Below are 115343 nucleotides of genomic sequence, written 5' to 3' on the forward strand. Positions count from 1 at the left end.
ATATTTTATATAACCAGCCCCGTGCTCATACAGTCGGTAATGTAGAATATATAAACAATGAATGGGTATTCTTTGATGATGAAAATGATGAAGCGTTTCTATTAGAAGATATTGCCGAAGATGGGTTTGAAATTTTGTATAATAACAATTGGTTACCAGCCCGTTTCTATGAACAAGATGTATTACAAATCGCCAACGAGCAACACCATTTGCAAAATGGTGAAATGGTACGTATTCGAAAAAAGTTACTTCTTAGCTATAATGAATGGCTCGAGGAATTACCTGACTCTGTCTTCACATTATTAACCGAATCATTGCAATCACTTCACTACTCTTTATATGATTGCATGTATTGTCATAATTATTTATCTTTCTTACCGAAAGAGGAGTCACGCGAAGGAGTAAATATTCTTTTGTTTGATAACGACGAAATGATCTGTACACTGCAGCACCATTTCGTCCGTCACACTACGTCAAATAAAAATATGTTCCGTTTTACGAAAGTAAATGGAGAAGAGTTGCATATCGATGCGACATAAAATAAAAAACCACCTTATCTCCCAAGTCTTTGAGATTATAAGGTGGTTTTATTTTTATTTGAATACGTACCAGCCAAGTGGCAATTTCAGTCCTAAGTATAATACTGCTACTAGCGCAACAATAAATAAGCCCCAAACCGCCCCTGTTGGTTTGTTTTTGCTCATTTTTACAAGAACCATTTCCATTCCGCCGATAACTAAAATACCAGCTAACATTTTCAAGCCATACCACATGTGCATGCTACCTGTTGCTGTCTTCACAATACTCATGTACAACATGAAGCCTGTCACAATAATGATGATATACATTAGGCGAAGCCCCATATGTACACCCTTACCTTTTCTTCCTGCTGAATAAAGTGAATACGCAACGAAGAATAAAATTAAACCTAACGCCCATGCTGTAATATGCATATGTACCATCGTATCCCTTACCTCCTCTTTTCACACTTTTTCACTCTATATGATAACATGTTCATTTATTTTCAGGAAATGTTTCGCTTTTTTACATTTAAATGCTATAATATTTAGAGTATTTACAAACTTCTTGTAATAACAAAAGGGGGAACAATCATGATTCAAACTAAGGATATTATCGAACTTACAGACACATACGGAGCAAATAACTATCACCCACTTCCAATCGTTATTTCTAAAGCAGAAGGTGTTTGGGTAGAAGATCCTGAAGGAAACCGCTATATGGACTTATTAAGTGCATATTCTGCAGTAAACCAAGGTCATCGTCACCCGAAAATTATTAACGCTTTAATTGACCAAGCTAATCGTGTTACGTTAACTTCTCGTGCTTTCCATAGCGATCAATTAGGTCCTTGGTACGAAAAAGTTGCGAAACTAACTAATAAAGAAATGGTACTTCCAATGAATACAGGTGCTGAAGCTGTTGAAACTGCAATTAAAACAGTTCGTCGCTGGGCTTACGATGTGAAGAAAGTAGAAGCAAACCGCGCTGAAATCATCGTTTGTGAAGATAACTTCCACGGACGTACAATGGGTTCTGTTTCTATGTCTTCAAACGAAGAGTACAAGCGTGGATTCGGTCCAATGCTTCCTGGCATCGTTGTAATTCCTTACGGTGATTTAGAAGCATTAAAAGCCGCAATTACACCAAACACAGCAGCATTCATTTTAGAGCCAATTCAAGGTGAAGCAGGAATTAACATCCCACCAGCTGGTTACTTAAAAGAAGCTTTTGAAGTATGTAAAAAAGAAAACGTTTTATTTGTAGCAGATGAAATCCAAACTGGCTTAGGCCGTACTGGTAAAGTATTTGCTTGTGACTGGGACAATGTAACTCCTGACATGTACATACTTGGTAAAGCACTTGGCGGCGGCGTATTCCCAATCTCTTGCGTAGCAGCAAACCGCGACATTTTAGGCGTATTCGAGCCAGGTTCTCACGGTTCTACATTCGGTGGTAACCCACTTGCATGTGCTGTTTCTATCGCAGCTCTTGAAGTGTTAGAAGAAGAAAAATTAACAGAGCGTTCTCTTCAATTAGGTGAAAAATTAGTTGGGCAATTAAAAGAGATTGATAACCCAATGATCACTGAAGTTCGCGGTAAAGGTTTATTCATCGGTATCGAATTAAACGAACCAGCTCGTCCTTACTGTGAACAACTAAAAGCAGCTGGTCTACTATGTAAAGAAACACATGAAAACGTAATTCGTATCGCACCACCTCTAGTAATCTCTGAAGAAGATTTAGAGTGGGCATTCCAAAAAATTAAAGCTGTATTATCGTAATGATAGAGAGGTTGTCCGACATGTTGGGACAACCTCTTTCTTTTTATATTCATTTACATTAAGATAATTTTGTAATTTTCTGTATTTTAAAATCGTAAAGGAGGTGCGATATGCTATTAAGATATGGTAAACATATTAACTATTTAGCTACATCTTTTATTTTAGTTACATTCTTTGGCTTCCTACTTTCCACAACATGGCTTACTCACTACTCAACTCCTACTACATTCACACTACTGAAAGCATCATTTTGGACTGCTGTTATTCTTACTATCATTGGTTTTGGACGAGAAAAAAGCGCACTTACGGTTATACTATTTGGCATTTGTACACTTGCATTCATTGGTCTTTACACTTTTTCCGTTATTGATTACCTCTATAACCCAAGGCCATAAAAAAGAGCTATCTTTTAACAAGATAGCTCTTTTCTTCACTTCACTACATTTCGCAAAGTACCAATTCCTTCTACTGTAATAACCACTTCATCACCAGCATGTAAAAACTTCGGTGGTGTGAAACCTTTTCCGACACCAGCCGGGGTTCCTGTTGCGATAATATCGCCTGGTTCTAAAGTCATTCCTTTACTTATCGTTGAAATAATTTCTTCTATTGAAAAAATCATTTTATTTGTGTTGGAAGTTTGCCTTACTTCTCCATTTACTACCGTTTCAATGTGTAATGCATTCGGCGCATTAACCACCGATTTATGAATTAAATACGGTCCCATCGGACAAAATGTATCGAAGCTTTTCCCAAGGAAAAACTGTTTATGTTTTCTTTGAATGTCTCGAGCTGTTACATCATTTATAATCGTATAACCAAAAACATGCTCAAGCGCTTTTTCTTTTTTTATTTGCTTCCCTCGCTTACCAATAATGATAGCTAATTCTCCTTCGTAATCTAGTTCGTCCGTTGCATGAGGGTGACCATTAATTTGCTCATTTATGCCAATAACTGTTGTTGGTGCTTTCGTAAAAATCATTATATTTTCTGGAATAGACTCTATTCCGCCCATTTCTATGGCATGCTCACGATAGTTTTTTCCAACGCACAAAATATTCTTTCTTGGCCTTGGAATCGGTGCTAATATTTTCACCTCTGTTAACGGATAATACGCCGCTTCCCCGTTCTCTTTTGCCCAATTTACAATTTCACATACTTTCTCAAAGCATTCAGTTCCTCTTTCAATACACTCTAACATTGTAATAGGGATTGTAACCTTTTCCCCTTTTTGTCTTTGCGCTTCTCTTAAGTGTAATACCTTTTTTTCTTCTTCATCCACAATACCTACAAATACCTTTTCTTCTTTCTTCGCCGTTACAAAACGCAATATTTCCACTCTCCATCCTAAAACTCATGCCCTTTAATTGTATTCGCATCCGTAAGAAAAAAACCTTCTCATACACGCTAATTTTTACAATATTCTTCTCATACCCTATTCGTTACGCCTTTATATTTGGCATAAAATGTAGAAATTTTACTTTTTTTAGCGAAGGTATTTCTTTTTTATGGAGTTTTTGTATAATATGTACTACATATATACTAAAAATTTCATTTAGAGATGGAGCCGATTTCAATGTTTGAGCAAGCGATTGAAAAAAAACGTGAAAAAATGATTTATTTTGCTGAACGCTATGGAATGACTTCTCAAAAAACAGTGGATTGTAGCCAAGAACTGGACAGGCTCTTAAATGTAATTTGGCATGTACATACGGATTTTCACCCAAATCAAACACTCGACACACACACGCAATAGCGTGTGTGTGTCTTTTATTTCAAAAAAACACACATTTTATTGAAAACGCCCATACAATAGTAGAAAAGAAAATTTTAAAAACGAAGGGTGTTTTATATGCCAGCTATGGTCGGACATATTCGTATCGTCAATATTGGATCAAGTGGTATTTTTCATATTGGAGATGTATTTGCGATTAGGCCTATTAGTTACTCACGTGCTTTCGCCGGGGCCGGCTCTTTCAACGTTGGAGACAATGTTTCTGTCTACAATTATCAAAGTGCAACGACTGTCAACGATTCAGATGTAATCGATCAAGCGATAATTGGCTCAACTTAAAGGAGGCAATTGCATTGAATTTTTATGTAAACCAAAGTATCATCATCAACAGTATTAAAATTGATAGCATTACAACCTCTTCTGTGTTCCAAATTGGTACTGCCGGAAGTATTAAAGCCCTATCTAAATTTTCAAATACGGGCGGATTTACGGAGCCGCTTCGCCCATTACAGGCGAAAGGACAAATTATTTCTATCAAACCATCAACTAGTTCTTCTTAAGACATCCTTGTCATAAATATATAGCAGGAATATTTTTACCCTCCCTATTGAAAAGGAGGTTTCACAAATGAATCAAGATATATATACTTACTTACACCAACTTCAACAAGCTCTTCAAACACAACAAGCAGCCATCCTGAATTTAGAAGATCAAGTGCGCCAACTCCAAGAAGAGCTTAACGAATTAAAAAATCGCCCCTCCTCTTCTGTAGGAAAAGTGGAATACAAATTCGATCAATTAAAAGTCGAAAATTTAAATGGTACTTTAAATATTGGTTTAAACCCATTTTCAGCAAAAGGACAACAAATTGAAGATTTTCAAGTGGATACAGAAACATTGAAGGTAAACCCTGAAACTGAAACAAACCCAGACTTTTATCAAGGTATCCTCCAAGAAATGCATCGATACTTAGATGAAGAAGCATATAATCGTATTCTCCATTTTGAACAAGAAGAGCGAACACCGCTTGATGAAATGTATCGACAAATGATGGTGGATGACATAAAAAAACAGATGGAGCATCGACTCCCTTATTATTTATCACAAGCGCAATCATATGAAGGTATTTCAACAGATCCAGATTATTTACGAGATATCATTATTCAGGCAATGAAACAAGATATTGACAAAGCCTTTCTCTCCTTTATTCAGCACATACCGGGAAATTTCCGAAAGGAGTAAGTATGTATGAACCTTAACGTTGTAAACCGTGAGTTAAAAGTCGGACAGATTAAAATGAACGGTGTATCGTCGTCCGCACTCTTTTTAATTGGAGATGCAAATCTCCTCATTCTATCTTCTATTCTCGATACACCATTTGAAACAGTTACAGAGGGTCCATTTGTACCATTAGTAACAGATGTCCCTCCTACTCCAGGTTAAGGAGACTGAGAAATTATGTTGCATCATGTGTCTATTGTCCAAAATGTTTCTATTATTTCTTTAGGGATTGCTGCTGTATTTCAAGTTGGAGATGCAAACCAAATGGAATTAAAAAGTAGAGCTATTGCCGTCCACCGTGAAATTCCTTTTTATATACGGGGAGAAGGTCGCTTTGATGCTTTTGAAATCTTTACAGATGAACACATCACAATTCCAAAACGAACGACAGATGTAAAATTAAACATTGTAAATGAATGCCCTTTTATTGAAGTTAATAACGTTGAATTACGCACACTTTTAAATTCTGGTTGCTTTCAAATTGGAAATGTTGATTATGGTTTTAATAACTCTCGTATTATACAAATCCGCCAATATATTACGGATGAACCTTCCGCACAATAATTCATATAGTAATTAAAAAGCTTAGTAAAGTAGGTGGATGGTATGCCTTCGGTTGTAGGAAATCTCGTCGTGCAAAACAGTAACGGCTCTTTCAACTTAGGAGATTTTTATAACGTATCTCCGAAAGAAAACACGAAAGCCTATAACGGATCTGGAGCTTCCAATGTTGGGTTTGTCGTGAATACGTTTAACGGTGTTAGTGCAACGAATACATTTGATTCTGATGTGGCAGATCAAGATCAGATTGGAACAGCGTAAAAAAAGTAGGAGATATTCTCCTACTTTTTTCTTTTATCTAATTCAAAATTATTAAAATAAAATTTTAATAAGCAAGAACTTTACTGTCCACAAATAGTGGTATAAACAAGTAAGTAGTGAAGAGGCACTATTTCATTTTATTTAAATGATAACCCGCTCTCCTCCAAAGCCCTCCTAAGCTTCGGCAAAGACGCATGTCCCATACCATGCAGTTTTAATATTTCTTTTTCACTATATTTTGAGAGTTTTTCTACAGTTTGAATTCCATGGTGTTCTAATGCCCTTCTTGCTGGCGCTGAAAGAAGAGAGAGAAAACCTTCTTTTGGTTTTCTCTCTTTCTCACAGACTGGGCAAGTTGGACAATCGCTACTTTTATAGTACTCGTGTCCCTGTTCACAAGTTCTTAACGTTTTTTCCGTTACCATTTTCAAGCCCCTCTATTCTTCAATATTTACAACGTGATTCCCATCAAAGAAGTATAAACATTTCTCTTTTACAGGATGTTGTAAGCTTTTCTCCAGTGCTTTTGCATATAACGAAAGCTGCACTTTATATCGATCTTCTAAAATTGGTTTCGCTTGTTCGAATCCGCCTGGAAATTTCCCTTCAATCGTATCTGTTTTGAAGTCGATTAACGTAATGCCATCTTCCTCTTCAATCATGCAGTCGATAACCCCTTGGACAAGAATCGATTCCCCGCTATTCCCTTGCCAATCTTGATATGCTCCTTCTGCTGCAAGCATCATCGTAAATGGAACTTCACGCTCAACACTTTTCGCCGCTAATACCCTTTTACCTAAGTCACTGTCAAAGAATGAAATTACTTTTTCAATCGCTATTTCTTCCGCCTGCTCGAATGTTAATAATTCCTTATTTACCATTCCAGCAATTTGCTCTTGAAGAACTTCAACCGTAATCGGCTTCTTCAAATCAACATGCTGCATAACGGCATGGACTGCTGTTCCGCGCTCTGCGTACGTTAACCCTTTTTTCTCCATAAAGCGCGGACGTGTTTTAATTGGTGCACGTAGTTTTTTAATAAAGGCGTTATCACTACCATCTTCTGATTGATAATTTCTCTTTATTTCTGTAACAGATTGCTTCGCACGGTGAGATGTTGCTTCCTCATATCCGTACTTCCACATTAATCTGTCGTACACTTCATCTTTTCGTTCACTTTCTAACGGCACAGCCTTTTTCTCACGAAGCGCTTCTAACAATTCTTGTTTCTCTTCTTGAACTGGCTCTGGTGCAAGTAGCGTATTACCGTCCACAACTTCTACTTTCCAGCTAGTGTCATACCCGTAAATTTCATCTGGAATACTTCCTTGTCCTAATTCAAGAAGCATTTCACTATCACGGTGTCTATATAATGAAGGTGCAATCCAGTCTAAATAACAAGACGCCCCGGCACGTATGTGATCTGGTAATAACCATTCACTATGTTCCCTCGCATCAAGCCATTTTTCCATTTCCTTATTTGCATCCTTAACTGTTCCGATTAAAATTAACTTCTCTTTCGCGCGCGTCAACGCTACGTATAGTACGCGCATTTCTTCCGCAATTAATTCCATTTTCATTTTACGCTTAATCGCAAGCTGTGATAATGTTGTATATTTAATTCGTTTACGCGGATCGATAAATTGCGAACCGAAACCGAAATCTTTATGCAATAAGAAACGTTTCATTAAGTCTTGTGTATTAAAACGACGACCGAGTCCAGCTACAAATACAACCGGGAACTCTAACCCTTTACTTTTATGAATCGTCATAATGCGAACAACGTCTTCTTGTTCACCGAGGGCCCTCGCCGTACCCATGTCATCACCGCGTTCTAAAATACGTTCAATAAAACGTAAGAAGCGGAATAATCCTCTAAATGATGTTGCTTCGTATTGTCTTGCGCGGTCATATAGTACGCGTAAGTTTGCCTGCCTTTGCTTTCCAGCTGGTAAACCGCCAACGAAGTCGTAATAACCTGTCTCACCGTACACTTTCCAAATTAAATCAGAAAGTGATTGTTGACGTGCAAATTCACGCCATCCTTGCAGTAAGTTATAAAACCACTCTAATTTATCATGAAGTTCTTGCTCCTCTTCAAGTGGTGCCCCTTTTAAGAATGAGCTCATTACTTCATAAAACGAGCCTTTCTTTCCATGAGCACGAAGCGTCGCAAGTTCTTCATCGCTCAATCCAACGATTGGAGAACGAAGTACAGCTGCAAGCGGAATATCTTGCATCGGATTATCAATAACGCGGAATACGTTCATCATAATATTTACTTCTGTCGCTTCAAAGTAACCAGTCGCAAGGTCAGCGTACACTGGAATTCCTTGTAATTTTAACTCTTCCATAATTTGCGGGGCCCACGGCATGGAGCGAAGTAAAATAACGAAGTCGCGGTATTGTACTGGGCGCATACTATCATTTTTACGGTCATACACTTCATAACCTGAATCAACCATCGCTTTAATGCGCTGCGCCATAAGACGAGCTTCAAGCTGTGCTTTTTCGACTTCTGCACCTTCTTCTCCGTCTATTACTTCTTCTTCCGTTTGCTGAATGCACAGTAGTTCTGCCGCTACATCTTCACCTTCTGGATAGGTAGCACCTAACTTTAATTCAGCGTCTGCATCGTAGTCGATTTCTCCGACTTCTTCACCCATAATTTGTTTGAAGATAAAGTTCGTACCTGCTAACACTTCATGACGACTACGGAAGTTTTTCGCTAAGTCGATCTTCATTCCACCGCCCAATCCTTCTTGTGTGAAGCGTTTATATTTTCCTAGGAATAGTCCTGGTTCGGCTAGTCGGAAACGATAAATCGACTGCTTTACGTCACCAACCATGAACAAGTTTCCTTCACTCTCAGAATCTTTCGTTACGAATTTAATAATAGATTCCTGTACAAAGTTCGTATCTTGATATTCATCGACTAATACTTCAGCAAATTTATTACGATATTGGAGCGCCACTGCTGACGGATTCATTTCACCATTTTCACTTTGTTCACTTAAAATTTGTAAACAGAAATGCTCTAAATCTGTGAAATCGACCATTCCTTTATCTCGCTTCATCGCTTGGAAACGCTCTGTAAATACTTTTACAAGTTGAACAAGCTTTTCTAATACTGGGTGCATATCTTGAAAATCTCGTAAGAAACTTTCAGGTTTTCGGCTAAATAACTCTTCTTGTAATTTCTTCACTTCATCTTTCGCTTTATTACGAAGAGAGTCTACTTGTTTTACAACATCTTCATTGTAATCACTTTTCTTAATACGCTTTAACGTTTGCCACGATACATTTTGCATCGCTTCATACAAACTTGTCCACGACTCATGAGCAGCTGATGATAGCGTTCCAAGTAAAGCTAGATCTGCTTGCAGGGTTTCAATGCGAGGCGCTGGACCGTCAGGAAGCATTGCGAGTTCAGTTGCCTTACGAATATGCTGTTCCGCTGTTTCAAGCTGGAATTTCACATCTTCTAATAAATAAGAAGCATATACTAAATCTTCAATTGTCTTTCCTTCTACGTCATATGCTTCTACTAATTTATCAAGCCATTTTTCCGGATTTGGATGCGCTCTTGACTCTGTATGAAGTGCTAAAATCATACGTTGTAAGTCATCATCACTACGGTCACTCGTATAACGATCAACAAGTTCAAAGAAGATTGTATTATCTTCGATTCCGTACTCTTCTTCTAATATGTCATCTAGCACTTCTTCTTTTAACAATTCATTTTCTGTTTGATTCGCAATACGGAAACGAGGATCAACATCAAGCATGTAGTAATATCCTCTAATTACTTGTAAACAGAATGAGTGAATTGTTGAAATGGAAGCTTTATTTAATAGGCTCAGCTGCTTTCTTACGTGTTGAGAGCCTGGTTCATCAATTAATACCTTTTCTAACGCTTCCCCGATTCGGTTTTTCATCTCTTGCGCCGCTGCATTCGTAAATGTTACAACGAGCAGGCGGTCGACATCGACTGGATTCTCTTCATTAATAATCTTTTTAATAATACGTTCAACTAATACTGCTGTTTTCCCTGACCCAGCTGCAGCCGCAACTAAAATATCACGTCCATTCGCTACAACAGCTTTCCACTGGTCATCTGTCCATTGACTACCTTCTGGTTTTTCAGGCCAATTTTCTATCATTCTCCGCCAACCTCCTCTCTTATTTTCTCCATCGCTTCGCTATCTTTCATATCTTTTAACGATCGGAACTGATTATCTTCAAGTGACTCATCAAATTGACAAACAGATTTGAAGTTACAGAACGTACATGCTGCTTTATTTCCCATTTTATAAGGAGCAATATCGATAACACCTTCTGTAATATCTTTTCCGATATTTTCAAACGTATGGTGTACATATTTTTGCAGTACGTTAAACTCTTGCTCACTTGCAATACTTGAACGCGCACTAAAGCTACCGTCTTTTTTCAGGCCAGCAGAAATAATATCTGAACTTCCTGTTGAAAGTTTGTTATCCATTAAACGAACAACGTCAGCATCTCCTAATACGAGTCCTTTCATTTTAAATTTCTTTAAAATTTCTTTTTCAATTTCAGCTTCAGATGCGTCACCTTTCATCTCAACGATTGGGTTATGAATATGGAAATACAATACACCAGCTGGTGATGCTGCGTGACCTTTTTTCATCCACGTCTGCGCATTCGAAGTAACAACATCTAAATACGTTAACATTTGAAGTGCTAATCCGTAATACACTTCCGTTAAATCTAACGCTTTTGAACTTGATTTATAATCAATAATACGTAAGAACGTCCCGTTTTCATCTTCTGCCTTATCAACACGGTCAATACGGCCGACAACTTCCATCTTCACACCATTTGGTAATGAGAATTCCATCGGCGGAAGTGATCCTGTACCACCCATACCGAACGGCACTTCTAAATCAACTGGTACGAATCCGCTTGACTTCGCATGTTCACGAAGAATGATTGACGTACGGAAAATGATTTGTTGTAGTTTTTGTTTTAAATAGAAATGACGGTTTGAACTTAATAAAATTTGTCGTTGTAATAACGGTGCGATTTCTTCTATTACTAAAACAGAAAGATGCTCACACTCTTTTATGGATAAATCCGCCCAAGTACGGTTTTCACGCAATAGCTTGTCCGCAATTTTCTTTAATGCCGCATGGAATAATTCGCCGATGTCCGGCGCATCAAGCTTGAAAATATCACGCTCTCTAAGCGATAAACCGTGCTGCGCAAAATGAGCGTATGCACAACGGTTAAATAGTTCCATACGAGAGACGCTTCCTTTAATTATATCTCCGTATAAATCTCTACTTACTGCTGTACTTAGTTTCTTCGCACGATTTCGATAGAATAAACTTGATAAGACGCGGCTACTTTTTTGTTTCCATTCATCTGAAGTTACGTAGAAATTATATACGTCCCACCAAAAGTCTAAATTCCCTTCAAATCCGTATCGCTTCCACGTTTGTAGTTGCTGCATAACGTAAGATAACGTTACTTCTGGCGTTGCTACGTATGAAATTTGTTCTGAACGTGATAAATCGTTTACGTCATTGGTAATAAATGAATCTTTCACATTAGGGAACATTCTTTTTATTTTCTTAATAAAGCTAGACGCAAGTAACGTCTTTCCTTCTTCATCTGCAAGCGGGCATGAAATATATAACTTCTCAGATGCTCTCGTTACCATTTGATACATAACGAACTGTTCTTCTAACAAAGTTTGTCTCGTCGTTGGCGCTAATTCAATCCCTGCTGCACCAAGAACTTCTCTTTCTTCATCAGAAAGCATACCTTCGTCCATAGGTGCTGCTGGAATAACACCCTCATTTACACCTATAATAAACGTTGCTTTCACGTCAGATAACCTGGAGTGATCAATATTAGCAATTAACACTTGGTCTAATGACGGCGGAATGTTAGCAAATTGAAGTGCCTCAAGACCTGTCGACATAACGTCCGTAAACATAGAAAGAGACATTTTCTCTTCACCAAGCATCTCTACAAACGTATCAAGAAGGCTCATTACTTCTTCCCATACTTGTTCATGATCTGTCGCAAATAAGAAATCTCCACTTTCTTCTGCACGTATACGTAATTCTTCTAGTTTTTTCGGAACATCCAGCTCTTCTAGAAATAAGTAAACTGCTTCACACATTTGCATAACTGTTCCTGCACGCTTTAACCTTTTTTGCATGCGAATAACAGGTGTTCTTACAACGTCACGCAATCGATTTATTTTCTCTTCCATTTCACGTTCACTATCTGTGATCATCCCGTTCGTATCATCAAGAGAACGATAACGGCGATACATCCATGGATCCTCTGAAGTCCACCTCTTTCCTTGTACACCGTACGCTAAACAGTAATTTTCAAATTCATCCATTTCTTCACGCATCGTTTCTTTTCTTACGTCTAATGGATATAAAAGCTCTGTTTTCACGCAGCGGAACACCGCATCATAACGCCAATTCCCACTAATAATCTCGAGTGCAGAACGAATACATTCTACTAATGGGTGGTGTGACATCGGGCGCTTTTCATCGATGAAGTGTGGGATATTATAATCTGTAAATAACGTTCGCATCACATCGTAATAACTTTCCCCATTACGAAGAAGAACCGCAATATCTCGGTAACGATAGTTTTCCTCCGCCACAAGTTTACGAATTTCACGCGCAACACCTTCTACCTCTGCTCGTAAATTCGCAGCTGTACTAATCGTTACACTCGCTTCACCGTTAAATTTTTCATTCGGACGCGCTTCATAATGAGCTTCTAAATGCGCTAATGCCGGAGAATGAAAACGCGGCTGTTCCATAAGTGGAATTGTTTTTTCAATTTCTATTTTCTCTTCACGCGCTACTTGTTTGATTTTTTCATACGTTAACGTCGTTTCATAAAATAAATCGAGTTCATTTACTGGCTGTGCTAACGTTTTTTCATCTATCGTTAACGTGATCGTAACTCTCGCTCCGCAAATCATAAGCTGTCTTACAATCTCTAACTCTTGCGGGGAAAATGAATGAAATCCATCTATATAAATTTCCGCACCATTTACATATTCAGACTGCGGAAGCTTTTCCACTAGCAATTGTAGGTAGTCTTCTGAATCTAAATATTTTCCAATTAAAGCACGTTCAAAATCATCGTATAATAGCTGTAAATCATACACTTTATTCGCTAGTAACTTTTGTTCGGCACTGCTACTATGCGCATCCAATTGTTGCCACATTTCATATACGTTAGATGGCGTTACATTGTAACGTTTAAACTCTGCAATCATACTGCCAAGATGTTCAAAGAAACCGTTTTGCTCCGCTGCTTTTTGGAACACCGATAATCCATCTTTACGAGACTCTACAATTTTACGGAGTAACATATGTACACCCGCTTCATCAATATGAAGACGACTCGCTCCGCCAACTTCTTGTAGTACCTTCCACGCTAATCGTGAAAAACTAAAAACTTGTGCCCGAATAGAACCTCTTACATCCTCACTTCCAATTAACGCCTGCTGCGTCTGGAATGTCATCTGTTCTGGCACAAGATATAATATTGTTTTCCCTCTCGGGCGTTGTTTTAACTCTTCTTGCACTTCGCGTAAACAAAGTGTACTTTTTCCACTTCCCGCTCTACCAATCACAAATCGAAGTGACATGTAACCCCACCTTTCACTTACATAACGAACGTTAGTTTGCTACTATAATTGTATTATAGTACACGAAAAAAGACAAACTGAGTTGTTTGTCTTTTCTATACTTCTACTTCATTATATCAACCTTTTGAAAAATTCGTTTGCACCTCTTGAATTGGCCAATATCGCAAATCAACTTTACCGACAACTGTATCAGCTTTTACAAAGCCAAAGTGTCTACTATCCCAGCTCCCGAGCCGGTTATCACCTACTACAAAAATAAACCCGGGTGGCACCAGCTTTTCTTTCGTTAACTCTTCTAATGTAAAGTCGCCTGTTAGTTGCCTTCCATTTATCTCTTTCTTATACTTCTCTAAATACGGCTCATCAATAAATTGACCGTTTATATATAACTTATCCTGCTTATATTCAATATGATCTCCAGGTAAACCGATAACCCGCTTTACATAGTCCTCTTTTTTATTCGCATGAAATACCACAACGTCAAATCTGTTCAAGTCCCCAACTTGATAACTCACCTTATTTACAACTAGCATATTGCCATCTTGCAATGTCGGCATCATTGACTTCCCCTCTACAACATACGTTGAAAAGAAAAACGTTCGAAAAAATACAGCTAATAATACACCAATTAAAATTGTTCGTATCCACTCTATGCCTTCTTTTTTCAAAGTTTTCTTCATCTGCTTCTCCCCTTATCCTTTAATACTGAAGCTTTCCTTTACAAAGAAGACTATTCTTAATGTAGTTCTAACTTTACTTCGATTTTCTTACCGACATACCATAAAATAAAAATACCAATCGCTACAATAACTGATTTCACTGGATTATGAATAAATGACATTAAATCATGACCGATATACGTTAAAATAAAAATCATCACAAGTTTTCCGAATGCTAACGCTAGACCAAACTGTTTTACACTAATTCGGGATAAACCAGCGACAACATTTATGAGCGCTGACGGTGTAAACGGAAAACAAAATATAACAAAAATCGGTGCGAATCCTTTCCTTTCAACCCACCCCATTGCTTTTCGTACTCTCTCATGCTTATTTACAAACGAAAAGAAACGACTGCGACCAAAATGGCGGATGATGAAAAAGACAAGTAATGCACCCATTACTGATCCAAGCCATGAATAAAGAAAACCGAGCCAAAAGCCAAATGCAACAGCATTCGCCAGTACAAATACAATAAGCGGTAATGCTGGAATCAACGCCTCTATCATCGGTAAACCAATACCAAGAAGTGGTCCGAACGCTTTATAACTCTCAACAATATGATCCATATTTTCTGGTGAAAAATACTCTTTGATTGTCTGAAAATCCATTCTACACTTTACCCCTTTACTCTAAATACTATCCCTACTGTATCATTGCTTATATGAAAGAGGAAATGGTAGATACGACATACGGAGATGTATTTATTAAAGTTTCCATATCTTTCATAAGAATTCCTTCATTATTTAGCTATGATAATCTATCAATATTCGACAGGACGTGTCGTTCATTTTGTTATTTAGATTGTTTTTCGGTTTTTATCGGTAAATGAAATTATACTGGTGATTTTCTAAATATATCAATTACAACTCGTTTTTTCTAATATATCGCCTTATCTACAAAGACTGACTGACAAACAAAAAAGAATGGGGATTCCCCCATCCTTTCACACTTCGCCTTCCTTCACAAAATACACCTTCTCATAAGCGGGTCTTAATGTTGATTCCTCTTTTTTATCGACCTCTTTAAAACAAGGATTCCCCTGTTTTTTCCTACGATCTTCATATTCAGTACGTAATTTCGCTGTACGATTTTGTTGATTTTCAAAACTAGTTTTTGATATTTCTAATTTCACAGCAAAGCCATTTATAAATCTAATAATAAGATTTCCATCTTCTAATTCTTTATTACTTTCAATATAAAAATGAGACAACCAAGCGCACTCTTTTCTAGAGTAAGAATAGGTAGGGAAAAAATAAAGTTGATCTGCTGGACTAATCGCAATCGGTGCTTTATGTGTAATATGGGTTAACTCTTTCGTTCCTTCTTTTCTGCCTAAGAAACTAGAGCCATGCTTGCGGCAACTTCTTTCTATAATATCTAGAGGTTTTTGAAATACGAAAAAAGAATCATTCATTTCAACGACTCGCGTAACAATTTTCTTTTCACTTAGAATAACAGGAAGTAAGGCCATCGTATTTTTCGTTACAACATAATTTTCGACATAGCGTTCCACTTTACTTTCCATACTCCATTATCTCCTTTTTTTCATTTATATTAGCAGCTGCATATATAATTTTAGCATCTATGAAAAGGAAATAGCTTACAAGTTCCGCTTTTTTACAATTTTTTATCATTTATCAAACATTTGTTAAACAATAAAATCAAAATATAGAAATTAATTAATTTTAAAGTTATAAAAACAGCATTTATACTACCTATAAATATTTATTATCCATTCCTCATTTCACATCATTACAACAACTAACTTTGCTATAATTAAAATGTAAATCCAATATATGGAGGGCCACTATGGAAGAAAAAGAGATCCAACCATCGATTCAAATGAAAAATAGTAACGTCATTATCGTGAAAAACTCAGCTAGTATTATATTCGGTTTATTTTTCATCCTGCTATTCTTTGCCAAACCGTTTCGTAAATCAAAATGTCCAGAATGTAAAAAACGTGAGAAGAAAAAATCAGGGCAAGAACAATAAAAGGCCTTCCTTTATGGAATGCCTTTTTACATTCGTAGTATCATTTTATTTATTCTTCTTCCCCCTAAAAAACGACTATATTTTCTTCCAAGGTTCTCTACATCTTTTTTGATTTGTAATATGATCCTTATATAAAACATGAGAAAGAGTATTTGTACTTGTTATCCGCTTTTAATTTTTATTAAAAAATTCAAATTTGCACATCTTTATCCATCACTAACAATTCGTTAATTAGTTAACTTTGTAATATAAGTTTTGTATATAATGTCATTCAAAAACACAATATATATAAGTAGCTATTTATAATTACATTGCTTTTTATCGAATTCTAAAAAGGAGTTGTATACTATGGATAAAGAAAATCCATTAAATCAGCAGGTTAATAGCATTCCCTCAGATGCTCTGAATACCCCTAGTAAGGAACAAGAACAACTGTTAGAAACATCATCTCAAAACGTACAAAATTCCAACAACAACGCTAACAAAAAAGATGTTACTCAAGGTCTATCTGGAAAAGATTTCCCCATTTCAACAGAGAATACAAATTTATAGTTATTTACTATCATACGCAGCAAATGCTCTTGCTGAACTAATTCTTCTACAGAAACTAATACGCATTCCAGATAATTTTTTACCAGTTGTAACATCGAAAAAGAGATTTAGATATAAAAACAGGCTCTAAAAAAACTTTCTCCACAACAAAAAAAGGATGGCATTAGCCATCCTTTTTTCCATCATCAACTATAAAATTATAGTTTGATTACGTTTTTAGCTTGAGGTCCACGGTTACCGTCTTCGATTTCGAAGCTAACTTTTTGACCTTCTTCTAAAGATTTGAAACCGTCAGTTTCGATTGCTGAGAAGTGTACGAATACGTCGTTTTCGCCTGGAACTTCGATGAAACCGAAACCTTTTTCGTTGTTAAACCATTTTACTTGTCCTGTTACTGCCATAATTATTTCCTCCTAAGAAAATACAAATTTTAAATTTTTTAGTCTTCCTGTCTAAAAAAAGAATCCACACATTATCAAATACGAAACATAAACTAGTTCTCACATACTTTTTCTCGTTCGTTTTCAGCACTTGATAACATATGGATTGCTTAATTTAACTATTCAACTGACATCATCATAGCACATTAAAATAAAATGTACAATCTTTTTCGAAAATAGAATTTCTAATTTTTAGTATTTCTTATAAAATATAATTATCTCTATTCTAAATAAGGAGGAGTTTATGACCAATAAAATTCCTAGAAAAACATTAAAAAGAATTGAAGAGGATATTGAAAATAATAATCTTGGAAAAGCAAGAGATAGATTGCATGGCCTCATCTTTACATACCCAAATGAATTACATCTTCGAAAACAACTCGGAGATATTTATTATAAATTACAATATCCAGAAATGGCTGGACGTTACTGGTATCTAGAAGAGCATAAAACAGGTATTATGCATGAATCATGTTTATTATTTGAAAAATCAATGGGAAATAGTCCTCATCATATTGCACGTGCTTTAAAGTTTAAAGGCGATTCTAACCATATAAAAGGGTTGTATAAAGATCAACCTTTATCTTCAGTGCAGAAGAAAGTAGCAGAGGAGTTAATTTATGAGTATAAAGAAACATGGAAAGATAAGCTAGTTCCTTTTGGCTGTCTAGCATTGCTTGCTTCCCTCCTCTTTTCTGCCGTTGTTGGTCTATTCACTATTTGGAATTGGATTTTTTAATCACAGGGGGAATTTTCACATGTCAAACTACGCTAAAGAAGAAAGGCTAACAGGGGGAAACGTCTCAAGCGTATATCGTTCTGAAAATACTGTTCGGCGAGAGTTAAAGCCAGGCAGTGAAAAGATTCATAAGCTATTGCAATATTTAGAAAACAAAGGATTTCATTATGCTCCAAAGTTTTTAGGTGTAGATGAAAAGGATAGAGAGATTTTATCCTTTATTGAAGGAGAAGCTGGCAATTATCCTTTAAAAGAATATATGCGATCTAATGATGTATTAAAAGAAATAGCAAAGATGCTCCGCCTTTACCATGATGCTGTAAGTGATTTTCCGTTATTAGCTGATTGGAAACCGATGGATCATACTCCAAATAACATTGAGGTTTTATGTCACAATGATTTTGCCATATATAACATTATTTTTAATAATAAGAAGCCAGTAGGGATTATTGATTTCGATGTTGCTGCTCCTGGTCCAAGACTATGGGATATCGCTTATACACTCTATACTTGTGTGCCTTTAAGTAGAGTGTATTATACTGAATCCGGTGAAGCCGTTCATTATGACTCATCGCAACATGCAGATCGTATTAAAGAGAGAGTGAATTTGTTCGTTCAGTCCTATGATAAAAATATGGATGAAGATTACTTAGGAATGGTGTTGCTTCGATTAGAAGGGTTATGTACATATATGAAACGAAAAGCTCAAGAAGGCGACTTGAATTTCCAAAGAATGATCGATGAAGGACATCTAGAGCATTATGAGAAAGATATGAAGTTTATTCGTGATCATAGGGCTGAGTGGAGTTGATTTAGTAATAAAGAAAAGTTAGTATCGTTTTTTGCCGATAACTCAATCTCTCTTTTCGAATCGTTTAGAAAATAACAAGGGGCACCTTTCAAAAAGGTGCCCCTTCCTTTTATTTCGTAAACTGTGCTTCTTCCGTAGATCCTTTTAACGCTGTCGTTGATGAAGTTCCGCCTGTAATCACTTGTGCCACTTCATCAAAGTAACCTGTTCCTACTTCGCGTTGATGACGTGTTGCAGAGTAGCCATGTTTTTCAGCTGCGAATTCTGCTTGTTGTAGTTCAGAGTATGCTGCCATGCCGCGCTCTTTATAGCCACGTGCTAGTTCAAACATACCGTAATTTAATGAATGGAATCCAGCAAGTGTTACGAATTGGAACTTGTAACCGTAAGATGCGATTTCCTTTTGGAAGCTTGCAATTGTTTTTTCATCTAGTTTTTGTTTCCAGTTGAATGAAGGTGAGCAGTTATATGCAAGTAGCTTCCCTGGATGCTCCTTATGAATTGCGTCCGCAAATCGTTTTGCATCTTCTAAATTCGGTTCTGACGTTTCACACCAAACGAGGTCTGCGTACGGTGCATACGCTAAACCGCGCGCAATTGCTTGATCAAGACCTGCATTCGTACGGTAAAATCCTTCTGGTGTTCTTTCTCCTGTAATAAATGCTTTATCAACAGGATCAATATCGCTCGTAATTAAATCAGCTGCATCCGCATCTGTTCTTGCAACGATAATTGTCGGCACTCCCATTACATCTGCTGCAAGGCGTGCAGAAATTAAATTGCGTACTGCTGTTTGCGTTGGTAGTAATACTTTTCCGCCTAAATGGCCACATTTTTTCTCTGAAGATAATTGATCTTCAAAATGCACACCTGATGCACCTGCTTCAATCATACCTTTCATCAGTTCGAATACATTTAATTGCCCACCAAATCCAGCTTCTGCATCTGCTACAATCGGTACGAAATAGTCTGTATCATCGCTTCCTTCCATATGCTGAATTTGATCCGCACGTTGAAGCGTTTGATTAATTCGTTTTACTACAGCAGGTACGCTGTTCGCTGGATATAAACTTTGGTCTGGATACATATGCCCAGAAAGGTTTGCATCAGCTGCTACTTGCCAACCACTTAAGTAAATCGCTTTTAACCCAGCTTTTACTTGTTGCATCGCTTGGTTTCCTGTTAATGCGCCAAGTGCGTTAATATAGTCTTCTGTATGAAGCGATGTCCAAAGCTTCTCAGCACCACGACGCGCTAACGTATGTTCAATATCAATTGACCCGCGCAGGCGAATTACATCTTCTGCCGAATATGGACGTGTGATCCCTTTCCAACGCTCATCTAATTCCCAGCTTTCTTGTAACTTCTCGATTCTTTCGTTTTTCATTTGTTCCATCCCCTTTTCATTTTTTATAAAATTTCATAACCCGGTAATGTTAAAAATGGTACGAATTCATCATTTCGAACGAGATTTGTAAACAACGTTGTCGCCTCTTGGAATCTCCCTTTCTTAAAGGCTTCCTTACCAATCTCTCTTTCTATTTTTGCTAATTCTTCTTCTTTTAATTCTTCCATTAATTCAAGCGTAATATTACGACCATCATTTAGTTTTCCACCTTCATGACGAATCCATTGCCATACTTGTGCTCTTGAAATTTCAGCTGTTGCCGCATCTTCCATTAAGTTATAAATGGGTGCTGCTCCCCGTCCGCTTAACCAAGATGCAATATATTGAATACCTACGCTAATATTCATGCGAAGGCCCTCTTCTGTAATCGTTCCCACCGGTACCTCTAGTAAATCGTTTTCTGTTACACATATTTCTTCACGTCTTCTAAAAATTTGATTTGGTGTTTTCATAATGTGATTAAACACTTCCATTGCAACCGGTACAAGTCCAGGGTGGGCAACCCAAGTCCCGTCATGACCGTCTAAAGCTTCGCGTTCCTTATCAGCACGCACTTTTTCAAAAGCTGCTTCATTTGCTTCTGGATTATTTTTAATCGGAATTTGTGCCGCCATTCCTCCAATTGCTGGTGCATTACGGCGGTGACATGTTTGAATTACTTTCAAAGAATACGAACGCATAAATGGCGCCGTCATCGTGACTTGTGCTCTATCTGGTAGTAAGAATTTATTATGATTACGGAAACTCTTTAAAAAGCTAAAAATATAATCCCATCTTCCGCAGTTTAAGCCAGCAGAATGATCTTTTAGCTCATACAAAATTTCATCCATTTCAAACGAAGCGTGAATCGTTTCCAGTAACACAGTTGCTTTAATCGTTCCATTTGGAATGCCGATATATTTTTGAGCAAATACGAATACATCATTCCATAATCTCGCTTCTAAATAACTTTCCATTTTCGGTAAGTAAAAGTATGGGCCGCTCCCTTTTGCTAAAAGAGCTTTCGCATTATGGAAAAAGTACAAGCCGAAGTCTACTAAGCTACCCGACATATTTTTCCCATCAACTTGCATATGCTTTTCCTCTAAATGCCATCCTCTTGGACGTACAATGAGTACAGCTGTTTTCTCATTTAATCTATATTCTTTCCCTTTATCATTTTCATGTGAAATCGTTCCCTTTACTGCATCTCGTAAATTGATTTGGCCTTCCACTGCATTTTCCCAAGTTGGTGAATTCGAATCTTCAAAATCCGCCATAAAAAGATGCGCTCCTGAATTTAAAGCGTTAATGACCATCTTTCTATCTACCGGTCCAGTAATCTCTACACGGCGATCCTCTAAGTCTTTTGGCAGCTTGGCAATTGTCCAATCCGCTTCACGTATGTGTTTTGTTTCTTCTAGAAACTTCGGAAACTCCCCTGCATCAATTCTCTTTTGTTTTTCTACACGTTTTTGTAAAAGTTCTATGCGGCGCTCATTAAAATTCTCATGTAGTTCCTTCAAAAAACTAAGCACCTCAGGTGTCAATATTTCGCTGTACGCTGGTAACATTTCTCCAACGAGTGTAACCCGTGAAGTTTGCGTCGACATATTAGCATCCCCTTCTTAAACTGTTTTATAACAGATTTGATTTCATGTTTTATATTATATAACAAATCTTCAGAAAAGGAAGTTTTTTTTGAAAATTCATTTCGTTTTTTTTCAAAACGCCATTCTTTCGCGCTTTATTTCATACAAAAAAGGCCGCTGTTATACAACAACGACCTTTTTGTATTATTTTTGAATTTCACTTTGACTAGTTAAACTTTATTACTGCCCTTGTTCCATATCATGCAATATTGCTCTATGTAAAAACTGTGCGTATTGTTCTCTCGTTACCTTCATAGACGGACCGAATTTACCTTCTCCGATTCCCATTGTAATACCATTTGTTTGTACTGCACTAATTGCATTCGTTGCCCATGAATTTGCTGAAACATCATTAAAGTTATGAGATCCCTTTGCCTGTAGGTCAAAAGCATTCGTAAGAACTTGTGCCATTTCCGCACGCGTTAACGTCGCCTTCGGTCTAAAGTTTCCATTCTCGTCTCCCTGGAAAATTCCGATTTCCGTTAGAGCCAATATCTCCTCGATAAAGCTTGTTGAATTTTCAACGATATCTCCATATGGGTTTTCATATTCATCTTGTTCTTCCATATCAAACACACGGTAAATTAAAGCTGCAACTTGCTCACGTGTTACATTATCCCCAAAACCGAATATTCCATCGCCATATCCCAAAATTATTTCTTGTTCCGCTAATTCATGAATTGCCTCATATGCCCAATGTCCTTTTGGTACATCTTTAAATACAATTGTATTTGCTTTTTGCAACGGTGCACTTTCCGCTTTTACACTATTACTCTCTGCTGAGAATAACACCCCACCCATAATTGTTAATGCTGTAGCTGTTTTTAATAATTTTTTGCTCATCAAATTATCTCCCCAATATGTATATGTTTTTTTTAAAATATACAGAATAAATGGTATAGTGACAATACATTTTCCGACACATTTCGTGACGGTTTTGTGAATCATATTACACATCATGTCTTTTTCATCGGGTTGATTATAAAGCTTGTTTATAACCATAAAAATACATAAATACGAATAATAATTCTTTTTTAAACAAACAAAAAAGCACAAATTTTTCTATTTGTGCTTTCATATTTCACTCTACTTCCAATCCTCTTTCAAATGATAATTAATAATCGCATTATTAATAAACTGAGCATATTGTTCTCTAGGTACAGGGCGATTTAATTCATACATGCCATTCCCAGTTCCTCTCACAACATTATTAGATTGTAACGCACTAATTGCATCTTCTGCCCAGTGACCTTTTGGAATATCTTTAAATGTATGTTTTTGTTTCGTTTCAAAATTAAATGCTCGTTTTAAAATGACAGCCATTTCCGCTCTAGAGATTGGTGCTTTCGGCCTAAAATTCCCTTGGCCATCCCCTGTAAAAACACCACGTTTTGTTAACGTTAAAATTTCCTTTTTAAAAGTGGTTGTACTATCAGAAACATCTTTATATGGATTCGCTACTGGCCCTTCTTCTTTTATCTCAAGTGTTCTGTAAATAGTCCCAGCTACTTGTTCACGTGTTATAAGATCGCCAACACCATACTTCCCGTTTCCATACCCTAATATAATTTTATGATACGCTAAATCCATAATAGCATCATATGCCCAAAATCCGTATGGAACATCTTCAAACACAATCATTTGTGGATACTCTTCCGCTTTTACAGGTGTCACATTCGCCCCTGCAAATATACCTCCTGCCATTGTCGCAATCATCATTACACCCAATATTTTTTGCTTCATTATCCTCTCTCCCTATTTCATTCAAATAAAATGAACTTCATTGTTTCAGGAGTACTATTTTTTTTGTGAATGTAAGATAAAATGCAAATCTTCTAGAAGAAATATTTCCACTACCTTTCTGCTTTATACCCCCTTCTTTCTTTTTCAAAAAGGAAGTTGTCACATCTAAGGTGTTATATACTAAAACATTCTACAATCTCTTTATAAACTCCTTTTCACTTTATAACTTCCCTTTATTGGCACCTAAAGGAGATGCCTAATGGAGATTACTATATTCATGGTTTATATTTCAGAGGTAGCATCCCCCTTCACTGATAACTCGCTTTCGCTGAATTTTGAGATGGGGGTCTTACTGCCCAGCAAATAACGGGATAAAAAAATCATCCTTTTTTCTTAAAAGAGGATGATTTTTTTATATTTATTAACACTCAAATATGCTACTACTTTTGAAGAGTAAATTGGGCAACTATTTGTTTTAATTTTCCTGCTGCGTTATGCATATGTTCAATTGAAACCGAAATCTCTTGAACAGATTTTTCTTGCTGTTGAATAGACTCTTTTACCCTATCAGTTCGGTCAGATGATCTTTGGGAAATTTGAGCCATGTCTTCTGCAGAAGCCGAGATTTCCTCACTACTCGCTGCAATTTCATCTGTAGACATAGATACCGTTTGAATTTGCTCAGATACTTGCTGTACTTTTTCTGTAATTGTTCCAAATACTTTTTCTGTATGCATTACTACTTGTGTACCTGCCTGTACCTCATTATCTACTTTCCCCATCATATGTACCGTATGGTTCGTTGTTCCCATAACTTGAGTAATAAGATTCTCAATTTGTTTTGCAGAATCACTAGATTGTTCTGCTAATTTCCGCACTTCATCTGCCACAATTGCAAATCCTCTACCACTTTCACCAGCACGTGCAGCCTCAATTGCGGCGTTTAATGCTAATAAGTTAATCTGGGAGGTAATACCTTGCATAACATCAATGATTTTAACAATTTCTTCTGATTGTTCTTTCATAGTCTCTACTTGTTTCACACCGCTATGTACCGAATTTTGGATTGTATCCATCTGTTGAATCATTTGTTTCATTAATTTGTTACCACTCTCTGCATCTAATGCTGATTGAGCAGATAATTCATTTACAGAGGATGATGTATTGACTATACTCTGCATTCCTTGCGTCAACTCTTCCATCGCACCCGCAGTTTGTTCCATTGCTTGCATTTGACTCTCTGCACCATTTGCAACTTCTTCAATATCCATAGTGATTTTCTTCGCTGCACTACTAGATACTTCTGATGCAGATACTACTCCGTCTGCATGTTGGAATAAAAGCTGAATATTATTCTCTACTTCTTGCATATTTGTTCTTAGCCCTGCAATCATCTCGTTAAAATTACTTACTAATATACCTAATTCATCCTTAGCAGTATACTCACCATGTACGGTTAAATCTCCTTCTTTCGCTCTTTCCATCATACGACTAACCGTTTGTAAAGGAGCAACTATGAGCTTGCTAATAATATAACTTACTATACATATAACGATTGTAGTAACTACTACAAGAATGATAAAGGTAATAACGGAACGATCAATCATTTTTTGAGAATCTTTAAATACTTGGTCAGCTAAATTTGAAACATACGATTCTAGATCCACTGCATAACCAGCTAACTCTATTCCCTTCGGTTTTAATTCCTTCTGAAATTCATTTACCATTTGTGGCTCATTTGTTGCCTTCGCCTTTTCAAATAATTTTTTATATGTATCTTTATAACTTGGCAAAGATTTCTTCATCTTCTGAAACAGTTCATCCTCTTGCTTACTTAAATTAAAACCATCATCATATTCTTTTAATAAAGAATCATATTTTTTAAGATCCTTTTCAATATTATTAATTATTCCCTCTTTATTTGCCACTTCATTTTGTGATGCCGTAATTAATTCTAATAAATTATATTCTAGTGAATTTTGTGTGCGAAGCATTCCTTCTAATAAAATTGCAGAATATTGATAATCATCTACTACAACCTCTGTATCATGCTTAATCTTATTAATAGAACTAATTGCTACACTGCTTATAATTACCATACCTAAAACTGCTAATGAAATAAGCGCTAATAATTTATATTTCACTTTTAAATTTTGTAAAAAATACATTTTTCCACCTTTATTCCTTTATATATAGATTTTTAGAATTTTATAGCTTATTATTTACAAAATCACAATAAAAAGCAATGATAAATATTCCCAATATGAAACTTATATCTCTATAAAAAAAGAAGTAGCTATCATGCTACTCCTTTTTGCTTTGTTTCTCATATTGTTCAAACGTATGAATTCTTTCAAAAATTGGTGGGTGCGTGTATAAGAAAAATTTCACTAACGCAGGCGGATTTACTTGGCTTAAACTTGTTTTTGATAAATATTGAAAAGTTTTCACACCAGATTTCCCGTCCTTCGTCATATTTAAAGCATATTGATCTGCGGCCCTTTCTTCTATACGTGAAACGTAGTTTGTTGCTGGTTGTGCTGCAAAAGAGAGTATAGAAGAAATTAAGAAAAATAAAGGTAAAATGGAGAAACATGCCACTTTTGAAATTTGCAATGTATCTCCCCATTTGCGAATACACATATTTATAATACGACTAATTAAAAACATACCTATAAACGATAGCAACACATAACTTGCAACGCCAAAATATATATGTTTCATAACATAATGCCCCATTTCATGGGCCATTATAAATAAAATCTCTTTATCTTTTAACTGCTTAAGTGTTGTATCCCACATTACAATACGGGCGTTAGGGCCAATTCCTGTTACGTAAGCATTTAATGCATTCGTTTTTTCCGACATATTTACTTCATATACGTGTTTAGCAGGAATGTCCGCTTTGTCTGCTATCGCTAAAATTTTCGTTTCTAATTCTTTATTTTTCAGCGTCGAGAAGTCGTTATACAGTGGATCAATAACGACAGGCTGTATGAATGTTAAAAAGATTGTAAATGGAACAGAGAGCGCCCATCCTGCTAGCCACCATCTCTTCGGAAATTTACGGATAAGCCATAATAGAACGGTAACTACGATTAACATAGTCGCATAACTTTCCCAAAAACCGATAACATGATCTTTTATCCAGCTTTGTGTACTTTGTGTTGAAATGCCGTAATCAACGGACACTTTCCGGCCAATCCATTGCATCGGTAAGGCAAGCACTGTTGTCAATAATGATAAATAAAAGAAATAAATCGCAACTTGCAAAACACTTATTTTAGTCGTTTCCTTCGACCATTTCTCAAACTTTCTTGAAATACCTAGCACAAGTACAAATAATAAAATAATCCATTCAAGAGGCGTCGCTAAAAAGTATAGTAAATTTTTCACGCGCGAATAATCTTGGCTTAGCGTAAGCTCTCTCGTACTCATAAACGTTTCTGGATCTGCACTCGTTCCCTTATACATGTCCGGAATAAGTTCATGATTCCATCCAAATAAATACCAATATATAAGTAACGCAAATCCAACGTACAAAAAAAGCGACCAACCGATAACCTTCTTCACGCTATTCCCTCCTCTATGCTGCCTGTCTATTATTATTGTAAGTTCGTACACGCTAAATTAGAACAAGCTTATTATGTGAATTGCTCTGGATCTTTTTATTTACATAAAAAAACTCTTCTACATAAGAAGAGTTTTACCTATCTTTAAACACTTTCTTCGGTTCACAATCCGTACACTTACAAACCAACACGTACCCTACTTCCTTTTTAGATAAAATAAAAAGCCTCTTTAAGGAAGTACATCTATTAATAAACTAAAATCTTGTAAAGAGAAAGAACTATATTTCATAATACCCTGTACAGCTAAAAGTAAAACAAGACCGATCACACACATATAGTTAACGCTTTCTTCATTCTTTTTTTCAGTAACGACTCCACCACTTATACATAAAATCCCTAGCAAATGGAGCGCTAAATACATGAAAAAATAAGCTTCCTCCCAGCGCAAAATAACATTCACTGTCGTTATTAACACTAGACTAAGTAAAATCAAATAAAAAAACTTATTTGATGATATCGTTTCATTCATATAATTTTATACATCCCTTTCAAATTTCGAATTAATGATGTTTCAAAGCTATAAAGTAAATGATTGTTTTTATACCATAAAACAAAAGGAAAGCCACCATTACTTTCTCGAATACTTTATGAATCCACATATACTTCTCTTCATTCTTTTTGAAGATGCGCTTCATCATTTCTTCTACAATTAGACCAAATATTAGTAAAACCCCGAAAACAATAAGAAGAGAAATAATATTTTCTTTTAAATGAGTACTAGAAAATACGTAATACTCTGGAAACACAATCGTATCTACTACAGGTTGAAGCCAATGACAAACGCTTTTATCACACATATCTGTAATAGACGTAGAATCTATAATGTCTTTTAATATTTTTTCAACCGTCTTCTTCATCTTATTTACTCCCGACTACATCTGAAAAGCTCTTTTCCTGCTCTGCATATATAACCGGCACTTCTTTACTCCAATATTTGCGATTAACAAATAAAAAGATAAGTACTAAGTTTAATCCTGTTATAAAAATAATAAGTCCAGGAAAGAATGTCGTATAATTTGAGAAATCGGCAAAACTAATAATTTTTTCTCTACTTATTAGAAAAGAAGCACCTATTACAAATGCATTGTTTAACATATGTATTGCAATTGGCATGAGTAAACTTTTCGTACGAATATATACGATTGACAATACGATGCTGAATATGGCTGCACCGAGGAAATCAACATGTAACAACGCAAACAATATTGCTACAACGATGTTCGCTATGCTCGTTCCCCATTTTGTTGCAAAACGTTGAAGTAAAAATCCGCGAAAAACAAATTCCCCGATAATTGGTGCGATGAATACGACCCTAATGACTTGAGATACATATCCCCCAGTACTATCTACAATTGGTTCATGCAGGGCGTTCATAATAAAGTCCGGTGTAATCCATGCAAAACTATACATATACAAAATAAGATACCCGTAACTAAACATGCATAACATAACCGTAATGTATAAAACTTGTACCAAGTTAAATGTTTCATTTTTATTAACAAATAATGAAAATGAAATGTGGTGCTTTCTATACTCATAAGAAATCCATACCATCGGAAGGATATAGAATATAAGGATATTTATAAAAGAAGAATTTTGTATATGAAATATACTTGTTAGCAAATCGCCACTACTTCTCGCTATTAAAATTAATAGTGCAAATACAATTAAAAAATATCTAGCTCGCATCACTTGAAACGGGTTCACACTCATCTCCTCCCCTATGTTACTTTTATCATATCATTTGATTCTTAATTTTTTGCGAAAGAAAACCTTAAAATTCCCTTAAAAATTCCATAAGTTACAAAATGATGATATGATATTCGAGAAAATTAGGAGGGATATTTATGTACCAAGCAAATATTTTACTCGTTGATGATGAAACAGCAATTTTACAATTACTAACTACCATTCTTGAAAAAGAAGGCTTTTCTCATATTACAACTGCAACATCAGCTGAAATGGCTTTATCTCTAACTAAGCAAAACAATTACGATTTAATTATTTTAGATGTAATGCTTCCTGGACAATCTGGTTTTGATATTTGTCCAATCATTCGCCAACAAACAGATTGTCCAATTTTCTTCCTATCAGCAAAAGCATCTGATTTAGATAAAATATCCGGATTTTCATACGGTGCAGATGATTATATTACGAAACCATTTAATCCATTAGAAGTAGTAGCACGTATGAAAGCACAGCTTCGGAGACATATGAAACAAACCGTACCACACGAACAAAAATCACACTCGATTTCATTTGGAAGATTTGAAATTGATCAGCACTCTGCAGAACTAACAGTAGATGGGCACATTGTCGAATGCTCCGCTCAACTCTTTCAACTACTACTCTTCTTTTGCGAGAATCCGAACTACGTATTTTCGAAAGAGGAAATATACGAAAAAGTTTGGGGAGCACCTGCCTATAATGGCGATGACAACACTGTTATGGTCCACATTCGAAAACTACGTGAAAAAATTGAACATGATCCAAGTAAACCAGAATATATAAAAACCGTTCGCGGGCTTGGTTATAAGTTCGTTACAAAGTAGGGTGACGATATGAATTTTAATAAACGACTTATTATTCAATTTATCATGCAACACGTTTTTGTTTTAGTTACATTACTTATCGCTGTAGTTGCTGCTTTTACTTATTTAATTTTTCTTCTTACTAGTACTTTATACGAACCTAATATTCCAGATTCTGATAGTTTTACAATTTCAAGATACATCTCTTCAGAAGATGGGCATATTTCGTTACAATCTGAAGTGCAAGATTTAATAAAGGAAAAAAATGATTGGCTCCAAGTTGTAGATGAAAACGGAAAAATCCTCTACCACTTTAATACACCAAATGATGTTCCGAATGCTTATACGAAGACATCTTTAGTCGCATATATACAACATCATATCGAAAGTAATTATAAATTTACATATTGGGAAATTGAATTAGAAGAAAAGAAAGTACTTGTTATTTATGGTGGTATGTTAAAAAGCAATGCGTTACTGACAGCAATTCAAAAGGATCACTCCTCTTTAACGATGGATTCGTTCGCATTAACAGACCAAGAAAAACAGTTACTATCTAAAGAAAAAGCAACACTTCAAATATTTAATCAAAATGGCGAAGAGGTTTTTTCCTATCCAACTGGAAAGAAAAAAACATTTTCAGCAATACAAATTGCCCTTAATGAAAAAGAACCGTGGAATCATAAAGAAAACACGTCTAGCTTTTACGATGCAAATAGTGGCAACCTTCTCGTTGTAACTGCAAAAAATGAGCACTACTATCCAGATGACGAAATTGAAGATGTATTTACTAAGAAGTTTCTCATCGGATGCGGATTAATCCTTCTTATCGTATTTGTTTATTTAGTCATTCTTTCTATTTGGTACGGTAATAAATTCGGAAAACCGTTATTACATGCGATGCGCTGGCTAAAAAATATCGCTGGTGGAAAGTATGAAGAACCTATTAGTAAAAAAGGAAAACCTGTCAGGTTCCGGCGATCTGGTAAAGAAAAATGGTCATTCCGTTTGTTTAGAGATGTAACAAGTTCACTAGAACACCTTTCTATTACACTCAAAAAAAATGATGCGATGAGGCAAGTCCTCCAGCAAACACGAGAAGAATGGATTACCGGTCTAACACACGACTTAAAAACACCACTTAGCTCTATATATGGCTACGCATTATTACTCGAATCGAATCAATATAACTGGACTGATCGTGATATTCAGCAATTTGGTAGTGTTATGAAAGAGAAATCTCAATATATGACGACATTAATTGATGATTTAAGCTTAACGTATCAATTAAAAAATAACAGCCTTCCTGCCCAACACGTAAACGTTGAAATCAATCAGTTCGTCCAAAAAGTATTATTGCAATTTATTAATAATCCAACACTTCAAAATCAAAATATTGAATTCGTACCGAGCTCAAATAAAATTCAATATTTCATTGAAGAAAAATGGTTCCAGCGTATTATCGAAAACTTACTCGTAAACGCGGTAAAACATAATAACGAAACAACTACTGTCATCGTAAAATTATCACAAAACGCTAATTCCTTTACACTCTCCATTTCAGATGACGGAAAAGGAATGGATGAAAAAACGAAAGAACTTCTATTTGAACGATATTACCGCGGAACAAACACAGAAGAAAGCAACATAGGAACTGGACTTGGCCTAGCCATTACAAAACAGCTCGTTCATGCTCATAACGGGACAATTTCCGTTGATAGTGCACTCGGAAAAGGAACGACGATTATTCTTGTGTTTCCGTTTCGTTCGTAGGAAAGACGCTATGTGGCGTCTTTTTTTCTTTTCTGGGAGAGTTTTGCGGTAATTGAAATTATGCAGATCGTTTTTTTTGAGGTGTTTTAGCGGTATATGAAATTATATCGGCGATTTTTTGAATATATCGGCGCAACTCGAATTATATCAGCGATTTTTTGAATATATCAGCGCAACTCGAATTATATCAGCGATTTTCTAGATATATCGACTTACCGACAAAAACCGACAATACTAACCTACCTCCTCTACTACTATACAAAGTAAAAATAACCCTTCATAACTCACTATGAAAGGTCACTCCATATTTCAGCTATTTCCCTACTAACACAAACACATTCTCATCAGGTGCTTCCATTACTGCAACATGTCCTGATTCTGTTGGAAATGGTTCGCGAATCCACTTTACATCTTTATTATCTTTTAAACTCTCATACGTTTGTTGTACATCTTCTACTAATACTTCGACTTCCGTAAAATTAATATCCGGATGATTGCTTATTACTAACTCCGAACTTTTCTCATCTGGAAATTTCAATCCTATTAACGTCCAAATAGCTCCTTCTTCTAGTTCTCTTTCTATCATCCAGTTTTGCTTCATTCCCATTTCTTTATAAAAAGAAACTGATTTTTCTATATCTTTCGTATGTATAGATACACATTCTAGTTTTTTGAACATTTTCCCATTTCTCCTTTTATGAAAAAGCGAACCATCTCCCAATGATTCGCTCTTACCTTATTATTTTTTCTTCACCGGTATCCAAAGCTCTACTTGTGCAAACTCACTCTTATCTTCGTGGCAACGCTCATCGTACAGTTCAAACTCTGTAACTCCGCAATGTTCATACCCTGAATGCGGAAACCATTCTGAGAATACTGCATTCCAAGTTTGGTGAATAGACGATACCATTTCTTTATGAGGAACTTTCGGCGTTGTAAATACTGCATATGTTGCTGCAGGGAAAGTACGCTTTGCAATTTCATTTGGTACATTTTCAAAGTCTGTAACTTCCATTCCAATAATATAAGTGAAGTCCCCTGTTTCTAAATTAAAATCAGTACATAATCCAAGCTCTACCCATTGGCTCGTATCTTTACGATTCGGAATCGTTGTTCCAAGATCTTTTTGTAAATATTCTTGCCAAAATGCTGGGATGTCTTGATGGTTCTTCCCCTCTTTACTTGTCGTCTTCAGTTCATAACCTGCCATTAAAAATTCTGGTTTATTTACAATACGATATTCCATTTGTATGCCTCCTAAATACGGATTTAATTTTCTTTGCTTTACATTCACTCTGTAATACATCGGTGTTTCGATTTCTTGTTTTCGATATTCACTCGGTGTCATTTGAAATAATTTCTTAAAGGCTCTCGTGAACGTTTCGTGAGATTGAAAGCCATGCTCAAATGCGATATCAATAACTTTTTCATCCGTATGAGAAAGTTGATAAGCTGCCCGGGCTAACCTCCTCTTTCGAACATACTCCATTACTGTATCACCTACTAACGCCTGAAATACACGATGAAAATGCGACTCAGAAAAACCTGCAACCCGCGCTAAATTACGCAGCGTTTGTTTTTCCATTACATCTTCCTCAATATAATCAATTGACCTTTGAATTTGTGTTTCATAGCTTTCCATCTCTGTTCACCCGCCTTATATGTATTATGATAAAAGAGAATCCTATCCAATTCTTGACGTTTTTTACTATAATTCCATAAAAAATTGTAACTTTTTTATATGTATTTCGTTGTTATGTATGAAGGGAGGGAAATGTAGTGAAACGCAAACAATCATTAGAAGACATTTACTCCGAGCATATGCAAGATTTATTTCGCTATCTTCTCTCCCTAACCGGAGATTCCCACTATGCAGAAGATCTCATGCAAGAAACCTTTTACCGAATGCTCGTCCATATTGACTATTATCAAGGAGAAGAAATTAGGCCGTGGTTATTTACAATTGCCTACAATGCCTTTATCGATTGGTATCGTAAAGAAAAGAAATATAAAACAACAGAAGTTGCAGAATTCCATTTACCAAACGTTCCAAGTACAGAACATGAATATTTCGTAAAACATGAGATTGCTAGTTGGTTAGACAGTTTATCTTCTCTTCCGCTCGAAAGACGAAATGCCCTGCTACTACGAGATTACTATGGATTCTCCTATAAGGAAATAGCAGAAATGACTGGTCTCTCATTAGCGAAAGTGAAAATTGAATTACACAGGGGACGAAAAGAAATAAAAACCATAAAGGAGTGATACAGATGGGCTGTGCAGAATTTAAAAAACTATGGAAGAAGTATGAAAATGGAACGCTCACGCATGATGAACAAGAACTGTTAGAAAGTCATATTGAGTCATGTGAAGCTTGTGAAGCTTACTTAGATGAGCTGTTAACAAAAACAGAACCAATTAAGAAAAAGTTACCTCCAAAAGATCTTAAAATTCCTTTTTGGAGAATTAAGTGGAAACATCGTTTACAAACGTTTGGTTTTATATTATCAATTTGCATCGTTATCTATATAATCGGCGGGGTATTATCAGCCTTTTATTTTCAAGCTAATAATGATAAAAGGCTAAAAGAAATTAGAGAGGTTCCTTCTCTGGCACTTGAAGCAACTATTCCAAATAGCCGCGTTATGGGAGGCGGAACAAGTGTAGAAGCTTTTTTCCGTACGAATAGCCAATTTGATTTAGTAAGAACCATCGGTAAAAAAGAAATGCCCCTCGGTACAATAGAAACAAAAAGCTTCTTATCATCTGTAGATATCACGAAGCAAACTTGGATGAATCCGTTCTATCAACCAAAACTCTTCTTTGTTCATCCCAAAACAGAGCAGGGTGATTATTTAAAGGATTCATCAAAAAAAGTATGGGATACACTTGCAAAAGTACATGATGGAACCGTTGCAGAAGTAGCAATTTCTTTTGATAAAGCTTACACTTTAAAAGAATTAGAACCGCTTTTATATAGCATATTCGAGGCACAAAAACTCCCTCCAACTCCTGTATGGTACGCTTTAGATACAGGACAAGAAAGAAAAAATGTAGATGACTATATCCTACATGGCGGAGAAGCTATAGGATTTCCAGAACATGTAAGATTCCTCGATAATGAAACTGACGGGCAGAAAACGCAAGAAGATAAAGTAACCGAAATGATGCGCGTCCTTTCTATCCATAAAAAAACAGTAAGCAAAATAGCAGCGCTTTCTGAGAAAGAACTAAACTTAGATAAACGTTATCAATATGTAAAGGATAACGGTGTAAAAGTATACGGAATTGTTATTACTGGCCCATCGAAAGAGTTATTAAAATTACAAAACTCCCCGCACGTACGTTATGCGACTCTTGGAGATATTGAGATTTGGAATTGGTTTGATTATTAATAAAAAAGAAGTAGCGCTCTAAAAACGATGCACTACTTCTTTTTTAATTCGAAATCACTTTCACATACATCCCTCTCACCGCTTTTTCATAAGCAATATCACTCATCTGTCTTATGTTTTCTGACACAACAGACGACTGAACGATTTTCCCTTCACGAAGTAACGGCGGATCAATAAGACGCACTTTATTTTTCTGATGTAAATCATAATCGTTTCTATCTTCTTTTACCTTTACATTTCGATGAACTTTGCTTAATAAAGCTTCTACTTCGGGGTCATTACATTGCTGCAATTTCGAAATAAGCTCCTCATCTTCAAGAAGAAAATCATCTGCATGAATAATCCTTTTATGAAGAGCTACCTTTAACGTTTTCGCTAACATATCATTTCCGTAAATATTCATTGGTTCCATAAAGAAATCGATTACTTCCTTATAATACGTTTCTGTAAACCATTCTGCCATTTCGACACTTTGAACAACCATTTTCCCATCTACAGCGATGACATCTTCTAAAAAACTGTGAACTTCTTCTAAAGAAACATACCCATATGTATACATATCTCGTAATGTATAATCCACTCTGTCTGCGCATAATTCTGGTGCTGACCTTTCGAGTAACGTCCATTTCGAATCATCTAACAAAATATCTTCATAGTTATAACCATACTTCGCAAGAATCGCTGGAATTTCTGAGTTTTTCACAACAGAACTAAATATCTCTTCATGATAACTTTCATCTTCATTATGAAAAACGTAATCAATCACGTGGGAAAAAGCAGTATGCGATACGTCATGCAGTAAACTAGCGATCTGTTCTTCTACTGAACCACCTAGTTTTTTCACTAACAACATAACACCAACTGAATGATCAAAGCGCGTTACATTCCATTTCTCGTTCATTAAGTAACTTGCGCCTGCTTGATGAATTCCCTTTAGTCTTTGCATAGATTTACTTGAAATTAATTCTTCTACTACTTGATCCACTTCAAATTCTCCGTATAGTACATCTAATATGATCACTTACAATCCCCCTTTATTTTGATCGAGTCTTATAATCTTATCTCTTTTATGAAATTAGCACCAACATAAATATTTATTGTTATTTGTTTTTATTAAAAAAAATAGAGAGCCATCAGCTCTCTATTTCATAACCCCTATTCAAATGTAACTTCTACCTGCACAATCTCCGACCTACTACCAAGTCTAAGCGGTGGTCCCCAAAACCCAAATCCAGAAGAAACAATTGCGTGGAACGCGCCTTTTTGTGCGTATCCCCAGTCTAGCTCGTACATTCTTCTCGTTACAATATGATTGGGCGCCATTTGTCCGCGGTGCGTATGACCGGATAATAATAAATCTACACCTGCCGCTGCTGCTTGTTTCAACTCAAATGGCTGGTGATCCATTGCGATAACAGGCATCGATTTATCTACCGTACTCATTAATTGTTCAAAGCTTTGACGATCTCGCTCTGTTTTATCTCTTCTTCCAACGAGATAAAAGTCATCTTCAATTGTAATTACTTCATCTAAAAGAATACGAATATCAATCTTATCCATCTCTTGTAAAAACTCTGGAACCGCTCTACCGTAGTATTCATGGTTCCCTAAAACACCATATACGCCTAATGGTGCTTTCATTTGTTTCATGATTGGTCCCATATTCTTTTGAATGAACACACCTGGATGATCATCGATAATATCACCTGGCAGTAAAATAATATCAGGTTCCATCTCATTTACATGACGAACAAGTCTTTTTAAATGCGAAACGCCAGACAGTTTACCGAAATGCATATCAGAAGCCATCGCAATGCGTAAACTTTTACGCCCCTCTACCTTTTTCGGTATGTGCACCTCGTACTTTCTTACTACCGGACTATACGCATTAAATACTCCATACGCAAAGATAAAGATAAATGCAGCTATCACAGCCGCCCCTGTCCAAATAATTGCCGCTTCTTTCTCTACTGAAAACTGTAAAAGAAAGACCATAATATTAGCTAATGGCAACAACATAAGCGCATATTGTATAACTGCAAACCAAATCGAACCTATCGTTCGCAGAAATGGCAAAAACTTAAACACTTGCACGAGAATGTACGCATATGAAATAAATGCAACTATGAAAGCATAATATCCCCAAGATTCCCAGCCAAATACCGCATGAAGCCAAACCCATCCGTTCCAGCCAATGTAAAACATAAGTAGTGTGTATATAATTAACATGGTAAATATATTGAGATAACGAAGATTCTTCACAGCCAGCCTCCTTATTGATTTCTTTTATTATAACTTGTTATGCACTTATAACGTAAATATTAAGCACTTCGCTCATCATAGTAAAAACCTATAGTTGTTAGACTTGTATCTAACAACTATAGGCACAATTTATATCAACATTGTTTTTACAAATGCTCTTTATAAAAACTTGTTAATTTTTCAACTGCAATTTTTACTGGTTCTGGTTGGTCGTATAAATCGTAATGACTCGCACCTTCCACAACAAGTAAATCTTTTTTCTCTGAAGCTGCTTTCTCATAAAGCTCATGACCATCTTTATAAGAACCAAATGCACCTTGCTTACTGCCGACAATAATTTGCAGCGGCTGCGTTAATAACGTATCTGCTAAATGGAACGCATCAAAACCAATTACCGATCCCATGCTCGTAAAGTTTAGCTTATTTGGAGAGTTAACACTTTGCCCTCGTGGCGTTGTGTAATACTCAACTGCTTCTACAATATCTATATCGGTCATACCCGCTGCTACTAACTCTTCCTGATTTTTAGGAATCCAATTTGTAATCAGTTCCTCTGCTCCGCGTGCTTCAGCAGTACGTTGTTTACCAATCGCCTCTAACACCCCAATTGGATCAGCTTCACGATTTAATCGGCCAATATTTGCACCAACAACTGTGCCAACTGCTTTAATGCGGCGCTCTGTCATTGCGGCATTTACCGCATAACCACCGCCCGCACAAACGCCTAACACACCGATACGTTCTTCATCTATATAAGAAAGAGTAGTCAAATAATCTACCGCTGAGCGAATATCTTCAACGCGCGCAGCTGGTTCTTCCATATATCTCGGTGCACCTTCACTTTCACCTTGATACGATGCATCAAACGCAAGCGTTACATAGCCTTGTTCTGCTAACTTCTCTGCATATAATCCTGCCGTTTGATCTTTACAGCTACTACCTGGATGCACACAAACAATCGCTGCATTTTGTTTCTTTCCCTCAGCACCTACAGGAATATTTAAAATACCTGCAACTTGTAATCCTCTTGCATAAAAACGGACATTTCTTTTCGTAACTGCCATATATAAAACCACCCTTACTTCATTTTTAATTTACACTTGTGAGAGTTAATACTCACGTGTATATTTATAATAAAGCGAGCAACCACTTGTTTCAATGACCACATTTACGCATTTGGGTGATAATACACACGTAACGAAATATGTGTATCAATAACGGAGGAACACGATATGGAGAAAATCGATAGAAGAATTATAAAATCACAAAACGCCATTCAATCGGCATTTATAGAAATGTTAATTACAGATGGATTTGATGAAATTACAGTTAAAAACATTACCGAAAAAGCAAACATCGGAAGAAAAACGTTTTACTTACACTATCTAGATAAGTACAATTTATTAGATAAAATTGTGGACGATCATTTAGACCAATTAAAAGAAATATGCTACGAGAAGCAAAACAAAGAATTTATAGAAGGAACAATCATATGGTTTGAATACTTCAAAGAACACAAACCATTTTTTGCGGCACTATTTAGAAGTAACAGCACCTTATCATTTCAAAAAAAATTACTAACTTTCATCATGGGTGAAATAGAGAAAAAATTAAATACAGACACATCAGTAAATAAAAACATCGATAAACATATCGTCTTAAAATTTTTAGGAACAGCTGTAATGGGCATTTTAGAGTCTTACGTGTTGGATGAAATTGATAGTGATGTTGCGTTTGTTGCGACGCAAGTTGGAGAATTGATTAGGAGGAATATATAAAATGAAACTTTAATCAGTGGGGATTTATTCATCCCCCACCTAACTTCTTTGCTTTCGCTGCATTTTGAGGTGGGGGTCTTACTGCCCAGCAAATAGCGGGATAAAATAAAACCGCATCAATTTCCTTAATAAGGATTGATAAAATGCTATTATCGTTATCCTTCAAAACTCATCTATGCAATTATGCATAACCATCCATTCCGTTTTATTTTCATGTTACGATATAAATGTAATACGACATATATCGACAAAGATAAAAGGAAGTGATTGTATGAAACGTTCTAAAACATACTTAAAATGTTTAGCATTATCCGCTGTTTTTGCTAGTAGCGCTGTAACTCTTTCAACACCTGCTGCTTACGCTCAAACGACGTCACAAGTTGTAACAGATATCGGGCAAAATGCAAAAACACATACGAGCTATAATACATTTAATAATGATCAAGCTGATAATATGACAATGTCTTTAAAGGTAACTTTTATCGATGACCCGAGCGCTGATAAACAGATTGCCGTTATTAATACAACTGGTAGTTTTCTAAAAGCAAATCCTACTATAAGTGATGCACCTATTGATAACTACCCAATCCCTGGTGCTAGTGCAACATTACGTTATCCTTCACAATATGATGTTGTATTTAACCTTCAAGATAACAGCGCTCGTTTCTTTAACGTAGCACCTACAAATGCTGTAGAAGAAACGACTGTAACATCTAGCGTATCTTATCAACTTGGTGGCTCTGTTAAAGCTTCTGTAACGCCTAATGGCCCTAGCGGTGAAGCTGGTGCAACTGGTCAAGTCACTTGGTCTGACTCTGTAAGCTATAAACAAACTAGTTATAAAACAAATTTAATTGACCAAACGAACAAAAACGTAAAGTGGAACGTATTCTTTAACGGATATAACAATCAAAACTGGGGTATTTACACACGTGACTCCTATCATTCTTTATATGGAAACCAACTGTTCATGTACTCTCGCACATACCTATATGAATCTGATGCAAAAGGTAATTTAATACCGATGGATCAACTTCCAGCATTAACAAATAGCGGTTTCTCTCCTGGTATGATTGCTGTTGTTATCTCTGAAAAAAATACAGATCAATCTAACTTACAAGTCGCTTATACAAAACACGCCGATGACTACCAACTTCGTCCAGGCTTCACATTCGGAACTGCAAACTGGGTTGGAAACAACGTAAAAGACGTTGATCAAAAAACATTTAATAAATCATTTACACTAGATTGGAAGAATAAAAAGTTAGTAGAGAAAAAATAAGTAAAAAAACGAAGGGACTATTTAGACTCTTCGTTTTTTTACTTATTCATAATAAGATCCCGCGAGTAATACCGTCGCTATGAAATTCCATGATATATTTTTAGGCATCTCTTCACCTTTATTTTGAAAAGCATCCATTAAAATATCAATGCTTTCATCACTTATAATCAATTTATCCCCTTTTATTTCCTCTTTATAAAAAGACATATTTTCTCTCCTTTACTCTCTTATACATATCCCTTGAAGACTCTCTTTTTCTTTCTATCACACTAAACCACGCACCACTTCTTCTAATAATAAATTCAACCATTCATCCAATTTGTTTTAAAACACTCTAATACACTCAGCTTTCTTTCCATAGTACTATCTCGACATTATACTCATTCTTTAGAAAAGAAAAAGCACTTCTCATTGCTTCATCTACTACAATAAGGCTAGAATAAATTAATCCTCTTTGAGCATCGTCATATCCAATGAAATGTAATACTTCTTTTGTATATAACATGAAATCTTCTAATTCTAATTGCACACCAAAGTCCCAATTTTCATGTGCATACCATACAATAATCTTCTTAGACAATAAACTAGTTAATTCACGTTCAAATTCTTTTATTTCATTGATAACTTGTTCAGCATTTAATTCACTCATAACTTTGATAGGATTCGGTGTTTCATCAATTAAAAAGTTTACTAATGAAGCAATTTTCTTCCCGCTAATAATCTCAAATTCTTTTATAGACGGACATAACATTAAAAACTTTTCTCTAGTAGCCTTTTCCTCTACCTTTTCTCTTAACATTGCAATTTTCTTTAGACGTTCATTCACATTTATCACCTCATACATTCAGTAAATTAACATAATAAAGCCTATCATCCGTTTGAAAATACATAATCGATCCGCGGCTATAATAATTAACAAATTGAACCTGCTCCCCTAGTTCATTACAAAGATTACTATCGTACACTTGATTATTGTTTAAATCATAAACAACCAATTTTTTATCTTGAGTAATGAATACTACTTTACCTTGAGCAACCGCAAAACTTTTCGACCATATTTTCCTAGTTACATGTATTTCATTCCACGACATATGAATTTTTTTATCTTTCATTTGAACTAAAGGAAATTCTGAATAATAATAGAGCCAAACATCTCCATCTATAACATTCATTGCATAACAATCATCTATATACGGTATATTATATTGTTCTACATATTGATCATAGCTATCAAAAATCAATTGACCTGTAGAATCAAAAGCAACTATACCATTTGCTCCAATTGGAGACTCTCCAAAAATTCCTTCATCACAATAACTAACCCATATATCTTCGTTCACATCAACCTGACAATCTTGAACCCCTTCTCCAATATAAAACTTAACATATTCACTCCCATCCGCATTATAAATAACCGCATTATCATCTTCATAGTGAAATATCAGTAACCATTTCTCGCCGATTCGTTGCATACATAACACTGATTCGACATCAATATCTACATTTAAATTAAAAATATTTATATTCACATTATTTTTATCTAAATCAATAATAAAAGGTCGATTCTGATTGTCTTTTACTAGCAAAATTACATTTTGTTTATAATCCAAACTCATTTTTTTTAATTGATAGCCTTCAACAATAGACTTAAAACTTATTAATTCTTTACATACAATATCTTTCATATATATCAAAAACCTCTCGTTTATTCTAAACATAAAAAATAAGCATCAAACTTCCTTAATATTAATAAGTTTGATGCTTACTCACAATTATTATTTAAAATATTTTTATCAAACCGTAGATAAACGATGTGGATCACAGAAAGTTTCTGTATCAATCTCTTTTTCCAGCCAAAGGTCAAAGAGCGCACTAATATCTCCATCTCCTTGTTCCATCATATACTCTTTTTCTGCTTGATGAATAGGTAATAACCAAAATAAATCAAGCTCCTTTTCTTCAAAAAACTCCATTAGCTCTGGAGACTCTCCTGCCTCAATAACTGCCGGGCTTACTAAAAGCACATTCATTGAAAAATCAGATTCAGCATCCGCATTAGAAATTGTATCCTCATAATCAAACGAGGTCTCATCTATAAATGGATAATGTGCTAATCCAGCAAGCAAATCAATTATTTTCTCATTTTGATTTGCATTTAACCAAATTAATTCTCCTTTAGCACCATTGGTCATATATTCATCTGACATCCCTAATGTCACATATGTCCATACTGGCCTATCTTCATTTTTCGGGAATTCTAAAACGTATAGCATTCCTTTTTTTAGAGCGGTATTATCTAATTCTACTCTTTTAGCTCCTCTTTCACCCCAGGTATATTCAAGAATCTGACTAGGCTCTCCAAAATGTTCATAGTACTTTTTCTGAATGTCACTTAATTTATTTTTTCGAAAAAAATTCATTTATGCTCTACAACCCTCTTTCTACTATACAACCTTGTTATTAAAGATAGATTTCTTCTTTCCAACTACTGGATTTAGATTGAACTACTATTAGATTTTCACTTTCCCATTTTAAGGTACCCAAAAATCTTGCATACACCATTTCATTTCCTACTTCTTCCACCAATAGTTGATCTCGAATCTTTAATCCCTTTTCATCATACACTTCACATCGTAGTTGGAAACCTTTAACACGATGAATTCCTTTTAATATCGCTATCCTCTTACGGCTTGGGCTTTTCTTAGGTGTCTTCCCAACTAAAAATATTCCTTCATAGTTTTGCTTCACAATTTCATCTAAAGATTCCTCTATATACCCTTTAACAACAGATGATGAAAGAGTAGAGTTTTCTTCAAGTCCAGGGACAACATATTGGCGTACTAATTTGCAAAACTCTTTGTATTTCTCTTCAACTGAATTTAATGCTAAAAAGTCCATAAAATCATATGGAACATATATACGAATTTCACCCAAAGCTCTATTCACTTCATATGAAATATCAGTGTTTTCGTTAGCTAAACAAAAGACAGTTACTTTTTCAATCTCTCTTAATCCCATCTCAAACTCGCTAACTTTCTTTGAGAAAATTAGCTCAAAAATTCTAATTTCATGTACAAGCAAATAATGTTTTTTAGGACGTTTTTTTTTCCAATCGTAAAACTTTACTTCAAGCAATATAATTCACTCCTTTAAATTTATCACCATGGCATCGGGGACCTATGATACCTTTTATTAATTTATTAAACTGTACTCCTTTTTCATTCTACCTTATCTATATTTTTAATATGCTCTACTCACAATGCACGCGGTGACATAACAGCCATAAATACATCACTTCTCTCACCTGGTGCCATATACATTCCTTCTGCATCTAAATATTCAATCGAAAAGGCTGCTAGCTCATACGCCATTTCTTGATCGCATTCAAAAAGTGGATTTATAAAAACCTCACTTCCTGTAATCTTTTGTAAATCTTTCAAACAGTTAGACTTACTTCTTGCATATTCAGCCACATTCTCATTAGCCCAAGACCACATCCAACTGTTACTCTTTTCAGACCAAGAACCTATAAAAACAACACTAAATTCAAGTAATACTTGACCATTTTTTTTAAACTGTAATATACATTGATCTTGATCATACCAATACTCATCAAAGTTATAGATATTATAATACGAAATGAATTTTTGCTGTTTACTTTCTAATTTGTCATAACACATAACAAGATAATTTTCGAATTGTTCATCCGTCATTGCCAATTATCACACGCTCCCTTCATTCAAGATCTCCACTACAAACAATATATCTTATATCTTACTCTCTCAAAACCTATATAAAGTGAAACTTTAATTAGTCCTTACCAATTGGGCTTTTACCGGTAGCCCCCCGCCCACATATCATATACGTTTCTATCACTAAGATATCTTAATATATACAAAGAAAGAAGAACTTATATAAGCCCTTCTTTCCATAAATTGTTTCTTTACTCCATCTAATTTATTTTATCACGATAAATAAATTCACTATTACACAAATGCACCCCAACCGTCTGTATATCCACCAAACTCTTCACCCAGTTTATTCAATTCCTTTTGCATCTCTACGATATCCTCATAAACTAAGTACATCTCTTTAGAACAAGTACATGTCCAATCTTCAAATTCTTCATTATAATCTAATTCACAATTTAAGCCCAGCTCTTGTAGTCTGCCAATTATTTTTTCTCCATTACCTTGATCAGGAATTGCAATAAAGAAATCTACTATATGTTTTTTATTAAAACCTATACCTTGTTTATATAACATATTTAATACTTGTCCATCTTCATCTTTTGGGAATTTCATTATTTCTCCCCTTTTCTATAGCATATAATAAACCTTCATTTGGAACAAAAAATATTCCATTACTTAAAGTCCTCTTTACCCGTTATTTTTAAGTTTTTTCCATTCTGTATACCTAATATCGATCACTTCTTTTAATTTAAAGTAATTTTCCCAAGTATCTTGCACTTGATATAATGTATCACACTCTAAAAATACATCATCATAATCATCTAAATATAAACCTTTTTCAAAATCAAAATAATCTATTGCAAATTGATTCCCTTCATCATTTAACATGTCATCGCTTAAAACCCCATCCCAGAACATATAAACTTGAGTCCCAGTCATTTTTCTAAGCTTAAATTTATTAATTTCCTCTTCGGTCTCTTCTAAAAATTCATCACTAACTAAATTATTATCAATAATCCAACCTAAGAACATTCCAGTATGTACAAATGCTTGCTCCATCGGTAATTCTTGTGGGAAATCTCCTTCATAATGATATTTAGCTTTATCGTAAATTATTGTTTGGAACAAGATTCTCACTCCTATTTCACATAATATAATTGAGCTCAAATAAATAATTCTTTGATACACTTTTTAAAAAGGTAAGTTGACTAGACTCTGTTGGGTTTTTGCTTCCAAAGGCTAAGTCTATCGCTACTGCTCAAGGTTACAGTGCACCATCATCACTCGCAGGCACTATCTCAAACCGGCTAAAATTCGATATGGGCTTTCCAGTATTATAAAACCTGTAAATAAAAACCCCTATAAGTTACATTCGAAGTTTGTATCTAATCATAAAAACGTCAAATGTTTCCTTCTAGGGGCTACCAATATTTATGATTAATAGAAAATCTAGAGTTTAATGTTTTTCCAACCAGAAAAACCAGATATAAACAATTAACCCTACTATACTCACGAAAATGAATAACTAACCTTGTTTATCCTAGATTCATATTAGAAAGAAAGTTTTCAAATAACTCCAATTCAAATTTATCCCTCGTCTTTAAATACTCTCTCTTTTTCTCAATGATTTGTTCTAATATCTCTTCTTTATTTAATAACAAGGCTAATCCAATAGCATTTTGTGCTCGCGTCCCATCAAATATTGTCCCTATTAATCCAGCCTCATCATCATCATCTCTTACACATAAATCAAATACATTTTCCATATCTACATACTTATCAATATATGGAATGAAGTATTCCTTAACTTCTTTTAAAATATCCATAGTAACAGGTAAAATATCTTCTTCCTTTTCAACACGCCACCTTTTTTGCTCTCTATAGACTAAATTCCCTAAATCAACTCCAATTGTATAGGTCTCCTTTTTCTCTCTAATTGTTAAACCGTCAGCCCATTGATTTTTCATATTTTCTAATTCATCAAAACGAATTCCCACATCCACCGTCACATCAAAATCTTCTAGGTGATTGATAAAGGCTAAATGTATACCGATTTTTCCTTTATCAAATTTTTTCACCAGGTCTTGTTGTGTAATTCTAGTCTTATAACCGTTTTCTTTTAATGCTTCACCTAGACCTTGCAATAGCTTTAATTTTAATTTTAATTCTTTTTTGTTCATATAATTCCTTCCGCTCTCTATTTTGATTTGTCCCACGAGGATTAGATACATGTCCTATCCTATATATAAAGAAAAAAGAGCCTATATTCGCTCTTCCTTCATATACACATTTAACAAATGCATCTTTCTAACCACTAACTTTTCTGGTGATATATTAATAGCCTCTAAAAGCAAACTGAATATACAAGTATGTACCAACACCATAAATAACAAAAGCAACTATAGTAATTAGCCAATTTTCACGAGTTTTTTGTACATACTTCGAACATGCCCAAAAAAGAAGTAAAATAATTAATTGAATTGCAGTCACTTTTGAGACAGCAATTATAGTAGTTTCCGTAACAAATACTACCCATGTCCCGAACAACATCCGAATACAAAAAATAATCGCCCCAATACGTGTTTCAGTATATTGTTTATTTATATTTATAAAAAATATATCTTGCAACATAACAGTTAATGTTAATACAACTACTAAAGCCAAGATAGAAATGAATTCTAAAAATTCTATAAGCACTTTTAGTCTCCCTTTTGACATCATTTTATTATAATTTTCATTAAAGATTCTTACTATCATGTAACTAGGTCTACAAATACCCTCTCATTATCTATACAGTTTTCGCATACATAATATGAAAATAACAGCTAAGAGCATAAATAATAAGTGCAATCATTGTAATATACCACTTTCCTCTGTACTTCTTTACACACTGCATAAGCCCCCAAAGGAAAAGTAATATGATTGATTGAATCACTAAAATATTTAGCGTCCCTAACAGAGTAGCTGTCATAGGGTAAATGATCCATATACTCACCAATGAACGTATAGCCATGACCGTAGCAAAGATTTTCCTATAATGAGACAGTCTTATACTACCTATGCAGTACTCTTGTAAAAATACGATAGATGCTACTAGCATATTTAAAACCAAAATTAATAAATATCCAAAAAACTCTATCAACTCTAAATTCTCCTTCATAAATTTATTTACGATTTCCTATCGCATCAAAAGTTAACAATTCACTCCGAAGTTTTATAAGTTACTTTTTCAAAAATACTAGCTAATATTCCAATAATCATCAAAGAGATTATTATTCATACATTCATTTTATTACTGAAGGACGACCTATTTAAAAATCCAATTTTTTAGCGGACTTGAAATAGTCTTGAAATTTATCATCGATGTCCTCATCTTTACTAAAAAAAAGCGTTACATACGAATCCCAACAAACAATTTCAAGTTTTGCTTGAGGGTGCTGAATATTCGGACTTGGTACCCAGAGCCCTTCATTTCCATTTGCATAGGGTTCTACAAGCAAATTATTAATATCAATGTTTATAGACTTATCAAACGCAGATAGTACACCCCAAATAAATTGAGGATTATATTTCTTTACGAGATTTGAAAGATCTTCACCTGCTATCCAAACTATTGGATGCGACATTTTAGGATAATCTCGGATAAGTTTCTCTTCCTGATGTGCGACACTCTCCATTTCTGTTATAAGCCAATTAAACTCTTTTTCCCTACCTTGAAATGAGTCAAAAACGGAAGCTAAAACTGTATATTTAGATCCATGTAAAATGAAGTTCATCCAATCCCTCCAATTAGTAACAATCGATAAGTTAGCCTTCTTGAACTTATTATGTGTAGCTAATTAAACAAATACCAATGAATACTGTTACTATACACAATATAATAGTTGTTGCAGTATCTAGCAAAATGCTTACGGCTAGGAAAATTATTAATTTAAGAGCAAAAGAAGACCCTTTTTCTTTCCATTGCCGATAGATTTGCATCATTGCATAAATTAATGGAATCATACCACCTATAATCAGAATAATCCCTATTATTTTCCCCATGTTTCCCCTCCTTTTAAATATTCGAATCAATATATATACTATATAATCATACACCCTCAAAATATATCCTTATATTTTTGAAGTTATTTTACACATACAAAACCCTCTAATCATAGCTACACTCGTATTAAGCGCATTGTTAAAAGTTATATAATCTTTCATTCTGTAATTAACGGAACTTTCCATCTGCTAAAAACGTTGCCATACAGCTTAACATTTTCTAAGGTATTAAATTTCCTAAGATATCAATTAGCTCTTCTAATGCTCTTCCCAAATCGTTTATATTGTCTCGTTCATCAAAACCTTTCTCCATTAATTCATCTGCTATAATATCTCTCAATTTATTTATTTTTTCAGTTTCTATCATACGTAAGTCTTCATAAGCATTTAACCATAGTAAATGTTTATTTTGTGATTCTAATGTCTGTTTCAATAAAATCTGCATCTCTTTATTTAATTTAAACAAACTTATTTTTTCCTTTCCTTATGTATTTTGAACCTTTAGCAAAAGTTGTAATTACTTTACCTTTTTTATTTAAAACTACTACAGCCTGTTTACTAGTATATTTAGTTCTACCGCCACTTTGTATAACTTTTTTACCAGTTTTAACAACATTTAAAATGGCCTTAGATGATACTCCTACACCATCACGACTAATTGCCTATACCATTTCTTTCCTTTCATAAACTCACCTCGCTGAAATATTTTTCAACACAATAATGTTACATATTCAAATCTAAATGAAATAAAGAGTAAAGTAAATGCAGTTTAAAAATAAATACATCTATCATAAAAAAAGAAAAGACGATTTCTTTTCTCATTAATGCTTGTAGTATCCCACCCCATTTAATGATTGATAAAATAAGAAAAGGGCTTTTTTGGAATCATCGGTTAAACTTGCAATTTAGTTGCAGAAGGAACAAACTGATGATGCGGAAAAACGTAGTATATAGAAGACTATGTAAGGAGTTTGTCATATGATTGATAACAGAATTTCGAAAGATTATGACCATGAAATAGATGATTCTTTAAAAGAAATTACAGATACAACCATCTTACTTAATTTTCAAAAAGCGATTGTAAGTTTATATCCTCATCTAATACCAATTCATGCTTTTGCCTATGACGCATGGGATGATATTGTAATGCCATTGTTTTATGAGATGGTATATAAAACCTTTGCTTTTAAATACGGGATAGATATTAACTTTAAAGAAACTCATACCTATATGTTTTCGCTTAATAGTTATAAAGGGATACATCACATCGAGTGTGTTCCAAAGTGCACGACATTTAAGATTTATATTAACGAAGAATGGATTGAAATGGATAATAAAAGTTTGAAAGAAAATGTATTTGTATTTAAGTCATTTGGGGATGGATTGCATTTTCTAACTGGTGGAATTGAAATTGCAGATGCTTATCGTGTAGGATTTGACCTTGTTGAGGTTGATATTGTTTCTACCATAACAGGTCTTCCATCTAAAACAAGTATTTTTATTGATAAAGAGCATGTAGACTTTGTGTTTGTTGCAGAAACATATGATACAAATATCCAAAATTAAAAATTTTATGTAAGAAAGTAGGAAGAATATCTTCATTACTACTCATATCAAATAGTTGTTTGAACACGCTCCGCTATTATATATACAAACTTCCTACTACATTTCATATGAGAAAAAGTTATTACGATAAACAAAGAAAAGGTCTCCTAAAATATCTTTTAGGAGACCTTTTCTTATTAATAGATTTTGTAATTTAAGAGTAAACACTCTTAAATTACAAAATCCTCCGGAATAAACACTTTCACTTCTTTCGGCTGTACGTATACGAAATCACCCGCTTGAATGTTCAGCTGTTTGAACTGTTCTTTCGTAATTTCTGCTTCTAAATATTCATCTGTTTCGTCTCGTTTTAATTCTACATATACGATATTTCCGACTGCGTGAGAATAAGATACTTTTGCTGGGATTGCATCTACACTTTGTTTCGTACGAGAGATTGATAAGTCATGCGGCCTTACATAGGCTATTCCGTCTACGTTTGAAACGTGCTTATGCTCTGGTGCTTCTAGTTCGACCGATCCTACATTTAGCTTTCCTTTATGAACGCGGCCGTGAAATAAATTTACATTTCCTAAAAAGTCATATACAAACGGACTTGCTGGATTTTCATATACTTCTTCCGGTGTTCCCATTTGTTCAATGCAGCCTTCATTCATTACAACGATGCGGTCTGCAACGTCTAACGCTTCTTCTTGATCATGCGTTACGAATACGCTCGTAATTTGAAATTCGTCATGTAATTTTCGGAGCCATCTTCGTAATTCTTTTCTCACCTTTGCATCGAGTGCACCGAACGGTTCATCAAGTAATAAAATTTTCGGTTCGACTGCAAGTGCCCGGGCTAGTGCAATACGTTGACGTTGTCCACCAGATAATTGCGCTGGATAACGTTTAGCAAAGCCATCCATTTTTACGAGCTTTAATAATTCTGTTACCTTTTCTTCTATCGCTTCTGCTGACGGTCTTAAGCTTTTCTTTCTTACTTTTAAACCGAAAGCGACATTCTCAAATACATTCATATGTTTAAAGAGCGCATAGTGCTGAAAGACGAAACCGACTTGCCTGTTTTTCACGTGAATGTCTGTTAGATCTTCCCCATCAAATGAAACAGAGCCTCCATCCGCTTCTTCTAATCCTGCAATAATGCGTAATAACGTCGTTTTCCCAGAACCTGACGGGCCTAATAAGGCAACAAGTTCACCTTTTGGAATATCCAAATGAATGTCTGTTAGTGCTTGAAATGTACCATATTGCTTTGATACACCTTGAATTTGAATACTCACCGTAATCCCCCTCTTATTGGCGTTTTTCCATTCGCCATTCAATCCAGTTTTTTATAATGAGTGTAAACACTGCAATTAATGACATTAACGTCGCTACTGCAAATGCTGCTGAAAATTGATATTCATTGTACAAAATTTCAATATGGAGCGGCATCGTGTTCGTAATGCCACGCACGTGACCTGATACGACAGAAACGGCTCCAAACTCACCGATAGTACGGGCATTACATAGAATCATGCCGTATAAAAGACCCCATTTGATATTTGGAAGCGTAACGCGCCAAAACATTTTCCAGCCACTTGCGCCAAGTGATAAAGCTGCCTCTTCTTCACTTTTCCCTTGCGCCTGCATAATCGGAATTAATTCACGTGCAACGAACGGGAAGGTTACAAAGATTGTTGCAATAATAATGCCTGGTACAGAGAAAATGAGTTTCACTCCATGTTCAAGTAACCATTCGCCAAGAGCACCCCTCGGTGTGAAAAGTAAGACGAATACTAATCCTGCGATAACTGGTGACACAGCAAACGGCAGTTCAATAAGAGAGAGTAATACTTGTTTTCCTTTAAACTGAAACTTTGTAATAAGCCACGCGGCCGCTACCCCAAATATCGTATTAAGCGGCACAACGATTAACGCAACGAGAAGCGTTAATCTAATTGCTGAAAATGCTTCTTGATCTGTAATAGCGGCAATGTATACATCCATCCCTCTTTCAAAGGCTTTTAGAAAAATAGTTATGAGTGGCAGTAATAGAAAGAGAGATAAAAATAAAACTGTAATCGTAATTAATACGCCTGGTACAAGCTTAGATTCTTTTTTAGCTGATACGCTTTTTACTATTTTCTTTTCTAATAATGTTGGTTCCATTTTCTCTCCTCCTATTCACTTTTTAGTTCATGCCTTCTACTCCAGCTTTGAATCATATTAATAAGAAGAAGGAAAAGGAGGGAAATAATAAGCATCACGGTCGCTACAGCTGTTGCCCCCGCGTAATCATATTGTTCTAGTTTCGTCATAATCATCAGTGGTGCAATTTCTGTTTTCATCGGCATATTACCTGCGATGAAAACGACAGATCCGTATTCTCCTAATGCTCTTGCAAATGCGAGTGAAAAACCGGCAAGAAGAGCGGGAAAGATTTCTGGTAAAATGATTTTCACAAATATTTGTAAGCGGGATGCACCTAAACTCGAAGCTGCCTCTTCTACTTCTTTATCAATATTTTGCAGCACTGGTTGCACCATTCGAACGACAAATGGTAAACCGATAAAAGTAAGCGCAACGATAATTCCGAGTGGTGTAAAAGCTACTTTTATATGAAACAGACTAAATATTTTCCCAATCCATCCATTTTCCGCATAAAGCGTTGTAAGTGTAATACCAGCTACAGCTGTCGGAAGTGCAAACGGTAAATCAATGAGTCCATCTAATAGTCTTTTTCCTGGAAATTTGTAGCGTACGAGCACCCATGCTATTAATAAAGCGAAAATGGCATTTACAATAGCAGCTGCAAATGAAGTTGTAAAACTAACTTGATAGGAATGCAACACACGCTCGTTCGTTATAACCCCAGCGAACTTCTTCCAACCTAACTGTGAAGTTTGAATAAATACGATAGAAAGTGGTATAAGTACGAATAAACTCATGTACAACATTGTAAATCCAAGCGATAATCCAAACCCTGGTAAAACACGTTTCTTCCTCATCCTCTTTCACCTCATCCCCCTTTAGCAGTACGCATTATTTTTGATAAATTTTATCGAATACGCCGCCGTCATTAAAGTGTTTCTCCTGCGCTTTTTTCCAGCCACCAAATAGTTCATCTACTGTAAATAATTGAACTTTCGGAAATTGAGATGTATATTTTTCTGCTACTTTTTCATTACGTGGACGATAAAAGTTTTTTGCCGCAATTTCCTGTCCTTTTTCTGAGTACAAATATTCAAGATACCCTTCTGCTACTTTTTTCGTTCCTTTTTTATCAACGACTTTATCTACAACCGCTACTGGTGGTTCTGCAAGTACACTAATAGAAGGGGTTACAATTTCAAATTTATCTTTTCCAAGCTCTTTTTGGGATAATAACGCTTCATTTTCCCATGCGATTAATACGTCACCAATTCCTTTTTCAACAAATGTTGTCGTTGCTCCGCGCGCTCCTGAATCTAATACTTCTACGTTTTTATAAATTTGGCTAACAAACTCTTTCGCCTTATCTTCACTATTATTATATTTTTTCAGTGCGTATCCCCACGCCGCTAAATAGTTCCAACGTGCCCCGCCTGATGTTTTTGGGTTTGGTGTAATGACAGACACACCTTTTTTCGTTAAATCATCCCAGTCTTTAATACCTTTCGGGTTTCCTTTTCGAACAAGAAATACAATTGTTGACGTGTATGGAGTGGAATTATTCGCAAGTCGCTTCTGCCAATCTTCTGCTAATTGTTTTTTCTTACTAATCGCATCAATATCATAAGCAAGTGCTAGTGTAACAACGTCTGCTTCTAAGCCATCAATAACAGAGCGCGCTTGACTTCCAGATCCCCCGTGTGATTGTTTTACATTTACTGTTTGCCCGTGCTTCTCTTTCCAATACTTCGCAAAATCTTTATTGAAATCTTGATATAACTCCCTCGTTGGATCATAAGAAACATTTAAAAGCTCAACTGTTTTTTTATCTCCACTTCCTTCAGAATTACTAGTGGATGTTGCCGAACCACACCCTGATAAAAGTACAACTGCTGATAATAAAACACCTGTACTTTTCATAAACGCTGTCTTACCCCACTTTTTCATCGTTAAGCCCCCTTAGTTTATACAATAGAAAAAGGCACACAATATATTCACAAATGTGAACATTGTGCGCCTTCAGTTTATCTGATTAGCTTCTAATGTATTCTATTCGATTTCTTTTCATTTTAATTCTGTAATTCACATGTGTCAACTTGGAATTTGAATTTTCTTATTAAACTAAAATATTGGCATACGTTGAGCCCAATGATTTTTCAAATCAGCAAATTCTTTTGGTAACTTACTATTTTCATTCCATTCTAATTTATATGCATTTACTAACACCGTAGCCATTGATTCACAGTCCACTACTCCATTTTGATTAAAATTACCGTTCTTATCACTTTCAGAGTTCATCCATAATTTAACAAATAAGATATTGCACCCGACGTAAGCGTTAATTTCTTCTGTTCTACGTATGTCCCCTCCTTGTTGGTCATATACAGGTTTAAATATATGGCACCACAGCTTAATCAATACAAAAAAAATGAGGCAACCACCTCCAAAGATGGTTGCCTCATTTTTACACTTGCATCGCTTTCTCTCTCAATGCTCTTCTTAACAACTTACCCGTCGTATTCTTCGGCAATTCTATTAAAAACTCAATGCTTTTCGGCACTTTATATTTCGCTAAATGTAACGTACAGTAATGCATTAGTTCTTCTTCTGTTACGTTTGCTTGCTTCAAAACGACGTACGCTCGCACAGCTTCTCCTAAGTTTTCATCAGGAACACCGATTACGACAACTTCCGCTACTGATTCGTGCGTATATAATACTTCTTCTACTTCACGAGGGTATACGTTATAACCGCCAACTAAGACGATATCTTTTTTACGATCCACGATATAGAAGTAACCTTCTTCATCCATTTTCGCCAAGTCACCTGTATATAGCCAGCCGTCTTTCAATGTCGCAGCTGTATCTTCTGGTGCATTATAGTATCCTTTCATAACGTTAGGTCCGCGAACAATTAATTCACCGACTGCGCCGACAGGTACTTCTTCCCCAAGTTCATTTACAATTTTATTTTCTACATGCCAAATATTTGTGCCAATTGATCCTGGTTTCCGAGGACGATCTAGCGGATTGAAACAAGTAACTGGTGATGCTTCTGATAAACCGTATCCTTCTGAAACAATAACGTTAAAACGTTTTTCAAAGTTTTGCAGAAGAGCAACAGGCATCGATGCACCACCGGAAATACAAAGGCGAAGCGTCTTCACATCTTCTGCGCTTGCTTCTTCAAATAAATATAAATAATTGTACATCGTCGGTACGCCAGCAAAGATCGTTGGTTCGTACGTGCGACAAATACGGAATACTTCTTTCGGACTAAATTTCGGTAACATTAAAATCGTTGCCCCGTTCACAATCGGTGCATTTACCGCAACTGTTAAACAGAATACATGGAACATAGGCAGTGCCGCAACAACGCGGTCATCAGCCGTATATTGTAAATACGACGCCACATCGTTCGCATTACTATATAAATTTTTATGTGTTAACATAGCGCCTTTCGGTTTTCCAGTTGTGCCCGATGTGTATAGAATAACCGCTACATCTTCTTCATCTAGTTCAGGACCTTCGTAAGTTGTATCTCCAGTCCCCACAAAACTAGTAAACGTTTTCATTTTTTCGGTTTCTGTATGGTTAAAATCTGATGAGGTTTCGCATATGATGATGTTTTCTAATGAAGGAAGTCTTGTTGTAAGAGATTGTATAACAGGTAGAAGGACGTCGAGTACGATGATTGTTTTTACATCTCCATTTTGTAAAATATAATGCATTTCGTCTGCTGTATAAATTGGATTAACTGGAATAACAGTTGCTCCGGCTTTCATTGTTCCGTATAAACCGACCAAAAAATGTGGTGAGTTCCCAACAACTAATGCGACATTGTCCCCTTTTCCAATGCCCATTTCTGCTAAATTGCTAGAAAACCTTGTGACCATTTTGTTTAATTGGTCATATGAGACCGACTGATCCATAAATATATAAGCCGGTTTTTCCCCCTTCTTTTTTGCCGTTTCAGCCAAAGATTGAACGAGATTCACAAAAACCCCACCTTTATAAAATTTAGAATATTTAAAAATTCTAAATTAATTATATTAAAAGAAAATTAAAGTGGCAAGTGATATTCTATTAACTGCATATAGACAGATCACCTTCTCTTAGTTTACTTTGGAAAAATAAGGGGATTTTATTTACAAGTAATTTATAACACTAGACCAAAAATCATTTTAGGATAATATGCACTCATCTTTTCTCTAAGTTTATCAAGTTCCTCTTTATGTAACGTCGTATGCTTTCCAAACAAGTTAAGAGCGTCCGCTCCATCTTCATGAAAATAAACTGTAACATATAATGCCGGTAACCCTATATTGTCTTCATCTATTGATAAGATGACATCTGGTGTTTTATTAACAGTGCTGAATGTTTCATTTCTTTTCCACTTCTTATTTTGAAACATGTCTTGTATATCATGTATCTTTCGTTTGTTATCTGTATGCGTAAAATATATAACATTATCCTCAGCCGGTTTTCCGATAGACAAAATTGTACGACTTGAGGGCGATCCACTGTTACACGCTGTCATTCCGACGGCGAAGCTGAGTAATAATACAACGTACATTACCCTTTTCATTTCGATTCGCCTCCTTTTGAATATATATATTCCTTTACGAGGGGCAAATGTCCTGTGATTTTATGTTTTGTGGTAAATGAAATTATATGAGCGATTTTTCAGTTATATCAGCGCCGCTCGATTTATATCGGCGATTTTTCAAATATATCAGCGCAACTCGGTTTATATCGGCGATTTTCCAAATATATCAGCGCAACTCAATTTATATCAGCGATTTTTCAGTTATATCGACTTACCGACAAAACCTGACAATCTACGCAAAAAAGAAAGAGGCTGCCCGTTATGGAAGCCTCCCTCATTTTTAGAAGAATAAATGTAAGAAATCTTCTGTTGTAATGTTACCGAAGTAGCGTGCGATATCTACGCCTTCTAAAGCTGCAGTGAATGCATCTTTATCGAACTGAACGCCTGTTAGACGCTCTTCGATATCATGAACATCTAGTGAACCGAAGAAGTCGCCGTAAATTTTACATTCTGTTACTGTTCCCTTTTTCACTTCAAGACGAACGTCAACTTGTCCAACTGGGAAGCGGTGTGAATGTTGTAAGTTGAACTTCGGTGATTTTCCGTAGTTCCAATCCCAATTTTGGTAACGTTCTTCAGAAAGTTTATGGATTGCTTTCCAATCCTCTTCTGTTAATTCATACGTTGGGATTTCTGTTTCTCCTTCGAAAATTGTTTCTAGAAGAAGTTGTCTAAACTCTTCTGTCGTCATTTCTTCGTTTAAGAACTCTGTAATGTTCGCAACGCGGCTACGGATTGACTTAATTCCTTTTGATTGAATCTTATCCATTTTTACTTTTAACGCTGATACGACGTGATCGATTTCAGAGTCAAATAGTAACGTACCGTGGCTGAACATACGACCTTTCGTTGCGAACTGTGCGTTACCTGAAATTTTTCTACCTTCAGCTAAAATGTCGTTACGACCACTTAGTTCTGCATTTACGCCTAATTTACTAAGCGCTTTCGTTACAGGTTCTGTAAATTTTTTGAAGTTGCTGAAACTGTCTCCATCATCTTTCGTAATAAAACTGAAGTTTAAGTTTCCTAAATCATGATATACTGCGCCTCCGCCTGATAGACGACGAACGACATGAATACCTTTTTCTTTTACGTAATCTGCATTAATTTCTTCTACTGTGTTTTGGTTTTTACCAATGATAATCGAAGGTTCGTTAATGTAGAACAGTAAATATGTTTCGTTAATATCTAAATTTTTCACACAATATTCTTCAATCGCTAAGTTTATTCTAGGATCTGTAATTCCTTTATTATCAATAAATAACATCGTATCACCTCATGAGTTCCATACGTAGCCACTATGCGCTAGCGTAATGTGGCCACTGAAAATTTGTTTTGCTTCTGTTACTAAATCAGATGGGTTGCCTGTATGCGGTAAGTGCGTTAATAAAAGTTCTTTTACATTCGCATCTTTTGCAATACTTGCTACTTCTGTACTATTCATATGCCCTGCTTTTGCAGCCTCTTGATGTGCATACATATTACACTCACAAATGAAAAGATCAGCATCTTTCGTGAATGGAATGAATTCAGGAATATAACTTGAATCAGCGCTGTATACTACAGCATCATCTCCAGCTGTAATACGCATCGCAAAGCATGTAACAGGATGAACAGTTTTTAAGAACGAAATCGAGAACGGTCCAACTTGAAGTGTTTCTTCTGGATTGTACGCGATTCCTTTCGTATGTGGTTCATGCGTTAAAGAATGGAATCCATTCTCGTCAAAGGTATGGCCGTATATTGGTAATTCCGGTAGTTGCCCCTTCGCCCCGCTCATAATTAATCTCGCATATTGCAATACCCCGATATCCGCAACATGATCATGATGATAGTGTGACAGTACAACTGCATCTATATGAGATGGTGTTATATATTTTTGAAGCTGTGCTAGTACACCACTACCACAGTCTACAAGTAAACGAAAACCATCGTGTTCAAACAAATACCCCGACGTTGCTTCTCCCGCTTCTGGAAAGCCGCCCCAAAAGCCGACAACAGTCATTTTCATATGTATCCATCCTTTCTAAAACCGAGTAGAAATGCATGTTTTACTTACATCCTACATTGTTAACTATAATCCATTTCCTAAACTTTTTCATTAATTTTCAATTTTGTTATAAAACAGTTGTTGACTTTTATTTTTTGTACTAATACAATGATAGTAAGAAATGGAAATGGAGGGATTGACATGATCGATCAACCAATGGAGTTTTTCAGAAATTTACCGACGAAAACTTGTGCGCACTGCGGGAAAGAAATTGATGAGCAACACGAAGCATACCATAACAAATGTGACGATTGCGTTCACGAAGAATAGTAGTTTGTGAACATAAAAAAACCTAGCAGACATAGTCTACTAGGCTAATAACATCTTATCCTTCATCGTTGAACCTTTCACCAAGAGCTCCAGTTCAAACTCATACAATTCTTTTTTTCGATAATTTTTCGTATGGATTTTATCCATCATCAGGTCGACAACTTTTCGGGCCATTTCATCAATTGGCTGTTCAATTGTCGTAATACCTGGTTCTGTAATCTGCGATAATATTTGATTATCAAAACCGATAACAGCGAGATCATCTGGAATGCTCCAGTTATGGCGTTTCGCCTCTGAGATAATTCCAGCTGCTACCTCATCGCCTCCTGCCAAAATCGCGGTAGGATTTTTTTTGTCCTTTAATACTTCATGGAATATTCGTTTTCCATCTTCCCAAGAGAAAGCGTTTTCAAGAAAGTCAATCGCTTCTACTTGGCGGCTCTTCTCAGTTATTGCACGTAAAAAGCCCATTTTTCGCTGCTGGCTAACGACTTTGGTTTCGTTACCACGGCAAAAAATAAGATTACGATATCCTTGATCTAACACATGCTTCGCAGCTATGTATGCTCCTTGCGCATGATCAAACTTCACTGTTGGAATATTTGCTTCCTCAATATATTCATTACACAACACGATTGGACCGTGCTGTAAGTATGGCTCTACATCTTCCCACGGATTTTCTAGTGAACATAGAATAATCCCATCTACTTGTTTCGTAGATAATAATTGTAAATACTCCATCTCTTTTTCCGGTAAATATCTTGTTTGACAAATAATCAGTTTATATTTATGTTCAGAAGCAGCAATCTCGATTGCTTCAATAAATCTACTGAAGAAAGGATTTGTAATCCTTGGAACTAGCACCGCAATTGTTTCCGTTTTTTGTTTACGAAGCCTTCTCGCCGCAGAATTAGGAACGAAGCCTAAATGCTTCATTGCTAATTGAACCCTTTTTTTCTTCTCATCTGAAACATATGGATGATTATTAATCACCCTAGAAACCGTTGTCCTTGATAACCCCGCTAATTTCGCCACGTCCTCTATAGTCGACACGAAATTCTCCCCCTTTGCATGAAAACGTTTTCTTAAATTGATTATATAGTATATTATTGGAAACTGCAATATCGGTTGTTATGATTTTACTATATTAATATTATACATAGGTAAAAGTCTGTTAATGCATGGGCAATATACTGCTTTTAGAAATTTACGTTATGTACATTCCTTTTCTTAATACCATATATCCTTTATTCAATATAAAACCCCATCAATACGTCATCTCCATATGATCCATCTTCATACTTTATTTGCTTTCGTTGTCTGCCTTCTTCTACAAAGCCCATACGTTTGTACACTTTAATTGCCCGATCATTAACAGAAACTACACCTAAACAAATTTTCTCTAAACCTTTCTGCCCTTTCGCCCAACTAATAAGAAATTCAATTAATTTCGTGCCGATGCCTTGATTACAATACGCCTCTTTAATCCCCATTCCCATTGTGCCTGCGTGTTGTAACCGTTCTAGTTCATATCGGTTGAAAATTAAAAAGCCAACTACCTTCCCATCTACTTCATACACGATATAAAGATTACCTTTCTCATTACTTTTCCGTATCTTTTCTCTTTCTGCATTCATATCATTCGGTAACTTCTTTGGGGATACTATGAAAAATTTTGTAGTAGTTTCCGATAATATAATTTCTTTTCTAATATTCATAATTGCTTCTGCATCAGTCTCTTTTACTAACCGTATCATTAAATCACCTCGTACTTTTTCTTTTGAAAAATAATATTACAACTATAAAACGCCCAATATGCAATATTACATATTGAGAATCTTTTTACTCTTGATACAATATTCATACATCAAAATAAAAGGAATGTATGCAATGAATCCAATCTTAACAGCTGCAAAACAACTATTACATAAAGAAGAAAAGGTTTTATCTACTTTAAAATGTTCACTTACTGGCTATATGATTACGCATAAAGTCCCGTATCCTGGCATGTTACTTGCTACTAATCAAAGACTTCTCTTTTTTAGCCAATATAAAAACACATTCATTGCCGAATTTGATTATGAAAAAATTCTATCCATAGAAACGAAGAGAAGAATCTTTGACAAAAAAATAATATTTTACTATGAAGATGAATATATAACGCTTGGATACATTACAAGTTCGAATGTTGAAGCGTTCATAGACTTACTACAAAGAAACAGCAAGACTAGCACAGGCTTATAATCAGCGGGGATCCCCTCGCTGATTCATTATTTTAACTCCTCCCACTTCGTCCAAACTTCCCTCCCGTTTATACAGTACATATTATCCTCTCTATTCATAAACCCCTGTACAATAAATTCACGTCTAATTGTACAAAAATCATCATGATATTGTTTTATAAATGTATTCATTTCTTTTTCTGTATATTGATTTTCAGCATTTAACTTGCTAATTAAATGCTCTAACAATACTAGTTTTTTCTTCTTTTGACCTGGAATCGATTTTAAACGATCCTCTTTATCGAAAAAGTTACGAATGGTCGTATCCCGGAATTTCATTTCACTTTCAGTCATTTTATTGTCCTCCATTAATTTTTATACAACAAAACTTTATTGTTTGTCCTTACTATTCTTCTTCATTCTTTCACTTACAACATCCATAAAGTAATACCCACTAATAAGCACATAGTAAACTACAAGTATTCCTAGTGCATCTTTCATATTTATATATTTTTCTTTATGAAATAAGATAGGTGAAAGGGCGTAAACAAGAAAGATGATTAGCGGATTTAAGATAAAATAATAAGTAAGATTTCCTTTCATCATATCAACTCCTCTATTCTAGTTTTCTCTGTAAATTGTTGTAAATCCTTTTCTTTCGTTTAAACTGCACATGCGATATGGTGAAATTAAGGAGAAGGATGATTATAAATGATATTTCACTCTAAAATTGATAAATTTTTCTTATTCATTATCTTTTTTGCTATTTTTCACCATAGGTGCTTCAACACTGCTTCCTCTCTTATTCGATAATGAAGCTACTACGACAGACGTATATATTCTACTACCTATTTTCTTTGTATCTTCTGGTTTCCTATTATGGAATTCCTTTTCATTTTTACTCCTCTCACCCACACTTTCTTCAAACTGACTTACCACTTTTACATTTGCAACCTATTATTCAAATTAACAAATTAAAAATGGTAAATTATGTTACAATTAACTTATACATACTTTGGAGGGTACATAGTGAAAAAAGCTATTATAGTATTAAGCATTCTATATCTTATTTTAACCGTACATACAGGAGCTGTTCTTTTAGGAAAAGAAGATTATAGAAGTGCTATCAATACATTAAAAGAAACGAAAGAAGTCTCTTCATTTCAATCTGCAAAAGACGGTGTGATTTTATTAAAAGGAGCATTAACTACTGCGCAACCTATTACAGAGGAAAAACTTCAAAATAAAGAATTCGCACTCCTTGAAATTAATACGTATAAACGACGAAAAGCAAATTGGATAAACATTGATACAGAGCAACATATTGCAAAGCAGCTCTTACTAAATAATGAGGTTCTTCCTGCATTAAAAGAAATTCGTTTTTCGATGGAACCAATTACACTGTCAGGAAAAGATATTTCCATCGAAGATTACTCACTAAAAAAGGATGATACTCAATTAACAATTAAAAGTAAAGGATACCGATATACGGGAATAGAAAACAAATCAGACACTCTTATTTTTGGCATAAAAAAGGGGGATACCCTTGAAGGGTATAGTGGTTCTGAAATTCTAATAGGAAAAACAAAAGAGGAAATTGCTAGTAATATGAAACTATATACTTTTGCTGAAAAATATGGTCCATTTATTTGGATTGTAGCTACAATTATTCTTATAAGTATCGTTATATACTTGTTCCGTAAAAACAGAAAAACAAATGAACTTTCTCAACCAATGAAGTGAAACTTTAATCAGTGGGGGTTTCTTCATCCCCCACTGATTATTAGCCCTCACCAATCGGGCTTTAATGGGCAGTTGATCCCCACCTAACTTCTTTGCTTTCGCTGAATTTTGAGGTGGGGTCTTACTGCCCATCATTAAAGCGGGATAAAACAAAACTAATAAAAAAAGCACCAAAAAGGTGCTTTTATCTACGCTTCAACCGATTGATTTTCAAGCACATTTTTAAATTTTCGTTTGTGCATCAAAGTTAAAGAAACGATTGTTCCAAATGATAATACAACGATAAAAATCATGAGTATTCCTATGTTTTTCCACATGAAGTCAAAGTCTCCACTCGATACGACTGCTTTCAATCCTGATACAGAGTATGTCATCGGTAACCAAGCATTGAATGGTTGTAAAAACTTCGGAATCAATTCTAGCGGGAATGTTCCGGCACTCGTTGTAAGCTGCATAATTAATGTGATGATGGCGATAAAACGGCCTGCATCACCGAATGCTGTTACTAAACATTGAATTAATGCGATAAATGCTAAACTTGTAATGATACTAAAGAGTATGAAGTATGGAATGCTTTGTACTTCTACACCCAATCCGAACAGTAATATAACATCTGCTACTATCGCTTGAATAATACCAACTGATAGTAAAACACCGAACTTACTAATAAACCAACTAAATCCTGATTTTGGAACGCCTACTGTATCACGTAATGGGTATACGATAGATAATAATAATGCCCCAACAAATAAACCGAGTGATAAGAAATACGGCGTAAATCCAGTTCCGTAGTTAGGAACTTCCGCCATTTTCTCTGTCTTCACTTTTACAGGACTTGCAAACATATCATACGTTTTATCCGTTCCTTTTACTTCCCCAGTTTTCTCTGCCCCTTCGCCAAGTTTCTCTGCAAGTTCACCTGAACCGTCGTTTACTTTTACGAGACCATCTGTTACTTTTCCTGAGCCATCTGCTAGTTTATTTACGCCGTCGATTAGCTGGGTTGAGCCATTTGACATTTGATTTAGGCCACCATTTAGAGTACCTAAGCCCGTTGTTACTTGACCAGATCCGTCTGCTAATTGATTTACTCCACCTGCCATTTGATTTGCTCCTACAGATAATGTCCCTAAACCGCCTGTTACTTTACTCGAGCCATCTGCTAATTGATTTACTCCACCTGCCATTTGGTTTGCTCCTGCAGATAATTGACCTAGGCCGCCTGTTACTTGACTTGAGCCATCTGCTAATTGATTTACTCCACCTGCCATTTGATTTGCTCCTGCAGATAATGCACCTAAACCGCCTGTTACTTTACCCGAGCCATCTGCTAATTGATTTACTCCTGCAGATAATGTTCCTAAACCACCTGTTACTTGGCTTGAGCCATCTGCTAATTTCGTTACACCTACAGATAATGTCCCTAAACCGCCTGTTACTTGACCAGACCCATCTGCTAATTTGGATACTCCTACAGATAATGTTCCTAAACCGCCTGTTACTTGACCAGACCCATCTGCTAATTGATTTACTCCTGCAGATAATTGACCTAATCCTGCTGTCACTTTTCCAGAGCCACTTTGCAATTGCGTTACTCCATCAATTAATTGAACTGATCCATCTTTTAATTTATCGGCACCTATTTTTGCATTATCTAATCCCTCACCAAATCCATGAAACTTACTAACAAATTCATTTTGTGCGCTCGTTAGTTTCTCAATAGCACCTGCTAGAGTTTTTATCCCTGCTGGATTTGGTAAGTTTTTTTGCAACCCATTTGTTGTTTGATGTATTTCACCTTTTAATTGTTTCACTTCTTCATTTAATTTATTTGTTCCACCTGCTACTCCGGCAGCTTTTTGCTGAACTGTCGCTGTACTTTTTACAGCACTTGTTACGAATGGCTGTAACTGCTCTTGATATTCTTTTGGTAAACTTTCAATTTGCTTTTGTAAATTCGCTACCTCTTGTGCTGCATTTTTTGCATCTCCTGCTGTTGATTGTGTAAGTTCATTTAACTGATTTACATTCGCCCCAGCTCCATCTATTTTTTCATTTACTGTATTCAATATAGAAGGAACTTTCGACTGCATTTCCTCTAAGCCTGCAGCAGACTTTTGTACGTTACTATTTAACTCTTGCAATCCCTTTTGGATCGCTTGAGAACCTTCCTCTAATTGGCTTTGCCCTTCAACAAGTTTTCCCATACCATTTGATAGATCCGTTGTTCCTGTTTTTAATTCACCGGATTTACTTACTAATTTGTTCAAGCCACCGGTCACTTTCTCAGATCCATCACGCAACTCACCCGTTTTACTATTTAACGTATTTAAACCGTCTGTTACTTTGCCCGATCCGTCTACTAACTTCCCAATACCTGCATTGCTATTTAATGCATGTAAACCATCTGTTACTTTGCCTGATCCATCTACTAGTTTCCCAATACCTGCATTGCTATTTAATGCATGTAAACCATCTGTTACTTTGCCTGATCCATCTACTAATTTTCCGATACCTGCATTGCTATTTAATACGTGTAAACCATCTGTTACTTTGCCTGACCCATCTACTAATTTCCCTATACCTATCTGCATTTCACCTGTTTTGCTATTTAGTGTATTTAAACCATTTGTTACTTTGCCTGACCCATCTACTAATTTCCCTATACCTATCTGCATTTCACCTGTTTTGCTATTTAGCGTATTTAAACCATTTGTTACTTTGCCTGACCCATCTACTAATTTTCCGATACCTACCTGCATTTCACCTGTTTTACTATTTAGCACATTTAAACCGTTTGTTACTTTGCCTGATCCATCTACTAATTTATTAGATCCATCTGCTAATTTCTGAACTCCATCCTTCATCTCCCCAGATTTCCCTTGAAGTGTATGAAGGCCATCCGTCACTTTACTTGAACCATCATGCAGCTCACTTGATCCGTCGTGTAGTTTATTTGCTCCTTCCGCCCCATCTGCTAATCCTTTTGAGACGTCTTGAATGGAATCAAACATTTTCTCTGCATATGTTTTCGTTAACGTGCTTGATACTTCAGTTTTAATCTTTTCAATGGCTGTTCCTCCAATTTGTGAAGATAAGAAGTTTAAGCTTTCGTTTGGAATGTACTCTAAGTTTAATGGCTTTGGATTGTCTTTTAGTAACGTTGTAGCGTTACTTGAGAAGTCATCTGGAATGCGCACTAACATGTAATACTTTCTAGCTTCCATTCCTTTCTTCGCTTCTTTTTCACTTACGAACTCCCATTTAAAACTTTTATTATCTTTTAAATTATCAACGAGCCCTTTTCCGACCTCAATTGATTTCCCATCAAATACTGCGCCTTTATCTAAATTGACTACTGCAACTGGTAAGTCATCTAACTGTTTATACGGATCCCAAAAAGCCCACAAAAACATCCCTGCATATAAAATTGGTACGAATAAGACCGCAATAATTGGAATTAATATTTTTTTACTTTTTATAATTTCCGTGAACTCTTTCCGAAGTAACTGCTTCCCTTTCATAATTTCTCCCCCTTTTATAAAATGACCAAAATGTTCATATAGTCATTTTTACCCAAACAAAAAGGCTATACTTGTTCATACATATGCCTTATCCCTGAATTTATTACTATGCAATTTTTTCTTATTATGATTATAATTTTTCTATATCCCCCCTTAACTTAAATATATGACCGAATTGTTCATTTGGTCATTTTTTTATAAAATTAAAAGGATTATCTTAGTTTGACAATCCTTTTAGTAAATAAAGTTCAAATAACTCTGCAATTTTTTCTTTTTCTAGCGGTTCGTGATTTTTTTCCCAATCAAAAATAAGCGATACATATAGACGAAGCATAATAAATGCTGTAATTTCTGGATCACATTTGCTAATTTCACCTTTTTCAATCGCAATCTTTAAATACGATTGAATAACAGAAACGATTTCCACATCAACTTGTTGCATCACTTCTTGTACTTCTTTCGTTCCCATATCGCGCTCTTCTTGAATTAATTTAATCATGAGCTGATGTTCTTTTCTAAATTCCAAGATGCTATATAATGCTCTATGTACATTTTCAAAAAATGAAACATCTGAACGAATTGCACTTTCTGCAACTTGCTTCATTTCTGTAATTAAATTAGAAATAATTTCACCAAATAACTCTTCTTTATTTTTGAAAAAAGTATAAATCGTTCCTTTCCCTACATTCGCTAACTTCGCTACTTGATCCATCGTTGTTGCTTTATAGCCGAACGCTGAAAAAGACTTTGTTGCAGCTTCAATAATAGAACGTTTTCGATCTATCGCCACATTGTCACCTCCAAAAATGACCAATTGGATAATATAGTCAATCAGTACATCTTTGATATTACCACACGCTTACATTCTATACAAGTTCTCTTTTTATTATTTCCAGTATAAAAAAATTTCAGTCAGTGTATATCATACTTTCCATAGTTTATCAGAAGAAAAGAGAAAAGGAAAAGATGTTCTAGAGATATACATCTTAAGAACACCTTTTTGCTATTTCAACATAGAAAGCATAATTTTCTCTAATTCTTCTTTATTTACATTCTTATCGAATACTGCTTCTCCTGGGTTCTCTAAACTATGATTAATAATAACGATTTGGTATGCACGATTTTTCCCTTTTGCTGGAACAATCATCTTCATACCTTGTAAATTCCTATCCGAGTTATGAGTCGCATAGAATATTTGATTACCTTCTAATTCGTACTGTTCAATATTTTCTTCTACAACAAATAAACCATGGAACGGATCTTTACTTTCTCCAAATACTTGTGATTGATAAGTTGTATAGTTTCCTTTTCCGTTTGTATACTCTAATTCTATAATTAACTCGGGTCTTCTCTTAATAACACAACTTACCTTTTCATCCTTTAGATCGTAGCCTTCAATTGTGTAAGTTGGCTTCTTAATTTGAAAATCTACATGTTCCTGCGCTTCCTTTACCGTGTAATTTAAAGATTCTTCCACTTTGTCATTAAACGGTTTTGATTGATCATAAAGTGCATATAATTTTTCACGATCAGTTTCTGTTAAACGTTCTTCCCTAAAAAATATTGACTCGTAGTCAGAATCTCTCGGAGCACCTTTTTTCTGTATATTAATAATTTCTTTATACAATTTTATGTACTGTTGGAACTCATCTGTTGTTAAAGCCTTTTCAGCTAAATATAAATAATCTGTCTTATTTTCATACACTCTTGCTGAATACCTATATTCTTTTTTTGCATTTTCTTCTGTACCAAACAGCATATCTACAGCATGTTGGAAAGCATCCTTTGACTGCTCTACTTTATCCTTTTGTTTTTCTTTCCCTTCCGTTGCACGTGCGTTGAATAAAGAAAGGGATGCTATAGCAACTATGACAATAACTCCAAGTAAAGAAAGACGATACGATTTCTTTTGGAATTTTTTAATCATAATGATTCTCCTTTTTAGTGTTCGTTTATTTCTACTTAAATTTGCTAGGCTTGGTACTTGATAGGAATAGTGTTCTAAAAGGGTAATAATTGTATGACCGTATGCAATTTGTTCCTCTTTATCTATAAAAGTAAGTGCATATGCATCACAGGCTAATTCTTGATCTTCTCGCATACAAAAATAGGCGTACCAAAGAATTGGATTGAACCAATTTAATATGATTAAACTGTACATAATCCAATTTACAGCTACATCGTTTCTCTTAATATGAGCTAACTCATGGTAAAAGACATATTGTAATTGTTGTTCATTTAATACTTTCATATGTTTTTTTGATAGTAATACTTTCGGGCGAAAGAAACTAAAAACCGTTGGACTTGCAATCTTTCCTGCAAGACGTAATGAAACTGCCTTCTTCATTTTCATAGACTGCTTACAGCGATTAAACACTGTAGTGACCTGTTCGTCCGTAATATCCGGTTGTTTCTTTATGTAAGAATATAAACGTCTATTTGTAAGAAACGTGATGGCTGCTAATATGATTACCCCAGCTAGCCACACATACAAAGCAAGTTTGTATAAAGAAAATGTAGTCTGTTTTTCCGAACTGACTTTTACTTCCGGTTCGCTAGTTTTTGTCACCATTTTAGAATTTGATTCCAATTCCACTTTTCGGTCGCTTTCTATGTTCACTATATTCTCAGTAGCCGGCATATTTTTTGGAATAACTTCCGATACGCTAGAACTATAAGAAAGTAATGAGTAAATGCTATAAGAGCTATCTGGCGACCACGGTAAAAGGAGTCTTATCATTAATACGATCCACAGCATATATTGCCACCGGGGGGTTAATTTATTTCTAAATAGAACTTTTATACATAAAATAAATCCGACTAATATGCTAGCCATAAGTGACGTTTCTATAAGCCAATCAAAAAAATGAGGAAGGTATACATTTATAAGCGTGTTTATCATTTTTATCGATCCTTCCTCTTATTCTCCTCTGTCTTCTCATCTAAAATGCGTTTTAATTCATTAATATCTTCTGAAGATAATTTCTCCTCTTTTAAGAAATTAACAAGTAATGGCTTAAACGCTGCACCGCAAAAACGTTTTAGTAAAGATTTCGTTTCCACTTGCAAATAATTATCTTGTGATACTAACGGGTAATAAGCGTACATACGCCCTTTATCTTGATGGTAAGCAACGGCTTCCTTTTGCACTAATCGATTAATTAATGTGCGGATTGTTTTCGGTTTCCAGTCCATTGCATCTTCCAGTTCTTCTATAATTTCATTCGCTGTTTGCGGAGAATTCGACCAAAGTACTTTCATAATTTCTAATTCCGCTTCAGATATTTTAGGTAATTGATTTGTCATCGTATGTTTCACTCCTAAGTATTACATTTGTAATCTATAATCAAGATTACAAATGTAATACTTAATTGTCAACCATATTTTAGAAAAATTAATTTCAGCTAAACCTTACTTCACAACAACAAAATTCCTCTTTTTCAAATAATCAAATAAAAAAACAAGAAAATCTTTACAATTAATAGTAATATAGAAAATAGACAAGTTTATCAAAACAGTGGAGGCTTTTTCAGTCATGATGCGTGCACTTCGTTTAAATATAAAGCAAGCTTTTTGTAGTCGTATTTCTTTAATTATGATGCTTAGTGGATTCGTTCTTATTTGCATTTATCACTATTATTATGTAATTCGTTATTTAGGAAACGCAGCAAATGGTCCTATATCAACAGATTTAAAATGGATTGGATTTCGCGACAATGAAATGGATGTTTATTTATTATTAATGCCAGTTATTGCGAGTTTCCCCTTTAGTACAAGTTACAATTCGGATAAGTCCGATGGTTTTAAACCGTTTGTGAGTAAGGGGATTTCTATATTTCCTTATTCAGTAGCGAAATATATCGTTACGTTTTTTTGCGGAGGATTTCTTTATACACTTCCATTCATCTTATCATTATTATTTTGCAAATTAACCATTCCAGACGGAACACCTACGGTTGGTTCAGGCATCATAAATGCTGATGGAATGTTCGCAAACCTATATTTTGATGCGCCTCTCACTTACATTGCTGTATATATCGGAATTAATTTTTTATTTGCAGGTTTAATGGCCCTTTTAGGACTTGCTGCATCTGTATGGTCACAAAAAGACTATATGGCAATTCTCTTTCCATTTGCAGCCGCCTCCATTCCTTACGTCCTGCTAAATACAATACTTCCTTCAATAGGCGGAGCACCTTTTCATTTATATGATCCGAAACAACCATTGCAAGGCATGTCACCATATATTTTAATGACGCAATGTGCTTTCTTCCTTTTCGTTAGCTTACTTATGTATATACAAGGAGTAAAGCGGGATAGAAAAAAATATAAAAGAAGACTGCAAAAAAGAGAGCGGTGTAGAAAAGCGTTTCAAGTATAATAAAATCCTAATTTCCTTACTATATTGGAAATTAGGGTTTATTTACTATTCACTTATGGCGTACCTGCCACCCCCATAAAATAACGACCGCTACAAAGTAAATCGCTTTAATACCTACAACTAAACATAATGAAACAATTGCATATTTACTTAATTCTCTTCTTGCACCTATTAAAGTGAAAATAACCGCCAAACTAAATGTTATATAAGAAGCTGCTGTATGTATTAAGTTATACGTAATATCTAGATTGCTTGTAAGTCCTGTTATATCAGCTACAAACTGAAGCATGATGATCGTACTAAAAAAAATTGCAAACTGATTCATTACCTTTCCATTTATTTGTAACTGCATTGTTGTCCCCCTTATTAAAAACTAAATATTCAATCAATTTTATCGTTAGATTACAAAAAAAGGAATCATCTCTTTATACTATTCTATAACGATGCAAAAAAAGAACGCTTAGTCACCTAAGCGTTCCCCACTTTAAGAAGCCTTCTTCAAATCAATTTGAGCAAGTACTGGGTCGTGGTCACTTACACGTCCGTGTTCTTTCATAATGTTTGAGTTTAAGTGTACTGGGTCTACAATTGTGTGTGGTGCGATATTGTTTGTTACTAAAATATGATCTAACACTTGTGCATTTCCTTCGTGAATGTACGTGTAACGATTCTCTTTCGGCACTGTGTTTAACATATCTTTTAAGATTGTTCCCTCTAGTGTTTTTAGTGGTTTAGAGAATTCGAAATCGTTCATATCACCTAACACAACAACTGGTGCATTTGTATTCTTTTTCTGAATTCCTTGCACGAAATAATTTACTTCTTGTGCTAACTGAATTCGTTTGTCTTCACTCTTTAATACGAGCGGCTGCACTTTTCCAAATGGCGTTGCATCTCCTAGTTTTGAGTTTAAGTGATTTGCAACGACAACAATGTTTTGTCCTTGGAACGTAAATTCTGCCGCTAGCGGTTTACGTGTACTTTCAAACAATGGATTTTCGTCTCCAATACGAACAACATTCTTATCAAGTAACTTCGGTACCGTCGCTAATTTCACGCGTGATGGATTATAGAAGAAGCCGACGCGAATATTCGCTCCTGGTGCTCCTCCATCTTGATTATTGTTTGGAGCGATTTCTACATACTCATACTTCGGTCCACGAATTTCTAGAACTGCATCAATGATACGTTTTGCGCTTAATGACGCATCTGTTGTACCGTCATTAATTGATCCGTTATTATCTTGCATTTCCTCTACACCGATAATATCTGGCATTTTTAAATTGTATTTAATAGAATACGCTAACGCTTTTACTTTTTCATCTGTTGTTTCTTTTTTATTCGCCGAGAAGTTTTCAATGTTATATGTAGCAACCGTTAACTTATCAAGACGTGGCTGAATATTTGCCCCTACTTGCTTAAATCCACCATCCACTACAGCTGGCAGTTCTGTTATTGGCGAAATACGGAAAGAACCGTAATCATATCCTACTACCCCTGTTATATCTCCAGTAAAAGTATCTCCTACTTTTGCTACATAATCGCGAGGTACTTTTACAGAAAGGCGCTCTGGGTTTAATTGATTTTCATCTAATAGAGGTGTGCCATATTGTGTTACTATTTTATCTCCACCATTTTTTACTGTTACATATAAATTTCCGTTTTTCTGAGGTGTAATAATTTTTGGTGTTGGCATCGTAACACGCATACCTTCTATACTTTCATAGAAGTCGATTGCATCTTCATTTGGATCAAATAAACCAAATGCATCATTATCAATAATCTGGTCCGGGATTTTCACACCGTTTTCCCCAAGTACAATCGGTGCTGGCAAAGATTGATCTTTTGCGATTACAGCAACGCGGCTCGCTTTAATTTCAGTCGTCGTTAAGTCTGTTTCAAATCGTTCTGCATATCCTGGTCCAACATATTCTTCTACTACTCCATCAACTTGAATAAGATCTCCTACTGCTACATTCGCATCTTTTTTATATACGTACATACCTTCTGAAGTAGCTGGATCATTATCTGGCTGATTATCTTCTATATAAAAGCCGCTTTTATCAAGTGCTGTGACAACGCCTTCCACATTGTTTACTTTCTTCCCGTTGTAAGGAGACATATGTGATTTCCCTTGAATGTCATGAATACGAACCTGTTCATTATTTACGATAATAAATGAAAATGTCGAAATTGCTGAAGAAGTAAGTCCTTCTTTTTCTGCGATTGCTTTCACTACACTATTTTCATTCACTATAATTTGTCCATTATAACGAACGCTTTTATTAGTAGGATTAGAGCCATCTAACGTATAGTAGATTGTTGCGCCTTCTGTATTCGTCGTTAATGTTACCGCTGTTCCTTTAGCAACTTCTCCGCCGTTCGGTGAAGCTACTACATCGCTAACACGATTTTGTCCTTCACCTTGAAACTTATAAGCTGTTACTGATTTTAGACCTGGGTTACTAAAATATAATTCAAGGGTCCCAGTCAAACTAACTTTCTTCCCGATATTTTCAGGGTGATCTTTTACATTCACTGCCGTTCTCACATCACCTTTCGGTAACTGAACGGGCATGATTTTGTCTGGATTCGTTTCGTTTGGCGAATCTGCAATTGCTACGTTTGTATCATCAAACTTAGCTGGATCCTTCGTATATTTAGAAGAACTTTGCGTATATCCAACAATATATCCTTCTACTATCCCCTTCGTTTTCCCTTGCTGCTTAAATACTTGAATTGCTTTTTCTACTGACATAGAAGCAGTTTCTTCTGCTTGCGCTAAAGTTCCAGTAAATGAAAGCAATAGCAAGAATGATAAAAAGACACTTAACAATTTCTTCACAGCCATTTTCCTCTCTCTATTTCATATTTTCTCAGCATTTCTATCATAACAAATGATTCGTTATATAGAACTATATTTCGACAAATTTTACAAAAGATTTATTTAATTTACAAGCTTTCAAACTATAATACAAAATAATAATTTTACACCTTCTACAAATACACTCTATAATGTTAGAGAGAGAAAACAGAAAATATCGACATTTAATTGGCATGTAAAATGGATTCATTTGAATAGGAGTGATTGGATGGAAGTGCAAACAGAAACATACCGCGCAGCTATGAATGGAACATTAGAACGTCATTTTTCAGATATGATTGCCGTTATACCAACTAGAATTACAATTGAGCAGTTAAAACAGCGACTAGAAACGATCGCTACTAAAGTTGATGATTTAAAAATTGTTTATAGTGATGAGACAAGCCTTATTGTTGAATTACATATGGGTGAAACAGTCATACCGTATGAACTGCATATTGATGAACCGAACGATCCAGAAGGATATAAAATGTACAATAGACAAGATGCTACAATCGTAGATCGTAATTTTGAAGATGCAGCTTTCGGCACTGAAATTTTCACTCGTACGCTATTTGTAGGCGATGTACTGGACTGCTTTTTCCAGCAGTTACAGTTCTTATGGAATCTCGCCCCAGATTTGTTATTTGTAATCGATTCAAGTGCAGCAATGAAAGTGATATCTAGAAGCTATATTGAATATCACGTTGAAAATGAATTATTACCTGACATTCCTGACTTATACGTTATTCATTCCGTTTATGAAGACGATAAAGACGGTGAGCCTACGCAATATTGGTTTCATACACATGGTCTTTTAAGAGCAGGCGTAACTGAAATAGAGTTAATTATTCCAAATCGCATTTCTTCCTACTACGGCATTAGCGATCTCTTTCAAACATTTGCTAATAATGCCGTTGAGAATGGACAAGTCCCTATGAATGAGCCTATCGTTATCGCGCATAGTCAGCAAGGTTCTATACATACAGTCGCTGTTCCGTGGGAAAAAGGATTATCTTATATAGGGCATAAAACGAGTATGGACCAATTATCTTCAATCGAAGATGAGGAAGTGAAACTACAACCAATAGATGCACAAAATACATTCTTAGGCGGAATGGATGCCCGAGATGAATACCATCAATCTCCATCCGTTCTCTTATTCAAATTTAATACTTCAGAAGAATATATTGAAAGTTTTTTCAAAGAACACGAGGAAGCTACAGGGCTCATGTTCTATAAAACAAATAGTGAAACCGATCGTATGGCTTACAATGCGAAAAATACTTTTGGGTATTTCAGCAACATTTTTCACATTGAACAATCAAATGAAGATTTTCGTTTCCTTGCTAAGTTTGGTGTCTCCTACGAAGAAGGAAAAAGTGAACATATGTGGTTTGAAATGCAAAACATTACGGAAGATTTCATTCAAGGAATACTCATTAATGAACCATATTTCATAGAAGATATGAATGAAGGAAATAGTTATCATTTAGATTTTGATAACTTAACAGAGTGGGTTATTTATGCAGGAGATGCTGTTATAAAGCCAAATAACTTATATATGTTTATTGGCGAATAAGTATTTTATATAATAAACGAAACGCCTTCAATATGATTGAAGGCGTTTCTTATAATTTATTGTGCGATTAATTCAGCATCTATTACTTTCTCCAAATGAGATAATACACGCTTTGCAGCTTCCTCACCTTGATTAATACAGTCTGGAAGTCCAGCGCCAGCATAGGAGCTACCTGCCAAGTATATACCTGGCAACTCTTTCTCCATAAATGTTGTGAGCTGTTTCATTCGCTCGTTATGGCCTACTGTATATTGAGGCATCGCTTCTTTCCAGCGACTTACGATTGTAAACTCTGGATCCTCTGTAATATCCATCGTCTTCTTTAAATCTTCTAGTACGAGCTGAACGAGTTCTTCTTCAGTTTGTTCTACAACCGCTTCATCACCAGCACGTCCAACGTAACAGCGAAGGAGTGTTTTTCCTTTTGGCGTTGTATGTGGCCATTTTTTATGCGTCCACGTACATGCTGTAATGGTGTAATCGCTATTTCGTGATACGACAAATCCTGTACCATTAATATCGCGCTGGATTGCAGACTTTTGGAAAGCAAGTGCCACATTCGCAACGGATGTGGATGGAATATTACGGAAGAAACGAAACTGCTTGTACTGAGCAAACATGGACGGCAATACTTTATGCGAAGTTGCCACTACGATGGCGTCCGCTTCTATTTCTTTTCCGTTACTAAGAGTAATTGTATAACCATCACCCTGTTTTGCAACTTTTTCAATGCGAGTTCCCTTTATTATCGTACCTTCATGCATCTTTGCTTCGAGAGATTTTACGATAGATTCTAAACCTGTTTTCACTGTTTGGAACATTCCCTTTTTCGGTTCAGCTTTCTCTTCTTTCGGAGCGAGCGTACGCATACCGAGTGAAATACTGCGATGTTTCTGCTCAATCTGATACATTTGCGGGAATGTTGACATTAAGCTCATTTCATCAATATCCCCTGCATAAATACCCGATAGTAACGGTTCTATTAAGTTTTCAACCACTTCGTTTCCAAGACGATGTCTGAAAAATTGTCCGAGTGATTGGTCAGATACTGGCTTTGACCTCGGCATTAATAGATCAAAACCAGCTCTTAGTTTACCAATTGGGGAGAACAGCCCGGAAAATAGAAACGGCGTAATTTGCGTTGGAATTCCCATCATTGATCCATTCGGCATTTTATGTAACCGATTGTTTACGAGGATAAATGATTGACCGGCTTGATTATTTACAAGTTCATCGCCAAGACCTAATTCTTTCACTAATCTAGCTGCACTTTCTTTTCGTGCTAAGAAAGAATCCGGTCCGCGCTCAATTGTAAATCCATCTTTTCGAACGGTTTGAATTTTTCCGCCAAGTTTACCCGATGCTTCTATAAGTAATGTATCAATCGGCAAGTTTTTTTCATGAATATTTTTTTGTAAGTTATACATTGCTGTTAATCCAGTGATGCCTCCGCCGACGATCACAACTTTTTTCCTCAAGCAGGCTCCCCCTTTCTTCTTACAGTACAGATTCTTTTTTCTTTAATACAACATCTGTTAAACAATCAATAAATGCGTCCGATGCATTTGGCATTTCTGGACGATAATATTTCGCACCAATTTCATCCGTTACAACTTTACACTCAAAGTCGTTGTCATATAAAACTTCTAAATGTTCCGCAACAAATCCAACTGGTGCATATACGAATGAAGTATAACCGTGCTTTTCATTTAGTTCTCTCGTTAAATCTTGTACATCTGGACCAATCCAAGGATCTGGTGTGTTTCCTGCACTTTGCCAGCCTACTGCATAGTTTGCTACTTCAGCTCCGCGCGCGATATAATCCGCTGTTTCATTTAATTGATCTGGATATGGATCGCCCATTGCAATAATTTTCTCTGGTAAGCTATGTGCAGATACGATTAATACTGCTTTTTCACGCTCTGCATCTGACATACCGTTATATATACCTTTCACTGCATCAACCCAGTACTGGATGAATTTCGGCTCTTTATACCAGCTATCAATACCGTGAATTGTTAAGTTTCCAAGTTTCTCAGCTTCTTCTTGTGCTCGTCCAACGTATGATTTCACGCTAAACGTAGAATAGTGAGGTGCAAGAACAAGTGCGATTGCATCTTGTATTCCGTCGTTATGCATATCTTTCACTGCATCTTCAATAAACGGTTCAATATGTTTTAAGCCAAGATACATATGGTACTCTACTTCATCTTGTACTTCATTTAAACGCTGTTCTAACTTCTTAGCTTGCTCTAATGTAATAGTAGCTAAAGGAGAAATACCACCAATTGCACGGTAACGCTCTGTTAAATCTTCTAGCATTTCAGGACTTGGCTTTCTTCCTCTGCGAATATGTGTATAGTAACGTTCAATATCTTCTTCTTTATATGGCGTTCCGTATGCCATTACAAGCAAACCAATTTTCTTTTTCATACAGCAATTCTCCTTTACTTCGCTAACTGCCCTTTAGAGTATTCATGAATAAATGTAGTTAAACGTTTTAATGTATCCGGATTTACTTCTGGGAATACACCGTGACCTAAGTTAAAGATATAACCCGGCTGTTTCATCCCTTGATCTAAAATACCTTTTACATGTTCTTCAATAACAGACCATGGTGCAAGTAAGAATGAAGGGTCCATATTACCTTGTACCGCCTTATGCACGCCACGTGCACGTGCTTCTTCAATCGGTAAGCGCCAGTCTAAGCCGACTACATCAAGCGGTAAGTCGTGCCACTCATTCACTAAGTGTGCAGCTCCTACGCCGTGCATAATCATCGGTACACCCATCTTACGAACTTCTGCAAAAATACGCTCCATTGCTGGTTTAATAAATACGCGATAATCTGCTACATTTACTGTTCCAACCCAAGAATCGAAAATTTGAACTGCTTTTGCTCCTGCGTTTATTTGCGCTTTTAAATATGTAATAACCATATCTGCTAGTTTATCCATTAAAGCGAACCAAGCTTTTGGCTCTGCATACATGAACGCTTTCGTATTATGGTAGTTACGAGATGGACCGCCTTCAATCATATAGCTCGCTAATGTAAATGGAGCTCCTGAAAAACCGATTAACGGTACGTCTAACATTTCTGTCGTTAATAAACGAATTGTATCTAGTATGTACGGTACGTCATCTTCTGGATTGATTTCCCCTAGTTTTTCTACGTCTTGTAAAGAACGGATTGGATTATCAATAACTGGGCCAATACCTGATTTAATTTCTACATCCACACCAATTGCAGGTAGTGGTGACATAATATCTTTATAAAGAATTGCTGCGTCTACGTTATATTGATCAACCGGCAATTTTGTAACGTAAGCACATAACTCTGGATTATGTGTAATTTCAAATAAAGAATACTTTTCTTTAATCTTTCTATATTCCGGCTGTGAACGACCTGCTTGACGCATATACCATGCTGGTACATAATCGGTACGTTCCCCCCTACATGCTTTTAAAAATGTCTCATTTATAGTTCTTACCAAGACCCTTGCTCCCTTCCTTACCAATGCTTCGAATACGTTCGATATTTATCTTTTTTTACTATACAGCTTGTAAAAACAAAATGCATAATATTATGTACGTTGTTCATTAAATTGACACAAACATTCTTAAAAACGCTTACTATTTTCACAACATTCTTATTATAACACAGAGAAAAACTATGGTTTAGCTACTTTTGACTTTTCTCCTTCACGATTCGTTTGTGTATTATATGGTACAACGTAAAAGCTCGGTTTTGAAAATATGTTAACGAACTTTTCCTCATATTCCCCAGCACCATTTACAGTGCTAACATGTGTATGAATTCCGTTCTCCACTCTATAGATTCGGTACATAATTCTGTTATCTGGAAGTGGCGTCCAACTTAATTTTGCTTTAAATAAACCGAAAGGGCTAAATGATAGTTTCATTTTTACATCTTCAATTTTGCGCAGTCGAATCGGAGCGCCGATTGTTTCCACACCTTCAGGCTTCATAAACTTCTCTTTATGTTCTACATTAGCCTTCGTTAAAATTTTCTTGAACAATTTTGTCGCAGATGCACTTTCTCCTTGCAACTGATGCTCCTTATCCGTACGGTCATAACCAATCCAAACAGCGCCTACTAAGTTAGGTGTATAGCCGACGAACCACATATCTCTTGCTCCCTTATCGTCATTTGGCAATGAAGTTGTACCCGTTTTTCCAGCTAACGCACCGTTATATACACCAGCTCTCGCTGTCCCTTCCTTCACAACTCCTTCTAACATTTTCGTCATATACCATGCTGTCTGCTTCGAGAAGATTTTCGTCTCTACTTTTGGAGATTCCCCAATGACTGCACCGTGTCTATTTAATACTTTATCAATAACGTGCGGCTCAATAATATTTCCATTTGCTAAAAATGAACGATACATTTTTACAAGATCAAATGTTGAAACGCCATTTTTTAGTCCCCCAAGCGCTGTACTTAAACCAGCATCTGCAATATGGACATTTCCTTTTTCTAAATATTGCTTTCCTTCTTCTACCCCTAACTCATTTAATAAAGAAACTGCCGGTACGTTTGCCGACTCTAAAATTGCATCATACATCGTCATTTCTTTTGAATACTCATGATTATAATTTCGAGGTTCATACCCTTCAAAAGAATTTCTTTCATTTGTTAATAAAGAATACGGATTATACTTTTTCGTTTCTAGTGCTGGTGCATAAACGATAAGTGGTTTTAAAACAGATCCGGGCTGCCTTTTGGCAAAAACACGATTAAATCCTCTCGGGACGTACTTTCTTCCCCCAATCGCCGCTTTAATCCCTCCCGTACGATTATCCATTAATAAGAAAGCACCTTGCGCCCCTTCTTCTTTCCCAGGAAAATTCCTTGCATCTTGAAACTGGTTATATGCTACCTTTTGAATCTTTTCATCCATAGGTACGACAAACGTATATCCTCCGCGAAGTACTTCTTGATGAGACAACCCGTATAAACGAGCGGCTTCATCTATGACCATATCAATATACGGCATATATGCAAGCTCATTCTCATCTAAATTTTTATATAGAGCAATTGTCTTCCCTTGATAACGAACGCTTTCTTCTGCAGTCAAATAGCCTTGTTTATGCATAAGTGACAATACTAGATCGCGGCGTTCCTTACTCTTCTCTGCAGAATAGTACGGTGAATATCCGTTTGGTGACTTCGGAAGGCCTGCAAGCATTGCCCCTTCCTCTACTGTTAAATCCTCAACATTTTTATTAAAATACAACTTTGCTGCCGCTTGAATACCGTAAGCCCCATGACCAAAATAAATATGATTCATATACATTTCAAGAATTTGTTGCTTCGTATATTTTTGCTCTAATTGAAGAGAAATTGCGACTTCCTTCAATTTGCGCGTAAATGTTTTTTCACGAGTTAAAAAGACGTTTTTAGCGAGTTGCTGCGTAATGGTACTACCGCCCTCTACCTTCTCTCTAGCTAACGTATCTTTATAAAGAGCACGGAATATCGACGGATAATCAATCCCTTGATGCTCATAAAAACGAGAATCTTCCACCGCAACAAACGCCTGCTGCACATACTTCGGAATTTGCTCGATCGGTACAAGGTCTCTATTTTCTACGTATAATTTCGTAATTTCTTTCCCTTTCTGGTCAACGATACGTGATGAAGAGTGGAAAACGAGCTGCTTTTCATCCATCATATAGCCACCAGCTAACACGATAAGTTTATAGAGTACAATCGCTACTACGAACGTTGCGACGCCGCCTAATAAAGTCCACTTTACTTTCTTCATACATCGTCCTTCTTTCCAAATGATGGTACATTTATTATTTGAAAAAGAAGTATCTTTATGTATATAATCTTCGAAGTTTTTTAAGAGAGTTGATATAATAGAAACAAACTAGTAAGGGGGCATTAAAATGAAGGCTATTATTTCATACGAAACACCTCTAGAACAAGCACATTTCACTGCAAAAAATGATGAGAAAAATATGTTTTATAAAGAAAATACAGAAGAATCTGTAGAAGGTTCACTTCAGTATGACGTACTAGATGCTGTCGGTGAATTCAAAGGACAACCTGGCTATATCGTTTGTAACAACATTTCTGTAACAGACGAAGGTCGCCCTGTATTTGAAAACCGCTTTAAAAACCGCGCAGGCCTTATCGAAAACGAACCAGGATTCCAAGCGATCCGTGTTCTACGCCCATTAAGTAACGATACATATGTCATCTTAACGATGTGGGAAACAGAGCAAAACTTTAAAGACTGGACAGAATCACGTTCATTCGAAAACGCTCATAAAAAACGTCCCACGCAAGTAGAAGGAAAACCTCAGGCTCAAGCGCATCCACATGCGGAACAGCAAAAGAGTATTTTCTCTCGCCCTTCTTTTGTGACTACTTTTGATGTGTTAGTTTAATTTTTTTGAGTTTGGAGTTCGGAAACCGCGGTATGTGAAATTATATCGGCGATTTTTCGAATATATCGGCGCAACTCGAATTATATCAGCGTTTTTCTGAATATATCAGCGCAACTCGAATTATATCAGCGTTTCTTCGAATATATCGACTTATCGACAAATCATGACACAAAAAGGAAACACCATTACACACCGGTGTTTCCTTTTTCTTTGTACCAATTATATATACGAAGTGAATCTTTTTTTCTCATATGCTTTACTTCATAACCCCGCCCAGCTACCGCTACAAGAGTTGTACATAATTCATCCTTTCTTTGAAAATACGATTGATTATAACCTACTGCTTGAACATGTCTTCTTCGCATTATTCCTGTATATTTCGAAAAATTACGATATACAACCGTTAGTTGATTTTCTCTTAATTCATAACCACCACTTTTATATCTAGCATACGCAAGTAACGAAAACACGATAAATAACGGTAAAATAAAAAATAAAGCAATATATTGTTTCAAATATATACTCACGCTAGCAATTAGAACTGTGAGTATGATACTTATTAACCAGCTCATAATGAAATAACGACGCAACGCTGTTTTTGGTAAGTGAGCGATCTCCGCCTCAATTTCATAAGGTAACTCTAAATATGTGAGCAGGTGCTGTACATCTTTTTTCTTCATAAAAGGATGCAACATCACTTCATTACTTGCTGCTCCAATACTGTGAATTGCTTCCACTTCAACAGCGCAATAACCAAATGGCTGGCGAAGCATACATTCTTTTACAGTAATCGCTTGAATTCGGTGCAATTTTAAGACAAATTCTTTCTTTTCAAATAACCCTTGAACGATACGAATTTCTTCCCCTTTTCGCTCAATTTTAAAGTTTGCATATTTCAACACATATCCAGCCGTGGAAATAATCCATGAAATTGCCATTAAAATTAATGCTATTACAATTAGTTTATAAACACCGTTTCCCATCACATACGCTTCTACTTTACTTGTGAATCCTTCAGGAAGAACAAAATCAAACTTTGTGTAAAGAAGTACCAGTCCAGAAAACACTAGTCCGAACCGACCAGATGTAATCGCTGCTGCTAAAACCTCTTTCGCTGTTAACTGATAAACCGTCTTGCTTTCTTCCTCTTCTATTTCTTCTTTTACAGTAGTTTCTTTCTTATGTAATAAAGAGATTAAATGTTTTGCCTCGTCTTCTTTAATACCAGCCAACATCACTTCTGGTTCACTACCACCACCCGCTACTTCTATATTTAACTTCATAAGCCCAAGCATCTGATAAATGACGTTAGAAGACGTACTAACATTTTGCACACGTTCTTTATTTAAATAACTTTCCTTCTTTACAAAAACACCGTGCTTTATATGTAAAATATTATTCTCAATCCAGTACACTTTAAAATACCATTTAATTGCTGAAAAAATAGCCATGATGAATAAAACAACCAGAAGGAAAAGATAAAATAAATACCAAGGTTCCACTTGTTCATCAGGTTTAAATAAAACAAGAATAATAAGTGGCAACAAACTCGCAACTCTAATACCTAACAATATCGTAATCGGATGTTGCCTCTTATACATCCTTATCACTCACTTTCGCAAGTTCTCCAATTTGTCTTTTTAGCTGTTCTGCTTCTTCTTTCGTTAAACCTGGAATACTATGAGAAGTTGCGGCTGTTGAAATGTGTAATTCTGCTAAATTATACTTTCTCATGATCGGCCCTTGCTCAATCGTTACGTGCTGCACACGGATCATCGGAATAAGTACGCGTTTTACAACGAACATTCCCTTTTGAATCTCAATCTCTTCTTCATTTAATCTGTAACTATAATAGCGCTGACGTAAATTTGGAAACACAAAATAATCAAGTGGAATAAATGTAATAGCTCCTGTTACTAATAGTCCAAACAACCAGCCCCACCAGTTAAAGTTAATCATAAAAAAGAAATACGCAATTACGACTGTTAGTATAACTGCCGTCCCAATTAAAGCGTGAATTCGCCACACTTTCAGCATATTAGAATGAATCTCCCTTTCTAACGGCTGCATCTCATCACTCCAATTCTATGAATTTATTACTTATATATTATCAAAAAATAAGATTTCATATACATTTTTGTAAATTTATAGTCAAATAAAAATATATGAATCAAAAGCAGATTAAAGAAAAACATACCTCAGTTTTGAAAATTATATATTATAAATATGAATTATATTGAACTAAAATAAACCTTACATGATTCATGTAAGGTTTATCGTTTTATACACAATATATTTCATTATTGTTGAGATATACTAGCATCGCTTTCAATTCGCTTTTCTTTTTGGCTCAGTTTTTTATCTTTAGATTTTTTTAATGTTAAAGTCATACCAATAAAAATAAAAAGAATTCCTGTTATTTGCATTAAAGTTGGACGGAATCCAGTAAGTACAGTATCTAATAATATTGCCACTGCCGGATCCAAAAAAACTAATATTGAGATTGTTTTTGTAGATAAATAGCGTAAACTATCAAAAAACAGATAATATACTATCCCTGTGTGAATAAAACCAGTAGCTATAATATATGTCCAATTACTTTGAGTGAGGCCACTAAAAGCATCTAAATCTATAAATGGTATTAAAAGAAATATCCCCAAGAATGTTTGTAAAAATGTCATTGCATACGCACTCATTTTGTTAATCCCTTTACCAAATAAAGTTGTAAATGCATAAAAGAGAGCTGCAAGAAATCCCCATATCATACCTGAAGACATTAATGAACCGACAGAGAAACTTCCATCGATACCAGCAATTAATAAAGCTCCTGCAAAACACACAACTATTGAAATGATAGATATTAATGTTAATTTTTCTTTAAAGACGATACTTCCAATTAACAGTACAATTACTGGTGCAAGATGATAAACCGAGATAGCAATTGTAACTGACATATTTTCAAAGGCTTTAAATAAGAAAACCCAATTAAATACTAAGAAAAAGCCACATATTAAAACTTGAATAACTTCTTTTCGTTCCCATTTATCTTGTTTATATTGCCCTGTAAGCAACCAGCATACACTTAAAAATATTGTCGCAAAAATACACCTTACAAACACTAATTCAAACGAAGGTAAGTTTGTTTGAACTGAAAAAAATCCAACTGATCCAAAGATAACCATTGATGCTATCATCTTTAAAGCCGGTACCGTTTTCTCTTGCTTAAAACTTTTTTGAAGCAAATTAATCCCCCTCCAATAAAAACTCGGTTTATAGTGAGAAAAACACCAGCCTAAAAAAGGACAGGTGCTTTTCCTCAAAAACACTCAATTATAAATTTTTCCCAGCAGTCCAACCACCATCAATTACAAAATTAGAACCAGTAATAAAGCGGGCCTGATCAGAAATCAAGTACTCAATACATGAAACAATATCCTGCGGCAACCCCCAAGTATCTAAAGATTGATTACTTTTTATCATAGACATCAAGGCTGTATTACTAAAGTATTCTTCTGTAAGTTCAGTTCTAATAACACCGGGAGAAATGCTATTCACCCTTATATTTTGCTTTCCAAATTCCATAGCCATCTGTTTAGTCAATCCGATTAAAGCATGCTTTGATGCAACATAAGCAGCTCGCTCTGGTTCAGCCATTAATCCAGAAACCGATGCTATATTCACAATACAACCTTTTATTTTCGATTCACACCATCGCTTAGCTACTTCCCTAGAAAGGATAAATGGGGCTACTAAATTTACATCAATTACTTTTTTAAACATATCATCGGATAAATGTAAAACAGGTGTTATCTCTCGAATACCAGCTGCATTTATTAATATATCAGGAGAAAGCTTTTCTAAATCTAATTGAGTAAACAGATTATGAATCGCTTCGCTATTACTTAAATCAATTTGCACTACTTTCAAAGGCATATCTGTTTTCATATAATCTATTAAGTTATTATTATTAATATCAAGCGCTATTACATGAAATGATTTTTCTAAAAAGTATTTTATACAAGCATGACCTATACCGCTATTGGCTCCAGAAATCATAATTATTTTATTCTCTCTCATTTTGTCTCCTTATAAGAAAATGTTACTAATAAAATATCACGAAAAGCCTCCGTACTACATTCTGTTCCAAGTGGCGTTACGGCATGGAAGACCTTTTGTCCAAATACTAAAGTTTCTAAAGGCTCCTTCAAACTTATAAACTGATTAATTTCCCGAGGAGAATTAGCTATTAAATTATCTCCACCAATAGCTGTATTACTTAAATTCATAAGGTGTAAAAACACTACTGGTTCATCATCTTTATGTAACCAAATAGGTGAACTAAAAGATGGTCTTTCTTTAGTAGCTTTATATCTTACTTGATGTAAACCTATAATTAAGTCTTTACTTGTATCTATTATATTTGTTTTAAATGCAAATTCAGTATCGAAGCGCACGATATTTTGAATTAAAGGATTACATAAAAAGCTATCATTTATGCTATTGAACTGTCTAACTTTCCCGCCATCGTCATAGTTATATTCTTTAGATTGGAAGTAATCATTACTATTATCTAAAATATAATCTGGTGAATCAACATACTTTATATACCTTGAATAAGATCTAGCACGACATTCACCGTATGCATCATCTTCCAAATTATAATAATCTAACTGTGCTTGTGTTAATAGACGATGATTCTCTTCCTCTTGTAAAAAGATTTCATTTGAAATTTCAAGGAATCCTTTAGATTCAAATTCATGTACCTTTTCTTCTATGCTAAAGCCACTCATTTTACTAAGAACAAACGTCATTATAAAAACCTCCACACTATTGTATTTTTCTATCTCACCCTATGTTAGAAATGCAATAAGTAACCGAGATTCTTGCTTAATAAAATTAAAAATTATGATATTCAATTAATACACCAAATGAAATATACGTAATTCATTAAAATTATTTATTAAGCAATATTATATATCCTTTCGGGTATTTTTTCTAATTATCTGAAGATTTATCAACATTAGTCTTAATATTCAAAAATAAAGAAATAGATTTTTCAGAAAGATAAAACTGCGCGTATTGCAATTATTTATGTATATAACTTTTTTTAAAATTATATTTTAAATATAGCTAGTTTTTTATAAATTTTTTGATATAATTACATACGGGAAAAGGGAAGAACTTTGTCTTCCCTTGTGTTTTTATTTGCATCTAGTACTTTTGCTAGATGCTTTTTTTATGCTAAAAAAGGTATCCTCAAATACTTTGAGGATACCTTTTCACCTTTATTATCTCTGCTGTTTTCTACCTAATATGAGTAATCCAAAACTCATCATTACAAGAAGTGCTCCCATATATGGTTCCACAGGCATTTTCTGCCCTGTCTTCGGTAATTCTTTTTCAGGTTTCTCTGGATTCGGTGTCCCAGGCTTTTCTGGATCTGGTGTCCCAGGTTTTTCTGGATTCGGTGTTCCAGGCTTTTCTGGATTCGGTGTTCCAGGTTTCTCCGGATTCGGTGTTCCAGGTTTCTCCGGATTCGGTGTTCCAGGTTTCTCCGGATTCGGTGTTCCAGGTTTCTCCGGATTCGGTGTTCCAGGTTTCTCCGGATTCGGTGTTCCAGGCTTTTCTGGATCTGGTGTTCCAGGTTTTTCTGGATCTGGTGTTCCAGGTTTTTCTGGATCTGGTGTTTCTGGGCCTGGTGGCGCTAAATGATTCAATTTGTTTAATACTTCTAATTGAACTGCATTTATCATTCCATTTGTAATTTCAAATGGAATTGGATTAGTTAATTTTTCATATCCTTTTGGTGCTTCTACTTCTACTAGTGTGTAGTTACCTACAGATAAATCTGTGATTTTTGCCTTTCCATCTTTATCTGTTGTTACTTTCACTACTACTTTTCCCTTTTCATCATGAACCTCAAACACAGCTCCTGATAAGACTTCCTTGCTTTCAGCGGCCATTTTTGTAATCTCCACTGAACCTTTGTCTAACTGTTCATTCTCTACTTTCAATGATAAGACTTTTGTCATACCTTTTGTAATTTCGAATGATACTGGTTCCGTTAACTTTTTGTAACCTGGTAAGCTCTTCGTCTCTACTAATTTGTATTTTCCTACTGATAGATCTGAAACGTTTGCTTTTCCTTCTTTATCCGTCGTTACTTTCGCAACTACTTTTCCTTTTGAGTCACGTACTTCAAATACAACATTTTCTAATGGTGCTTTACTGTCTTTATCTATTTTTGTGATTTCTACATTCCCCGTATCTACCATTTCATTTTCTACAGTGAACGCTAAAGATTTTGTCATACCTTTTGTAATTTCAAATGGTACAGGCTTTTCTAATTTTTTGTAGCCTGGTAAACTCTCTACTTCTACTAGCTTGTACTTTCCTACTGATAAATCTGAAACTGTTGCTTTTCCAGCTTTATCTGTCGTTACTTTCGTTACTACCTTGCCTTTGTCGTCTTGTACTTCAAAGACTACACCTGCTAACGGTGCCTTATTATCTTTATCTATTTTTGTAATTTCTACATTTCCCGTATCTACCATTTCATTTTCTATGTTTAATGATAGAACTTCTGTCATACCTTTTGTAATTTCAAACGATACTGGTTCTGTTAATTGTTTGTAACCTGGTAAACTTTCTTTCTCTACTAATTTGTACTTTCCTACAGATAAGTCTGAGATTTTTACTTTACCATTTTTATCTGTTTTTACTTCTGTTACTACTTTGCCTTTGTCGTCTTGTACTTCGAAGACTACGCCTTCTAATACTTTTTGACTATCTTTATCTACTTTTGTGATTTCTACTGAACCTTTGTCTAACTGTTCATTCTCTACTTTTAATGATAAGACTTCTGTCATACCCTTTTTAATTTCGAATGATACTGGCTCTGTTAGTTTTTTGTAGCCTGGTAAGCTCTCTTTCTCTACTAATTTGTACTTTCCTACAGATAAGTCTGAGATTTTTGCTTTACCATTTTTATCTGTTTTTACTTCCGTTACTACTTTTCCTTGTTCGTCTTGCACTTCGAAGACTACGTCTTCTAATACTTTTTGACTATCTTTATCCACTTTTGTGATTTCTACTGAGCCTTTGTCTACTAGTTCATTCTCTACTTTTAGTGATAAGACTTCTGTCATACCTTTTTTGATTTCAAATGATACTGGTTTCGCTAGTTTTTTATATCCTGGTAAGCTCTCTACCTCTACTAGCTTATATTTTCCTACTGATAAATCAGCAATCTTTGCTTTTCCTTCTTTATCTGTCGTTACTTTTGTTACTACTTTGCCTTTTTCATCTTGTACTTCGAAGACTACACCTGCTAATGCTTTTTGGCTATCTTTATCTACTTTTGTAATCTCTACTGAGCCTTTGTCTAACTGTTCATTCTCTACTTTTAATGATAAGACTTCTGTCATACCTTTTTTGATTTCGAATGATACTGGCTCTGTTAGTTTTTTGTAACCTGGTAAGCTTTTTTTCTCTACTAATTTGTACTTTCCTACAGATAAGTCTGAGATTTTTGCTTTCCCTTCTTTATCTGTCGTTACTTCTGTTACTACTTTGCCTTGTTCGTCTTGTACTTCGAAGACTACACTTGCTAATGCTTTTTGACTATCTTTATCTACTTTTGTTACTTCCACATTTCCCTTGTCTAACATTTCGTTTTCTACTGTTAAAGCAAGAGATTTTGTCATGCCTTTTTCAATTTGGAAAGTAATCGGATCTACTAATTGTTTATATCCTTTTGGTGCTTTTACTTCTACTAACTTGTATGTGCCGACTGATAAATTAGTAACTTGTGCTTGTCCTTTTTTATCTGTCGTTATTTTAGCGACTACTTGTCCTGCTTCATCTTGAATTTCAAAGACTGCATCAGCTAAAGCATCTTTATTTTCTTTATCTACTTTTGTAATTTCTACATTTCCTGTATCCACTAATTCATTTTCTACAGTCAATTGTAATGCTGTTACTCTACCCTTTTCAATTTCGAATGAAATTGGCTTTTCTAGTGGTTTGTATCCTACCGGTGTTTCTACTTCTACTAACTCATACTTTCCAATAGATAAATCTGAAACGTTTGCTTTTCCTTCTTTATCCGTCGTTACTTTTGCAACTACTTTTCCTTTTAAATCACGTACTTCAAATACAACATTTTCTAATGGAGCTTTACTATCTTTATCTATTTTTGTTATCTCTACATTCCCTGTATCCACCATTTCATTTTCTACTTTCAATGATAGAACCTCGGTCATGCCTTTTTTGATTTCAAATGATATTGGTTTTTCTAATTTTTTATAACCAGGTAAACTTTCTACCTCTACTAATTCATACTTTCCTACAAGTAAATCTGAAACATTTGCTTTTCCATCTTTATCTGTCGTTACTTTTGTAACTTCATTACCCTTTTCATCTTGTACGATGAATGTTACTCCCGCTAACGGTGCTTTATTATCTTTATCTATCTTTGTTATCTCTATATTTCCCGTATCTACCATTTCATTTTCTATTTTTAATGATAGAACTTCGGTCATGCCTTTTTTGATTTCAAACGATACTGGCTCTGTTAATTTTTTATAGCCTGGTAAACTTTCTTTCTCTACTAATTTATACTTTCCTACTGATAGATCTGAGATTTTTGCTTTACCATCTTTATCTGTTTTTACTTCCTTTACTACTGTTCCAGCTTCATCTTGCACTTCAAAGACTACGCCTTTTAATGCTTTTTTGCTGTCTTTATCTATTTTTGTAATTTCTACTGAACCTTTATCTAACTGTTCATTTTCTACTTTCAATGATAGGACTGTTGTCATACCTTTTTTAATTTCGAATGATACTGAATCTGTTAGCTTTTTGTAGCCTGGTAAACTTTTCGTCTCTACTAATTTGTACTTCCCTACTGATAAATCAGAGATTTTTGCTTTACCATCTTTATCTGTTTTTACTTCTGTTACTAATTTGCCTTGCTCATCTTGCACTTCGAAGACTACGCCTTCTAATATTTTTTGGCTATCTTTATCTATTTTTGTAATTTCTACTGAGCCTTTGTCTAACTGCTCATTTTCTACTTTTATCGATAAAGCTTTTGTCATACCTTTTGTAATTTCAAATGGTACTGGTTCTGTTAGCTTTTTATAACCTGGTAAGCTTTTCGTCTCTACTAATTTGTACTTTCCTACTGATAGATCTGAAACGTTTGCTTTTCCATCTTTATCTGTTACTACTTTTCTTACTACTCCATCTTTCTCATCTTGGACTTCAAATTCGACACCCGCTAATACTGCCCCGTTTTCTTTGTCCACTTTTGTGATTTCTATATTACCTTTGTCAACCATTGCATTTTCCACTTGTATTGGGAATATGCCGTCCCCTGTTACATTTACTTCGAACTCTGTTTCTTTTAATTGGTATCCTTCAGGTGCTTTCGTTTCTTTTAAAATATATTTCCCTGGTGCTAACGGTTTAGAGATTGCCTTACCATCTTTATCTGTAACAATATGTTCGACTACTACACCGTCTTTTACTATATCAAACTCTGCATTTGCTAATGGTTTTTCACCATTTTCCGAATCAATTTTCTTTATTTCAATTTGACCCTTTTGCACAGTATTTTTAATTTCAATTGTTTTTGTTTCTCCAGCTTGAAGTGTAACCTCTACTGGGCTTGTTAATTTTTGATATCCTTCTGGTGCTACTGTTTCATAAACTTTATACGTCCCAGGAGCTAAAGTTTGAGGTACTGAAAAACCTTTTTCGTCCGTTGTCAGTTTTGCAACAACTTCATTTGCACTATTTCGAACTTCAAATTCGGCACCTTTTAACCCTTTGTTCGGATTCTCAGAATCTATTTTATGAATCGATACTGTACCGTCTTTTGGAGCTTCAGGCGGTGTAATAGTTACTTCTTTTGATGTTAATGTTTTATCATCAAAATGTAATTCCGCTTTATTAGGAATCTTCTTATCTACGTAAGAAGATAAGTCTGCATTTTTTTTAATTTTCGCCTTGATACTAAGATTAATTATCTGGTCTTCATATGATTTATAGTCAAAATTCTCACCAAACGTAAATGTTACTTCACTTCTTTGTTTATTTATCTTTAACGTTCCTTTAGAAGTAATATCTTGGCCATTTTGATCATACACTTTTGCCTCTAATACTTCTAAAACATCTTCTAAATCATCACTAATTACCATAGATGTGTATTTAGGAGGATCGTTCGGTATATGTGTACCAACTTGGTATTGAATAACTTGATCCATTTGTGTTAGCTGCTCATTCTCTACAAGCTTGCCATTCTCATCAACTATATTTTTTTCAATGCTAGGTGGATTATCGTCACCTGAACCGGATCCTCCCCCACCACTCACAAATACTTGTCCTACTTTTTCTTCAGTTTTAATATTTTTACCTTCTAATTTCACAGTATTTTTATGAGGTTTTGCAGCAGGATTAGTAATCTTTGTTTTATATCTTAAAATATAGCCTTTTGAACTGTCGGGAAATTCAATTGTAAATCCAGCCTTTGTTGCATTAATTTTAATGTTAGATAAATTTGCTGGCTTAATATTTGTTGGTGCATAACCATCTTCAAATACAGCCTCTTCTAATACTACGCTGTCTGTAATTAACTCATGCCCAGGTCCTAATGTATCTGTTAATTTAAGATCTTGCATTTCTGTTCCAGTTGCATTTACATATACAAGCCAATCAGCAATGGACGGATCTTCTTGATTATAAGAACCCCATTTCAATAGATTATCTGTATTGGGCTGTGGCTTCGGTCTCTCTGTCGTATTACTTACATTTACTTCTTTATTTACGATTTGACCATCAACGTTAAATTCTAATGGAATTTCTTTAACACCATCATATGCTTCTAGACCAAAGTAGAATTCTACGAATAAAGAACCTTTAATGTTATTTTTTCCTTCTACGTAATCACCCATAGTACACGTTAATAGACCCTTTTTCATCTCACATGTACCAACTGTTTTTCCTTCAGCATCTTTTAAAGGAAAACTCATATTCATAAGGTCTTTTCGAAACTCTTTTGGCATATCAATTGTGAATTGATCTCCACTTTTTATTTTTTCTTTAGCTGACCACTTCACTTCTACTTTCATACCATCTGAGGCTTGATATGGTTCAGATGTCGTGCCATCAGTACGGGAAATATTAATTTCGTCCACTGGACTTTTCATCACAGCAGCTTGAATAACTGGAGCCCACACATTCAGCACTGAAAATAATACTAGAAAAACTAATGAAACCATTGAAATATGCCTTTTAGTACTTTTCATTTGCATAGTTTCCTCCTAAATTTTTATATTTATATAACAAAAAAAGATCGTCCGGTTGCATCAAAAATGTGCAACCAGACGATCTTAGTAACCAATATGTATTACCGTAGACTCTAAGCTTTGCGGCCTATCCTTTCGAATAGTGTGCTAAAAATATCTTTTATTCTTTTTTTGTTTCATTTTCCTCTTAAACCAAATATTACTATACCGTCTGGACGGTTATAATTCAATACTCTATAAAATTGTTCTATTTTTCTAATAAAAAAAATAATTCACCACTACATTAAAGAAGCAATGGTGAATTATTTTAAAATTATATAGTTCGTATATTCTATTTATATGAATTAATAATAAGAGCTTGAATCACTTTTTCTCTTAACTCGGGGCTTAGCCTTCCAACCCCTAAATATTCCGAATACCATAATCCATCTGCTGCTAATCTAATAATTGTTGCACAAACTGAATCTATCTCATCATTTTCTATATTTTTTTGCAGTTGCTGAAATGATTGTTGTAATGGCTCAAGTAATTCAGGTTTTAACATGAGTGCTGCCATCATACTGCTAGACAACTCTTCTGTTCTTCTCTCATTACTTAATCTTTCCTCTACAAAAGAGCGAACCCATCTCCCTTTCCTCTCTGAGTCTTCCGCTACTTTATTGTAAATGGCCCCTTCATAATCCTCTACCCCTCGGACTATCATACCTTCTATTAAAGCTTCTTTATTTGAAAAGTGATACAATAATCCACCTTTGCTTAAACCCGCCTCTTTTGCCACTGCTTCTAAAGTTAATTTAGCAACCCCTTTACATTGTACAATTTGAGAAGCGGCCGCCAAAATCTTTTGCCGCGTTATGCTTATACTCATTCCTTTTTAAAACCCCATTTCTACTAAATTTATATAAATACGAATCTTATTTTTAATATTGTTGATTACTACTAAGTATTTTCTTTATACAACAAAAGCTTCATTACCTTTGAATTTTTAGTTACTTATTCTATTAAAAATTTCCATATCATTCAATATGATAACATTAAATACACAAAGCTGACTATACATCTATACTTTTGTATTTATTGAAAATATATCCATTAATAAAATTTACCGATTTATTCCTTCTTATTACTTTAAAACAGCAGTAATTCTTTCAGTACTAAATAAAAAATGTTATTACTCCCATTGAATTGAGTAATAACATTCTACTTAACAAATTCGCTGCCAACTAGCATCCTTCACATCTTCACTAGTCGGTTTTCTAACTGATCCAATAAAGTGAAACTTTATATCCGTAACATGGACAGGTGTATTTCATTTTGTCACTCCATTATTAACTTGTTTTCCCATATATTCCGACTCACAAAGAATGTAACAGCACAAATCATAGTTATCCCCATGAAAAATGTATTAGAATCTTCATATGTAGTTGGAATGCCTACCGTTACGAAAACAATACTAAAAGCTAAAAATAGATATAATAATAAAGATATAATATAGCTTAGTTTAAATCGTAAAATGATACCTCTAAACAATAGCTCACCAAGTAGACAGCCACCTAAAATAATAGGTACTCCGAAATACAATGTAAGGACTCCCATTTGCGCAGTAGATTGAATTATCTTTCCAATTATGTTCGGCGAAACCAGCTCACTATCGTTTCCCCTCCTATCATATAAATCAAGTGCTGTTGCTGAAATAAAGAAACTTAATATAGAAAATGAATACGGTATTAAAAATTTGCTCACTCTCATTCACCTCGCTTTTTTCTTTACATATATTATTCATTATTTCCTATCATTTTTACATAAAAAAATAACCCTCTATGATAAAACATAGAGGGTAGCATTTCTATATAAAAATCTATACCTTATCCTGAAGTGAATCCCGAAAATAGGACAAATATCAAAACACCTAAACCATCTGCTATCTGCTCCCTACATTCTTTAGGGTAGATAGTTTATATGTTTTATTAGAAAGTAGTGCCTTCTTTTTTATAATATTCTTTTGAAATCTCTTCATAAAATGCGGCTGATGTCGCGTAGAAATAAGGTGCTAACCATAAGAAACCGATTCCTACAGTAAGAATACTTAAAATGAACCAACCTAAGAAACTTAAGCATAGTAAAAAGTAATCCATTTTATGTCCATTCATCATATGACGACTCTCAGTAATCGCTTGATTCGCTGTATATTCTGGATGATCATTCAAAATAAAATATGTCATAGAATAAGAAAATGATTTAATAATACCTGGAATAATAAGAAGTAATGTCCATAGAGTCAAGTATACATACATTAGTAAATATGTTAAAAACGACTTCATCAACTTACTTCCATCGCTAAACCATCTAAATATATGACCAATGCGAGCATCAGTCCCACGAATTGCATTTAAAACAAGATAATAGGCACCTATTGTTAATGGACCAATAACAAGCATTACTATAATACTTACTGTAAGTGAATCACTTGCTTCTTCCCAACCCCAAAATATCGAGAAAATACCTGTTGTTAGCATTTCAACAGCTCCAATAAGGATTCCAATTAATAAGGTTGCCCCTACCGCTAGTCCCCATCTTCCTTTTAATGCATCAAGTGCTTCTCTTTTCAACTGACTTATCATATATAACCTCCTAATACTATTTCCATTTTATTATACCATTTATATCAAAAATCCCACATATTTTCCTAAAACAGAAGCATATTACCTTTTTTCATACGTATTGATACATGTGTGCTGTAGTTGTACTAATATATGGATTAAACGACTCTTTTCCCTATAACAAAAAAGCCTGCCTTTCATAATAGGCAAGCTTTCTCAAGTTACATCTCATTTATTTTCTTCTTATACCAATCCTGCATTCTCTCCGCATCTTCTACTCTCGTATGCTCTATTTTATAACTAGATGATGCACTCGAAAACTTATACGTACATAAATCCGCACGGCGCTGGAAATATGATTGTGTCTTCTCCATTGATTGGACATGTCTTCTTCTAATAAGTCCTGTATATTTTCCGACGCTACGATAGACAAGTGTAATTTGTTCTCCGTTAACACTGTAGCCATTTGTTTTAAATGTTGCGTATCCAAGTGTAAAGATAAGGATTGCGAGCGGTAGTAATGCCCACATGATGTAATACTTTTCAAAGTATATGCTTATTCCAGTAAGCGGGATTGCGAGCATAGCGAAAAAGATGAAACTATCAATGAGATAGCGGCGCAATGCTGCTTTTGGTAACGAAGTAATACTTGCATTCAGTTCGTATGGTAATTGTAAATGCGCGAGTAATTGTTGCACTCGATCTTTTCGAATGATAGGATGCAGTGTAACTTTTTCTTCTTTCCCTTCACTTTGAATGACTTCTACTTGCACAGCACAATAACCGAACGGTTGGCGTAAAATGCCTTCTTTTATCGTAATCCCTTGAATGCGGTGCAATTTTAGTACGAGTTCTTTTCTCTCCAGTAACCCTTGCGAAATACGGACTTCATCATTTTTTCGATTCACTGTGAAGTTACCGTGTTTTAACGCGTAGCCAATTGTAGATATCATCCAAGAAACGACAAGTAAAATAGCTACCATGTAAATCCAGCCATATATATCGTGGTCCATTACATATGACGTCACACTATTTTTTATCCATTTCGGAATATACTCATCTACTTGGTGATAAACGAAAAAGATTAAAGAGAACAATACTCCAAATTGACCAGATGTAACAGACGCTATTAAAATCTCTTTCCACGTTAACTTGTACTCTGTCGTTTGTTTTTCCTCTGTAACAATTGCTTTTTCTACTGTATTTTCTGCTGCTTCGTCTAACGTTTTTTCTGCTTTCACTTCTGGAGTTGGCTCATTTAGCAAAGTAATAAGCTCCGTCGCCTCTTCTACCGTAATTCCAGCTAAGCTAACTTCTGCTTCATCGCCCCCGCCAGCTGTTTCAATCTGAATTTTTTTCAAACCGAGCATTTGGTATAGTACGTTAGAACTTGTATTAATTGTTTGAACACGTTCTTTATTTAAGTAGCTCTCCTTTTTCACAAAGAGACCTTGTTTCACATGTAATACGTTATTTTCGACCCAGTATACTTTGTAATACCAGCCTACGATAGCTGAAATAATTGTGATCAACGCAAAACCAATAGGAACTAAATACCAAAATGGAAACTTTCCCCTTAAGCTAAAAAGAAAAATAATGAGTGGTATAAAATCTGTTATTTTTAATTCTAATAACATCGTGATTGGATGCTGCCTCTTATACATCCTCATCACTCACTTTCGCTAATTCTGCGATTTTCGTTTTCAACATTTCAGCTTCATACATCGTTAAACCTGGGATGCTATGAGAAGTTGCTGCTGTTGAAATGTGTAATTCTGCTAATCCGTATTTTCTCATAATTGGCCCTTGTTCAATCGTAACGTGCTGCACACGAATCATCGGTACTAATACGCGCTTTACGACGAAAAGACCATGCTGAATTTCAAGTTCTTCTTCATTTAGTTGGTAGCTGTAATAACGTTGACGTAGTTTCGGAAACGTAAAGTAATCAAACGGTGTATATACAATTGTTAATCCGATGAGCACATAGAAAATCCAAGCCCACCAATTAAACTTAATCATAAAGAAAAGATATGCCAAAATGACTATAATACTGATTCCTAGCTCAATTAAAGAACGCGCTTTCCACACCTTGACCATGTCAGGGTGAATTTCATTTTTCAATGGATCCATGTAACCACTCCAAATCTAGTAATCTAATATATGAATACTCTCAATCTATATTTTACGTAACTTTACAGAAAATTGAAATTCAATCTTCTTTCTTCTCAGGAATAAAATATCCGAACCAAAGTAGCCAAATGAAACCGATTAACTTCATCCAATTTCCATCCGCTTGAAAAGCTTCAATCATACCTGGTATTTTATAAACCCCAATAAATCCAAGAAAACCGAGCCACCAGTTTTTTTGCATTTTCATCTTTACTCCTCCTTCATTACGTTTTTCACATTTCGAATCCAAATTTCTTTATACTTTAACTGGAATCCCATGAGCATATAGTTGCTCATATTATCAATCACGAGTGCTAGCGTATGAGCATTTTCTTCCGTTTCATGTTGTGACACTACGTCAAGTTCTACGCCTTTCTTCAATAAATCGTGGAAACCATTTAAGAAATCTTCTTGTATTTCAAATAAGCGTTTCTGATACTTTTCATTTCGCGATGCAGTTACGAGAAATTCATTGATAACGCGTAATATCCCTTCTTGCCCTTCATATTCAGAGAGCATATGTAAACCATCAGCAATTAACTTTTCTGCAAAGTTTTCTTTCGTATATTGCTCTTTATCGAAATAACTCACGAAATGATATCCAGAGAAAATTTCTTCAAATAAAAAATCGATTAACGCTTCTTTAGAAGAAAAATGATAATAAATAGCCGGTTTTGAAATACCTACCTCTTTCGCAATCATGGAAAGACTCATCTTCTCAATGCCGTGTTCTGCCATAAGTTTAAATGAAGCCTCTACAATGTTTTGCGATGTTTGTAAATTCTTCGTCATACTGTACCTCACTTATTTTTACTTACCGGTCGGTAAGTAAATTATAAAACAAAACGAAATGATTTTCAATTTAGTTAGCACTACAGAAGGTGTTTATCAGAAAATACAGAAAGTTATAAAGTAAAAGCAACATATAACAATAAGGAGGATATCATATGGGACTTGGTGGTAATGGCGGTAGTGGTGGTAATGGCGGCGGTGAAGCAGGACAAACTGGTAAGAGCGGATTTTCATTAATCATTGTACTTTTTATCGTATTGATTATAGTTGGAGTTAGCTATATCGGACTTGGCTTCTAAGAAAAGGCGTCCTACGTTACACATGTAGGACGCCTTCTTTTTAATCCCTATTCAGCAATCGCATACGATAACAATTCATCGTCACTTCTCCGAGTCTTTGCAGTAGTTGATAGTTCGCATATGCGCCTACCGGGGCACCGATTATTGGTACGAGCTGCAGCATTTTGGCTAAATCGATATAGTCTCGGTACTCTGTTTGGAACTTTTCCCAGTCCATATGATTTTCTTCTTCTGTATCCCACGTTTCGATTGCTTTCCATATTTCTTTTCGGTGATCGTCACTTGAAAAGGCAAGCTGAAAAACATGAAGGATAAAAAGGCGCTCTTCTTTGTTGCTCGTATCAAATCCGTACAATGTCGCTGCATCGAATAAAAATTTAATTTTAATGCCGAGTAAAAGCGGAAAGTCAGCAAGACCGAGGAGAATACCGCCAGCCCCCGTCCCTGCCCCTTCTGCCGCTGCTATTTTTTTATACTCATCCATTTTTTTACGAACTTCATCGTCACGTCTTTGCAGTGACCATGTCGTCTCTTTTAGCTTCGGCTTTATAAAGTTTGACCCGGCGCTGATTGTTTGCACCATCATACGAATCGTCTCTGTTAATACCTTTTGTACTTTCGCCGGAATGAGCTGTTGCACCTTCGTCTGCACTTTCTTTGAGAACCGTGTCATCATAGAAGAATCTTTCATAAATGTAGCTTTCCACTGCTCCAGTTCTTTTATAACCTTTTCTTCATATGTAATCATAGGTTCATTCCCTTCAATTTAAACGCTCAATGCGCTTCGCCCCGTATTGGTAAACGAAACCGATACTAAATAATATGCTTACGATAAGTAAAATTCCTGTCATCATGAAATCTTTCGTTGCTAGTGCAAATATAACTGTAAAGATTACGCTCCCGATGATTAGAATCGCGTTTAATAAAGTAAGAAAATCTTTCTTCTTCTCTTCTCCCCCTACCGGATACAAATCAAGCCAAATCTTCATGCGGTGATGTTTCCATAAAGTTAAGAGCTGATAACCGATTAAGTATAGGAAAATAAGGCTTACGATAAATCGTCCATATAAAAACGGAATGAAGTACAAAATAACTCCTCCAAGAGCGAGCAAACGCACATATAATCCAAAATAGTTACCTGATCTTAAAAACGTTCTCGTATATAAGTATAAATATGTACGCTTTTCACCAATCATCGAAAGAATGAAATCGAGCCATTTTCTGCGTGCTACTCTTTCTTTTAATGCTGGTACATCAACGAACATGTTCGCGATGCGGTACAGCAGCATCATCTTCTTACCTTCTTCAGAAATTAAATACTCCCAGTTTAGCGGCTTTCCCTTCACCATTTGATGCAGTACTACGAGGTATAACACCATGAGAAGGACGATTCCACCAATAAACATAACGGAAGTACGCTCTAAAAGGAAATAAACAAATAAGCCGTTTAAAATAAAACGAATGAACCAATCAGCTCTTTGTATATTTTGATCTGTTAAAAATGACTTTTCCCATGCTACGAATAAGTTCCACGCTTTTACGATGACAAACGCGAGTACAATCCATATGTAAGCCGCTCCTGTTTGTTTCATTTGCTGGAAGTATAACGGAGCAAGCGCTGCCGCTACAATTGCGATTATGTACAACTGAATCATAAACGTAAAAAGAAACGCCTTTGTAAAGTATGGTTTTAATTTTTGTTCAACTGGCAGCAAGTAAACGAGATCCGCTTCTTTTAATAACGTTTGAATGGATCCAGCCGTTAACACGAGTCCAATTAATACTGCCATTACGAGCGCCGCCGGAAACGAAGGTGTTAACGTTTGTAACCATTGCTGGTAATAATACGCTCCCGCACCAATGATGAACACGAAAATAAATTTCAAATGATCATTAAATACGTATTTACTATATGTACGAACTTCTTTTAGAAAGTGACGAAATCGTTCTTTCCATAACGCTGTGCTATTCATAATCTTCTTCCTTTGTTAGCGCGATGTAAATATCATCTAACGTTGCACCTGGCATATTAAACTGTGATTGCAGTTCAGATAGCGTTCCCTTCGCTCTTACTTCACCTTGATGCAAAATAATGAACGAATCACAATAACGCTCTGCCGTCGCTAAAATATGTGTGCTCATTAAAATACCGGCACCACTCTTTTTCATTTGGTCCATCATTTGAAGAAGGGATTGAATCGCTAACGGATCTAATCCAACGAAAGGTTCATCTACTATGTAAAGAGATGGCTCCACTAAAAATGCGCTCATAATCATTACTTTTTGTTTCATTCCTTTTGAGAAATGAGATGGAAACCATTTTAAACGATTTTTCATACGAAACTCTTGTAGTAGTTGTCCTACACGTTCTTCATATTGTTTTTCATCAATGCCATACGCCATAGCTGTTAATTTCAAATGCTCTTCTAACGTTAATTCATCATATAATACTGGCGTTTCCGGAATGAATGAAAAGCTAGAACGGTACGCTGTCATATCATCACGAATTGTTTTCCCATTAATTGTGACAGTTCCTTTTTTCGGTTCCATTAAACCGATAATATGTTTAATCGTCGTACTTTTACCAGCTCCATTTAAACCGATTAAGCCGACAAGTTCGCCTTTATTAACAGAGAACGAAACGTCTTTTAATACAGGTCGTTTCGTATATCCTCCTGTAACATTTTCTACACGCAATAACTCGCTCATACGACACCACTTTCTTCATTAGTATTCATTCTATATTCATCTTACCAAAAATTATGCTGTACTACATAGTATCCATGTACTCAAAAAAATTTTTTAAATTTATTAGCATATATTTTTCCGAAAGCGGACATCATAATTATTGAAGAAGGAACACATTGAAAAAGCAACCACCAATTGATGAGTACAACAACATAGTGAAGTCATCATGAAATGGGGTGTCCAAGTTGGACAATGAAATTTACACATAACCAGATCATTTGTTTCATTTTCGAAACGGGGTGTCTCTGAAAGAGCATATACTGTTTTAAAAAATAAACAATTTCATTTTAAAAAAGATTGCAATTCATTTCACTTGAAAATGGGGTGTCTACGGCAGAAACTTTAGCCGATTTACCGTGCATTTCTTAAATAAATGAGGTGTCTGCGAAACGTAAATTACGATAATGCTTTTTCAATCCCTCTTCAGAAAACAGGAAGCTGAGTCAGCTTCCTGTTTTTCGTGTTTGTTCTCTTATATAATTATGGTAAAATACGGCTAAGGATATTTGAAAGGATGAGATCAATGAATCATACAGCAGACAATTGTATTTTTTGTAAAATCATTGACGGGCAAATCCCTTGCTCAAAAGTATACGAAGATGAACATGTGCTTGCATTTTTAGATATTAGTCAAGTAACAAAAGGACATACTCTTGTTATTCCAAAAGTTCACAAACAAGACATTTTTGCGTTAACGCCAGAAATCGCATCACACATTTTTTCTGTCGTTCCAAAAATCGCAAATGCGATTAAAGCAGAGTTTAATCCAATTGGCTTTAACCTACTTAACAATAACGGTGAAAAAGCTGGACAAACTGTGTTCCACTTCCACCTTCATTTAATTCCACGCTACGGTGAAAAAGATGGTTTCGGTGCTGTTTGGAAATCACACCAAAATGAATACACTATGGAAAATTTACAAAACATCGCAAGTACAATTGCAAATAGTGTGAAATAATGACACTATAAGAAGGCGTAATACATAACAAGCCAGTTCCCTGAAGTCATCAAATTCCGCATGGCTTGTTTCTTTACTTAAAATGCTCAGGGATGATTGTTTGTGCATAGCACATATAAGAAAGATATGCATATTTTTCCCATCATGAATACGAACAAAAAATAAGGAGGTCTCCTTTTATGTCAAAAGCTAAATCCTTTATTACAGGTGTTATTTGCGGCGGAGCAGTTGCTGGACTAGCTGTTCTTTTCTCAACTCCTTCTTCTGGTAAAGACATGCGCGGCAAGTTAAAAGAAAAAGGAAATGATATTAAAAAGACTTTAGCTGATATTACAGCTGATACGAAATTATTAAAGCGTCAAATTATTGAAACTGCTTCAGAAGGTAAAGAAGTGTTTCAAGAATTAAAAGATGACATGCAAGACACGCTTTCTAACTGGAAGCAAGATATTTCTCAAAACAAGCGCCATATTGAGAAAGAAATTTTGGACATCCAAAAGTCAATTGAGAAACTACAAGAAGCTGTTCCAGAAAAAGCGTAAACAAATTCCTGCTTAGTTTTTTGCATATAACAAATATTTTTTATATAAATTGACCTTGACACGGCATATCATATAGATATGCCGTGTTTTTATGCATTTACAATATATGTTATCACTTAACATGTAAGGACAACGTATGTATTCACGACTCATAAAACGCTTCCATAGTTATGCATGATTTGTATAGAATGTCATTTTTCCGAAAAATTTTCACAATTCTCACAAAAAGACTTTATTAATTTTTATTTTACTGGCATAATAGATAGTAATGAAAAAAGAATGTTAAAGTGGGTGAGTAAATGAAAAGTGGAGAAAAAGATTACTCGGTAAAAGAAGCGATGATTTTCAGCCAACGCATTGCTCAATTATCGAAAGCGTTATGGAAATGTGTAGAGAAAGATTGGCAGCAGTGGATTAAACCTTACGATTTAAATATTAATGAACATCATATTTTAACAATCGCTTATCATTTAAAAGGGGCTTCTATTTCTGAGATTGCTAAGTTTGGAGTTATGCACGTATCAACAGCGTTTAACTTCTCGAAAAAGCTGGAAGAACGCGGCTATCTTGTATTCTCGAAAAAGGAAGATGATAAACGAAATACGTACATTGAAATTACAGACAAAGGGGAAGAATTACTACTTCGCTTAATGGAAGAGTATGATCCTGAAAATAATTCAGTGTTTAATGGGGCTCTTGCACTTCGTAATTTTTATGGGAAGTTCCCAGAAAATATCGAACTGATTGCAATCCTGCGTAACATTTACGGACAAGACTTTATCGATATTTTTGAGAAATCATTAGAAGATATTGAAGAGAACTTTACAGAATCCGATCAAAAGTTAGTTAAGAAATAATCTATTTATTTTTTCGCAATCATGCTTAAGAATTCATTCATAAGCGGCTTAAATAAACCTTGTTTTGCTAGCGCTTCCGCAGTTTCGTGTACTTCGAGCTGATGTGGAAGCGCTTTTTCAAATTGATCTAACAGCGCATCGAACAAAAGAAGCCCTTCTGCTTTCTCCACTACATATTGATCGTTCAGTTTTTCACAAAGATTTAGTATACGTTCAATATCTTTTTTACGAGCTTTTTTCTTTATGATCAAAGAATAAAATGGACACTTCTCTTCATCAATCATTTTAAATAATAAGTCTACATAGTATTCAGCTTGTTCTAATCTTCTAACAACGTCCATTTTCTCCCTCACTTTCTAACACAAAGTCTTCTATTTCTGAATTTTGTAACACGAACAAAATATCGTGTGATACAATATATGTATATGTATTTTAGCCAAAAGGAGGTCTCGCCTCATGACACTTATAACAGTTGTTTTTGTCGCATTCGCACTTCTTGTTATATTTTACACGAATTTCATGACACATACACTGTGTGAACGAAAACAAATAGCTGCGAGCCGCCAGCCCGGTGTCTTTCGGGTTATTAATGTATGTATAACAATTTTATTAATTTCTAGTTATATAGAAATTATATTTCATGGAAAGTGAGGAAGGAAAGCCCCTTCCTCACTTTTTTCCTCTATAAGCAAATTATACCTACAATAACCAATAAAATAAACAGTACAAGTAATAAAATAAGTTGAGAATTCATCCCCATCCCCTCCTCTATTCTGTATATGCGGCATACGCCCAATATGGCACACTTTCAAAATCTGACACGTACTGGTTAATTTTTCTTTATCAATATGAAAATGCGTCGAAATATGATATATTAAATTTTGTACATATTGCTTATACTATAGAACAAAACATTCATCAAAACTTTATCCTCAGCCACGGTAAGCCCTGTTAAGCGCGCTTTACCAATATAAAAAAGCAAAAGTATCAGTGAGACTTAATCGGGCTCTTATGAATGAAAATTCATCGGTGTAGGATAAATTAAAAATACATAATAGTAGGAGTGTTTATCGAATGAAGAAAGCTATGCTTGCCTTAGCCGCAACAAGTGTAATCGCATTATCAGCATGTGGAACATCATCATCAGACAAAATTGTTACATCTAAAGCTGGTGACATTACAAAAGAAGAATTCTACGAACAAATGAAAAATTCACAAACTGGTAAACAAACACTAAATAACATGGTTATGGAAAAAGTACTTATTAAAAACTACAAAGTTGAAGACAAAGATGTAGACAAAAAGTTCGATGAAATGAAAAAACAATACGGTGATCAATTCGATACACTAATGAAACAACAAGGTATTAAAGAAGAAACTATTAAAAATAGTGTGCGTGCTCAATTAGCTCAAGAAAAAGCGGTTGAACAATCGATTACTGATAAAGATGTAAAAGCAAAATTCGAGGATTATAAAAAAGAAATTAAAGCAAGTCATATCCTTGTAAAAGATGAAGAAACTGCTAAAAAGGTGAAAGATGAACTTGCTCAAGGTAAATCTTTCGAAGAATTAGCAAAACAATACTCTGAAGATACAGGCTCAAAAGAAAAAGGTGGCGACTTAGGATTCTTCGGACCAGGAAAAATGGTAAAAGAATTTGAAGAAGCAGCTCAAAAGTTGAAAAAAGGTGAAGTAAGCGAACCTGTAAAAACACAATTTGGTTACCATATTATTAAAGTAACTGATAATCACGCAGATGCAACTTTCGATAAAGCAAAAGCTGATATTAAAAAAGCACTAGTTCAAGAAAAAACACAAGATGCTCAATTTATGAACGATCTTATGATGAAAGAAATCAAAAAAGCTGACGTAAAAGTTGACGATAAAGATTTAAAAGATCTTTTCAAAGAGCAAAAAGCTGACGATAAAAAAGACGAAAAGAAATAATGAAGTAAAAAGCTTGGGCTTAGGCCCGAGCTTTTTTTATCCCCTCTTCTCCCGGTAGTTAATCTAGATTCGGTAAATGAAATTATATCAGTGATTTTTCAAATATATCGACCGCAACTCCAATTATATCGGCGATTTTCAAAATATATCGGCGCAACTCCAATTATATCAGCGATTTCCGAAATATATCGACTTACCGACAAAAAACGACAACAAGCGTGACTCCTCTTCAAACACAAAAAAACCTTGATCCACGCCACGTAGAACCAAGGTTTATCTTATTATGATTGATTAAATGAAAAAACTATGTTAAATTAGAACAGAAACACGTTTTACAAAATAAAAGGAACGTATTTATCCGTATCTTAATTTTACACCAAAACACATCTTCAGTCAACCTCTATTTTTCACTTTTAAAGGAGTGCTTACCGTATGAACAAAAAACTTGATCTAGAGCAAAAAAGATTGGATACCGTAATCGAGACAATTACGGAGCAAATTGATAAACTGGAAAATGAAACTGGCAGACGCCGAGCAGAAGTAATCAATATTCGTAAACACTTTTGGGATGATGTGAAAGTGAACACGGATACTTTTGATGATTATCTTGAAACAGTTATCAACTTGAGACAACAAGCTCAGTCACTAGCTGTCACACAAATTACCCATAAGCACACCTTTAATCGACTTGCCGCATTAAGACGCATGCATAAAGCACCTTATTTCGGACGAATTGATTTCAAAGAAGAAGGAGAATCTGCCGCGGATCAAATTTATATCGGCGTCGCTACACTTACTGATGCAAGCGGAGAAAACTTCCTTATATATGACTGGCGCGCACCTATTTCGAGTGTGTACTACGATTATCCACCAGGACCGGCTGAATACAGTACACCAGGCGGCGTAATCCACGGTAATGTGGAGAAAAAATTACAATACATTATTCAAAATGGCGAGATTGATTCTATGTTCGATACGAGCCTTACAATTGGTGATGAAATCTTGCAGCAAGCGCTCGGAAAAGGTACGAATAAACATATGCAGAGCATCGTTGCTACAATTCAGCGCGAGCAAAATGAAATTATTCGTCACGATGAAGGCCGACTCCTTATCGTGCAAGGAGCTGCTGGTAGTGGTAAAACGTCAGCTGCCCTGCAACGAATCGCCTACTTACTATATAAATATCGCGAATGGTTAAAAGCAGATCAAATTATTCTCTTCTCCCCTAACTCTATGTTCAACAGCTACGTTTCTAACGTACTACCTGAACTCGGCGAAGAAAATATGCAGCAAGTGACTTTCCAAGAATATTTAAACCATAGACTGAGTAAGTCATTTGACGTTGAAGATCCTTATGAACAATTAGAATATATGTTAACTGAAACGAATAATCCTACCTATAAAACGAGAAATGCGAGCATTCGATTTAAGGCATCTACTCAATTTTTCGAGATGATTAGAGCGTACAGACAATCTCTTGAATCTTCAGGCATGCTATTTAGAGGAATGAAATTTAGAGGAAAACTGATTGTTTCTGCGAAAGAAATTACAGAACAATTTTACAATACCGACTCCTCCCTCCGCTTCCATAGTCGAATTGAGAAGTTAACGGATTGGCTAAACAAGCAAATAGATGCACTTGAAAAAGCAGAACTGAAAAAGCCTTGGGTAGAAGAAGAAATTGAATTACTTAGTAAAGATGAATACCAAAAAGCTTATAAATATTTACAGAAAAAAGGCGAGTTTGACGACAACTCCTTTAATGATTTTGAAAAAGAAACGAGAGTACTTGGACGTATGATTGTCCGTAAAAAATTGAAGCCACTGCGTAAAGGCGTTCAAACATTACGCTTTATCAATTTCACAGGCATATATAAACAACTTTTCACAGATGCATCATGGGTTACTGAGAAAAAACCGAAAGAGTGGGATGACATTTGCTCCTTAACAGTAAACATGCTTGATGAAGGAAAACTATATTACGAGGATGCGACTCCATTCTTACTTTTAAAAGAATTAATTGAAGGCTTCCAAACGAACAGGTCGATTAAACACGTACTCGTAGACGAAGCGCAAGATTATTCGCCGTTTCAGTTCGAGTTTTTAAAACGTCTCTTCCCTGCTGCAAGAATGACTGTACTCGGAGACTTTAACCAAGCGATATTTGCTCATGCGAGTGAAGCAGTGAATTTCAACACACTTACTAGCTTATACGGACCAGACGAAACGAATGGCATCAACTTAACTCGTAGCTATCGCTCAACAAAACCAATTATTAAATTTACACGCACTCTCGTCCCGGAGGGCAAGAACATTCACGCCTTTGAACGTGACGGTGAGAAACCTAAAGTGACGAAAGTATCGAATGTCAACGAACTGCACGAACGTATTACTGCCAAAGTTGCTGAACTACAAAAAGAGCAGCACAATACGATCGCAATTATATGTAAATCTGCAGCTGAAAGCGCCGCTGCCTACGAAGCACTTAATCATATCGAGAATATTAAACTTGTGAAAAGTAACTCAGCCGAGTATGAACAAGGCATCGTCGTTATTCCTGCTTATTTAGCGAAGGGGATTGAATTTGACGCTGTTATTATTTACAATGCTTCTAAAGCTGTGTACAGTGATGAGAGCGTACGTAGATTGTTCTACACTGCTTGTACGCGGGCGATGCATGAGTTGCAACTTTATAGCGTTGGCGAGGTTAGTCCTTTTGTGCTTGGGGCTGATTCGGAGAGTTTTGAGCTTATAATGAAAACACCTTGATAATCATCAAGGTGTTTTTCTCATTCTAAAAGGAATATCTTTACGTCGATATACACTCAGCACAATCCCCATTATAAATGCATGAAACAGAGTTGGTATCAAGCCGTAACTAATAAAGGGTAATGATATAGAAACACGTGGTAATATCCCGAGGGTCATGCCAACGTTACAAATAAAATGGATTACAAAAAGAGTTACTCCGCCAACGAGAAGCAATTTACCATAACCATCATTTATTTTATAAGCTATGTTCATTATTCTTACTGCAAAAAGAGAAAGAATCACGACAAGAACTAGCGCAAGTACATATCCATAATAGTAAGTCAAACTTACAAATACAAAATCAGTATGGACAGCACGGATAGACTTTATATTTTCATATGTACCAAACCAACCTGCTGAAGACATCGCCTCTTTTAAACGTAAATACCATAGATCATGCTCTGGGTTTAACATTCCTAAAATTCTGGCCATACGGTATTCTTTTACAGCAGACCAGGAAAGTAGATCCCTAATAATCAATGGTACAATAGGTAAAATCGTAATGAGCCATGCCGTTTTCTTTCCTAACTTACTCCACCAAAGCATAACAAATACCATCATAATGTAGATGAAAATGGGTAAAAGAATTGATATAGTTGAAAATAAATATAAAGAAAATACGTACAACATGAGAAGATGTATAAACTTTAACCTACTATTATTGAAAAAAGAAGCCCAGGCTAGAAAAAAGAATGGTATCGTCATTAAACAGTCAATTTTGATGGGGCCAATTTTTATTATCGCTTCCCCAATCACGTAACCAGTCGGAAAACATTTTATAGCTAACAAGATAAGTATTCCAATTGTATAAAACAGCCATCCAAACCTCTCTAGCTTCCGGTAATCAAGCAACATCATCCCAATGGCTGTTGCAATCCCAAGAATTACAAAAATTACTTTGTTCATTAGTAAATCATCCGTATGCCCAAAAGCGATTATTGGTAAAAAACCTAATCCCATAGCAGCTACTAATAAAATAAGTAAAAACCAATCCACCTTTGGCTTATGAAGTTTATTAAGTTCTTGCCCTAGTTTAATCGGACTTCCCATTTGTTCCACCGCTTTATTTTCAGCGACTTCCTCGCTCAAACCTTTTTCTATCCATGTGTTCTTCGCCTGTTTTAGGTGAAAATCTAGTTCCGTTGCTACAAAATCTTTCGCTTCTTTTGATTTAATATAATTCGTAACTTCGCTTACAAAACGCTCCCCTTTTTTATTCAATTTCTCCTCACTCCTGTACTAAGCCTTTTAATATAAATTGTACCTTCGTAGCATTTTTTTCTGCCTTTCGCAGCATCTTTCTTCCTTTATCGTTTAATTGATAATATTTCGCTCCTGCATGATCCCAGCTAGATTGGATCAAACGGTTCTGTTCCAGACGATGTAATACGGTATATAAAAACCCTTCATTTCCTTCGAATTTCCGAATCCCTCTCCCTCGTAGTAGCTGTGACAATTCGTACCCTGTTTTTTCATTACTGAGGAGTTGTAAAATCGCTAAAGAGATGTCCTCTTCCTTCTCGTTTGAAGCATTGATTTTTTCGCGCACCTGCTTTCGATGTTGATCAGAAAAACTCAAATGTTTAAACGTTGTATTCTCCATTGATTTTCGCAGGCCTTTTAATTGATCTTCCATTTGATTATTCCTCCAATCCTTTCTTCAAAAGCTCCTTCGCTTTTTTCAGTCTCGTTTTTATCGTATTTTCCTTTACGTCTATTACTATAGCAATCTCTTTAATTGATAACTCTTCATAATAAAATAGATAAATGACTTCTCGATATTTTATCGGTAAATTCATTACTGCAGAAGCCAGTTCACGGTCCTCCGCATTTTGAATGACAGTTTGTTCGACACTACCATTTTGAACCCCCATATAAGCAGCTTCATCCTCTGTCACGATCACCTTGTTGTTATACCAACTTTTTATATAGTCCTTACATTGATTAATCGCAATTCTCCATAACCACGTTTTCACATTCGACTTCCCTTTATATGTATGCAGAGATTTATAGCATTTCACAAATATATCTTGCGTTACATCCTCAGCAATCTCTTTATTGTTTACATATGAATACACAAGCTGCAGGACTTCTTGTCCATACTTGTTCATAATTTCATCGATAAGGAGTTCCTTATCTTCTATTTCAAACGCTTCTACCGTTAATTCATCCACATCATTTCCTCCTTCCCATATATTAGACGACGCACTGTATGAAAAAGTTTTATAAATACATAAAAAAATACGGATGGTAATGTCCATACCGTTTTTTTTATGAATATTTATTTACTTCTTTTCCCCTGACACTAATGCTCTGCTTAAAAACAGGAATTTTTATCCATATATCTTGTTCCCTATTTTAAAACATAATACAATTAAAATGTAACTTAATAAGCTATAACTAGTAGGTGTGGCAATCATCTCTTCCATTTTGAAAAAGGGGGGAGGTGATAATATAATCGCGATGTTTATAATTAAATTAGTGTATGGTATCCTAACCGGAGCTGGCGTTGTCATCGGTAGAAGATACGTCGGTCCGTGGCTAATTTCTGTATACAAAAAAGCGAGAACCACCCTGCTTCGTGGAAAAGGTAAGGGCGGTTCTCGGCTAAAACGTTAATGTAATTGTCTTATAACCGCACCTACTACCACCACAATAGCAAGTTAGGTTACACAAGGCAGAAGTTTCTCAGGCTTCTGTCTTTTTTATTTTATGCAAAATTCACACTACATACTCTATCATCATTGTAACACATTTTATTTATTTTTAGTCAAGAGAAAAACCACCTAAAGGGCTCCCCTTCAGGTGGTTCTCTATTTTACGCTAACGCAGCTAGACTTTTTCAAGTTCAGCTGTGCCGCTCTCATCATTTATAGCACCAATAAAGACGGATTATGTACCCGCTTCATAACAGTATGAGTAAACAAGGAACAACACCTATTACGAATATAAAAAATCCTCTCACTATATAGCACCTATGTTTTCAGCAATACTCTATTACCATCAAACTAAATTTGTATAATTTAAACTACAGAATAGCAAGCTAATTTTCAAATATCTTCTTGCGCATTATCCTAAATTTATTATCTATTTGTATCATGCTTATAAATAAAAGATATCCTACCGACGCACCGAGCATATTTATAGCAATCCGCCACACATCAAAAACATCAGACAAAGTTAGTAAATGTAATATCTCCCAAACAAGAAAGGTCATAACATACCACTTACGAGCTTTCTTATAGTTAGTCACTTTATTAATCAGCACTGGAACGAAAAATCCGAATGGAACTACTAATATTATATGTTGTAAAACACTTAACCAATAAGTTGAGTTTCCCCAAGGACCTGGATGTGCAATAAAATCTTTAACTTGCCAAAGTGTTATTCCAAAAAGTTGTAATAACGTTTCTAAATCAGATATATGTAAAAATTGCTGCCAAAATTCAATGGGATGATAGACAGTCCCACCTGTCAAACTGCGAACAGAGTCAAATGTAGAAGTTGAAATAAACGTTCCTAAAAAGACAATAAAACAAATGATTATATAAGGAATACATAAAATTTTTGATAATACCTTTAATGGTCTAGGAACTTCGTATACCGATTTATTAATCTCTACGCCAATAACTTTTGATTCTCCAAAACTTTGAATCGCTTTATAAATCGCTTCTTTTTCATTCATACCTTGTTCCATATATTCTTCTTTCAAGCTGTTCAAGTGATCATACATTTCTAGAAATAACTCATCCTGTTCAATATCACTAAGTTCTGAATAGGCTAAAATAGACTTAATATACTCATCAAATTCACTCATAAATAACTCCTTTCTGACAAGCTTGAATTAATGCTGTTACACTCTCCCAAGAATTCACTTTCTTCTGCAATTCTTTTTTCCCTTTATCTGTAATAGTATAGAATTTCCTTTTCATCCCATTCTCAGATTCATTCCAATAAGATTCAAGAAACTCCTTTTTCTCTAATCTCTTTAAAGCAGGATACAAAGTTCCCTGCCCCATACTATACAAATCTTCACTTGCATCCTTTAAACTTTGAGCTATTTCATATCCATATGTATCACGTTTTGCAATGATAGAAAGTAATAAAATATCTATACTTCCCTTCAAGATTTCTTTGTCCAACAATACCACCACCTTATATACATCGTATAACAACATATGTCGTTATGCAATATAGTTAGAAGAATATTCCATAAAAAAAAGAACCACCTAAAGGCTCCCCTTCAGGTGGTTCTTTTTTTTACGCTAACGCAGCTGCTTGCTCTTGTTGATCTACAGGAATTACAGCATCTGTTAATGCTTTTTCTAATTCTGCTGTGTATTTCATTTGCTCTTCTTTGCTCCAGCCTAGTTTCGCAGCCATGTAGTTGATTACTGCTTCTTTCCACTCGTATACCCAGTGGATATTGAAGAATACAGCGCCTCTGCGGCGTACGAAGAAGTCAACTGGTTTTGCTGTCATTTCGTAATCCATTGCGTATACAAGAGGGATTAGAACGTCAAGCGGCATGTTGTATTCTTTCGCTTCGTCTTTATGTTTTTTCGCTAAGTCAAATAGTACGTCAACGTTAGAGCCGTAGAATTTCGCGAATTCTTCTGCTTGTGCTGTTGTTAAACCATATTTCGTACCTTCGCCAGCTTTTTTCGCAACGAATGCTGGGAATCCGTGTGAACCATCTACATGTCCACCAGAGATTGGCATATGTTTCGTGTCGCTCTTCGGATATGCGCTATGACCTTCTTTTTGTAGTAAGTTCGTTACGTAGTCTACTACCATTTCAGCCATTTTGCGGTATCCTGTTAATTTACCACCTGCGATTGTAATTAAACCAGATTCAGAAGTCCAAATTTCATCTTTACGAGAAATTTCAGATGCACTCTTACCTTCTTCATAAATTAACGGACGTACACCAGCCCAGCTTGATTCAATGTCTTTCTCTGTAATTTTCACGCTTGGGAACATGTAGTTAATCGCATTAATGATGTATGTGCGATCTTCTGTTGTCATTTGTGGTACAGCTGCGTCTTTATCATAGAACGTATCTGTTGTACCTACATAAGTTTTCCCGCCGCGAGGAATCGCGAACACCATACGTTTATCTGGTGTATCGAAGTAAATCGCTTGACCTAATGGGAAACGTTTTTGGTCAATTACTAAGTGAACACCTTTTGATAACTGAAGTACTTTTCCTTTTTTCGAGTTATCTTTTTCACGAAGTGTATCTACCCAAGGGCCAGCTGCGTTTACAATTTTCTTACCGTAAACTTCGTATACTTCTCCGTCTAGTAAATCGATTACACGTACACCGCATACTTTTCCATCTTTATATAAGAAACTGTCTACTTTTGCGTAGTTAACAGCTTTTGCGCCATGCTCAATTGCTTCTTTCATTACTTCAATTGTAAGACGCGCATCATCTGTACGATATTCTACGTAGTAACCGCCGCCTTTTAATCCTTCTTTTTTTACAAGAGGCTCTTTGTTTAATGTTTCTTCACGGTTAAACATCTTTCTGCGCTCGCTTCGTTTTACACCTGCTAAGAAGTCGTATACACGAAGACCAATTGATGTACTAAATGATCCGAACGTACCGCCTGTATGGAACGGAAGTAACATCCACTCTGGTGTTGTTACATGGGGACCGTTCTCATATACAATCGCACGCTCTTTACCCACCTCTGCTACCATTTTCACTTCAAGTTGTTTTAAATAACGTAGACCACCGTGTACAAGCTTCGTTGAACGACTTGATGTACCTGCTGCAAAGTCCTGCATTTCAAAAACAATTGTTGATAACCCGCGTGTTGCTCCATCTAATGCAATACCAGAACCAGTAATACCTCCACCAATTACGATCACATCTAACTCTTGTTTATTTACTCCGTTTAATACGTCTTTACGTTGTTTACTTGAAAATTTCATGGTAATTCCTCCCTTTGATAACGAAAAAAGAGACCACAAACTCCGCTATAGATTTCGCCTCTATAGCGCGTTGTGGTCTCTCCAAATCTCCTACCGAATTATTAACTTGTCACCATTATAACACTGTTTATGATTATTTGAAAGCTTTTGTTGCTTCAATTGCTTTTTTCCATCCAGCATATAGCTCTTCACTTGTTTTCGCTTCCATCGTTGGTTCAAAGCGTTTGTCCATATGCCACTGTTCTTTAATTTCATCTTGGTTTTTCCAATATCCAACCGCAAGACCAGCTAAGTATGCTGCACCTAGAGCCGTTGTTTCGTTGATCACTGGACGCTCTACAGGAACATCTAAAATATCACTTTGGAACTTCATTAAGAAGTTATTTTTAACTGCTCCGCCATCAACGCGTAATGTTTTCAGTTCAATACCTGAATCTGCTTCCATTGCGCATAATACATCTTTCGTTTGGTAAGCTAAAGATTCTAGCGTTGCACGAATGAAGTGCTCTTTCGTCGTACCGCGTGTTACACCAAACATAGCGCCGCGTACTTCACTATCCCAATAAGGTGTTCCTAGTCCAACGAATGCTGGTACAACGTATACACCATCAGTTGATTCAACGCGACTCGCATACACTTCACTCTCACTTGCATCTTTAAACATGCGCATTCCGTCACGTAACCACTGAATTGCAGAACCTGCTACGAAAATACTTCCTTCTAATGCGTAGTTTACTTTACCATCTAT

General features: G+C 35.4%; 120 protein-coding genes, 1 pseudogene and 1 riboswitch (2 of these 122 only partly in view). Of the genes and pseudogenes, 35 read left to right on the plus strand and 86 right to left on the minus strand.

Annotated elements, in window-relative coordinates:
- Nucleotides 1-539, plus strand: partial view of a DUF2777 domain-containing protein gene (locus B9A45_RS24110; RefSeq protein ID WP_000616049.1) — the 3' portion only. It extends 16 nt beyond the left edge of the window; only the last 539 of its 555 coding nucleotides appear in the window; its start codon lies off the left edge, out of view; it ends in the stop codon at nt 537-539.
- A 54-nt stretch (nt 540-593) separates the two neighbouring features.
- Here B9A45_RS24110 and B9A45_RS24115 read toward each other — a convergent pair whose 3' ends face one another.
- Entirely contained in the window at nt 594-962 is a 369-nt protein-coding gene (locus B9A45_RS24115; RefSeq protein WP_000233495.1) for a YisL family protein, read from the minus strand.
- Between the two features lie 150 nt (nt 963-1112).
- Between B9A45_RS24115 and rocD the strand changes: the two genes are divergently transcribed.
- Both rocD and B9A45_RS24125 read left to right on the plus strand, forming a co-directional pair.
- Nucleotides 1113-2303, plus strand: coding sequence for an ornithine aminotransferase (gene rocD, locus B9A45_RS24120; protein WP_000616658.1), 1191 nt, complete (start codon nt 1113-1115; stop codon nt 2301-2303).
- Between the two features lie 110 nt (nt 2304-2413).
- Complete coding sequence (locus tag B9A45_RS24125; protein ID WP_000926864.1) at nt 2414-2698, plus strand: hypothetical protein; 285 nt, start codon at nt 2414-2416, stop codon at nt 2696-2698.
- A gap of 35 nt (nt 2699-2733) precedes the next feature.
- Here B9A45_RS24125 and B9A45_RS24130 read toward each other — a convergent pair whose 3' ends face one another.
- Complete coding sequence (locus B9A45_RS24130) at nt 2734-3633, minus strand: fumarylacetoacetate hydrolase family protein (RefSeq protein WP_001213086.1); 900 nt, start codon at nt 3631-3633, stop codon at nt 2734-2736.
- A gap of 246 nt (nt 3634-3879) precedes the next feature.
- Between B9A45_RS24130 and B9A45_RS24135 the strand changes: the two genes are divergently transcribed.
- The 7 genes from B9A45_RS24135 (at nt 3880) to gerPF (ending at nt 6141) form a co-directional block, all read left to right on the plus strand.
- Nucleotides 3880-4059 (plus strand): aspartyl-phosphate phosphatase Spo0E family protein, encoded by a 180-nt coding sequence (locus B9A45_RS24135; RefSeq protein ID WP_000462845.1) that lies wholly within the window; start codon nt 3880-3882, stop codon nt 4057-4059.
- A 96-nt stretch (nt 4060-4155) separates the two neighbouring features.
- Nucleotides 4156-4377, plus strand: a complete 222-nt coding sequence (gerPA, locus tag B9A45_RS24140; protein ID WP_001111187.1) for a spore germination protein GerPA — start codon at nt 4156-4158, stop codon at nt 4375-4377.
- A 14-nt stretch (nt 4378-4391) separates the two neighbouring features.
- The gene (gerPB, locus tag B9A45_RS24145; RefSeq protein ID WP_001012508.1) at nt 4392-4598 is read left to right on the plus strand and encodes a spore germination protein GerPB; all 207 of its coding nucleotides are present in this window, start codon (nt 4392-4394) and stop codon (nt 4596-4598) included.
- 67 nt (nt 4599-4665) lie between these two features.
- Nucleotides 4666-5280: a spore germination protein GerPC gene (gene gerPC, locus B9A45_RS24150; protein ID WP_001070760.1), complete on the plus strand. Its 615-nt coding sequence runs from the start codon at nt 4666-4668 to the stop codon at nt 5278-5280.
- 6 nt (nt 5281-5286) lie between these two features.
- On the plus strand, nt 5287-5481 hold the full coding sequence (gerPD, locus tag B9A45_RS24155) for a spore germination protein GerPD (protein ID WP_001052807.1): 195 nt from the start codon (nt 5287-5289) through the stop codon (nt 5479-5481).
- A 15-nt stretch (nt 5482-5496) separates the two neighbouring features.
- On the plus strand, nt 5497-5883 hold the full coding sequence (locus B9A45_RS24160) for a spore germination protein GerPE (protein WP_000902319.1): 387 nt from the start codon (nt 5497-5499) through the stop codon (nt 5881-5883).
- A 42-nt stretch (nt 5884-5925) separates the two neighbouring features.
- Nucleotides 5926-6141 carry a spore germination protein GerPF gene (gerPF, locus tag B9A45_RS24165; RefSeq protein ID WP_001141566.1) on the plus strand — a complete coding sequence of 72 codons (216 nt, stop codon included), beginning with the start codon at nt 5926-5928 and terminating at the stop codon, nt 6139-6141.
- Between the two features lie 137 nt (nt 6142-6278).
- Here the strand turns inward: gerPF and B9A45_RS24170 are convergent, their stop codons facing one another.
- The 6 genes from B9A45_RS24170 to B9A45_RS24195 form a co-directional block, all read right to left on the minus strand.
- Nucleotides 6279-6566 carry an RNA polymerase alpha subunit C-terminal domain-containing protein gene (locus tag B9A45_RS24170; protein ID WP_084065222.1) on the minus strand — a complete coding sequence of 96 codons (288 nt, stop codon included), beginning with the start codon at nt 6564-6566 and terminating at the stop codon, nt 6279-6281.
- Between the two features lie 12 nt (nt 6567-6578).
- A complete protein-coding gene (gene addA, locus B9A45_RS24175) occupies nt 6579-10304 on the minus strand; it encodes a helicase-exonuclease AddAB subunit AddA (RefSeq protein ID WP_084065225.1) in 3726 nt (1241 codons plus the stop codon).
- Complete coding sequence (gene addB / locus B9A45_RS24180) at nt 10301-13816, minus strand: helicase-exonuclease AddAB subunit AddB (RefSeq protein ID WP_000058598.1); 3516 nt, start codon at nt 13814-13816, stop codon at nt 10301-10303. The genes addA and addB overlap by 4 nt, the downstream gene beginning before the upstream one ends.
- 116 nt (nt 13817-13932) lie before the next feature.
- Nucleotides 13933-14496 carry a signal peptidase I gene (gene lepB, locus B9A45_RS24185; protein WP_000751910.1) on the minus strand — a complete coding sequence of 188 codons (564 nt, stop codon included), beginning with the start codon at nt 14494-14496 and terminating at the stop codon, nt 13933-13935.
- A 56-nt stretch (nt 14497-14552) separates the two neighbouring features.
- Nucleotides 14553-15146, minus strand: a complete 594-nt coding sequence (locus B9A45_RS24190; protein WP_000347518.1) for a TVP38/TMEM64 family protein — start codon at nt 15144-15146, stop codon at nt 14553-14555.
- 335 nt (nt 15147-15481) lie between these two features.
- Nucleotides 15482-16063, minus strand: coding sequence for a competence protein ComK (locus B9A45_RS24195; protein WP_000444439.1), 582 nt, complete (start codon nt 16061-16063; stop codon nt 15482-15484).
- 284 nt (nt 16064-16347) lie between these two features.
- On the opposite strand from B9A45_RS24195, the gene B9A45_RS24200 reads away from it, so the two are divergent.
- Together B9A45_RS24200 and B9A45_RS24205 are read left to right on the plus strand one after the other, a co-directional pair.
- Entirely contained in the window at nt 16348-16533 is a 186-nt protein-coding gene (locus tag B9A45_RS24200; protein ID WP_084065227.1) for a hypothetical protein, read from the plus strand.
- Between the two features lie 348 nt (nt 16534-16881).
- Nucleotides 16882-17085: a hypothetical protein gene (locus tag B9A45_RS24205; RefSeq protein WP_000356922.1), complete on the plus strand. Its 204-nt coding sequence runs from the start codon at nt 16882-16884 to the stop codon at nt 17083-17085.
- A 197-nt stretch (nt 17086-17282) separates the two neighbouring features.
- Here B9A45_RS24205 and cspA read toward each other — a convergent pair whose 3' ends face one another.
- Nucleotides 17283-17486: an RNA chaperone/antiterminator CspA gene (gene cspA, locus B9A45_RS24210; RefSeq protein WP_000301518.1), complete on the minus strand. Its 204-nt coding sequence runs from the start codon at nt 17484-17486 to the stop codon at nt 17283-17285.
- A 283-nt stretch (nt 17487-17769) separates the two neighbouring features.
- Here cspA and B9A45_RS24215 point away from each other — a divergent pair, with 283 nt between their 5' ends.
- Together B9A45_RS24215 and B9A45_RS24220 are read left to right on the plus strand one after the other, a co-directional pair.
- A complete protein-coding gene (locus B9A45_RS24215) occupies nt 17770-18264 on the plus strand; it encodes a DUF6584 family protein (protein ID WP_000182395.1) in 495 nt (164 codons plus the stop codon).
- 19 nt (nt 18265-18283) lie between these two features.
- The gene (locus B9A45_RS24220) at nt 18284-19075 is read left to right on the plus strand and encodes a phosphotransferase (RefSeq protein ID WP_084065230.1); all 792 of its coding nucleotides are present in this window, start codon (nt 18284-18286) and stop codon (nt 19073-19075) included.
- Between the two features lie 109 nt (nt 19076-19184).
- On the opposite strand, the gene aceA is transcribed toward B9A45_RS24220, so the two are convergent.
- The 9 genes from aceA to B9A45_RS24265 form a co-directional block, all read right to left on the minus strand.
- Nucleotides 19185-20462 (minus strand): isocitrate lyase, encoded by a 1278-nt coding sequence (gene aceA / locus B9A45_RS24225; protein ID WP_000787346.1) that lies wholly within the window; start codon nt 20460-20462, stop codon nt 19185-19187.
- Between the two features lie 23 nt (nt 20463-20485).
- On the minus strand, nt 20486-22075 hold the full coding sequence (gene aceB, locus B9A45_RS24230) for a malate synthase A (RefSeq protein ID WP_000107349.1): 1590 nt from the start codon (nt 22073-22075) through the stop codon (nt 20486-20488).
- 219 nt (nt 22076-22294) lie between these two features.
- Nucleotides 22295-23062 (minus strand): S-layer homology domain-containing protein, encoded by a 768-nt coding sequence (locus tag B9A45_RS24235; protein WP_142263086.1) that lies wholly within the window; start codon nt 23060-23062, stop codon nt 22295-22297.
- Between the two features lie 138 nt (nt 23063-23200).
- Nucleotides 23201-23857, minus strand: coding sequence for an S-layer homology domain-containing protein (locus tag B9A45_RS24240; RefSeq protein ID WP_142263087.1), 657 nt, complete (start codon nt 23855-23857; stop codon nt 23201-23203).
- Nucleotides 23858-24297: 440 nt separating this feature from the next.
- Nucleotides 24298-26025 (minus strand): methyl-accepting chemotaxis protein, encoded by a 1728-nt coding sequence (locus B9A45_RS24245; protein ID WP_084065234.1) that lies wholly within the window; start codon nt 26023-26025, stop codon nt 24298-24300.
- 136 nt (nt 26026-26161) lie between these two features.
- Nucleotides 26162-27430, minus strand: coding sequence for a M48 family metallopeptidase (locus B9A45_RS24250; protein ID WP_000755728.1), 1269 nt, complete (start codon nt 27428-27430; stop codon nt 26162-26164).
- Between the two features lie 228 nt (nt 27431-27658).
- Entirely contained in the window at nt 27659-27958 is a 300-nt protein-coding gene (locus B9A45_RS24255) for a DUF2101 family protein (RefSeq protein ID WP_001006050.1), read from the minus strand.
- 31 nt (nt 27959-27989) lie between these two features.
- On the minus strand, nt 27990-28346 hold the full coding sequence (locus B9A45_RS24260) for a hypothetical protein (RefSeq protein WP_000754337.1): 357 nt from the start codon (nt 28344-28346) through the stop codon (nt 27990-27992).
- 1 nt (nt 28347) lies between these two features.
- On the minus strand, nt 28348-29196 hold the full coding sequence (locus B9A45_RS24265) for a CPBP family intramembrane glutamic endopeptidase (protein WP_142263088.1): 849 nt from the start codon (nt 29194-29196) through the stop codon (nt 28348-28350).
- A gap of 140 nt (nt 29197-29336) precedes the next feature.
- On the opposite strand from B9A45_RS24265, the gene B9A45_RS24270 reads away from it, so the two are divergent.
- Together B9A45_RS24270 and B9A45_RS24275 are read left to right on the plus strand one after the other, a co-directional pair.
- Nucleotides 29337-30041: a response regulator transcription factor gene (locus tag B9A45_RS24270; RefSeq protein WP_000283871.1), complete on the plus strand. Its 705-nt coding sequence runs from the start codon at nt 29337-29339 to the stop codon at nt 30039-30041.
- Between the two features lie 9 nt (nt 30042-30050).
- A complete protein-coding gene (locus B9A45_RS24275) occupies nt 30051-31793 on the plus strand; it encodes a sensor histidine kinase (RefSeq protein ID WP_084065239.1) in 1743 nt (580 codons plus the stop codon).
- A gap of 313 nt (nt 31794-32106) precedes the next feature.
- Here the strand turns inward: B9A45_RS24275 and B9A45_RS24280 are convergent, their stop codons facing one another.
- A complete protein-coding gene (locus tag B9A45_RS24280; RefSeq protein ID WP_000473637.1) occupies nt 32107-32472 on the minus strand; it encodes a VOC family protein in 366 nt (121 codons plus the stop codon).
- A 60-nt stretch (nt 32473-32532) separates the two neighbouring features.
- The gene (locus tag B9A45_RS24285) at nt 32533-33435 is read right to left on the minus strand and encodes an AraC family transcriptional regulator (protein WP_000446853.1); all 903 of its coding nucleotides are present in this window, start codon (nt 33433-33435) and stop codon (nt 32533-32535) included.
- A gap of 137 nt (nt 33436-33572) precedes the next feature.
- On the opposite strand from B9A45_RS24285, the gene B9A45_RS24290 reads away from it, so the two are divergent.
- Entirely contained in the window at nt 33573-34058 is a 486-nt protein-coding gene (locus tag B9A45_RS24290; RefSeq protein ID WP_084065242.1) for an RNA polymerase sigma factor, read from the plus strand.
- A gap of 5 nt (nt 34059-34063) precedes the next feature.
- Nucleotides 34064-35188, plus strand: coding sequence for an anti-sigma factor (locus tag B9A45_RS24295; RefSeq protein WP_053513596.1), 1125 nt, complete (start codon nt 34064-34066; stop codon nt 35186-35188).
- Nucleotides 35189-35231: 43 nt separating this feature from the next.
- On the opposite strand, the gene B9A45_RS24300 is transcribed toward B9A45_RS24295, so the two are convergent.
- The 3 genes from B9A45_RS24300 to B9A45_RS24310 all read right to left on the minus strand — a co-directional run bounded on the left by B9A45_RS24300 (nt 35232) and on the right by B9A45_RS24310 (nt 38514).
- Complete coding sequence (locus B9A45_RS24300) at nt 35232-36209, minus strand: HD domain-containing protein (protein ID WP_000584686.1); 978 nt, start codon at nt 36207-36209, stop codon at nt 35232-35234.
- A 134-nt stretch (nt 36210-36343) separates the two neighbouring features.
- Nucleotides 36344-37450: a metallophosphoesterase gene (locus B9A45_RS24305; RefSeq protein ID WP_000793767.1), complete on the minus strand. Its 1107-nt coding sequence runs from the start codon at nt 37448-37450 to the stop codon at nt 36344-36346.
- Between the two features lie 146 nt (nt 37451-37596).
- The gene (locus B9A45_RS24310) at nt 37597-38514 is read right to left on the minus strand and encodes an alpha/beta hydrolase (RefSeq protein ID WP_000301565.1); all 918 of its coding nucleotides are present in this window, start codon (nt 38512-38514) and stop codon (nt 37597-37599) included.
- A 168-nt stretch (nt 38515-38682) separates the two neighbouring features.
- On the opposite strand from B9A45_RS24310, the gene B9A45_RS24315 reads away from it, so the two are divergent.
- Both B9A45_RS24315 and cytK2 read left to right on the plus strand, forming a co-directional pair.
- Complete coding sequence (locus B9A45_RS24315; protein WP_000410998.1) at nt 38683-39228, plus strand: TetR/AcrR family transcriptional regulator; 546 nt, start codon at nt 38683-38685, stop codon at nt 39226-39228.
- 271 nt (nt 39229-39499) lie between these two features.
- Nucleotides 39500-40510, plus strand: coding sequence for a beta-channel forming cytolysin CytK2 (gene cytK2, locus B9A45_RS24320; RefSeq protein ID WP_084065244.1), 1011 nt, complete (start codon nt 39500-39502; stop codon nt 40508-40510).
- A gap of 42 nt (nt 40511-40552) precedes the next feature.
- On the opposite strand, the gene B9A45_RS32315 is transcribed toward cytK2, so the two are convergent.
- The 14 genes from B9A45_RS32315 to B9A45_RS24385 all read right to left on the minus strand — a co-directional run bounded on the left by B9A45_RS32315 (nt 40553) and on the right by B9A45_RS24385 (nt 48712).
- Complete coding sequence (locus tag B9A45_RS32315; RefSeq protein ID WP_000011709.1) at nt 40553-40717, minus strand: hypothetical protein; 165 nt, start codon at nt 40715-40717, stop codon at nt 40553-40555.
- Nucleotides 40718-40853: 136 nt separating this feature from the next.
- Nucleotides 40854-41336: a hypothetical protein gene (locus B9A45_RS24325; RefSeq protein WP_001005736.1), complete on the minus strand. Its 483-nt coding sequence runs from the start codon at nt 41334-41336 to the stop codon at nt 40854-40856.
- Nucleotides 41337-41346: 10 nt separating this feature from the next.
- Nucleotides 41347-42195, minus strand: a complete 849-nt coding sequence (locus B9A45_RS24330) for a hypothetical protein (RefSeq protein ID WP_142263089.1) — start codon at nt 42193-42195, stop codon at nt 41347-41349.
- Nucleotides 42196-42303: 108 nt separating this feature from the next.
- Nucleotides 42304-42930 carry a suppressor of fused domain protein gene (locus B9A45_RS24335; protein ID WP_084065246.1) on the minus strand — a complete coding sequence of 209 codons (627 nt, stop codon included), beginning with the start codon at nt 42928-42930 and terminating at the stop codon, nt 42304-42306.
- 40 nt (nt 42931-42970) lie between these two features.
- Nucleotides 42971-43645: a hypothetical protein gene (locus tag B9A45_RS24340; protein ID WP_000895167.1), complete on the minus strand. Its 675-nt coding sequence runs from the start codon at nt 43643-43645 to the stop codon at nt 42971-42973.
- Nucleotides 43646-43764: 119 nt separating this feature from the next.
- The gene (locus B9A45_RS24345; RefSeq protein WP_084065249.1) at nt 43765-44229 is read right to left on the minus strand and encodes a DUF6882 domain-containing protein; all 465 of its coding nucleotides are present in this window, start codon (nt 44227-44229) and stop codon (nt 43765-43767) included.
- 267 nt (nt 44230-44496) lie between these two features.
- Nucleotides 44497-44814, minus strand: coding sequence for a ribonuclease E inhibitor RraB (locus B9A45_RS24350; RefSeq protein ID WP_016109472.1), 318 nt, complete (start codon nt 44812-44814; stop codon nt 44497-44499).
- A 75-nt stretch (nt 44815-44889) separates the two neighbouring features.
- Nucleotides 44890-45330, minus strand: a complete 441-nt coding sequence (locus B9A45_RS24355) for a DUF7832 domain-containing protein (RefSeq protein WP_084065251.1) — start codon at nt 45328-45330, stop codon at nt 44890-44892.
- Between the two features lie 407 nt (nt 45331-45737).
- Nucleotides 45738-46382, minus strand: coding sequence for a hypothetical protein (locus B9A45_RS24360; RefSeq protein WP_084065254.1), 645 nt, complete (start codon nt 46380-46382; stop codon nt 45738-45740).
- A 154-nt stretch (nt 46383-46536) separates the two neighbouring features.
- Nucleotides 46537-46899 carry a hypothetical protein gene (locus B9A45_RS24365; protein WP_000904358.1) on the minus strand — a complete coding sequence of 121 codons (363 nt, stop codon included), beginning with the start codon at nt 46897-46899 and terminating at the stop codon, nt 46537-46539.
- A gap of 91 nt (nt 46900-46990) precedes the next feature.
- Nucleotides 46991-47344 (minus strand): hypothetical protein, encoded by a 354-nt coding sequence (locus B9A45_RS32320; RefSeq protein ID WP_179135408.1) that lies wholly within the window; start codon nt 47342-47344, stop codon nt 46991-46993.
- A 169-nt stretch (nt 47345-47513) separates the two neighbouring features.
- Complete coding sequence (locus B9A45_RS24375; RefSeq protein WP_084065259.1) at nt 47514-47978, minus strand: hypothetical protein; 465 nt, start codon at nt 47976-47978, stop codon at nt 47514-47516.
- A 49-nt stretch (nt 47979-48027) separates the two neighbouring features.
- Nucleotides 48028-48246, minus strand: coding sequence for a hypothetical protein (locus tag B9A45_RS24380; RefSeq protein WP_016109469.1), 219 nt, complete (start codon nt 48244-48246; stop codon nt 48028-48030).
- A 220-nt stretch (nt 48247-48466) separates the two neighbouring features.
- Nucleotides 48467-48712, minus strand: a complete 246-nt coding sequence (locus B9A45_RS24385; protein WP_000475560.1) for a hypothetical protein — start codon at nt 48710-48712, stop codon at nt 48467-48469.
- Nucleotides 48713-49224: 512 nt separating this feature from the next.
- Between B9A45_RS24385 and B9A45_RS24390 the strand changes: the two genes are divergently transcribed.
- Entirely contained in the window at nt 49225-49812 is a 588-nt protein-coding gene (locus tag B9A45_RS24390; protein WP_000566763.1) for a hypothetical protein, read from the plus strand.
- Between the two features lie 209 nt (nt 49813-50021).
- On the opposite strand, the gene B9A45_RS24400 is transcribed toward B9A45_RS24390, so the two are convergent.
- The 9 genes from B9A45_RS24400 to B9A45_RS24445 all read right to left on the minus strand — a co-directional run bounded on the left by B9A45_RS24400 (nt 50022) and on the right by B9A45_RS24445 (nt 58570).
- Nucleotides 50022-51095, minus strand: a complete 1074-nt coding sequence (locus tag B9A45_RS24400) for a sulfate/molybdate ABC transporter ATP-binding protein (RefSeq protein WP_000027104.1) — start codon at nt 51093-51095, stop codon at nt 50022-50024.
- A gap of 13 nt (nt 51096-51108) precedes the next feature.
- Nucleotides 51109-51966, minus strand: a complete 858-nt coding sequence (gene cysW, locus B9A45_RS24405; protein ID WP_000433834.1) for a sulfate ABC transporter permease subunit CysW — start codon at nt 51964-51966, stop codon at nt 51109-51111.
- 11 nt (nt 51967-51977) lie between these two features.
- The gene (gene cysT, locus B9A45_RS24410) at nt 51978-52805 is read right to left on the minus strand and encodes a sulfate ABC transporter permease subunit CysT (protein ID WP_084065261.1); all 828 of its coding nucleotides are present in this window, start codon (nt 52803-52805) and stop codon (nt 51978-51980) included.
- Nucleotides 52806-52839: 34 nt separating this feature from the next.
- Entirely contained in the window at nt 52840-53895 is a 1056-nt protein-coding gene (locus tag B9A45_RS24415; protein ID WP_000758703.1) for a sulfate ABC transporter substrate-binding protein, read from the minus strand.
- A 174-nt stretch (nt 53896-54069) separates the two neighbouring features.
- Nucleotides 54070-54246, minus strand: a complete 177-nt coding sequence (locus B9A45_RS24420) for a hypothetical protein (RefSeq protein ID WP_001999272.1) — start codon at nt 54244-54246, stop codon at nt 54070-54072.
- A gap of 166 nt (nt 54247-54412) precedes the next feature.
- Complete coding sequence (locus tag B9A45_RS24425; RefSeq protein ID WP_001055200.1) at nt 54413-55945, minus strand: fatty acid--CoA ligase family protein; 1533 nt, start codon at nt 55943-55945, stop codon at nt 54413-54415.
- A gap of 161 nt (nt 55946-56106) precedes the next feature.
- A complete protein-coding gene (locus tag B9A45_RS24430) occupies nt 56107-56535 on the minus strand; it encodes a hypothetical protein (protein WP_000832614.1) in 429 nt (142 codons plus the stop codon).
- A gap of 301 nt (nt 56536-56836) precedes the next feature.
- Nucleotides 56837-57826, minus strand: coding sequence for a lipoate--protein ligase (locus B9A45_RS24440; RefSeq protein ID WP_000897275.1), 990 nt, complete (start codon nt 57824-57826; stop codon nt 56837-56839).
- Nucleotides 57827-57835: 9 nt separating this feature from the next.
- The gene (locus B9A45_RS24445; protein WP_000784680.1) at nt 57836-58570 is read right to left on the minus strand and encodes an MBL fold metallo-hydrolase; all 735 of its coding nucleotides are present in this window, start codon (nt 58568-58570) and stop codon (nt 57836-57838) included.
- Nucleotides 58571-58750: 180 nt separating this feature from the next.
- On the opposite strand from B9A45_RS24445, the gene yhfH reads away from it, so the two are divergent.
- Nucleotides 58751-58879, plus strand: a complete 129-nt coding sequence (gene yhfH / locus B9A45_RS24450; protein ID WP_000567010.1) for a protein YhfH — start codon at nt 58751-58753, stop codon at nt 58877-58879.
- 39 nt (nt 58880-58918) lie between these two features.
- On the opposite strand, the gene B9A45_RS24455 is transcribed toward yhfH, so the two are convergent.
- Together B9A45_RS24455 and B9A45_RS24460 are read right to left on the minus strand one after the other, a co-directional pair.
- Complete coding sequence (locus tag B9A45_RS24455; protein WP_000103715.1) at nt 58919-59932, minus strand: LacI family DNA-binding transcriptional regulator; 1014 nt, start codon at nt 59930-59932, stop codon at nt 58919-58921.
- Nucleotides 59933-60126: 194 nt separating this feature from the next.
- Nucleotides 60127-60636, minus strand: coding sequence for a GNAT family N-acetyltransferase (locus B9A45_RS24460; protein ID WP_000620467.1), 510 nt, complete (start codon nt 60634-60636; stop codon nt 60127-60129).
- Between the two features lie 133 nt (nt 60637-60769).
- On the opposite strand from B9A45_RS24460, the gene B9A45_RS24465 reads away from it, so the two are divergent.
- A complete protein-coding gene (locus B9A45_RS24465) occupies nt 60770-61123 on the plus strand; it encodes a PH domain-containing protein (protein WP_001068226.1) in 354 nt (117 codons plus the stop codon).
- A gap of 26 nt (nt 61124-61149) precedes the next feature.
- Here B9A45_RS24465 and B9A45_RS24470 read toward each other — a convergent pair whose 3' ends face one another.
- The 3 genes from B9A45_RS24470 to B9A45_RS24480 all read right to left on the minus strand — a co-directional run bounded on the left by B9A45_RS24470 (nt 61150) and on the right by B9A45_RS24480 (nt 62040).
- Nucleotides 61150-61455: a DUF2087 domain-containing protein gene (locus B9A45_RS24470; protein ID WP_000140294.1), complete on the minus strand. Its 306-nt coding sequence runs from the start codon at nt 61453-61455 to the stop codon at nt 61150-61152.
- Between the two features lie 36 nt (nt 61456-61491).
- Entirely contained in the window at nt 61492-61707 is a 216-nt protein-coding gene (locus B9A45_RS24475) for a hypothetical protein (protein ID WP_001988614.1), read from the minus strand.
- Nucleotides 61708-61845: 138 nt separating this feature from the next.
- Nucleotides 61846-62040 (minus strand): hypothetical protein, encoded by a 195-nt coding sequence (locus B9A45_RS24480; protein WP_000254586.1) that lies wholly within the window; start codon nt 62038-62040, stop codon nt 61846-61848.
- A 51-nt stretch (nt 62041-62091) separates the two neighbouring features.
- On the opposite strand from B9A45_RS24480, the gene B9A45_RS24485 reads away from it, so the two are divergent.
- The gene (locus B9A45_RS24485; RefSeq protein ID WP_003283506.1) at nt 62092-62844 is read left to right on the plus strand and encodes a hypothetical protein; all 753 of its coding nucleotides are present in this window, start codon (nt 62092-62094) and stop codon (nt 62842-62844) included.
- Between the two features lie 188 nt (nt 62845-63032).
- Here the strand turns inward: B9A45_RS24485 and B9A45_RS24490 are convergent, their stop codons facing one another.
- From B9A45_RS24490 to B9A45_RS24505, 4 genes are all read right to left on the minus strand, one after another.
- A complete protein-coding gene (locus B9A45_RS24490; protein ID WP_084065264.1) occupies nt 63033-66368 on the minus strand; it encodes a YhgE/Pip domain-containing protein in 3336 nt (1111 codons plus the stop codon).
- Between the two features lie 217 nt (nt 66369-66585).
- Nucleotides 66586-67158, minus strand: a complete 573-nt coding sequence (locus B9A45_RS24495) for a TetR/AcrR family transcriptional regulator (protein WP_000963381.1) — start codon at nt 67156-67158, stop codon at nt 66586-66588.
- Between the two features lie 213 nt (nt 67159-67371).
- Complete coding sequence (locus B9A45_RS24500) at nt 67372-69270, minus strand: M56 family metallopeptidase (protein WP_084065269.1); 1899 nt, start codon at nt 69268-69270, stop codon at nt 67372-67374.
- A 2-nt stretch (nt 69271-69272) separates the two neighbouring features.
- Entirely contained in the window at nt 69273-69674 is a 402-nt protein-coding gene (locus tag B9A45_RS24505) for a BlaI/MecI/CopY family transcriptional regulator (protein WP_048568194.1), read from the minus strand.
- 229 nt (nt 69675-69903) lie between these two features.
- Here B9A45_RS24505 and B9A45_RS24510 point away from each other — a divergent pair, with 229 nt between their 5' ends.
- Nucleotides 69904-70749 carry a hypothetical protein gene (locus B9A45_RS24510; protein WP_000984174.1) on the plus strand — a complete coding sequence of 282 codons (846 nt, stop codon included), beginning with the start codon at nt 69904-69906 and terminating at the stop codon, nt 70747-70749.
- Nucleotides 70750-70802: 53 nt separating this feature from the next.
- On the opposite strand, the pseudogene B9A45_RS24515 reads toward B9A45_RS24510, so the two are convergent.
- Nucleotides 70803-71101: pseudogene (locus B9A45_RS24515) on the minus strand (hypothetical protein).
- Between the two features lie 132 nt (nt 71102-71233).
- The gene (locus B9A45_RS24520) at nt 71234-73600 is read right to left on the minus strand and encodes a DUF6359 domain-containing protein (RefSeq protein ID WP_084065275.1); all 2367 of its coding nucleotides are present in this window, start codon (nt 73598-73600) and stop codon (nt 71234-71236) included.
- A gap of 241 nt (nt 73601-73841) precedes the next feature.
- On the opposite strand from B9A45_RS24520, the gene B9A45_RS24525 reads away from it, so the two are divergent.
- A complete protein-coding gene (locus B9A45_RS24525; RefSeq protein WP_084065277.1) occupies nt 73842-75194 on the plus strand; it encodes a DUF4026 domain-containing protein in 1353 nt (450 codons plus the stop codon).
- 56 nt (nt 75195-75250) lie between these two features.
- On the opposite strand, the gene hemY is transcribed toward B9A45_RS24525, so the two are convergent.
- The 4 genes from hemY to B9A45_RS24545 all read right to left on the minus strand — a co-directional run bounded on the left by hemY (nt 75251) and on the right by B9A45_RS24545 (nt 80983).
- Nucleotides 75251-76672: a protoporphyrinogen oxidase gene (hemY, locus tag B9A45_RS24530; RefSeq protein WP_016109458.1), complete on the minus strand. Its 1422-nt coding sequence runs from the start codon at nt 76670-76672 to the stop codon at nt 75251-75253.
- Nucleotides 76673-76691: 19 nt separating this feature from the next.
- A complete protein-coding gene (gene hemH / locus B9A45_RS24535; protein WP_000726800.1) occupies nt 76692-77627 on the minus strand; it encodes a ferrochelatase in 936 nt (311 codons plus the stop codon).
- A 14-nt stretch (nt 77628-77641) separates the two neighbouring features.
- The gene (hemE, locus tag B9A45_RS24540; RefSeq protein ID WP_000252605.1) at nt 77642-78688 is read right to left on the minus strand and encodes a uroporphyrinogen decarboxylase; all 1047 of its coding nucleotides are present in this window, start codon (nt 78686-78688) and stop codon (nt 77642-77644) included.
- A gap of 177 nt (nt 78689-78865) precedes the next feature.
- The gene (locus B9A45_RS24545) at nt 78866-80983 is read right to left on the minus strand and encodes a transglycosylase domain-containing protein (protein ID WP_000756294.1); all 2118 of its coding nucleotides are present in this window, start codon (nt 80981-80983) and stop codon (nt 78866-78868) included.
- 127 nt (nt 80984-81110) lie between these two features.
- Between B9A45_RS24545 and hmoB the strand changes: the two genes are divergently transcribed.
- Nucleotides 81111-81614, plus strand: a complete 504-nt coding sequence (hmoB, locus tag B9A45_RS24550; RefSeq protein WP_016109457.1) for a heme-degrading monooxygenase HmoB — start codon at nt 81111-81113, stop codon at nt 81612-81614.
- Between the two features lie 185 nt (nt 81615-81799).
- Here hmoB and B9A45_RS24555 read toward each other — a convergent pair whose 3' ends face one another.
- From B9A45_RS24555 to B9A45_RS24620, 13 genes are all read right to left on the minus strand, one after another.
- Complete coding sequence (locus tag B9A45_RS24555; protein ID WP_000278151.1) at nt 81800-83215, minus strand: PH domain-containing protein; 1416 nt, start codon at nt 83213-83215, stop codon at nt 81800-81802.
- Entirely contained in the window at nt 83208-83684 is a 477-nt protein-coding gene (locus B9A45_RS24560; protein ID WP_001182725.1) for a PH domain-containing protein, read from the minus strand. The genes B9A45_RS24555 and B9A45_RS24560 overlap by 8 nt, the downstream gene beginning before the upstream one ends.
- Before the next feature lie 230 nt (nt 83685-83914).
- Nucleotides 83915-84856 carry a DMT family transporter gene (locus tag B9A45_RS24565; protein WP_000939630.1) on the minus strand — a complete coding sequence of 314 codons (942 nt, stop codon included), beginning with the start codon at nt 84854-84856 and terminating at the stop codon, nt 83915-83917.
- Between the two features lie 88 nt (nt 84857-84944).
- Nucleotides 84945-85691, minus strand: coding sequence for an SDR family NAD(P)-dependent oxidoreductase (locus B9A45_RS24570; protein WP_001208941.1), 747 nt, complete (start codon nt 85689-85691; stop codon nt 84945-84947).
- Nucleotides 85688-86425, minus strand: a complete 738-nt coding sequence (locus tag B9A45_RS24575; RefSeq protein ID WP_000144819.1) for a 2OG-Fe dioxygenase family protein — start codon at nt 86423-86425, stop codon at nt 85688-85690. The genes B9A45_RS24570 and B9A45_RS24575 overlap by 4 nt, the downstream gene beginning before the upstream one ends.
- A 477-nt stretch (nt 86426-86902) precedes the next feature.
- Nucleotides 86903-92932 (minus strand): SpaA isopeptide-forming pilin-related protein, encoded by a 6030-nt coding sequence (locus tag B9A45_RS24580; protein ID WP_084065280.1) that lies wholly within the window; start codon nt 92930-92932, stop codon nt 86903-86905.
- Between the two features lie 60 nt (nt 92933-92992).
- Nucleotides 92993-93085, minus strand: a riboswitch (cyclic di-GMP riboswitch).
- Between the two features lie 172 nt (nt 93086-93257).
- Nucleotides 93258-93794: a TetR/AcrR family transcriptional regulator gene (locus B9A45_RS24585; protein ID WP_084065282.1), complete on the minus strand. Its 537-nt coding sequence runs from the start codon at nt 93792-93794 to the stop codon at nt 93258-93260.
- A gap of 449 nt (nt 93795-94243) precedes the next feature.
- Nucleotides 94244-94669, minus strand: coding sequence for a hypothetical protein (locus tag B9A45_RS24595; RefSeq protein WP_176524494.1), 426 nt, complete (start codon nt 94667-94669; stop codon nt 94244-94246).
- A 224-nt stretch (nt 94670-94893) separates the two neighbouring features.
- Entirely contained in the window at nt 94894-95547 is a 654-nt protein-coding gene (locus B9A45_RS24600; protein WP_000625400.1) for a DUF975 family protein, read from the minus strand.
- Nucleotides 95548-95747: 200 nt separating this feature from the next.
- Nucleotides 95748-97190, minus strand: coding sequence for a PH domain-containing protein (locus B9A45_RS24605; RefSeq protein WP_000278202.1), 1443 nt, complete (start codon nt 97188-97190; stop codon nt 95748-95750).
- Nucleotides 97183-97659 carry a PH domain-containing protein gene (locus tag B9A45_RS24610; RefSeq protein ID WP_000371346.1) on the minus strand — a complete coding sequence of 159 codons (477 nt, stop codon included), beginning with the start codon at nt 97657-97659 and terminating at the stop codon, nt 97183-97185. The genes B9A45_RS24605 and B9A45_RS24610 overlap by 8 nt, the downstream gene beginning before the upstream one ends.
- Nucleotides 97660-97738: 79 nt before the next feature.
- Nucleotides 97739-97906 (minus strand): hypothetical protein, encoded by a 168-nt coding sequence (locus B9A45_RS32325; RefSeq protein WP_000783813.1) that lies wholly within the window; start codon nt 97904-97906, stop codon nt 97739-97741.
- A gap of 2 nt (nt 97907-97908) precedes the next feature.
- Nucleotides 97909-98490 carry a TetR/AcrR family transcriptional regulator gene (locus B9A45_RS24620; protein ID WP_000164832.1) on the minus strand — a complete coding sequence of 194 codons (582 nt, stop codon included), beginning with the start codon at nt 98488-98490 and terminating at the stop codon, nt 97909-97911.
- 155 nt (nt 98491-98645) lie between these two features.
- Between B9A45_RS24620 and B9A45_RS24625 the strand changes: the two genes are divergently transcribed.
- Nucleotides 98646-98789: a YjcZ family sporulation protein gene (locus B9A45_RS24625; protein ID WP_000522761.1), complete on the plus strand. Its 144-nt coding sequence runs from the start codon at nt 98646-98648 to the stop codon at nt 98787-98789.
- Nucleotides 98790-98829: 40 nt separating this feature from the next.
- Here the strand turns inward: B9A45_RS24625 and ecsC are convergent, their stop codons facing one another.
- From ecsC to ecsA, 3 genes are read right to left on the minus strand one after another with little or no spacing between them, the layout of a single operon-like run.
- Entirely contained in the window at nt 98830-99537 is a 708-nt protein-coding gene (gene ecsC / locus B9A45_RS24630) for an ecs operon protein EcsC (RefSeq protein ID WP_000634139.1), read from the minus strand.
- A gap of 13 nt (nt 99538-99550) precedes the next feature.
- The gene (ecsB, locus tag B9A45_RS24635; protein WP_001089103.1) at nt 99551-100762 is read right to left on the minus strand and encodes an ABC transporter permease EcsB; all 1212 of its coding nucleotides are present in this window, start codon (nt 100760-100762) and stop codon (nt 99551-99553) included.
- The gene (gene ecsA, locus B9A45_RS24640; protein ID WP_001292595.1) at nt 100755-101498 is read right to left on the minus strand and encodes an ABC transporter ATP-binding protein EcsA; all 744 of its coding nucleotides are present in this window, start codon (nt 101496-101498) and stop codon (nt 100755-100757) included. The genes ecsB and ecsA overlap by 8 nt, the downstream gene beginning before the upstream one ends.
- Before the next feature lie 562 nt (nt 101499-102060).
- Here ecsA and B9A45_RS24650 point away from each other — a divergent pair.
- From B9A45_RS24650 to B9A45_RS24660, 3 genes are all read left to right on the plus strand, one after another.
- A complete protein-coding gene (locus tag B9A45_RS24650; protein ID WP_001016834.1) occupies nt 102061-102495 on the plus strand; it encodes an HIT family protein in 435 nt (144 codons plus the stop codon).
- Between the two features lie 179 nt (nt 102496-102674).
- Complete coding sequence (locus B9A45_RS24655; protein ID WP_000030299.1) at nt 102675-103037, plus strand: YtxH domain-containing protein; 363 nt, start codon at nt 102675-102677, stop codon at nt 103035-103037.
- A 299-nt stretch (nt 103038-103336) separates the two neighbouring features.
- Nucleotides 103337-103894, plus strand: a complete 558-nt coding sequence (locus B9A45_RS24660; RefSeq protein ID WP_000834924.1) for an HTH-type transcriptional regulator Hpr — start codon at nt 103337-103339, stop codon at nt 103892-103894.
- Between the two features lie 5 nt (nt 103895-103899).
- Here B9A45_RS24660 and B9A45_RS24665 read toward each other — a convergent pair whose 3' ends face one another.
- Nucleotides 103900-104235 carry a YhaI family protein gene (locus B9A45_RS24665; RefSeq protein WP_000383653.1) on the minus strand — a complete coding sequence of 112 codons (336 nt, stop codon included), beginning with the start codon at nt 104233-104235 and terminating at the stop codon, nt 103900-103902.
- A 115-nt stretch (nt 104236-104350) separates the two neighbouring features.
- Between B9A45_RS24665 and B9A45_RS24670 the strand changes: the two genes are divergently transcribed.
- Nucleotides 104351-104545, plus strand: a complete 195-nt coding sequence (locus tag B9A45_RS24670; RefSeq protein ID WP_000172690.1) for a hypothetical protein — start codon at nt 104351-104353, stop codon at nt 104543-104545.
- A 31-nt stretch (nt 104546-104576) separates the two neighbouring features.
- On the opposite strand, the gene B9A45_RS33255 is transcribed toward B9A45_RS24670, so the two are convergent.
- The gene (locus B9A45_RS33255; RefSeq protein WP_002023459.1) at nt 104577-104690 is read right to left on the minus strand and encodes a hypothetical protein; all 114 of its coding nucleotides are present in this window, start codon (nt 104688-104690) and stop codon (nt 104577-104579) included.
- 278 nt (nt 104691-104968) lie between these two features.
- Between B9A45_RS33255 and prsA the strand changes: the two genes are divergently transcribed.
- Complete coding sequence (gene prsA / locus B9A45_RS24680; RefSeq protein WP_053513549.1) at nt 104969-105841, plus strand: peptidylprolyl isomerase PrsA; 873 nt, start codon at nt 104969-104971, stop codon at nt 105839-105841.
- 432 nt (nt 105842-106273) lie between these two features.
- On the plus strand, nt 106274-108610 hold the full coding sequence (gene helD, locus B9A45_RS24685; RefSeq protein WP_053513547.1) for an RNA polymerase recycling motor HelD: 2337 nt from the start codon (nt 106274-106276) through the stop codon (nt 108608-108610).
- A 6-nt stretch (nt 108611-108616) separates the two neighbouring features.
- Here helD and B9A45_RS24690 read toward each other — a convergent pair whose 3' ends face one another.
- From B9A45_RS24690 to B9A45_RS24700, 3 genes are read right to left on the minus strand one after another with little or no spacing between them, the layout of a single operon-like run.
- Nucleotides 108617-109873, minus strand: coding sequence for an FtsW/RodA/SpoVE family cell cycle protein (locus B9A45_RS24690; RefSeq protein WP_053513545.1), 1257 nt, complete (start codon nt 109871-109873; stop codon nt 108617-108619).
- 7 nt (nt 109874-109880) lie between these two features.
- Nucleotides 109881-110288 (minus strand): PadR family transcriptional regulator, encoded by a 408-nt coding sequence (locus B9A45_RS24695; protein ID WP_000390089.1) that lies wholly within the window; start codon nt 110286-110288, stop codon nt 109881-109883.
- A gap of 4 nt (nt 110289-110292) precedes the next feature.
- A complete protein-coding gene (locus B9A45_RS24700; protein WP_016109447.1) occupies nt 110293-110826 on the minus strand; it encodes a sigma-70 family RNA polymerase sigma factor in 534 nt (177 codons plus the stop codon).
- Between the two features lie 289 nt (nt 110827-111115).
- Here B9A45_RS24700 and B9A45_RS24705 point away from each other — a divergent pair, with 289 nt between their 5' ends.
- Nucleotides 111116-111271: a hypothetical protein gene (locus B9A45_RS24705; protein WP_000469930.1), complete on the plus strand. Its 156-nt coding sequence runs from the start codon at nt 111116-111118 to the stop codon at nt 111269-111271.
- A 424-nt stretch (nt 111272-111695) separates the two neighbouring features.
- Here B9A45_RS24705 and B9A45_RS24710 read toward each other — a convergent pair whose 3' ends face one another.
- From B9A45_RS24710 to glpK, 4 genes are all read right to left on the minus strand, one after another.
- Nucleotides 111696-112469 carry a VanZ family protein gene (locus tag B9A45_RS24710; RefSeq protein ID WP_001288383.1) on the minus strand — a complete coding sequence of 258 codons (774 nt, stop codon included), beginning with the start codon at nt 112467-112469 and terminating at the stop codon, nt 111696-111698.
- Nucleotides 112462-112794 (minus strand): PadR family transcriptional regulator, encoded by a 333-nt coding sequence (locus B9A45_RS24715; RefSeq protein WP_000356630.1) that lies wholly within the window; start codon nt 112792-112794, stop codon nt 112462-112464. The genes B9A45_RS24710 and B9A45_RS24715 overlap by 8 nt, the downstream gene beginning before the upstream one ends.
- Nucleotides 112795-112912: 118 nt before the next feature.
- Entirely contained in the window at nt 112913-114595 is a 1683-nt protein-coding gene (glpD, locus tag B9A45_RS24720; protein ID WP_000672831.1) for an aerobic glycerol-3-phosphate dehydrogenase, read from the minus strand.
- A gap of 133 nt (nt 114596-114728) precedes the next feature.
- On the minus strand, nt 114729-115343 hold the 3' end of the coding sequence (gene glpK, locus B9A45_RS24725; protein WP_000760011.1) for a glycerol kinase GlpK. It continues 876 nt past the right edge of the window; only the last 615 of its 1491 coding nucleotides appear in the window; the start codon falls outside the window, past its right edge; its stop codon occupies nt 114729-114731.

The sequence above is a fragment of the Bacillus sp. JKS001846 genome, from assembly GCF_900176455.1.
GTDB lineage: Bacteria > Bacillota > Bacilli > Bacillales > Bacillaceae_G > Bacillus_A > Bacillus_A cereus.

Excerpts from the sequence above, each read along its gene's own strand:
- B9A45_RS24705 (WP_000469930.1), top strand. The coding sequence starts at position 111,116 with ATGTTTATAATTAAATTAGTGTATGGTATCCTAACCGGAGCTGGCGTT.
- B9A45_RS24670 (WP_000172690.1), top strand. The coding sequence starts at position 104,351 with ATGACACTTATAACAGTTGTTTTTGTCGCATTCGCACTTCTTGTTATA.
- B9A45_RS32325 (WP_000783813.1), bottom strand. The coding sequence starts at position 97,906 with ATGAAAATGCAAAAAAACTGGTGGCTCGGTTTTCTTGGATTTATTGGG.
- B9A45_RS24710 (WP_001288383.1), bottom strand. The coding sequence starts at position 112,469 with ATGAGTGAATTTGATGAGTATATTAAGTCTATTTTAGCCTATTCAGAA.
- hemH (WP_000726800.1), bottom strand. The coding sequence starts at position 77,627 with ATGAAAAAGAAAATTGGTTTGCTTGTAATGGCATACGGAACGCCATAT.
- B9A45_RS24660 (WP_000834924.1), top strand. The coding sequence starts at position 103,337 with ATGAAAAGTGGAGAAAAAGATTACTCGGTAAAAGAAGCGATGATTTTC.
- B9A45_RS24665 (WP_000383653.1), bottom strand. The coding sequence starts at position 104,235 with ATGGACGTTGTTAGAAGATTAGAACAAGCTGAATACTATGTAGACTTA.
- B9A45_RS24510 (WP_000984174.1), top strand. The coding sequence starts at position 69,904 with ATGATGCGTGCACTTCGTTTAAATATAAAGCAAGCTTTTTGTAGTCGT.
- B9A45_RS24475 (WP_001988614.1), bottom strand. The coding sequence starts at position 61,707 with ATGATGAAAGGAAATCTTACTTATTATTTTATCTTAAATCCGCTAATC.
- B9A45_RS24620 (WP_000164832.1), bottom strand. The coding sequence starts at position 98,490 with ATGACGAAGAATTTACAAACATCGCAAAACATTGTAGAGGCTTCATTT.
- aceB (WP_000107349.1), bottom strand. The coding sequence starts at position 22,075 with ATGTCGACGCAAACTTCACGGGTTACACTCGTTGGAGAAATGTTACCA.
- B9A45_RS24560 (WP_001182725.1), bottom strand. The coding sequence starts at position 83,684 with ATGCAGCCGTTAGAAAGGGAGATTCATTCTAATATGCTGAAAGTGTGG.
- aceA (WP_000787346.1), bottom strand. The coding sequence starts at position 20,462 with ATGAAAAACGAAAGAATCGAGAAGTTACAAGAAAGCTGGGAATTAGAT.
- cysW (WP_000433834.1), bottom strand. The coding sequence starts at position 51,966 with ATGGAACCAACATTATTAGAAAAGAAAATAGTAAAAAGCGTATCAGCT.
- B9A45_RS24440 (WP_000897275.1), bottom strand. The coding sequence starts at position 57,826 with ATGTTATTTATTGATAATAAAGGAATTACAGATCCTAGAATAAACTTA.
- B9A45_RS24245 (WP_084065234.1), bottom strand. The coding sequence starts at position 26,025 with ATGTATTTTTTACAAAATTTAAAAGTGAAATATAAATTATTAGCGCTT.
- ecsA (WP_001292595.1), bottom strand. The coding sequence starts at position 101,498 with ATGAGCGAGTTATTGCGTGTAGAAAATGTTACAGGAGGATATACGAAA.
- B9A45_RS24160 (WP_000902319.1), top strand. The coding sequence starts at position 5,497 with ATGTTGCATCATGTGTCTATTGTCCAAAATGTTTCTATTATTTCTTTA.
- B9A45_RS24240 (WP_142263087.1), bottom strand. The coding sequence starts at position 23,857 with ATGAAGCAAAAAATATTGGGTGTAATGATGATTGCGACAATGGCAGGA.
- cspA (WP_000301518.1), bottom strand. The coding sequence starts at position 17,486 with ATGGCAGTAACAGGACAAGTAAAATGGTTTAACAACGAAAAAGGTTTC.
- B9A45_RS24505 (WP_048568194.1), bottom strand. The coding sequence starts at position 69,674 with ATGACAAATCAATTACCTAAAATATCTGAAGCGGAATTAGAAATTATG.
- B9A45_RS24375 (WP_084065259.1), bottom strand. The coding sequence starts at position 47,978 with ATGAACTTCATTTTACATGGATCTAAATATACAGTTTTAGCTTCCGTT.
- B9A45_RS24625 (WP_000522761.1), top strand. The coding sequence starts at position 98,646 with ATGGGACTTGGTGGTAATGGCGGTAGTGGTGGTAATGGCGGCGGTGAA.
- B9A45_RS24275 (WP_084065239.1), top strand. The coding sequence starts at position 30,051 with ATGAATTTTAATAAACGACTTATTATTCAATTTATCATGCAACACGTT.
- gerPA (WP_001111187.1), top strand. The coding sequence starts at position 4,156 with ATGCCAGCTATGGTCGGACATATTCGTATCGTCAATATTGGATCAAGT.
- B9A45_RS24420 (WP_001999272.1), bottom strand. The coding sequence starts at position 54,246 with ATGAACTCTGAAAGTGATAAGAACGGTAATTTTAATCAAAATGGAGTA.
- B9A45_RS24460 (WP_000620467.1), bottom strand. The coding sequence starts at position 60,636 with ATGATACGGTTAGTAAAAGAGACTGATGCAGAAGCAATTATGAATATT.
- B9A45_RS24555 (WP_000278151.1), bottom strand. The coding sequence starts at position 83,215 with ATGTATAAGAGGCAACATCCGATTACGATATTGTTAGGTATTAGAGTT.
- rocD (WP_000616658.1), top strand. The coding sequence starts at position 1,113 with ATGATTCAAACTAAGGATATTATCGAACTTACAGACACATACGGAGCA.
- B9A45_RS24195 (WP_000444439.1), bottom strand. The coding sequence starts at position 16,063 with ATGGAAAGTAAAGTGGAACGCTATGTCGAAAATTATGTTGTAACGAAA.
- B9A45_RS24390 (WP_000566763.1), top strand. The coding sequence starts at position 49,225 with ATGATTGATAACAGAATTTCGAAAGATTATGACCATGAAATAGATGAT.
- B9A45_RS24215 (WP_000182395.1), top strand. The coding sequence starts at position 17,770 with ATGACCAATAAAATTCCTAGAAAAACATTAAAAAGAATTGAAGAGGAT.
- B9A45_RS32315 (WP_000011709.1), bottom strand. The coding sequence starts at position 40,717 with ATGTCTTTTTATAAAGAGGAAATAAAAGGGGATAAATTGATTATAAGT.
- B9A45_RS24575 (WP_000144819.1), bottom strand. The coding sequence starts at position 86,425 with ATGACGTTTGTTCTTAGTAAAATGAGTGGCTTTAGCATAGAAGAAAAG.
- prsA (WP_053513549.1), top strand. The coding sequence starts at position 104,969 with ATGAAGAAAGCTATGCTTGCCTTAGCCGCAACAAGTGTAATCGCATTA.
- B9A45_RS24335 (WP_084065246.1), bottom strand. The coding sequence starts at position 42,930 with ATGAATTTTTTTCGAAAAAATAAATTAAGTGACATTCAGAAAAAGTAC.
- B9A45_RS24465 (WP_001068226.1), top strand. The coding sequence starts at position 60,770 with ATGAATCCAATCTTAACAGCTGCAAAACAACTATTACATAAAGAAGAA.
- lepB (WP_000751910.1), bottom strand. The coding sequence starts at position 14,496 with ATGAAGAAAACTTTGAAAAAAGAAGGCATAGAGTGGATACGAACAATT.
- gerPF (WP_001141566.1), top strand. The coding sequence starts at position 5,926 with ATGCCTTCGGTTGTAGGAAATCTCGTCGTGCAAAACAGTAACGGCTCT.
- B9A45_RS24360 (WP_084065254.1), bottom strand. The coding sequence starts at position 46,382 with ATGAACAAAAAAGAATTAAAATTAAAATTAAAGCTATTGCAAGGTCTA.
- B9A45_RS24255 (WP_001006050.1), bottom strand. The coding sequence starts at position 27,958 with ATGAATGAAACGATATCATCAAATAAGTTTTTTTATTTGATTTTACTT.
- B9A45_RS24220 (WP_084065230.1), top strand. The coding sequence starts at position 18,284 with ATGTCAAACTACGCTAAAGAAGAAAGGCTAACAGGGGGAAACGTCTCA.
- B9A45_RS24200 (WP_084065227.1), top strand. The coding sequence starts at position 16,348 with ATGGAAGAAAAAGAGATCCAACCATCGATTCAAATGAAAAATAGTAAC.
- B9A45_RS24490 (WP_084065264.1), bottom strand. The coding sequence starts at position 66,368 with ATGAAAGGGAAGCAGTTACTTCGGAAAGAGTTCACGGAAATTATAAAA.
- addA (WP_084065225.1), bottom strand. The coding sequence starts at position 10,304 with ATGATAGAAAATTGGCCTGAAAAACCAGAAGGTAGTCAATGGACAGAT.
- B9A45_RS24650 (WP_001016834.1), top strand. The coding sequence starts at position 102,061 with ATGAATCATACAGCAGACAATTGTATTTTTTGTAAAATCATTGACGGG.
- B9A45_RS24350 (WP_016109472.1), bottom strand. The coding sequence starts at position 44,814 with ATGAAATTCCCAAAAGATGAAGATGGACAAGTATTAAATATGTTATAT.
- cysT (WP_084065261.1), bottom strand. The coding sequence starts at position 52,805 with ATGAGGAAGAAACGTGTTTTACCAGGGTTTGGATTATCGCTTGGATTT.
- B9A45_RS24380 (WP_016109469.1), bottom strand. The coding sequence starts at position 48,246 with ATGGGGAAAATAATAGGGATTATTCTGATTATAGGTGGTATGATTCCA.
- B9A45_RS24270 (WP_000283871.1), top strand. The coding sequence starts at position 29,337 with ATGTACCAAGCAAATATTTTACTCGTTGATGATGAAACAGCAATTTTA.
- cytK2 (WP_084065244.1), top strand. The coding sequence starts at position 39,500 with ATGAAACGTTCTAAAACATACTTAAAATGTTTAGCATTATCCGCTGTT.
- B9A45_RS24585 (WP_084065282.1), bottom strand. The coding sequence starts at position 93,794 with ATGAGTATAAGCATAACGCGGCAAAAGATTTTGGCGGCCGCTTCTCAA.
- B9A45_RS24430 (WP_000832614.1), bottom strand. The coding sequence starts at position 56,535 with ATGAAAAGGGTAATGTACGTTGTATTATTACTCAGCTTCGCCGTCGGA.
- B9A45_RS24280 (WP_000473637.1), bottom strand. The coding sequence starts at position 32,472 with ATGTTCAAAAAACTAGAATGTGTATCTATACATACGAAAGATATAGAA.
- B9A45_RS24485 (WP_003283506.1), top strand. The coding sequence starts at position 62,092 with ATGTTACAATTAACTTATACATACTTTGGAGGGTACATAGTGAAAAAA.
- B9A45_RS24500 (WP_084065269.1), bottom strand. The coding sequence starts at position 69,270 with ATGATAAACACGCTTATAAATGTATACCTTCCTCATTTTTTTGATTGG.
- B9A45_RS24190 (WP_000347518.1), bottom strand. The coding sequence starts at position 15,146 with ATGGATTTTCAGACAATCAAAGAGTATTTTTCACCAGAAAATATGGAT.
- B9A45_RS24445 (WP_000784680.1), bottom strand. The coding sequence starts at position 58,570 with ATGAAAATGACTGTTGTCGGCTTTTGGGGCGGCTTTCCAGAAGCGGGA.
- B9A45_RS24580 (WP_084065280.1), bottom strand. The coding sequence starts at position 92,932 with ATGCAAATGAAAAGTACTAAAAGGCATATTTCAATGGTTTCATTAGTT.
- B9A45_RS24235 (WP_142263086.1), bottom strand. The coding sequence starts at position 23,062 with ATGATTCACAAAACCGTCACGAAATGTGTCGGAAAATGTATTGTCACT.
- B9A45_RS24125 (WP_000926864.1), top strand. The coding sequence starts at position 2,414 with ATGCTATTAAGATATGGTAAACATATTAACTATTTAGCTACATCTTTT.
- B9A45_RS24285 (WP_000446853.1), bottom strand. The coding sequence starts at position 33,435 with ATGGAAAGCTATGAAACACAAATTCAAAGGTCAATTGATTATATTGAG.
- B9A45_RS24310 (WP_000301565.1), bottom strand. The coding sequence starts at position 38,514 with ATGGCAGTTACGAAAAGAAATGTCCGTTTTTATGCAAGAGGATTACAA.
- B9A45_RS24260 (WP_000754337.1), bottom strand. The coding sequence starts at position 28,346 with ATGAAGAAGACGGTTGAAAAAATATTAAAAGACATTATAGATTCTACG.
- B9A45_RS24415 (WP_000758703.1), bottom strand. The coding sequence starts at position 53,895 with ATGAAAAAGTGGGGTAAGACAGCGTTTATGAAAAGTACAGGTGTTTTA.
- B9A45_RS24520 (WP_084065275.1), bottom strand. The coding sequence starts at position 73,600 with ATGGCTGTGAAGAAATTGTTAAGTGTCTTTTTATCATTCTTGCTATTG.
- gerPC (WP_001070760.1), top strand. The coding sequence starts at position 4,666 with ATGAATCAAGATATATATACTTACTTACACCAACTTCAACAAGCTCTT.
- B9A45_RS24295 (WP_053513596.1), top strand. The coding sequence starts at position 34,064 with ATGGGCTGTGCAGAATTTAAAAAACTATGGAAGAAGTATGAAAATGGA.
- B9A45_RS24545 (WP_000756294.1), bottom strand. The coding sequence starts at position 80,983 with ATGAAGAAAGTAAAGTGGACTTTATTAGGCGGCGTCGCAACGTTCGTA.
- B9A45_RS24610 (WP_000371346.1), bottom strand. The coding sequence starts at position 97,659 with ATGGATCCATTGAAAAATGAAATTCACCCTGACATGGTCAAGGTGTGG.
- addB (WP_000058598.1), bottom strand. The coding sequence starts at position 13,816 with ATGTCACTTCGATTTGTGATTGGTAGAGCGGGAAGTGGAAAAAGTACA.
- hmoB (WP_016109457.1), top strand. The coding sequence starts at position 81,111 with ATGAAGGCTATTATTTCATACGAAACACCTCTAGAACAAGCACATTTC.
- B9A45_RS24600 (WP_000625400.1), bottom strand. The coding sequence starts at position 95,547 with ATGATAAGTCAGTTGAAAAGAGAAGCACTTGATGCATTAAAAGGAAGA.
- B9A45_RS24470 (WP_000140294.1), bottom strand. The coding sequence starts at position 61,455 with ATGACTGAAAGTGAAATGAAATTCCGGGATACGACCATTCGTAACTTT.
- B9A45_RS24315 (WP_000410998.1), top strand. The coding sequence starts at position 38,683 with ATGGAGAAAATCGATAGAAGAATTATAAAATCACAAAACGCCATTCAA.
- B9A45_RS24695 (WP_000390089.1), bottom strand. The coding sequence starts at position 110,288 with ATGGAAGATCAATTAAAAGGCCTGCGAAAATCAATGGAGAATACAACG.
- ecsB (WP_001089103.1), bottom strand. The coding sequence starts at position 100,762 with ATGAATAGCACAGCGTTATGGAAAGAACGATTTCGTCACTTTCTAAAA.
- helD (WP_053513547.1), top strand. The coding sequence starts at position 106,274 with ATGAACAAAAAACTTGATCTAGAGCAAAAAAGATTGGATACCGTAATC.
- B9A45_RS24525 (WP_084065277.1), top strand. The coding sequence starts at position 73,842 with ATGGAAGTGCAAACAGAAACATACCGCGCAGCTATGAATGGAACATTA.
- B9A45_RS24655 (WP_000030299.1), top strand. The coding sequence starts at position 102,675 with ATGTCAAAAGCTAAATCCTTTATTACAGGTGTTATTTGCGGCGGAGCA.
- yhfH (WP_000567010.1), top strand. The coding sequence starts at position 58,751 with ATGATCGATCAACCAATGGAGTTTTTCAGAAATTTACCGACGAAAACT.
- gerPD (WP_001052807.1), top strand. The coding sequence starts at position 5,287 with ATGAACCTTAACGTTGTAAACCGTGAGTTAAAAGTCGGACAGATTAAA.
- B9A45_RS24605 (WP_000278202.1), bottom strand. The coding sequence starts at position 97,190 with ATGTATAAGAGGCAGCATCCAATCACGATGTTATTAGAATTAAAAATA.
- B9A45_RS24135 (WP_000462845.1), top strand. The coding sequence starts at position 3,880 with ATGTTTGAGCAAGCGATTGAAAAAAAACGTGAAAAAATGATTTATTTT.
- B9A45_RS24570 (WP_001208941.1), bottom strand. The coding sequence starts at position 85,691 with ATGAGAGAGAATAAAATAATTATGATTTCTGGAGCCAATAGCGGTATA.
- ecsC (WP_000634139.1), bottom strand. The coding sequence starts at position 99,537 with ATGATTACATATGAAGAAAAGGTTATAAAAGAACTGGAGCAGTGGAAA.
- B9A45_RS24330 (WP_142263089.1), bottom strand. The coding sequence starts at position 42,195 with ATGAAAGATATTGTATGTAAAGAATTAATAAGTTTTAAGTCTATTGTT.
- B9A45_RS24205 (WP_000356922.1), top strand. The coding sequence starts at position 16,882 with ATGGATAAAGAAAATCCATTAAATCAGCAGGTTAATAGCATTCCCTCA.
- B9A45_RS24170 (WP_084065222.1), bottom strand. The coding sequence starts at position 6,566 with ATGGTAACGGAAAAAACGTTAAGAACTTGTGAACAGGGACACGAGTAC.
- B9A45_RS24115 (WP_000233495.1), bottom strand. The coding sequence starts at position 962 with ATGGTACATATGCATATTACAGCATGGGCGTTAGGTTTAATTTTATTC.
- glpD (WP_000672831.1), bottom strand. The coding sequence starts at position 114,595 with ATGAAATTTTCAAGTAAACAACGTAAAGACGTATTAAACGGAGTAAAT.